We start from the raw sequence: 115343 nt of genomic DNA on the forward strand, positions 1-115343 counted from the left end.
AATCCCTTCACAAAAATCGGTTTCTTTTGGTTTTGGATTTGCAGCTAACAAGCGTGTATGCAGGCTTTGATATTGTTTGGTGTTGGGTTTTAGGGTGAGATATGGCTGATCGGCTGTTTTTACCTTTTTAATCATTAACTTAGGCTGAGGCATCAATACATTCGATTCATTTGTACTGCCTTTTTTGACGATAGCCCCCGTAGTACCAATACGTTTTTGCAAATCATCCATTTTAAGCAGTACGGCGGTCATACCTGCATCGGAAATATTCCAAACGTAATGCGAATTTTTAAAGCTCATCTTGGTTTTCTGCGAAGCTTGTTTGAGCAATGCATTCACTTGTGCAGCCGAAAGCGTGCCCATCAATGGCGATTCAACCTCTTTCACGGCGACAGCACCCAAATCTTTGTCATTGATATAAAAATGAATATTCTTGACTTGATTGGCAGCAAAGCTATCCTCGCCACCATTTGCGAGCGCAAATTGTGCGCGTACAGGCTCCTTTGGTCCTGCCACCCGAGTAAGTAGAATCGATGCTGGATTTTGCTGACCGTCATCACTTTGATAACCCGCGGCACGGCAAGTTCCGGTATTTGAACAATACACTTCCCAGTTTTGATGGGTAAAGGCAGTGCCCTGAATATCCTGTGCAAAGGCAAAGTAACTTATTGCCATAAAGCCACAACCTGACACTATTTTTTTTAGTTGGATCATTTGGAATTCTCATCAACTTATTATGAATCTATCCATCATTCTAAAACCTTTTTGAATGGAACAGTCATACACGCTTGTATTAAAAATATGCTAGCTTTAAAACAGCTATTTTATTGGGATCTATCCTTATAATGATAAAATTGATCATCAAAACTATTCTTTCTTTAGGTTCGATACTTTGGCTTCCATTGACACATGCTGAAGTATCCACGTTTAAGCCGTCTTTTCCTCAATTTTCAAATACAGCTAAACAACGCCAAGCAATGAATCAAATATATACATTGGGTGAAGTCTCCTTTAGCAATGATGTTCGCGTTCCTTTTTATGGTGTTACTGCACCTAATCCCGTCAATGATGGACTGTTAAAAGGCTTTAAATCGTGTACAGCAAAAAGCTGTCATTTTGATTTTAAGCTAGATGCTAATCTAGCAAAGCAACTTAAATTGGTCGGACTACCTGAAATTGGCGCGGTACTGGTTCCAAAAGATTGGCAAGATATCGAAGCAAATGCTGGGGCAAATGGTACAGGTTCAGCATTGTTGATGAGCAAAAATCAAAAACAAGCCATTGAACTATATGATTCTTCAGTTTGTGTTGGTTGCGGTATGCCCTATGCCAGCCTGTATTTTCCAAACCTTTTAAAAGAAAGCATAGAAAATGAATTTGGCGGTTATAAAGACTCACAGAAATTGTTGAATGTGGTACATCCATCCAAACATAGCGCTTTCTTTAGTTATCAGATTCCGAAGCTGAATAATAAAACGCATGGCGTTGCAAAATATCGTGATGATGGTGACTTTAACTTTCGAGAAATCAAAGTCACGTTAGATAAATCACAGCAACATTTGGTTGGCCCGATTTTAAATTTCTATCAGTTTACTCATTAATATTAACTACATTTTCAAATGACTGGCTGGCTTTCAACAGATTCAAAAAATGCGTCACACGGATATTGTTGTCTTTGGCCCGATAAATTGCATAAATTGGTGCAATACATGGCTTTTTTGCTTCGAGTGACCGATAAACGATTTGTTTATTCCAGAAATCTTGAATGGATGCTGGCACAATCGACAACCCAATGCCTGCGGCAATCAAGTTTAAACTCGATGTGAGCCTTGGCGCTTCCTGAATAATATTTGGACTAAATCCAGCCTGATAGCAATTGGCTAAAATATTGTCAAACAAATCCTGACCAGCAAGACGCCGATATAAAACAAACTCAAAAGGTTCAAGGTCAATTAAACGAATCGTATCAGGATGTTCTACCAAAGGATGGCTCGTTGGCAAAGCCACAATGAGAGGTTCGTTCAGTACATGCACACTGTGTAGTTCGGTTCTTACAGGGGCCGGTTTTCTTAAAAATGCAATGTCTAGTTTCTCGTTCATAACTGAATCGATGAGCGCACCGCTGCTTTCTTCTTCTAGATGAATCGAGACCTGAGCAAACTGATCACGATATCGACGTAATAATGCAGGTAAAAATGGATGTAAGCCGACCGAATTGGTAAAGCCAATATTGAGCTGTCCAGCTTTACCCTGTGCAATGCTCTGTACTCGTCTGGGAATGGCCTGTGCATGTGCCAAAATGGTGAGTGCTTCTTCATACAGTGCTTTGCCGGCTTCAGTTACTTCAACGCCACGAGGCAGTCGCTTAAGCAACTGAATTTCAAGCTCTTCTTCAAGGCTTTTAATCAGTCGTGTAAGAGGCGGTTGCTGCATATGCAGACGCTGTGCTGCTCTGGAAATATTATTTTCCTCGACCACCGCCACAAAGGCATTGAGTTTATGAATATCAATCATCGCTATACCTTTTCGGTATGTTTAGTGGCAAAAATAGCATTTGTAAATATACCATGATCGGCTCATGCTATGTCTATCAAAGATTTAACAGTATGAGGGTTTAATGAAAGTACACGCCATGCCAATAGCCAGTGAACAGACATCTACGCCCAGTTGTAAGGCTTTGTTTATCGGGTTTATGAAACTTGGGCTCATGGGTTTTGGTGGAGTATTACCGCTGGCACATCGCATGATTGTTGAAGACCAGAAATGGCTCGATGAAGCACAATTTACCAATTTACTCGGAGTGTGCCAGCTTCTTCCCGGAGGCAATATTATTAATATGTCTGTTGCCATCGGGATGCAATTTCAAGGCGTAAAAGGTGCGTTCAGTTCAATTTTAGGGCTCATTTCAGCACCCACTTTGATTGTGCTGGGGTTGTATCAAATTTATGAACACTTTCAACATCTTCCAACTGTAAGACACATGATTCAAGGCCTTGCTGCAGCCGCGGCCGGATTACTGTTTGCCACAGGTTTAAAAATGCTACGCCCGATCATGAAAAGTTACTTAACTGCCCTGACCATCGTGCTGACGTTTATATGTATGCTGATCGTGAAAATTCCTTTGGCGCTCACTTTACTGATTTTACTGGTCATCAACTTTGTCATTTTGGGAGCTCGAAAAGCATGATATCGGTTTTGGTGGTTTTAGCAGGTGTTTTCGCGCAATTGTCTGTATTGGCCTTTGGTGGAGGTAATGCCATTTTGCCTGAAATGCAGCATCAGGTGGTGAATGTACATCACTGGATGACGGCTGAGCAATTTAGTTCGCTATTTGCCATGGCACAGGCGGCACCCGGCCCAAATATGATGATTATCCCCTTGATTGGCTGGCATGTTGCAGGCCCAGCTGGCTTGCTGGTGACCTCATTGGCAAAATTTGGTCCCTCATCGATTATCACTGTATATGCATTAAAATTCTGGGATCGATTTAAAGCACATCCATTACGTGGTCGTTTTGAGCAGGCATTAAAACCCATTACAGTCGGTCTGGTTTTGGTCAGTGCATGGCTGATTGCAGATGCATCAGCACAAAATATGTTTCTGATTGCCATTGTGGTATTCACTGCGGCAATGGGACTGGTCAAAAAAATTCATCCGTTATGGATCATGATTTGTGGTGCAGGCTTAGGAGTTGTCTTTCTTGGCTCATGATTCACTTTTGCCAACAAGAGCAGCATCGCGAATTTTTATGTACACAGTATGAATGGTTCTTCACACAACTCCTCTCATTTCTCCCTACTCTCTGGCTAGGCATGTCGCATCATAGACTTATAAAACAAGGTCAAGGGTGTAAATATGACTAAATTAAAAGCGATACTCGCAAGCGTTCTGGTGACATCAACCGTACTCACAGCAGGCTGTGTAGTCGATCCATTTGGTTATGATGGTCCTCATCATCGAGATGGCCATGGTCGCTATGATCGAGACCATCGTGGATGGGATGATCGTGGACGTTATGATCATCGTGGTTGGGATGACCGCCGCTAAATCAAATATCAAACAACGCTTTAAACATCAAAAAAGCCTTCATTGTACTGAAGGCTTTTTTAATCAGGATGATTGATCCAAAATCGATTCAAATGCTTTTAAACGCTTACGAATAGAAAGTAACTCAATAATCGTTTTCCACGAATTAATTAAATACTGGAATGAATCACGTACTTTATTGAATACTCCACCGATTTGATTGATCAAACCCAAACTTAGTTTACCCGCTGCAATCGATGGAAATAACACAACCAAATTGTAGAGAATATCTAACTGACCATACCAAGTCGCAGTCAAGTTAAAATAAGCATAGTGAAAATAAAGACGAAAGTAATTTGTACGCACACGGCTAAATAATTCTTTCAGTGTTGCGGGTCTAGCACGGTCAGCATGATCTTCACCATAGACCAACTCTTTACGATAGGCCGCTTCCACTTTTTGATTATTAAATTGCAAGCCAGGCAATTTAATCCCGACCACCATCAAAAGTACCGTACCAAATACTGCCCAAACGATGGCGGCCCAAACCAACGAATGATTGAGCTCACCAATAATCGGAACGACGGGTACATATTTGGAAAGCTGAAACAATAACGGTAAAAAGGCAATCAAGGTCATCATGGCCTTGACCAGTTCAACTCCCAAGTCTTCCATAATAGTGGCAAAACGCATGGTGTCTTCTTGCACACGCTGTGAGGCACCTTCGATGTGGCGGAGCTTATCCCAATGCGCTGTATAGAAATCATTCATTGCAGTACGCCAGCGAAAGACGTAATGGCTGGTAAAGAAGGAATTCACGACAGCCAGCGTTACCCCCACCATGGCAATATAAAGAAAAACTAGAGTTTCTTTATACAAATCCATGATGTTACCGCCACCATTGGTCAGCATACTCTGAATGAGATCCCAAAATGGGACATACCAGGCATTGACCAAAACACTGATTTGTACGCCAAACCAGATATTAAATAAAATAAATGCACTTCCCCATATCGACCAGCGTTGCCAAGGGTTGTCTGACAGCATTTTCCAGAACCCAGCAAAAAGCGCGGTTGCGATAAAAAACCAGATATAAAACCATATAAATGCGGGAGACCAAAAACGTGCAACACTTACCGCCAGCTCCGCATCGGCATAGCCCTTAGGAAAGCCAACAAATTCGCCCCAGTGTTTTCCACCCGAGTACCACAGCAGCAGATTGATACCAAACCAAAAAATGAGGGATAAAACAAACCATTTCGGTTTTGGAAAAAATGATTTAAACATGGTAAATTTTTATTCCTTCATGACGAATCGTCGCATTTGAATCAAGCCTAAAGCGCGAAACTTAAATTTAACCTAAACGATATTTATCGTCTCGTTGTAGATTGATCCAATTTCCTGTTCTTTTAATCATTTTTTGTAACAAGTGCAAGCACCAAAGCATCTTCATACAATATCGCCATTGAGCCAGCTCAAAAACTCATTTTTTTGCAACGTGAAAAGCGTATGATAAAAGCGAAAATCACAACACATAATCATAACAGGACCCTAAAATGACAAAACAGATTCTCATGTTGGTTGGTGACTATGTAGAAGACTATGAAACCATGGTGCCTTTTCAGTTTTTAACTGCTTTAGGCTATGACGTGCATGCGGTGTGTCCCGATAAAATTGAAGGCGATCATATCGCCACAGCCATTCATGACTTTGAAGGTGAACAAACTTACAGTGAAAAGCGCGGTCACAATTTTGCCATCAATTATAATTTTGAAAACGTACAACCCGATCAATATATCGGCTTGGTCATTCCGGGTGGACGAGCACCAGAATATCTGCGCATGAATGCACGCGTAATTGCCATTGTACAAGCCTTCGATCAGGCCAAAAAGCCCATTGCGGCGGTGTGTCATGGTGCACAAATTCTGGCAGCAGCAGACGTTTTAAAAGGTAAAACCTGTTCGGCTTATCCCGCTTGTGCTGCCGAAGTTAAACTGGCTGGTGGAACATTTGCCGATATTTCCGTGACCGATGCCGTGACTGATGGTCATTTGATTACCGCACCCGCATGGCCTGCCCATCCTGAGTGGCTGGCACAATTTATTAAAGCCTTGGGAGCAACCGTTCAGCTTTAATACCATTTTTGTTTTTACGGCTGCTTGGCCTGCGCATCGACATTATGCAGATCAAGTGCCGTTTGAATCGCATCTAATTTTTTTTGTGCAGCATTGATGCCCGCCTGAATGGTGGCCTCACGTTCTTTTACATCAAAGATATGTGCTTTTTCATAAAGTTCTGGCTGAATCACAATATCAGCGTGTTTGAGTTCTTCATCCGCTAAACGGTTTTGCATAATATTGATGTTCTGGTTAAACAATCCCCAGATGTTGGTGGTTTCTGTATGAATGGGCTGTGCCAGAATATCGACTGCAATAACGACGTCTGCACCGAGTGATCGGGCAACTTCGACCGGTACAGGGCTGACCAGTCCACCATCGACATATTCTTTATTTTGAATTTTTGTAGGTACAAACATACTCGGAATCGAAATTGACGCTCGAACGGCTTGCCCGGTATTGCCCTGATTAAAAATAGTTTGTTTGCCTTGCTTAAGCTCGGTTGCCACCACAAACATCGGAATTTTCATATGCTCGAGTGGCTGATGATTAACTTGCTGATTGACATAATCTTCAACTTTTTTACCATCAAAAAAGCCTTTTTTATCGAGGGTCAGTTCACGCACATCGCCCACTTTTAAATTAAGCGCGATATCTCGTAACTCACTCGATGTTTTTCCGCTGGCATAAATCGCGCCCACAATACTGCCTGCACTGGTCCCCACGATAAAGTCTGGACGGATACCATGCTGTTCGAGTACTTCAATTACACCAATATGTGCATAGCCACGCGCACCACCACTGCCCAAGACCAGCGCCACAACCGGGCGTTGCTGCTTGATCGATGCAAAGGAAGCTGCGACCTGATCACGCTGTGTTTCTAGTAAAGGCTGCGCAATTGGTTGATGCTTTTCTACGGGTGCGTGTTGACACCCTGCAAGTATCAGGGAAAATCCAAACAGTAGAATAGACAGACATCTCATTGCAATAAAAAACCTTTATCCTGTTTTTTTTGTTTGGCAAGTTTAGTCGCATGTTACAAGAAAAGCTGTATCGAATTTATATCAGCTCAAAAAAAAGCAGCCTGTGAAACAGACTGCTTTTTTATTTTGAATTTTAATTACCAGATATCGCTATCGACTTTTTTCTTCATTTCAGGATATTGATCAATCTTGAATTCAGGGTTTTTGATTCCCTTTTTCATTTGTTCACGATAATCCTTGAGAAGCTTACGAACAAATGGCGTGAGCAACAAAATCGCAATCAGGTTGATGGTCGCCATAATACCCATAAACAAATCGGCCATCGACCAAACCAACGGAACACTGCTGATTGCGCCAAAGTAAACCATGAACAATACAAAAATACGGAAGATAAACATGACTTTCGGGCTGTTATTGATGAACTGCATATTGCCTTCTGCATAGGCATAGTTGCCCAGCACAGCCGAATAACAGAACAAAAATAGCAATACCGCAAGAAAATCACCGCCCCAGCTACCTAGCTGTGATTCAAGCGCACGCTGGGTCATTTCAACCCCAATGGTGCCACCGTCGTGATAAACACCCGAAATCAGGATAATCAATGCCGTTGAGGTACATACAATGAAGGTATCTACAAATACACCGAGCATCTGTACCAAGCCCTGATCGACTGGATGTTTCACTTCCGATGCAGCAGCGGCATTCGGTGCAGAACCCATCCCCGCTTCATTTGAAAATAGACCGCGCTTGATGCCCTGCATCATGGCCAATGAAATCATTCCACCAAAAAAGCCACCTGCCGCTGCTTTAAACTCAAATGCTTCGGTGAAGATTAGTTTAAAAACATCAGGCAAAATATCGTAGTTGATGACTGCAATATATAGTGCAGCCGCCAAATACAAACCTGCTTTAATTGGAACAAACATTTCAGCAAATTTGGCAATCCGTTTGATACCACCAAAAATGGCAATTGCCACCAATACCACCAAAGCCAGGCCAACCCAAGATACTTCGAAGTTGAGACCGCCAAGAGGCAAGATGATATTGGCTTTATCCCAGCCCCAAGAGTGCGAGGTTGCATTGGCAATCGCATTGATTTGTACTGAATTAAATACAAAACCATAGGTAAAAATAAGAGAAATGGCAAACACAAAGCCGAATGTTTTACTCTTTAATCCCTGAGTAATATAGTAGGCAGGTCCACCGCGGAACTGTTTAGTTTGCGTGTCACGGACTTTAAACAACTGAGCCAGTGTAGATTCGGTAAATGCCGAGCTCATACCCAATAATGCAGTTACCCACATCCAAAACACTGCGCCAGGCCCACCTAACGCAATCGCGATCGCCACACCGGCGATATTTCCAACCCCAACACGGCTTGCAAGACCAGTTACAAAGGCCTGAAACGGTGTAATACCGTGTTCATCTTCACCGTCTTTACGGCTTCCCTTCATGACTCGAATACTTTGCCAGAACATACGAATTTGCACCGCTTTGGTTGCGATGGTGTAAAACGTACCTGCTGCCAGCAAGAAAACGACCAGAAAATCCCATAAAGGATCATTAAAAAAGCTGACCCAAGACATCAGGGTTGCAGTTAATTGTTCATTCATATCTGAAACACTTGTGTTTACCATATCACTATGGTGTCTATCTAAATCCCACTAAATAAATAAAAAAGCCTCTACAATCAGAGGCTTTTTTATTTATCGACATTTTGAATCAATGTGCCCTAAATCATTTCTCTAGTTTCACACAAAAAACTTAAGAATTACTTGAATTACGGTCGCATTGATTAAATCAACAAAAAATGCACCACACAGTGGAACAATTAAAAAAGCTTTATGAGATGGCCCATACATATTGGTGATCGCTTGCATATTCGCGACGGCGGTAGGCGTTGCCCCCATCCCAAAACCACAATGCCCTGCTGCAAGAACAGCAGCATCATAATTCTTGCCCATGACCTTGAAGGTCACGAAAGCTGCGTATAATGCCATTGTTAAGGTTTGTGCTGCAAGGATAATCACTAAAGGACCAGCCAAATCGACCAATTGCCAGAGTTTGAGCGATAAAAGTGCCATGGCCAGATATAATGATAACGATGCATTACCGAATACATCAATCGCGCGATCAAAAATATCGACACGAAAAATGCTTTCCAATACGTTACGTAAAATGACGCCGCCGCCAAGCGCCCACACAAATGTAGGTAGCTCAAACCAGGTGCCTTTACTGTAACCGGTCATGAATTCTGCAAAGGCCAGACACGCTGCAAACATCCCCAATGTGGTAATGGCATTGTCTGCCGTGATGAGACGTACTTGATGCGGATTTTCAAATGGCGCAAGATTTTCAGGATGCTCATCAACATGCGTATCTCGATTACGAATTTGTGCGTCGGTTCGAGCATGCGACAATTGATGGCGTTGAATCAGAAACTTGGCCAAAGGCCCGCCAATAATCCCGCCGATAATCAAGCCAAAGGTCGCACTGGCCATGCCGAGTGCCAAAGCGCCCTGAATACCATGTTGAGTCTCTAGAATTTCTCCCCACGCCCCTGCAGTACCATGCCCACCTGTAAGTGTAATCGAACCTGCGATCAGTCCAATTAACGGATCGATACCCAGCAAGGTGGCCAGACTCATGCCAACCAAGTTTTGCACGACAATAAACGAAGCAATGCAGACCAAGAAAATTACCAGCCCAATACCGCCTTCTTTGAGCTTGGCAAAGTGCGCACTTAAACCGATCGAAGCAAAGAAAATCAGCATAAAACTGGTCTGGAGTTCACTACTAAAAGTAATGCTGTAGCCCCAGATCGAATGCACCACCAACGACAACAGCGCAGCAACAAGGCCGCCTGCGACTGGTTCAGGAATGTTGTAACGTCTCAGAAAGTCAATTTTATTGACTAAAAAGCGCCCTAAAAGTAATACGATGACCGCTGCAATCAACGTATAAAAGGCATTAAATGTAAATTCCATATATTTTCCATTTAACTCTCAAGCATTTAATCGATTTTCATTCTTCTAATATGTGAATGATAAAGATGACTAAACGGAACCTTGAGAACAATTACCCAAAAGAAGTGAAACAGAAAGATGAATTCAGATAAGAACAAACCGTTTGATTTGAAGCAAAGCTAAAAATCACAAGCTATTCAGTATAGTATACCATTACAGTAGACACCGTATTTTTGCTGTAATTGTGGCGATTTTTTACGCAATATCACTCATTTTTTCATAGTTCCAGTTGCAGTTTATCTACTACAGTCTGTTTTTGATTTTATAAAATCGGTTTAAAAATCGCAGATGAATCCTTTATAGTGGAGGCATTAAAAAACGGATAAGGAACGCCCATGCAGTCCGAGCAAGTTCAATTGGTCGATCAAGCCATTACGTCTCGACATTCGGTTCGTGCTTTTTTACCCACCCCCATTGAACCTCAAATCATTAAAGATATTCTGGCAGTCGCAAGCCGTGCACCGTCGGGGACCAACACCCAGCCATGGAAAGTGTATGTAGTCACTGGCAAAACACGCGACACCATGATTCGCCGAGTATGTGACGCTCAAATCGCACTGACCAATGATCCAAGCCATGCCGAGCAGTATCAGGAAACATTCGCTTATTATCCTGAAAAATGGATTTCACCCTTTATTGATCGCCGCCGTGAAAATGGCTGGGGCCTGTATGGATTACTCAATATTCAAAAGGGAAAAAAAGAAAAAATGGCCCAACAGCAATTACGTAACTTCCAGTTATTTGATGCACCGGTTGGACTGTTTTTTACCGTCAATAAAATGATGGGCGTCGGATCGAAAATGGATATTGCCATGATGATTCAAAACGTCATGATTGCTGCAAAAGCCCGCGGACTAGATACCTGCCCTCAAGCTGCATGGAATCATTTTCATCCGATTGTGCTTGATGTACTTCATGCATCTGAAGATGAAGAGCTGGTCTGTACGGTGGCTTTAGGCTATGCAGACCCAGATCATATTGTGAATACCTTTATTACACCACGTGAAAGCGTCGAGAGCTTTACCCAGTTTTTAGATTAAATCCATCGACTCAATCAAAAAAGACCTGAATATGCTGGTCTTTTTTATTTATTTGAGGGCTTAAGCATTTTGCAGCTTAAGCTGACGTGCGACAGCAAAAATCGCGATTACCCCTGCGCCAGAAAATAGCATCATCATAATGCCCATATTTAGTAGGGCATTCCAAACGAGAAAGTTTAAAATTACACCACCCAACAGACCGCAGCCAAACTGCATACTGCCCATAATGGCACTGGCTGTACCTGCACGGGCGCCTTGTCTCGACATTGCCAGCGCCATGGCATTAGGTCCAGTCATCCCCAGCCCTGAAACAGCTAAAAACAAACCTGCCATCACCATTGCAATTGGCGCATCTGAAATCAGACCACTCAAAAGTACTAACGCTGCACCTGTTAGCTGAATGAAACCCCCTATTTTAAGCCGAGTCATGGTGCCAAGTTTGGATACCAGCTTTTTATTGATGGAAGAGACAATCATGATTCCCAAGGCATTAAAGCCAAACGCATAGGCAAACTGCTGCTGCCCCAAACCATATTGATCCATTAAAACAGAAGATGCTGAACTGATATAACTAAACAATACCCCACCGGTTAAACACCCCGCCAACATCGGGAAACGAAAGCTGGTATCTTTAAAAATCGCGGCATATAAAGTCACCACCTGATAAGGGCTAAGTTTCAAACGTTTTTCAGGTGCCAAAGTTTCATCAAAGAAGAAATGAATGCACAATAAACATAAGCAGCCAATCAGTGCGAGTAACCAAAAAATAGCCTGCCAATGGAAAAACTCCAACACCATTGCACCCAGCGCTGGCGCTGCAATCGGTGCAATCCCCATCACAATCATCATACTTGAGAAGGCCTGTGCCGAACCTTGTACATCGAGCCTGTCACGTATGGCAGCACGTGCAATCACAACACCCACGCAGCCGCCCAGCGCCTGTACCAGTCGGGCTAAAATAAGCGACCATTCATCTTGCGCCAATACACATAATGCACTAGCCACCACATATAAAGTGAGTCCAACATATAACGGCGCTTTACGGCCGATTCGGTCACTGATCGGGCCATAAACAAGTTGACCGATTGCCAAACCCAAGAAATATGCAGGCAGGGTATTGGCCACCATACGCGTGGTGGTTCCAAAATCACTGGCCATTTGTGGTAAGGCTGGCAAGTACATATCAATCGACAGCGGCCCAAGTGCGGTCAAAAGGGCCAGCAGCATAATCCACGCAATTGAATATTGACCGGGTAATCTACTTTCGGACATAGTCACATTTTAATATTAAATACGGAGTGTGAAGACAAGCTTACACTGTCCATAGTATGATTTCACTGAGTAATAATAACGATGATGACTCAACCTGACGTGCATGCAGGGAGGTGTCTTTCACTCAATAGCTTAAAGGAATCCCCTTGAACTCTTGGTTTTCCAAACTCAAACAAGCGACTTATAACACTTCGCTGATGTATAACCTTCGGATGCTGATTGCATTTGCAGGCACTGCCTTTGTGCCCTATTTTCTCGATTATCAACTGGCCACTATTCCGCTCACCCTCGGTGTGGTTGCCGCTGGCTTGAGTGATATCGACGACCGCTTTTCTGTTCGAATCATGAATCTGGTCTATACCTATGTGGGCTTTTTTGCCGCTGCAACTTCGGTACAGCTTTTGTTTCCACATCCGGTGGCATTTGCGCTGGGATTGATTGTGGCCTGTATTTTCTGGATTTTATTGGGCTCTTTAGGGCGCAGATACACCACCATTTCCTATGGATGCTTGGTGGTGTCGGTTTACTCAATGCTGGGCGTACACCTCTTTCCAGAATGGTACATGCAACCTGCTCTTTTAGTGTGCGGTGCAGCTTGGTATGGTTTGATCGCCACGATTAGTTTCTTGTTATTTCCGATTCGCCCCGTACAAGATAAATTATCGGCCTGCTATGCATCGCTGGGTGATTTTTTATTTGCTAAATCCAGTGTATTCGATGTCGATATGACACCTGACAGTTATCAGCAATCCTTGATTGATCTATCGATGGAAAACGGCAAACTGGTCGGAATTTTTAACGATTTAAAAGCTTCATTGCTCACCCGACTCAAAGGCGATCGCGGACAAAAAGACACCCGACGCAGCCTGCAATATTATTTTGTGGCACAAGATATCCATGAGCGCGCAGACTCGGCGCATATCAATTATCAAGAACTGAGTAAAATTTTTCAGCACAGCGACATTTTGTTTCGCTTCCAACGTATTTTGACCATACAAGGCAAAGCCTGCAAGGATTTAAGCGAAAGTATTTTAAAGCGACAACCTTATAAACATAACAAGCGCTTTAAACACACCTTTGAAAATCTCAAACAGTCTTTGGGGAAATTACGTCACGATCAGGTTTATGATCCGCTTTGGGTCAATGCGCTGTACGCGCTTTATCAAAATTTGAAAGGTATCGATGCACAGTTACGTAATTTAGAAACAGAGCGTAATATTGCTTTAGATAAAGTGAAGCAGATGGATCATCAGCTTAAAGACGACGATCTTAAGGGCTGGAACGATATCATTGTGCGGATTCGTCAAAACCTAACACCAGAGTCGGTGTTATTTCGTCATGCTGTTCGGCTTTCTGTGGTGTTGTTTGTAGGCTACATTTTTGTCCAAACAACCGGTATTCAATACGGCTACTGGATTCTATTGACTGCGCTGTTTGTTTGTCAGCCGAATTTTAATGCCACCAAACGCCGACTGCGATTACGAATTGTGGGTACATTGGTCGGCATTATTATTGGTATTGCGATTTTATACTTTGTGCCTTCACTTGAAGGTCAGTTGCTGATTTTAGTGTTGAGTGGCGTGTTGTTTTTTGAACTGCGCAGTAAACAGTATGCACAAGCCACAGCCTTTATTACCATTTTGGCGCTGATTAACTTTAATTTAGATGGCTTCGGTTTTTCTGCGGGATTACCACGCATGATCGATACCCTCATCGGCTGCGCGCTGGCGTGGCTAGGCGTTAGCTTTATCTGGCCAGACTGGAAGTTTCGACGCTTACCGCGCACCATTCGCCGTGCCATTCAGGCGCAGTGTAATTATCTGGTCGATGTGGTGCAGCAGTATCATCATGGTCGAAATCATGGTCTGAGCTATCGGATTGCGCGCCGTACTGCGCATAACACCGATGCAGATGTGGCATCTTTAATTTCTACCCTTGCGACCGAACCTGATTTTGATCCGATTCAAAAAAATCTGGCATTCGAATTTCTGTGCTTACATCATACTTTTCTCAGTTATATTGCTGCGCTGGGCGCACATCGTGAAAAGATTGATGATCAAGAGATTCTCAATCTACTCAATAAAGCATTAGACGACATTCAAGGGGCTCTGCTCAGAGATGAAATGCCCGGGCTAACCGCACAGAATATGCTGCAAACCATTCGGCAGCGTTTAAAGCAAAATAGTGAGGAAGATCAACTGGCTATTATTATTTTGCAGCAGCTTTCCCTGATGTACAGTATTTTGAATCAGCTCAGTACACTCAAGCAAAGCCTGAGTCATGATCGGGATGATGCCGCCACCGAATTGGCATCGCTGTAAATCGCATGAAAATGGCACAATATATTCACGGATTGGCGTGATTTAATGCTAAACTTTGGCGAGTTTAAAATTCACTAATTGCATTTGCACTATGACCGCGAAAACTTTATACGCTTATACGCTACAGCCTGTTAACTACGAAGTGTCTGAAGCTGAACAACGTGATGCTCAGCTTAAGATTTGGCGTAGCACCAATAAAATCAGCACAAAAGCATGGATCATCATGGCAGTGGTTTTACTACTGTCTATCGCAGGGATTATTCTTCTTAAAAACTATTCCACCATTTTTTGCTGGGTTGCCATCATCTGTGTGGTGTTGTACTTCGTACTGCGCAAGTATGGCCTAGAATGGTATGTAAAACGCAAAATGAATGAATTTCCAGTTCAGGAAATTAAAGGTGTTCGTTTGGGCGTGCAGCCACACGGTATTGTGATGCGTCAGCAGATGAATGGCCAAGAAGGTGTTGGCACCATTGGCTGGAAAGACATCTATGAATGGTATAACACTCCAGATTTTATCTTGCTGAATTTTAAAGTAAAAGGACAGCAAGGTGCATATTTGCTTCCAAAGCGTATGGACACCAAGAATTTTTCATTTAATACCATTCGTAAGCACCTGAACGAACAAGTCGGTGATGCAAAATCGTTTTAATTTGAAAACCTAAAAAAAGCCTCCGTACGCGGAGGTTTTTTTTTATCTGCATTATTAAATGATAATGAAAATTAATATTATCTCGAAAATCCATATTATCTAACGAATCTTGAGCTATACTCTAGCAAAATTTAAATCTCTAATTTTGCGTTTACAGCCATGTTAAAAAAAGTCTTTTTCCAGATTCATTGGTTTTTGGGGATCAGTGCGGGTCTTATCCTTGCGTTGATGGGAGTAACGGGTGCGATTTATTCGTACGACCAGCAGATTTTAAAACTCATTAATCAGGACAGTTATGTTGTTCAGGCGCAAAATACGCCTAAACTCACACCTGCACAGTTGTATCAGCACTTTGAGCAGCGTCAGCCGGATCTAAAAATCAATAGTATTACTATCGCCAAAGATGCAACCGCCTCCTCCACCGTAAATATTCAAAAAGAAGGTGAACGTCGCGGTTATAACATGATGGTGAACCCTTATACAGCTGAGGTACTGCCTGAAATCAAGGGACGTGGATTCTTTCAATTTGTTCAGCAGTTACACCGCAACCTAACGTTCGGGCCGGTGGGCAAGCAAATTACGGCAGCATGTACCTTAATTTTGATCTTTTTTGTACTCAGTGGACTCTATTTACGCTGGCCAAAACGTCACACATGGCGTCAGTGGTTGTTTGTAAAGCCAAAACTTAAAGGGCGCAATTTTATTTGGGATCTGCATGCCGTTATAGGTACATGGGTGGTGGTGTTTTATTTGTTGATGGCATGTACGGGCTTGTATTGGTCGTATGACTGGTGGCGTGACGGTATGTTTAAGCTGATGGGTGTTGAACGACCACAACCACAAATGCAGGCCGGACCTCGCAATACACAAGGTCAAGCGACAAATCGGATGCAAGGTCAGCCTCAACAAGGCCATGCAGGACAAGAACATCGTGGTGAAGGCCGCGGTGAATCTCGCGAACAACTCTCTTCTGCACAAATTTATGATGCACTCAACAAGACATGGACTGGTTTTAACACTCAACTTGGCCGCGATTATTCGTCTATTACGCTCAATTTACCTAAAAAAGCCGATCAAACGATTGAGCTCTCTTTCATAGATGCAACACCACAGCATGAACGCGCCCGTAACTCAGCCGTCTATCACTATGGGACGGGTAAAATTGAAAAATTAGAGCTCTATGAAGACAAAAAACTCAATGAAAAAATCATGAGTAGCATGTTGCCAGTCCATCGCGGCAGTTTCTTTGGCCCGGTGTACCACTTTTTTGCAATGCTTGCTTCTTTGGCGATGCCGCTGTTTTTTGTGACGGGTTGGATGCTGTATCTAAAACGCCGTAAGCAGAAAAAATTAACCTTGGCTGCACGCCAGCATGTCAGTGATCATTATATCGATCCAAATGCAACGCCTTGGCTCATCACCTATGCCTCTCAAACGGGTGTGGCGGAACAGCTGGCATGGCGCACTGCAACACGACTACAAGAAGCGCATCAACCCGTTCAGGTTCGACCGGTTCAGCAATTAACCGAAAGTGACTTCAAAAATTCACCACAAATTTTGTTTGTACTCAGCACCTATGGCACAGGCGAAGCCCCAGATCTGGCCAGCAACTTCGAGAAAAAATTCCTAAAGTCTTCAATGGTTTTGAATCATCTCAACTATGCCATTTTGGCACTGGGGTCAAAAGAATATCCAGACAGCTACTGCGCCTTTGGCCATCGGGTCGACCTATGGTTGAAACAGTCTGGTGCACATGCCCTGTTTGATGTAATTGAAGTTGATAATGCTCATCCTGATGACATTCAAAAATGGAACACGGCACTGGCCAGTGCCACCAAACTTGAACTTCAATCGATGAACATCGAAAAAATCTTTGATGAATGGAGATTGAGCAAGCGTGAGCTTTTAAATCCTAATAGCCAAGGAGCATCTGCATATAATCTGGAATTTACCACAGCCAATGATACCATCTGGCAAGCTGGTGATATTGCAGAGATTCAACCGGGTAACTCGCCTGCACGAGTGAAGGCCTTTCTAGAAAAGCATCAGTTATCCGCACAAACTTATGTAGAGAGCATTGAAAGTACGCTGGCTCAAGCACTTTGGAATCGTGATTTAAGCACTGATGTCGAACCATTTGCCAATCCGGAACATTTACTCGAACAACTTGCTGTATTGCCGACTCGCGAATACTCAATTGCCAGTATTCCAAGCCAGCAAGTATTACGATTAACCGTTCGCCAGCAGTTTGATCAAAATGGTCAATTGGGCTTGGGCTCTGGATGGCTAACCGAACATTTAAGCGTGGGTGAATCTGTGGCCCTGCGTATTCGTACCAACCCCTCGTTTCATCTCATCGATGACAACCGCCCTATTGTTTGCATTGGAAATGGAACTGGAATTGCCGGCTTGATGAGCTTATTACATGCCCGAATTCGTCACGACTATACGGAAAACTGGCTGATTTTTGGTGAGCGCCAGCAAGCATGCGACTTTTTTTACGAAAATACGATTCGCGCATGGCAAAGCACAGGTATGTTGAAACGATTGGATCTGGTGTTCTCACGCGATCAGACACAAAAACGCTATGTTCAAGATATCTTGAGAGATCAGGCACAGATTTTAAAACAATGGATTGATGCAGATGCTGTCATTTACGTTTGTGGCAGTATCGAGGGCATGGCATCGGGTGTCGATCAGGCACTCACCGATATTTTAGGTGAAACTCAACTCGATGCGCTTAGAGCACAAGGTCGTTATCGACGTGATGTTTACTAAAATAATCTAGCAAATTCAATAATGGCCAAAACGAGATGCCAGCGCATAGCGCTGGCATTTTTTTATTTGCTATGATGAGCCGATCTTTTATATTTGACTTTGGCTTGATTATGCAGCATGTGACTTTAGCCAACCATCCATATACGCTGGGGCGTGTATTGGTACTCGGTTTAGGTTTGATTTTACTTATAGACGGATTAGTGCTGATTGCACTAAATAAAAGTCATTTTGGTGTACAAGTCACCTGTGCTACTGGTATCTTTTTAACGCTAAGCAGCCTGTATGGCCCTACTTTATTAAAAAAATTTGCACATCGTCCACGTGTTTTACGCTGGATCTATTTGGGCTGGACTGCATTTTGGCTATGGCTGGCCAGCGTGATCATTTTTTTTATTTTTTTGAGCCTACAATCTTTTAGCACACCTCAAATCTCTACACCTCGTGCCATCATTGTACTGGGGAGTGGCGTCGAAAATGGACAGCCATCGGCCATTTTAGCCGAACGCCTGAACAGTGCAGCATACTATGCTCAACACCATCCTCAAGCATTGATCATTTTAAGTGGCGGACTAGATGCACGTGAGCAAAAAACCGAAGCCGAAGTAATGGCTCAGTATTTACAGCGCAAATATCCGATGCTGAAGAATCCAGTCGCACTTGAAAATCGAAGTACCAGTACCGAACTCAACCTTAAAAACAGTCGGCCTATTCTTGAGCAGCAACATATTTCTTTGCAAGATCCTATTGTACTGGCAACCAGCGATTTTCATATCTTGCGTTCAAAGGCCATTGCACATAAACAAGGCTATCAACAGCCGATCATGCTCAGTGCACCTACTCCCCTTTTGAGCCGCTATAACACATGGCTACGCGAATACTTCGCCTTTATCAGTGGCTGGATTTTACGCGAGTACTAATTTAAACGGATCGTTCGAGGTTTTGGCAACTTGATATCTTCAAACAATTGAGGCTGCTGCACGTACAACTGATACAAGTAGTTTTTGATATCGAGCAGCATGGCTTCAGGGCGCACCAGAATATTTTGACCTTCGGGTGTAAGATTTAAGGACAACAGTGTATTTTTTTCACGTAAATACGGAATAATTTCTTGTACAAAATTCAATAAAGGAATTTCACGGGTTTGATAACTTTCCCAAGCCCCTTTAATCATGAGCTGTGCTAGCCCCTTATTTTGCCATATCGCAAACGCTTGCTGACCATTTGGAGTGCCGCACAAGGCCCAGCCATCATCGTACAATGCCATTAACTGACGCTGCGCCACAATGCTTTCGATAAACTGCTTATAAAGTTCTTTTGGTTGTAATGTGGTGTGCTCGGAAGTCACTGATGCAGCTTTGCGTTGGTACGGATTTCTCATGAAAATTCATCAGTAACAGAAAAAGATCTAGTTGAATTTTATGAAAAATTTATAGATGACGCAATAAGGAGATGAGAAATTATGGTGGGCGCTGACGGGATCGAACCGCCGACATTCTGCTTGTAAGGCAGACGCTCTACCAACTGAGCTAAGCGCCCTGAGAGATAAAAACTGAAGGACTCAATTTTTAGCTTTTCAAGTGCTGCGTGATGCAGTCCTTGAATCATACATTTTCTTGATCAGGGAATCAAGGAAATGGCGCAGCGGACGGGGCTCGAACCCGCGACCCCCGGCGTGACAGGCCGGTATTCTAACCAACTGAACTACCGCTGCACTACATTATCTCATACGAGATATATGGTCACTAAACTTGGTGGGCGCTGACGGGATCGAACCGCCGACATTCTGCTTGTAAGGCAGACGCTCTACCAACTGAGCTAAGCGCCCTCAAAGGTGTCTTGTTTAAAGTGGCGCAGCGGACGGGGCTCGAACCCGCGACCCCCGGCGTGACAGGCCGGTATTCTAACCAACTGAACTACCGCTGCACTTCAACAAAGTCACTTTTGTGGCAAACGATGATTAAAACTTAAGTGGCGCAGCGGACGGGGCTCGAACCCGCGACCCCCGGCGTGACAGGCCGGTATTCTAACCAACTGAACTACCGCTGCACTTGAGTCTTAACATGAAGAGCTTGGTGGGCGCTGACGGGATCGAACCGCCGACATTCTGCTTGTAAGGCAGACGCTCTACCAACTGAGCTAAGCGCCCTTCAACGTCTTCATCGTTTGTGAGGTGCATTATAGAGAAACTTCACAGAGTGTCAAACGCTTTTCACCGACTTTTTTAAAAAACTCTATCGAGTGATTAAAAAATAGGTTGTTTTGCTAAAAAACCAGCAAATTCTGTATTTTATTTAAACATTACATGCAAAATCATACAGATGAACCCTAAAAAAATATTACGACATTTCCACTTTTATTTCTGAAATATACACCAGCGCCTGCTCAGGAATGACTTCGAATAGCTCAATCAGATCTGTATTTCGCATTCGAATACAGCCATGCGACATCGGAATCCCCATGGGCTGCGTATCTGGTGTACCGTGGATATAGATATAACGCTGCTTAGAATCACAGCCTTCACCTCGGTTAAAACCCTCTTCTAGCCCATCGAGCCACAAAATGCGACTTAAAATCCAGTCACGATCTGGATGTTCGGCGGCAAGTGTATCGCTGTACACCTCTCCGGTAGGCTGCCGTGCAATAAAAACGGCATTGATTGGTGCAGTATGACCAAATTTTTCTGCAATCCGATGCCATCCACGAGGAGTCTTGCCACTATTTTCCTGTTCTCCAATCCCATTTTTTCCACTGGAGATCGGATAAGTCTTATGCTGTTTGGGTAAATAGAGGGTTTGTAATGCCAGATCAACCACAATATCGGCGGTATTCAAATTAAACATGATCATTTTCTGTGGATGGAGAATGGACTTTAGAGTTTAACGCTGCTGAAGTGGGTTCAGGTCTTAACCATAACCAAATCGCAACAATCAACATAATGCTATCGGTGAAAATTTTGACCCAAAGCGGCGCGTTGGTAAATAGCATCAGAATGCCACTGATCAGCATCATGATGGAAGCAATCCATTTGGCCTTACGCGGAACTGTGCCGTGAGCACGCCAGTCGCGCAATGTGGGACCATATTTAGGATGATTTAGCAACCAAGCATCCATTTCTGGCCAGCCTTTAGATGCAGCCCAGGCCGCCAAGATAAGAAATACAGTGGTGGGCATACCCGGTAAAATTGCACCAATAATACCAAGTATGATAAATATCACCACTAAGGTACGCCAGAATAGTGTCTTCATTGTTGCAATCCTGCTCTGCAAAATCGTGTCTCTGTGAGTACCTTGCCACTGCGGAGTCAATTGGCCAAAAATATATGGACAGGTTTTATTAAGCTGTGCTCACGAGTATTATAATTCAAGTGATGACGTCAGGATTTATAAATGACTTATTTTTCTTCATGTTTGAGTCAACATGAACCTTGGTTTCAGTTCAAACACGATTGTGTACGTCATCTTGCCTTTACGTTGGCGAGTCCAAATATCATCTCGCAGGTGCCCGAAGAACTGCGTTTAGAAACGCCCTTTGAGCTGCATAGCACGTCTTTTTGGTTACAACAGTACGACCATTATGTGCAACGTTTAAAAGCGCTAGATCAAGATCCTAGTCCGTTATTGGAGTTTTTAGGTCAGTTGCGCAGTACCCGTATTGGGCTGCGTTTTGAATATATGCTCTGGTTTTGGTTGCTCGATACTGATTATCACGCATATAAACTCATCGGACACAGCATTCAAAAAATGAAGGGCACGCAAACCATAGGTGAGCTGGATTTTCTGGTCTATAACACGACTGAGCAACGTATTGAACACTGGGAAGTTGCACTCAAATACTATTTAGGTGAAAAAGACTTAAGCTTGCCTTATTGGTATGGTTTGAACCGTGAAGACACCTTATTGAAAAAACTGGCTTATTTCACCGAACGTCAATTTCAATTTGAGGAGGCGCTGGGTCATCGCATTGATCAGCGCTTTGCCGTACTCAAAGGTCAGTTATATAGTCCACAACACATGCAACACCCCAAGTTCCCTAAGTGGCTAAATTCGCATAGGCGCATTGGATACTGGGGCTTTCAGACTCAAGCTGATTTTCGCCGGCTGACACGTCATGAATGGATGTCTCCACAACTACATGGCTCAACCACACCTGCTTTATGGTGGAGCAATGGACTTTATGTGAATACACAAAATCCGGCAGATTGCTATATGTTTCGTCAGGCGCCAGCCGTGCCTTGGGTGCCCGGCATGTTTGAATAAAATAATAATTCTTAAGAATAATTCTTCTTTGAAACATTTATTAACGTTTCTACTATCAAAAAGTAATGTTCTTTTAGACGTTTAGTTTTTAATCTCTAGTTACATCAGAATTAAATCTAAAGTGGAGACAGATGATGAAAAAAATCTTAGCTGCGTCAATTATGGTTGCTTTTGTTTTAACTGGCTGTAACACCTTTAAGGGGTTCGGAAAAGATGTATCAAGCGCTGGTGATGCGGTAACCAACACTGCGCAAAAAACTCAAAATAAAATCTAATTTTATTTGAAGCAAAAAAACCTTATCTTTTTGATAAGGTTTTTTTATTTGAGCATACCCATTAGTTGATGTTTGACCTATGATATTGAGTTAGATTTTTCCAGACTCAAATTTTGGTATGAACCCTTCCGATACTCTCGAACTCAGTTTAGATTTACTTCGCCGTCCCTCTGTGACTCCTGAAGATTATGATTGTCAGGCGCTGATGGCCAAACGTCTTGCGCACGTTGGCTTTCATATTGAAAACATGCCCTTTGGCGAAGTCGACAATTTATGGGCGCGCCGCGGTACTCAAGATCCTGTGTTCTGTTTTGCTGGCCATACCGATGTGGTTCCTACAGGTAACCTTGAGGCATGGAACAGCGATCCGTTTCAACCTGAAATTCGCGACGGTATTTTATATGGGCGCGGTGCTGCCGATATGAAGACCGCACTAGCAGCCATGGTGGTGGCCTCTGAACGCTTTGTAAAAAAACATCCAGATCACAAGGGCTCTATTGCGTTTTTGATTACGTCTGATGAAGAAGGCCCATCAATTAACGGTACGGTAAAAGTGGTTGAAACTCTCGAAGCACGTAACGAAAAAATGACGTGGTGCCTAGTGGGTGAACCATCAAGTACCAGCCAGTTGGGTGACATTATTAAAAATGGCCGTCGTGGCTCATTAAATGCCGTTCTGACAGTGAAAGGCAAACAAGGTCATGTGGCCTATCCTCACCTCGCACGTAATCCGATCCACCTCGCCTCTGCTGCCCTTCACGAACTTTGTGAGACTGTGTGGGATCACGGTAACGAATATTTTCCGGCAACATCTTTTCAGATTTCAAATATTCATGCGGGAACTGGTGCGACCAATGTGGTGCCCGGTACGATGGCTGTTACCTTTAATTTCCGTTATTCGACTGAAGTGACTGCCGAACAGCTTAAAGAACGTGTACTGGAAATTTTACAGCGTCATGGCCTTGAGTATGATATTTCATGGACGCACTCAGGATTACCATTTTTGACTCCTGTTGGTGAATTGGTGAATGCCGCGACCACTGCCATTAAAAATGTTACCGGTGTCGATGCCAAACTTTCGACCAGCGGCGGTACATCTGATGGCCGTTTTATTGCACCGACTGGCGCGCAAGTACTTGAGCTGGGTGTTTTAAATGCGTCTATTCATCAAATCAACGAACACGTTAATGTCGCCGATCTGGAGCCTTTGGCCGAGATTTATGAGCAGATTCTTGAAAATTTATTGACTTAATATTTAAGGGTTCTTCGGAGCCCTTTTTCATTTCAGCCATGATCATAAAACGGTTTGCCTAGTTGCTTGCATGAGCAGCATGTGGATTTTGGCGAGCAGTTGTTCCTCTTGAAAAGGTTTGCCCAAATAATCGTTCACCTCAAGCTGCTGTGCCATCTCGCGGTATTTTTCGCCCGTACGTGAGCTGATCATGATAATCGGTAAAGCTTGCAGTAAATAGTGCTGACGTAAACGACGGGTAAATTCGAACCCATCCATTCGCGGCATCTCAACGTCGAGTAAAATGACATCTGGACGAATGTGCTCCAGCTTCTCTAGCGCATCTTGGCCATCTTTGGCTGTTACTACATCGTACCCTTGGCGTTCGAGTAAACGTGATGTGACCTTTCGAACCGTCACTGAATCATCCACTACCATGATCATGGCTCGCTCTTCACGCACAGCGCGCTCGTGGTCGGTATCGTGGCGATATTGTCGTGGCTGCTGATCGACTTGTTCTGCAATGGTAATCGGATCTAAGATCAAACAGACTTGCCCATCGCCTAAAATCGATGCGCCCGCCACCACTTTAACCTGACTAAACTGTTGCCCGATTGGTTTCACCACAATCTGACCACGTGATCCGACCACCTGATCAACCAGCAACGCCACCTGCGGCCCTGTGCTGGAATGAATCAGCAACACCTCCAGCTCACCTGTGATGGTTGACCAGTCTGGCTCGACCACATTACTTACAAATTCACCCAGATAACGTAATTTGTATCGGGTATTATCAAGCTCAAAACGATCTTGCTGGCTATTAAAGTATTGTTCCAAAATCAGCGGCGATAAGCGCACAATACGCTCAATTTTACCCAGTGGTAAGGCATATTGCTGATCAAGCACCTTGACCATCAGCGCATCACTGACCGCTACTGTGGTGGGCACACGCAAGCTAAATGTGGTTCCCATACCCACTTGGGCAGTCACGGTGATTTTACCTCCAAGTGCCTTGATTTCGTTATGCACAATATCGAGGCCAACACCACGTCCCGAAATATGGGTAATTGCAGACGCCGTTGAAAACCCCGGGTAAAAGATATACTGGAAGATTTGATCGTCATCTAAAGTATGAAAATGGTCTAAATAGCCCAGTTGCTGCGCCTTGTTTGCAATTGCATTGCTGTCCATGCCTCGACCATCATCTTTTAACTGCAAGACCACATCAGTACCATGACGGCGGATAGAAAGCTCAATGGTCCCGATTGATGGTTTACCTTGGCTCAATCGTGTTTGCTGATCTTCAATACCATGATCGATGGCATTGCGGAGCATATGTTCGAGCGGTACGACCAAACGCTCTAGAATACTCCGATCTAACTCGCCTTCTGTATTGTGAACCAGCAGTTGAGTTGGTCGATTCAGCGCCAGAGCAGTTTGTCGGACGGTGCGTTGTAAGCGTGGTAAAAGATGCGAAAACGGAACCAGTCGAGTACGAATCAGATTTTCTTGCAGATCGGCCTGAATTCGCGATTGCTGGAGCAGTAAACTTTCGGTATCCCGAATTTTTTCGGTCAAACTGGTACGAAAATCGAGTAAATCCGATGCCGATTCTGCCAAGGATTTACTTAAATGATAAAAATTTGAATATTGCTCTGGCTCAAGCGTAGCGGTATGTTCACCAGAAAGCTGTTGTAAAGATTGTGTATCTAACACCCGATCCAGATGTTTAAGCTGACGCGATAAACGCTGAATCGCCAGTTCCATTTCACCCAAAACGGTATCGACCTGCGCAATATCCATCTGAATTCGGGAGCGATTGATGGCGTTTTCACCAGACTGATCAATCATTTTGTCAATCAGATCTGCCGAAACACGGATCATTTCATTGCTTTCATCAACCGCAATGGAAGTGTCCCACTCACCATGCATAGACGGCGGCTCTGTGCCGTCACCCGGACTAACCGCACCCGATTCGGACAATGATGTGGCAATCTGTTCAAACTGTACCGGAAACAAAGGTTGGGTCAGCTCTAACTGCTCAAGTTGATGCTTAAGTTCGTGATAATGATCGTAACGCGTATCAAAAATTGCCAGTCTCAACCACTGTACGGCGTTGAGAAGTAATGGATCGTAGCTGCTCGTTTTAGAATTGTGCAGATTCATCCGCTCAAAGGTAATCTCAAGTCGCGTGGTAATGTCCATGACATATTTGAGTTCGAGCAGCCGTGCACTGCGCGTTAAGCGATGAAAAATACGTTGTAGCTCCAACAGCAAGTGACGCTGATGGCGCTCCTTGATCCATTGCTGAAGATTGAGTTCGGCCTGTGAAAGCAAATCTTGTGCTTCATCCACAAACATTTTTTCGACCAAGGTTTGCGGAAAAGTCTCAGAGGCGGCGGGTACTGAATTGAACGCCAGTACTTCACCCAAGCTCATCTGATCGTCAAGCTTTAACCCAGCCTGCTCGATTACTTGGTTTTGAGTAAAATCCGCTTCAGCGAATGCGGCCGGCAACCAGTTTTCGATATGTTGAAGCACATCCAAGACATGACTTACCGGAAACTCTACTGCATGCTGATACAGGTTTTGAATCCGTTCGGCCAGATCATCATGCACAATTCGAATGATCTTGATCAGTTCAAATGAAACATCTAATTGCTGATAGATCAGACGTTGATAAATCGATTCCAGCTCATGTGCAATCAAACCGATCTGATTTAGCTGAACCATATTGGCACCCCCTTTTAAGGTGTGCAAAAACCGGATCAGATGTTGCAAGATATCTAAATTATATGGCGCTTCGGCCCAGAGCGTCAGCTCGGTTTCGACGCCTGCCAGTAGTTCTTCACTCTCTTCAAGGAAAATTTCCAGCAAACTGTCATCGACCTGTAACGGCTGTGCCAGCACAAGCTGACGATCTTCTGCCAAATAAGACATCAGTCGCATGTCGAGATTAAGTACCGAGTCGGTACTGATGTCACTATGTTGAGTCGTTACACTTTGAGAAGCAAATTCTTCCAAATCAAGCGGTTTAAATGGCTTGATTTCTCGATTGAGCTGATCAAACAGTACCTGATACGGTGTAAAAGAACTAATGTGCTGTGCCGCAGCCAAACTATCAAACAGCCCCACAAATGCGGTATGCGCTGGCTGGAATGCATCATATAGGCTTTGAGGAAAATCACTACTCGTGATTCCGATGAGTTCTTGATAAACCGATTGCAAATGCTGGGTAAAAATATGCAAAACACGTGTTCGGTCTGTATCGGTCGCAGCGTATAGGCTTGCGGCCTGTTCCTGTAAAATCACAATATAATCGACCGACTGGTGCCGTATACGATCTTGAAACTCAAATTCGGCATCGAGCAAATCATCAATTTCAAGTGCGAGTAAGGCCGCTACCACACCGCCATTAAGCTGTAACTCATGTGCAGCAGTCGATTCGAGCTGATGCTGATAAAGCTGATACTGACCTAAAAAGATATTCAGTAGTGGTTGAAGCGTCTCGGCCTCTAAGCCATGCTGAATGTTGTGCACCGCCTGTGTAATAAATTCCAGATACTGCCCAAGCAAAGCCTGCTCGGTAGAGAGCAGCGCTCCATGTTGGAGTAATCTCTGCTTGATTGTGCTTTCAAGTGCTGTACTGGCATCAAAAATCGCATCGATACAGGCCATGGATGAGCTACCACGTATGGTATGCAAGGCACGTAACAGTCGGTTAAAGTCATCATCCGAAGGGGCTGAGTTTGCTAAAAAATGATGGATATCTGCAACATAAACCGAGATTTCTTCTAGAAAAATGACAATAGATTCATTTAGTTTGACGCTGTTAGTTGGCGCGAGTTCCAATTCATCAGCTGTCTGAGATGCTCTCATGAGCAGAGTCATCATCGCAGGTTCTATCTCGAGATTGAGTTGTAACTGTGACCCAATAAATGCATAGGGCCGTAAATCGACACGATGTGGCTGGCGTTGTTTAAAATCCTCAATCAGATCATCTCGATAAAGCCGATAAACCTGAGCCACATACTGCTGAATCGGGAGTGTAGTAGGTAAAATTGAGTTGAGAATTCGTGTCAGGGTTTCCTCCACCATCCATGCAATTTCACTCGATGCATTGGCCCCCACCATCCGGCCCGTACCTTTTAAATTATTAAAGTGCCGACAGATTTCTTGCAACAATGCTTGATCGTCAGGCGTCGTATGCCAAGCCTGAATCAGGCGCTCCAATGCACTAAACACCTCTTCGAGCTCTTCAATAAAAACGTCAAGAATCTCCTGATCCTGATCCAGATATTGATCTTCAGGCAAGGTCAGCGCCGCCAGACGCGTATTTAATGCGGTGTCCATATCCGAATGCTGTGCTCAGCAACCCCAATCTTCATGCGCTGTTTTGATCCCCTTAATCAATTCTTTTTTATTCGGTCATCTCTAGTTGATAACCAGAAATTGCCAGCTCTAATTCTTTAATGATCGCATTCAACTGCTGAAGATACAATCCGAGCTGCTGCCCTTTGGTATCAGAACCACTCATTTCTGTTGTTTCTGTTTGACCGCTTTGTTGCGCGTGATGCGTAAGGTGCGTTGCGATCTGTTCTGCGTGTAGTAAGGTGAGACGTATCTGATCTAGCTCCGTTACAGACCGTTGTACCGAATCAATCAAATGTCGGTACTGCTGCAACATCAGGTTCAGGGCATCTGCAATTGTACCGGTAAAATCCTCAGAAACAGTCGCTGGCCGCCTTAAATCACCCTCGGCGAAATCACTGATCTCATTGAGTAAACGTAAAATTGCGTGCTGATGCTGACTGGTTTCATAAGCACTTTCGAGTTGCTGTGCTGTATCAGCAACCTTTCGCATCGATAAACGCATCAACTGCCAAGTCGCGTAAGCCAATCCGAGTAATGCAATCACAACCACACTGGTCAAGAGTATGGCAAACATATTGTTTTGACTTTTTGCCAAGCGATCTAGCGACTGTAATAATTGCTCAGATTGTTTGGGTAACTGCCAATAAGCCTGCCAAAGCTGCTCCACCTGATCAGGTTGCAATAAAACGCGCTCAATTTTAGGCTGTAATGCGCTATCAAATTCAAGTTGAATATCTTGCAGCAAAGCTCGCTGTAGCGGATCTTGCACAGCATTTAAGCCCTGCACGGGATCGCCAAGAAGCTGTCGCAGAATGCCAGCTCTAAACTGCTGGGTATCTTCAATAAAATCATGCACCGTTTGCGGTGTGGCCTGCTCAGGTAAAATGGGAGAATGTCCCCATTTTAAAAGCTGTGATGCGCTCTGCTCTTGTTGCTGGGCCAGTTTTAAATGCCCGATATCAGCAGGTTGATGCTGCAATAACTCGATTAGCTGCGCATAATTCGATTGTATTTCGGGCATCGAAAGCTGCATCGATAAATGTAAAAACTGAACTTGTCTGGCAAGATCAGGATCGGCTTGAATCCGCTCAATACTGTGTGACAATGCCTGCCAATCGGTCATGACACGCTGATAAGCCGAGGTATCTGATGCAATCTCTGCGAGATCGTTTTGAAACTGCTGATGCGTCGCGCTTAAATTTTTACGGTTTTGCAGTGAATCTGAACGTAAAATTTCCATTGATTCAGACATAAACTGCTGATTGAGTATGGTCAATGCCATCATCTTTTGATCGACATGATGCCGTTTTTGCATGTGCTGAATCAGAAAAATGCTCGAAACGAGTAGAATCGTCGTCATCAACAGCATAAGCAAGAGTAAACGCTGTAACTGCTGCGGCGATTCAAACCGATTGGAAAAATGATCTGCTTTAAACCATCCACTCCATCGGTGGTGAACTGACTCAATACGTCTGTTTTTGACGCTTGCGATCCACGTCATATCCCCACCCCTCATGATCACAACACCGTTTAAAATTTATTTTTAATGGTGCTGCGAGGCATTCATAAAATCGTGATTGCCTAATAATTGACTCAATAAAAAAATATGCCAGCGCTGCTGATACTGTTGAAAATAGCCGCGACAATACGGCTGAAACATCATGCCAAGATCATGCTGATGCGAAAAATAATGCGTTTTATTAAAATGCTGTACACCAAATACCTGATCGACAATCAGCCCGATATAATGTTGATTGTGGCTGATACACATCACTTTATGTTGTGTGTGTTCCTGATAATTCTGTTTAGAAATAAACTCAGACAAACTCGATACGGCCAGCAATCGCCCGCGAATATTTGCCAAACCTTTTAGCCAAGGCTGTGTATTGGGAACACGGGTATAACTTGGTGGATGAATGACTTCAGTGACTTCCCCTAATGGCGCAACGAAATAATGTCCCATCAATTCAAATGCGATACCTGTCCAGCGTTCTGCCTGCTCAATCGACTCATGCTGTACACTCAAATCATCTGGCGTATATGCCGCCAAATGTGTATCGCTGCTCTGAGCCATGTTATGAATCTGACAGAATATATTGCTGAATCACGTCGATCAGCTGATTTTCATCTATGGGTTTGGTCAAATACTCTTTGGCGCCTTGGCGCTTACCCCAAATTCGGTCTGTGGCCTGATCTTTGGTACTCACAATCACCACTGGAATATGCTTGGTGCTTTCGCCACGGCAAATCTGACGGGTGGCTTGAAAACCATTCACACCTGGCATTACTACATCCATCAGCACCAGATTCGGCTGTTCGGCCTGAGCCAGCGTCACACCATCTGCACCATTGGTGGCTTCAAGCACTTGATAACCGTGTCGGGTCAATATTTCACGAAACCGATACGTCTCGGTGGGTGAATCATCAACGATCAATATACGCGCCATAATGACCTCAAATTTATTTATTGGAATTAAACACTGACATGATTACGAATTGCGCTTAACAATTCATCTTTACTAAATGGCTTGATCAGGTATTCATCGGAGCCCACGATACGCCCTTTTGCCTGATCAAATAATCCATCTTTACTTGAAAGCATAATTACGGGAATATGCTGGTAATTTTGTGAATTTTTAATCAGCGCACAGGTTTGATATCCATCTAAGCGTGGCATCATAATATCCACAAAAATAATATCGGGATTGGTCTGTGCTATTTTTGATAATGCTTCAAAGCCGTCTGTCGCCGTGACCACGGTATAGCCTTCTTTTTGCAGCAGCGTTTCAGCAGTACGACGAATGGTTTTTGAATCATCAATCACCATAATTTTAATTGCTTTGGGTGCATCTTCCATTCATTCGTCCTTTTCAAATGCCCAATTCAGGCAAACTAATCTGTTATCAAGTGTCATGGCATTTTTACATAGTTAAAGTCTTGTTTTCAATTGATCCACTAGAACATCTTTTTTTCATTTATCTCAATTTACGCTAAACTAAAACGATAAAACCCGTGGATTTACAGCGTATAAATCCATCTTAATATACCAAGATTATGATTCAAAAAAAATTAATCTAATTTTATTGGGGAGAAGCACATGGTTCAATCCATAGAATTTGCGCCTGCTGTGCGGCGACGGCCCTTTCAGTTGGGTAAACAAGTAACGTTATTCATTTTACTCATGTTCTTCTATCTGCTTGGATGTGCAGGCGAGATTCATGCCAAATGGTATCGCTATTATGATTCGCGTGGCACTGCCAATATCAGCGCCAACGTAACGCCAGCACATATTCGCTATGGATATGAGTCGCTCGATCAAAATATGCAAGTGATTGCGAAGACGCCCGCATGGAATGGCGACCGAGACGCCAAAACTCAAGCCAGATATGAATCACAAGCACGACAACAACAATATGATCTCAAACTCAAACGTGCCTATGGCAACAGTAAAATTGCCACCATGAAACGCGATGAATCTTTAAATAGCATCAAAAAACAGATGGCATTTCAGCAAGAACAGCTCAAACAGCAACAAAATGATCGAGTGATGTATAAAAATAAGGAAAATCAATATATAAGAAAAGGGCAAAACATTCCGGTATCGGTGCGCGAACACATGTTACAAAACCAGCAACAGATCCTCGCCAGCAAGGCGATGCTGAAGCAAATGCAAGACAACTATAACAGCACTCAAATCCATTATGCAGATGTGATTGCACGCTTAAAAAAAATGGAATAACCGTTATAATCGGTGGCAAAGTCGACACAACATCACATTATTTAAAGGATAACACTGCATGCGTAGCACCCTTCTGGTTCTTTCGAAAGCGACCATACTCAGTATGAGTTTAATGGTCGCAGCATGCAGTCAAAAAGATGCCGCCGAAAGCTCACAGCAATCAGCCAATACCGCAGCAATTGAGTTAATTGGTGCCGATCTGGTGGCGGTCAAATCCGGTCAAATCGAACAGAAAACGGCATTTATCGGAACCATTCGGGCAGTCAATCAAAGTTCGGTACAGGCACAAGTGACCGCAACCGCCACACAGGTGAATGTGAATGTTGGGCAGTCGGTGACTAAAGGGCAGATATTGGTGCGTCTTGACAATCAGGACAATGCGGCACGGCTTTCCCAAGCACGTGCCAATCTTGCGTCGGCTCGGGCACAAGCAGATTTGGCCAAAAATCTGATGCAACGAAAAAAGCGTCTGCTTGATCAAGGTTTTATTTCACGCGTGGAATACGAACAAAGTGAAGTTGATTACAAGGCACAATTAGAGACGGTGAATGCACAGCGTGCCAATGTCGATATCGCCGAAAAAGCCAATTTAGATGGCACCATTCGCAGCCCGCTTTCCGGGGTGATTACCAAGCGTCAAGTAGAACCAGGTCAAACCGTTGCGGCGGGCAGTACGCTGTTTGAAATTGTCGATCCAGCTCAGTTAGAAATTCAAGGAAAATTGCCGATCGAACAACAATCCGCATTGGCAGTAGGGAAAAAAATAAGCTTTAACATTCAAGGTGAGCGCACGGTGCAAGAGGCACGTTTAAGCCGAATTTCGCCTGTGGCCGATCAGGTCAGTCGTCAAATCGAATTTTTTGCACAACCGAGCAGCCCGATTCGCTCACTCAGTATTGGTGCATTTGTAGAAGGTTTTATTTATAGCCAGGATCAGATATCGGGGCAGATTATTCCACTCAATAGTATTCAGAGTATGGATCAACAGCCATATGTCTGGGTGGTTCGTCAGCAAAAGCTGCATAAAGTGGCCATTAAACTTTTAGAAAAACGCTTCACTGATGATGTTGCTATCGTTCAGGGATTACAACCGGGAGATCGCGTGAGCCGAATCGCATTTGAAAATAGCGATGACAACAAGGCCGTGCGCATTTCTGGCAATTAACATCAGGATTGAGTCTATGTGGTTAACCCGAATCAGCGTCAAATATCCCGTCTTTACCATTATGATGATGCTCAGTCTGATGGTATTAGGGCTGGCTTCGTGGCAACGAATGGGAGTAGAAGAATTTCCCGATGTCGATTTCCCGTTTGTGGTGGTATATACCAACTACCCCGGCGCCTCTCCTGAAGCCGTTGAATCTGAAATTACCAAAAAACTTGAAGACCAGATCAATACCATTTCGGGCCTAAAACAGATCACCTCGCAATCGAGTGAGGGATTATCCATGATTGTGGCAGAGTTCAATCTGGATGTGGCATCGAGCGTTGCAGCGCAAGATGTGCGCGATAAAATTGCGGTAGCAAAAGCTAATTTTCGTGACGAAATTGAAGACCCGGTGGTCGAACGCTACGACCCAGCCAGCAGCGCGATTATGTCGGTGGTCTTTGAAACCAACTCAATGTCACTTCGTGATTTTAGCTCTTACATCGATCAGCGGATTTTACCGCAGTTACGTACCATTCCGGGCGTCGGTACAGTCAGTCTGCTGGGCGATGCCAAACGCCAAGTACGTATTGTGGTCAATCCGCAAAAAATGCAAAGCTACGCGATTGGGATTGATCAGGTCATCAACACCCTTAAAAATGAAAATGTAGAAATTCCGGGCGGCAGTTTAAAGCAGCCGAATCAGGAACTGGTCATTGAGATTCAGTCCAAAGTGATTCAGCCCTATGGCTTTGGTAATTTGGTGGTCGCCAATAAAAACGGCGTACCGATTTATTTAAAGCAAATTGCTGAGGTTGAAGACACACAGGCCGAGCTGGAAACGGGCGCCTTTCAAAACGGTAAAACTGCTGTTTCGGTAGATATTTTAAGAAGCTCAGATGCAAACGTGATTCAGGTGGTCGACAACACTTACAAAGTGCTCGATAAAATCAAGGCACAGCTTCCCAAAGGCGCAAGTTTGCATGTGGTTGTCGATACGTCAAAAAGTATCCGCGCCTCAATTAAGGACGTTGCACGTACCATCATCGAAGGTGCCTTACTGGCAGTTTTGATTGTATTACTGTTTTTAGGTTCTTTTCGCTCCACCGTTATTACAGGTTTAACACTTCCGATTGCCTTACTGGGTACCCTCACCTTTATCTGGGCATTTGGTTTTAGCATCAACATGATGACCTTACTGGCCTTGTCCTTGTGTATTGGCTTGCTGATTGACGATGCCATTGTGGTTCGGGAAAATATTGTACGCCATGCCGAAATGGGTAAAGACCATGTGACCGCGGCATTAGATGGCACAAAAGAAATTGGGCTGGCCGTACTGGCCACCACACTCACGATTGTGGCCGTGTTTTTACCTGTGGCATTTATGGGTGGTATTATCGGACGTTTCTTTTATCAATTTGGCGTGACGGTCAGCACCGCGGTTCTGATCTCGATGTTTGTCAGTTTTACTCTCGATCCGATGCTCTCTGCACACTGGAAAGAAAAACCGCGTAACCGCCCACCAGGTCGAATCAAACGCTTTTTTAACTGGATTTCTAAAGAACTCGATAAACTTACCCATGTTTATGCGCGTATTCTCAAGCTTGCACTGCGTTTTCGTCTGATCACCCTCCTGATCGCGATTGCTTCTCTGATCGGAGCGCTGGGCTTGTCCAAGCTGATTGGTACCGAATTTGTACCCACGCCCGATAAAGGTGAAGTGCGAATCAAGTTTGAAACGCCTGTCGATGCCTCTTTAGAATATACACAGGCCAAGCTGGATCAGGTCACAAAAATCGTCAATACGTTTGGCTTTGTAAAATCGACCTACGGCGTGATTAATGGCGTCACCGATCGGGGTAAAAACCATGCGACGCTTCGCGTCACGGTGACGCCACGGCAGCAACGTCAGCAAAGCCTGACCGAAATCAACAACATCTTTCGCAAACGCTTACAGTCGGTCGCAGGCATTACCGTGACCTCCGTGGCTTCTGCCGATGAAACGGTTTCGGGCGGACAAAAGCCCATCATGATTTCAATTAAAGGCCCAGATCTGGACGAGTTACAGCGTATCTCAGATCGGTTTATGGTTGAAATGAAGAAAATCAATGGCGTGGTCGATCTGGAAAGTTCACTTAAAGCACCTAAACCAACGTTGTCTATTCAGATCAATCGGGTACTGGCAAGTGATTTAGGGCTTTCGGTCAATCAGATTGCGAGCGCACTGCGCCCCTTAATTGCAGGTGAGAATGTCACCACATGGGAAGATGAGCGCGGTGAAACTTACGATGTGAATTTACGACTGGCTGAAGCCAATCGTGCACGCCCAAGCGATCTGGAAAATCTGTATTTAAGCTCGAATAAAACCGATGCCAACAATCAGCCTGTGTTAATTCCACTGGCATCTGTTGCTTCGTTTGAGCAAACCCTCGGTGCCGCTCAAATTAATCGCCGCGACTTGTCACGTGAAGTACTGGTCGAGGCCAATACCTCAGGACGACCATCGGGAGATATTGGTAAAGATATCCAGCAACTGCAACAGAACTTTAAATTGCCAGCCGGCTATAGCTTCGATACGCAAGGTGCCAATGCCGATATGGCCGAGTCGGCAGGATATGCGCTGACTGCAATTAGCTTGTCGATTATTTTTATTTATATTGTACTCGGCTCGCAGTTCAACAGCTTTATCCATCCGGCGGCCATTATGGCCTCATTGCCACTGTCATTGATTGGTGTGTTTCTTGCGCTGTTTTTATTTAACAGTACCTTAAACCTGTTTTCGATTATCGGAATCATTATGCTGATGGGGCTGGTCACCAAAAATGCGATCTTGCTGATTGATTTCATTAAAAAAGCCATGGAGCGTGGTGAAACTCGTTTTGACGCAATTTTACAGGCAGGCAAGACGCGCTTGCGTCCCATTTTAATGACTACCAGTGCGATGGTGATGGGTATGGTGCCACTTGCATTGGGTTTGGGTGAAGGCGGCGAACAAAGTGCTCCTATGGCGCATGCGGTGATTGGAGGCGTGATCACCTCGACCTTACTCACCTTGGTGGTGGTGCCCGTGATTTTCACCTATTTGGATGATTTGAAAAATTTCTTGTTACGCCAAAGCCGCAAATTAATGTCATAATCTGTTTTTTACGAAATGAGATGAAATCTTCATCTCATTTTTTATTATAATCTGGTGTTTTTATCGTGCTCTGTTTGAGAGCCCATTTTTAGGACTGTTTCCATGCGCGCAAGCCGCTTTTTATTTGCAACGTTAAGAGAAACCCCAAACGATGCCGAAGTAATTTCGCATCAGCTCATGCTTCGAGCCGGGATGATTCGTAAATTGGCTTCAGGTTTATATACTTGGTTGCCGATGGGCGTACGCGTATTAAATAAAGTAGAAGCGATTGTGCGTGAAGAAATGAACCGTTCAGGCGCGCTTGAAGTCTTTATGCCTGTCACTCAACCTGCGGGCTTGTGGGAAGAGTCAGGCCGTTACGTGCAATACGGCCCCGAGCTTTTACGTTTTAACGATCGTCATGATAATCCCTTTGTACTTGGGCCAACTCATGAAGAAGTCATTACCGACTTGGCTCGCACTGAACTGAAAAGTTATAAGCAATTGCCAATGAACTTTTATCAGATTCAGACCAAATTTCGTGACGAGATTCGTCCACGCTTTGGTGTGATGCGTTCACGCGAATTTATCATGAAAGATGCGTACTCGTTTCATGTCGATCAAGCTTCATTGCAAGAAACCTACGACAACATGTACGACACCTACTGCCGTATCTTTACCCGTTTAGGTTTAGATTTCCGCCCTGTGCAGGCCGATACAGGCTCGATTGGCGGTTCAGGTTCGCATGAGTTCCATGTGCTTGCCGATAGCGGTGAAGACGATATCGTATTTTCGAGCGAATCTGATTATGCAGCCAATGTAGAAAAGGCAGAGGCGATTTTGGTGGGTGAGCGTGCCGCTCCTACTCAAGCCTTGAACATTGTAGAAACACCAAATCAGAAAACCATTGCAGATGTTTGTGCCTTCTTAAACGCTGATCCGAAACAATCAGTAAAAGCGTTGTTGGTACAAGGCAATGCCGATGAAAAAGGCGATGTCCCTGTGATCGCGCTATTTTTGCGTGGCGATCACGAACTCAACGAAATCAAGGCAGAGCATCATCCGCTTATTGCAGCACCGCTGACGTTTGCAACTGAGGCACAATTACAACAACTTGGTTTGACCGCAGGTTATGTCGGCCCACAAGGATTGCTTGAAAAAGGCCTGACCGTGATTGTCGATCGCGCAGCGTCAGTCCTGTCAGATTTTATTGCTGGTGCCAACGAAGCCGACAAACATGCCACTGGTGTAAACTGGGAGCGTGATGCAACTTATAACGAGGTTTATGACCTTCGTAATGTCGTGGATGGTGATCCATCTCCAGATGGTCAAGGTGTACTACAAATCAAACGTGGTATTGAAGTCGGGCACATCTTCCAGTTAGGTCAGAAGTATTCTGAAGCGCTGAATTGTACGGTTCTGGGCGATGACGGTAAGCCACTGGTTGTGACCATGGGCTGTTATGGTATTGGTGTCACTCGTGTGGTGGCTTCTGCCATTGAGCAAAATTACGATGAAAAAGGCATTATCTGGCCATCTGCAATTGCGCCTTTTGAGATTGCAATTGTGCCGATGAATGCGCATAAATCACCAAAAACGCTTGAAGCTGCTGAAGCACTTTATGCAGAATTGCAAGCGCAAGGCTATGATGTTTTGCTTGATGATCGTAATGAACGTCCTGGCGTAAAATTCTCTGATCTGGAGTTAACCGGTATTCCACATCGTATTGTAATTGGTGAAAAAGGCTTGGATGCAGGAACTTTTGAATATAAAGGCCGTACCGATGCTGAGTCTGTTAACTTAACCAAAGACGAGCTCATGGCAAAACTTAAATAAGCGACTCAAATTAAAAAAGCAGGTTTGATACCTGCTTTTTTATCAAAAAATCTTGAATATTGATTAAAGTGAATTTCCACAAATATCTTTTGTTCCAGCAGGAAAACCACTTGATAACTGACTACGATCAAAAATATATTCTTGTGATAACACTTTACCTAAATTCGATGAATTTGCAGCAAAAGGAGGGAAACCACCAGACATAAAAAATCCAATCTGGTTTAACTTATCATTGATATTTGCAACATATCCCTGATTAATACCATTTATAATTAAGCCTATCTGATTTATATTTTGATTAAAATAAAAACCAAGCTTTTGATTTAATCTATCATATTGATAAGATCCATTAAAAACAACTGAATCAACATGATTAACTGTTTTTATCATATTAACAATTAATTTTCTTTTGTTATTTTCGTGGAAACTATTGTTAGGATAATAAACAATTATTCTATAGTCTGAGTAATTACTTTTTAAAAGAATACTGTAAATTAATAAAACCGCTTCATTATCAGGTAAGTCATAAGGTATGACTTCTGATTTTAACTCAAAACTATAAATACCTGATTCGGGTAAGCTTTTATAAATAAAATTATTATTTAAACCGCCATCTAAAGTTCTTAATGCCCCATATTCCTTAGCTTCATTACTACTTAATGTCGTAAATTTATACTGTTTACCGCTTACAACTGGATATGTATTTACATTAAAATCATAACTACACTCTGCTGCAAAACTATTTTGAATAATAGCGAGTAAAAATAGACTCAATGCCATTTTTATTTTCATATTGCTTTCCTTTCTTTATTAAAATTAACCCAATATTTAATTTTTTTTAAACCGATATTATTTGAAATTTATCCAAAAGCATAAATATTAAAAAATTTTCTCAAGCAACCCATTTATGTTATTCAAAAATTATACAAAGACCCCTCCCGTATGTTAACAAAACTTCAAATTTCCATAACAGTTACTAATCGGCATTTGACCCAAATCGACAGGCGCCAAATTCACCGGTGTTCCTAAAAGAGCGCCAGAAACAGCACCAAGTGCATTTAAATAGACATCTTGAGTAATATTCAAATTATTAAATTGAGTTTGTGGAATCGATATCCACCAACCTTTCTGTGCTGCATTATTACTCCATGTTTGGTCACTGACATTTTGCCAACGTATATCTTTACTTTGTGAAGAAATATAAGCATTACTGGTCGCGATCAAATTCCCATTTGAATCCGTGTCAGCCACCAGTAACTGGTGTACTGTTCTATAGGGAATATCGTTCATATTCACATTGGTTAATTTTAAACCAAGCAAAGATGCTGAAGCCTGAGCCGTCAGTTTGGTCAAACTAAAAGTTGAATTTCGGTTATTGATTAATGTTGTACTATAATCATCTACTTTTGCCGTTCCATTTAATTGCCCTGTTAAACCTAATACAGCATTACATCGATCTCCAGATGAATTTACACCAAATGGACATGCATGCACATTCGTTAAATTTGCATTGGTTACACGTACACCAATATCTCCGCTTAATGAGTTGATTCCAGTATCATCAGCAAGCGTATTTAAGTCACCATTTGAGCCAATATTCATAATCCCCAGCGCCGAAAGTGCCCCTAAACGAAATCCTGTAATGGTTCGTGTGGCAGCAGAGTCTGGATTTTGAATCGCAAACTCAATAAACGGATTGGTGAGTTTAAAGTCTGTCCCTACTCCGGCCCCTTGCGCGGTTGAGCTGGTGATTCCGGTCAGCGCGATATTATCAATATCAATATCACATCCAGTTCCTTTTACACCACCACAGCCCAATTGCAATTTCTTAATGTTGGCATTGAGTTCAAGTTGAGCTTCTAATCCCAATCGATAAAATCCCATGTTTCCGTTGGGGTTAGATCCGCCAGGTGCAACATAGTTTAAATTAAGCAATGCCTGTCCGGTGACTTCAGACATTTGCTGATCATCTAAAGAGGTCAAACGATCTGCAAATGCAGCCTGCGTCAAACATAGTCCCGCGGCTGTCAGTAAAATGGCTTTTAGCTGTTTCATCATGATCTTCCTTGATTACCGTGGTGTAATCCCAATACTGCTACGAATGGTTCCACCCGTAATCACCATTTGTCCAAGTTGCTGACCTGTGGAGGCAGCCGTCGGATAAAAATTAAGATTGGCTTTGAGCACCTGTGATGGTGTTTGAGATGGATTGAGATTCACTTGATTGGCCACCACAAACGTATCTTTGGTGAGTTTCAGATTCGTATTTAGATTTAAATTTCCCGAGATTTTATCTAGACCCAGCGCCGCATTCGTACTTGGATCGACAATATGGATGTAATTGCGATTTTCGTTACTGGCTGAAGCCAGTAAATTCACATTTCCTTTCAAGGTCAGATCTGAGGCGGCGCCCGGAATCAGCATTAACGATGCAGTTCCATCCAGACGTAATCCAATTGCAAAAAGCACATCTGAGTTTTGGGTGAAATTATTTGAAGGCACAAAGCAAGCGACCGATGTACTGGTATTACATGCGGCAATATTATAACGGCTACCCGGCAATTGCCCTAAAGCCAGTTCGGCATTTAAGGCAATAATAAGTTTCGTTAAATCAAGCGCGATACCATTTTGCTCAAAGCCAATACTTCCGTTGGTATCTAGAAACAAATCAATATTGCGTAAACCAGCATAGTAGTTAACTTCTTCGCCACTGTTCGCATTTTTAGCACCATCAATCAACATCACCGATGTGGTTTTACTACCATCAGTATTACGCCCTTGAGTAGATAAAGCTAAACCAAAACCAATGCCTTGCTTATCTTTATTTGTGCCATAAGTAGTGCCATAGATGCCTAAGTTTGCATTTAAGTTATAAATGGGCAAACCTAAGCCCCATGTCGCGGTTTGATTATTGATTTGATTGGCACTGTCATTGCTATTGTCGGCAATAAAGCGCGCACTGCGCGCGATGGCTTGAAACTCCATACCCCGAATGGCCAAACTTAAGATATTGGGATTCGATGTGACACTCGACTCATACAGATTATGCCGATAAATCCCGGCCTGCCGACCCAACAGCGCCGCTATGGTGGAACTAATCTGAAATTCCATCGATTGGGTTTTCACGGCATTGATATATAAATCACCAAAGTTGATTTGTGCCAAATTCTGATTCAGTGCCAGATTGCTCGAATCTGCGGCAATCCCCTGACGGATCTGTAACGGCGTGAGGTTCCCAAATTCGATGGCATAGCTGTTTTTTCCGGTGCCCCCGAGCTCAAGCCGTGTGCCCTGTGTGGTGACTTGTCCGTTGCTGTCTTTCACATCTGGCGTGAAACTGGCTTTCATGGCCACATGCACGCCAGTCGATCCGGTCATATCTGAGCTGGCAGTTGCAGCACCAATTTGTGCCCCACCTAAAGTTGGTCGTGCCGCATTGACAGAAATCTCTGCATCACGCAGTGCACCCGATGCCCCCAAACGTAAAATTGGTTTGACTGTGCTGTCATCATTTTGCGCGGCATACGCTGCTGGGTCTGCGCCTACATTGGCTTTATAACGCAAGTCGACGTTGAAACCCGGTTTGGTTTTGCCTGCATTGTCCAAATCGGCTACACGGTCTAGCGTGATCTGATTGGTTGAACCTGTTGTGCCTTGCGCGTTGGTTGAAAGCACAAAGCCTTTGACAGGATCGAGATACATATAACCCGAGCCTTTAAAATTAAAATTAAAATCTTTTAAAACCAATTGGTTCACCGCTGCGCTATTTTTTAAACTATAAAAAATATTGGCATTTTGCAGACCAAATTCCAGATAACCCAGCTCTTGCGCATTGAACAGCCCATTCGCGGTTTGTAGTAAAAATTTAGTGCCGTCCCGATCTTTAATCGTCAGCGCCCCCAAGCTTTGACTGCTGGCATCGGAGCAATTGGCTGTATTGGCAACATCGGAGCAAACTTTGATATCGGCAATATGTATTTGCGATGGATTGAGCGCAGCTTCGAGGCGAATTCCGGCTTTATTGGTGGAGGTTGTACCTACATCGAATTTGATGGTACCGCCCACAGCCTGACTGCCCAGTTGTGTAATCGCCAAATTATTTAAAGACAAATTTAAGTTGCCAGAACTGCCATCTGCAAACGTGGTATTGTCTTTCCAGTTAATCTGGTTGGCTGTGACTTTATCGGTTTGAAGTTGCACGGTCAGGCCATCTTTACCCGATACCTCTCTGAGGTTTTGATCTGAGAGTGCTTCCATTGCAACGGTATATTGTGCAGTTAAAATACTCAGCATCAGCACAGTTAAACGCGTTTTATTTTTATTCATTTATCTGTCCCTTTAACACCGTGAGGTCGCTGAACCGTTACAGCTAAACACCTTAACCGAACCTGACAATGCCAGATTCGCATTGATGTTCACCCCCACAAAACCACGCTCCAATCCTTGGTCAAAACCAGTATAAGTAGACGGCACAAAGGTACTTAAATACCCTTTTTGGCTGTCTGCTGTTCCTGTATCGGTTTCAATCGAAAGTGCCTCAAAACCCAGATTACGAATCTGGATCGGATATTCATCTAAAAAAGTCAGTTTGAGCGCAGAGCGATATTGATTGGTATTCACCGTCACCGTTGTGCCATCGAGCTGAAACTTATCGATCGCCAAAGTGCCCTGAATTTTTTTAAAGACCAGCCAATATAAATTGCCGTTTTGATCCTGACGATTATTAAATGCCAAGGCTAAACGACAATACTGATTTGCGCCATTGGCGCAGGCATAGGTATTAGACAAACCGCTACCTGACGGAACGGCCTGATTGAGTGACAAAGATAGGCTTAAATCGGCCCCACCTTGGCCCTGAACCTGACTTAGCTCCTGATTGCTCAATGCTTTTAAACCTGATGGATCGGCATATACCATGCTGCTGATCATTAGTACGCCCATTAAACCGAGACGATGAATTTTCATGCTGATACGCTCCTTCAAAGTCCGGTGGTCGAAATTTTAAAATGCTGAATCATCAGGCCATCAATTGCTGCCGAACCTAAATTCACCGCATTGCCAGATGGATCTTTAAAAGTGACCCCTACAGCCGAGCTGGTATTCACCGCATTTAGTAAGTTGCCGCTTCCGATTCCGACTGTTCCAATACTGATACTACTGTGTGTAGCGGTTGTGCCTTGATAATTCACCCCAGCAATGGTGGAGGCCGTGCCACAGCTTTGCACGTTACAGGTCGAACCCTTATAAGCTGAGTTGGTACCCGAGTAATCGGTATAAATTTGCTGATAAATACTGGCCACGTTTGGAATACGGGTCAGCTCCAAAGAAAAATTGGTGCCGTCGGTATTAAAAATAAGCGGCTGATAAACATTACCCAAAACCAGATTGATATTTGGGCTATAAATGTATAAGCCCTCTTGGGCATTAAAACTTGGTGCGCCGCCGCCAGTAATGGCCGGTGTATTTAAGCAAGTTCCGGTACTGGTACAGCTACTGGTATCTGTAGTGGCTTCAGCCGAGCTGATTCTCAGCACACGACTCGCATCTGCTGTGGTACGCGTACCCGCATTGTAATCGGTATTTAAACGAATCAACGCCGCCAAACCGAGTGTTTGATTATATGAAGCTGGCAACCCTGATGCCTGCGCATTGCCTAAAGTTTGAAACAGCTTAAAGTTCGAGCCATTTAAATTTAGACCATTGAGCACCATTTGCACACGTAAGCGCTGTTCAAGTCCACCTAAAGTGGTTGGTGCGCCAGTTACAGGGTTCACGGTGGTGCTGGTGGTCGAGTTACGCGAAAAGATATCGCCCCATAAGCCCAATTTGGCAGGGTCTGTGCCGACTGTGCCATCTGCCCGCAGTAAAGGAGCCTCAAGGCTTAAGTAACTTAAATTTTGTAGATTCCCTGCAAAATCAAAAGTATTGACAGGTAATACATTTAAAACCCACGGGTTAGATTCAGTACCGAGATTGAGTCCAGTATTGCTAAAGCGTGAGTTGACATCGCTGTCGCTTTTAGAGAGTGCCAAACCGTAAAGATACAGATCGGCTTTTTTTGCACCTGCGGCAGTGGCCGTTGCAGACAATGGGCCGACAGGAATCACACGAATCAGACCGGTATCAAAACTTCGATCTGCCACACGGGCTTTATTTTGTGCTGTACTTAAATTGTCTTCTGCCTTTTGAAACACCATTTTGACGTTTTCGGGCAAGATCGCAATCCCTTCACCAGTTTGCTGACTCAAGCTTTCATCTGACAATGCTTCCAAGGCAAAAGCTGAATGAGCGAGGCCTAAGCCTAGACTCAAAAGTAGCACTGCGAGTTGAACGTTGACTGTAGAATGTCCTGTCGTCATCATGACCATCCTGTTATACGATGCTCCGCACCATATTTTATTTTTCTTGATTTTATCTGCTGTGAAAAGCGTCCCGCCTGCCACACGGGCTAGCAATTTTGCCAACCCTGACTCACTTTCTATTATGCGTATTGTTTAAACAAATGCAAAAAAAAACATGTAAAAAAAAACATTTCCGACAAGCGTAAGCTAATACGGCTTTTTACGCTTCAATTTACAACACCATAAACGTTGCGGCTTGCGAACACCGAACACGCTTTAAAATTTTAAAAATGCAGAATAACTCAGTGGTATGGAGAAACTCACCAAAATCAGTGATGCAGTGCGTTGTAGGTTCGATGGATTAAACCAGCGTGTCCGATTTTTTGCCAGCAACGCCCCAACGACAATCCAGAAAGTTGCAATCGGGATAATCAGCATGAGAAATACGGCCATGTGTAAACCGTACAAATGCATATTGGACCACGCAGCCTGTGGGAAAATGGCAGAGGCAAACAATAAACCTTTCGGATTTAAAATGGTGGCACAAAGGAGTTCGGTAAAACGAATCGTAGGTTGAGACAAATTTTGCTGATGATCGGCTGTACGCCACAGCTTGATGGCCAAGTACAAAATGTAAAATGCACTAAGCAACTTCAAAATGGTCGGCAGTAAAGCAAAATGCTGGGAAATTAAACCAATCAGTAATCCCCAAAACGAGATCGAAATAATATATCCCGTGACTTCAGCAGGAATCAGCTTTAAAGATGCACGCACCCCCACCTGAATACCAGACGATGCCAGCAATGTATTGGTTGGGCCTGGTGTTAGCAAAATGGCAGCAACCAGTCCCACAAAAAACCATGAAATCATCCGATGACCTCACCCTGTATCAAACCAGACGAAAAACACTATAGCACCAGCCAACAAACATATACTGAAACTGCTCAGATTGATATTGGCCGCTCATGGATATTTTCAATACTTTACAGGGGTTTATAAGCTATAAATCAATAAGACGCAGCAGTCACTTTAAAAGTGTATATAATTATGACTTGTGTGATCTATCTCAATCTTTTTATTCAATTTTGCTATCTTGCGCCACAATTTGACACTTCGCTGCAAAAGGCGTACCGTTATGTCTCGACACTTGGTTGTTTGTATTGCAATCAATTCTCTCTTTTTCAAAGCTTTAAGTTTTATCTAAGTTTTCCTCAGCACTATAGGTCATGTCCTGATGCACCGGATGATCGCGACAATGCGGCATACCGTGGTATTGCGTATTGAATGATATTATGTCTATGGCAAAGCAGTTCTTCCAATCTTGGCTTCCTTCATCTGAAAAGGTCGCTAATCTGAAATTGATGCGATTTTTTGGTAAACGATCGCTCAATCCTTTGCTGTGGTATATCAATCGAAAATCGATTACCCGTGCTGTATTTATAGGGACATTCTTTGGCCTGCTGCCTATTCCGTTTCACAGCTTGTTTATTGTTGCTGCTGTCCTGATGTTTGAAGTGAATCTTCCGATTGGGCTGGTTTTGGCATGGTTAAGTAATCCACTTACGTTAGTACCGATTCTGTATATCGGCTTCTGGATTGGCACAAAAATTTATCATGTGCAGATGATCAATAAAGAAATGCTGCTCGGTGTCTTACATCAAATTTCGAACTGGGTGAGAAACTTCGGACACGCACATATTGATTTAAGCCTCGCCAAAATTTTACTTTCCGGGCTGATCATTGAAGCCTTAGTGGTTGCCATTGTTTTATCGGCGGTGACCAATTTATTTTGGCGTTGGAGTGTGATTCATCACTGGAAAAACAGACCAAACAAAAAGCCGAACTAAAGTTCGGCCTTGTTGTGAGCTCGGCTTATTTTGCTTTTAAGCCTTTCATGTATTCTTCGGCCACATGCAAAACGTATTCCTGACACGCCTCACCTGTACCGCCATCATACTTGCCGTTGTTGGTAATGTTGTTTGACACCACGCGAATACCGATAAATGGCACATTAAACTGACTGGCAATTTGCGCAACCGATGCCGCTTCCATTTCCTCTACCGACGTACCGTAACGGGTATTAAAGAATTTGATGCGATCTAGTTCGTTATTCCAAACATCGGCAGAACCAATGGTTCCTTCAACCACCTTACCTTTGTTATAGCTCGATTTCACGCGCTGTGCAGCGGCAAGTAAACCGGCATCGGCTTGAAATTTACGAATTGCAATTGGCTCTGGGTCGGATTCATCTTTTGGTAGTACATCAAATGCTTCATTCCATTTGAGTGCATCCGATCCACCACCGACAGGCTGGTGCGGTGTTTTAAATGCACCAATATTGGTGGTGTATTGACCCAGCACAATATCGTAAACATTCAGTTTTGGATCGTGACCGCCTGATGTTCCTTGGTTGATAATCGCAACAGGCTGGAAGCGTTCAATGGCAATCGCTGTTGCTGCTGCAGAGTTACTCATGCCCATACGCGTTTTTGAAATAATGACTGGATAGCCATGATAGGTGCCTTTCCAGAATTTCCAGCCACCGATGGTTTCTACACTGACATCACTGAGTTTAGATGCCATTTGCTCAGACTCAACGGGTAAGGCACCCTGAATAATGATTGGTTTCAATGCTGACTTCACTTCAACTGAGGGAGTAGATGCAACATAATGGCTGCTACACGCGGTCAAAAACAAACCTGAGCAAAGACCAAGTGCAGTAAACAACGCTTTAAACTTCATTCGTTATCCTTAAATCCAAAAACAAGTAATTAGCAAATTTTATGCCAATCGTTCAAAAAAACTAACCAATAAAAGTTAAATAATCAGATAGATAGCATGATTATATAGAAAATCTAATAAAAATCATAATAAATAGGCTATATCTCGTGCAGATCTAGTGAACCCGTTTTCAAATTAAAAGATACGCTTGTCATCACGCGCACGTTGCGGCAAATCTGCTACGCGCGACCAAAGCGCCTGTGCAATCAGTTCATAACTTTCAGCAGCAGCATCTTGCGCAACCACACTCGGTTGGCCCTTATCGGCATTTTCACGAATTTGCCCATTAAGAGGCAGGCGCCCAAGCAGTGGAATCTGATACTGTTCAGACAACTGATCGCCCCCACCCGTACCAAAAATCTGCTCTTCAAAACCACAATTTGAACAGATATGGGTCGACATGTTTTCAATCACACCCAATACAGGAATACCCACCCGGTTAAATAGCTCAATACCTTTAGTGGCATCAAGCAATGCGACATTTTGAGGAGTGGTTACAATCACAGCACCCGAAACCGGAATGCGCTGTGCAAGCGTCAGTTGAATATCGCCTGTGCCCGGTGGCATATCGATCACCAGCACATCCAAATCTGGCCAGAGCGTCTGGTTGAAGAGCTGCATCAGTGCACCTGTGGCTTTTGGTCCACGCCATGCCACAGGAGTGTTATGGTCGCCAGTCAAATGTCCAATAGAAAGCACTGCTAGCCCATGTGCTTCAAGTGGCACAAAACTTTCATTTTCAATCATTGGGGTTTGACCCGCATTGCCCAACATGGTCGGAATACTTGGCCCATAGATATCGGCATCTAATACGCCCACCTTTAAACCCTGTTTGTGTAATGCCAAGGCCAAATTGACCGTGGTGGTCGATTTCCCCACACCGCCTTTACCAGAAGACACCAAAATCACATGTTGAATACGCGGGTGAGCAGCAACCTCACTTTGTAGCGGGGCTTTCTTTTGAATTGGTGGATTGTTCGGATCAGGTGTTGGTGATGCAGAGGCATCGACGACAGGAGGTAAAGTTGCGGCAACTTCTTGCGTACGCGGTGCGGTTTTTTGCTGAATTACATGCAAATTTAACTCTTCAATCCCTGCACCTTGTAACGCACCTGCAAGTTCGTCATGAATTTGCTGTAAATGATCGGCTTCTTCAGGATAGGTTTTGATCGTCAGTTGCAAGACACGACCCTGCACGTTTACTTGCGTAATACGGTCTTTAAGTTCGAATGAGTGCCCTGTAAGACGATAGGTTTGAAGTATGGCTTGAATGTCTTCTTCTTTCACCTCTTGTGCGGGTGAAAATACAGATTTAAGCGATGAAAGCCACGACATTCGTAATACTCCACAGAAATAATGCGTCTAGTAGAGCGTAGTTTAACAGTATTTTTATAAAAGCTCGTTCACTACACCATATTAATGTTGCATTTTCTCTACATCAATCATATGCAGTGAACGTACTTGAGTTAGCCAATTTTTAAGGGCAAGACTTATTTATCGTTACCTTTAAATTTGTTTAAAGTATCGGTAGCTGTTTTTTTCAATTCGTCGAGTTTAGCCGATGCTTGTGTTTTAAGTTCATCGAGTTTCACCGATGCTTCATGCTTGAGCTCTTGTGCCTTTAACTTGGCTTCTTCAAGCTTATGGCCTGCTTCGGTTTTCAGATGATCGAACTTGTCTTGCGCATCGCCTTTGGCATCATCCCATTTGGTTTTGGCTTCATCGACCTTGTCATCAAATGCAGCTTTTTTATCTGAATGATCACGCTCTGCATCTTTTTTAAAGTCATCTACAGCTTTTTCACCATTGAGCTTAGCCTCTTGAGCTTTATGCTTGAGGTCATCTAGCGCTTTTTCGCCTTCTAGCTTGGCCTCTTTAGCTTTATGTTTGAGTTCATCGCCTAGGTCAGCCGCTTTATTTTTTAAATCATCTAATTTGTTTTCGCTGGTCATGTCGCAATCCTCTTTGTCTTAGATATTTGAGTAAAATCTGTGATATGGAATCTTGATGGGAGCTTTGATCTATCTTCTTTTATACATTGCTTATGCAGCGAAAGGTTTAAAAACTGCAATTTGCAACAAAGATGATACACATTGTAGCGAAGTGTTTTATCTTAAATTTCAATATACTAATTCCTTTTCATTGACTTTTTTGACCAACAGCACACAGGCTTTGTAATTGAGCAATTCTTAATTTACCCACTCAATTGAAAATTGACTGTAGAACTTCTCAAGCTCGCATGACATAGAGCTGCATGTTGTCAAATGTTAGGGATAATTCAACTTCGTTGTTGTGCCACCTTACAGATCAACTTTTGAAAAAATGCACCAAATGGTCAACTTTTCATAGCGAGGAAGCTATATCTTGCTTTCACGATGTAATCGATTGAATCATTGCGACGTTGATTAAAAAAACTAAACGATACACAGCAGATATGCTGAGTCTCAATAAAATTTTTAGACTTTTTAATGATGAAAAATAAAATTAAAAACATGAATTATTTAATAATAAATCTAAAATTTATTCTTTAAAAATCATCTTACAGCACCTTTAATTACAAAGTTTAACAACTTTGCATCAAAATAACATAAAATCGCGTCCACCAAGATTACGCAATTCACGGTCAGTGTAGCCGAGCCCATGCCAGTAGAGTGGCATATTCATTGCTTAGGTCTTTTGCGTTCGTTTTTTCTAAAGAATCTTTTGTTTAGACATAGTGCGATATGTCTAAAAATTTATGATGTTGGAGTAGTTCTAATAATGTCTCTTAAATCGTTAAGCACTGTATTTTTAGCTGCAGCAACATTGCTGGGTGTACAACAGGCCAATGCTGGTGTGAATGCTACACTTTGGGGTATTTATAGCAATGATGTCAAATTTTCGCCAAAAACAGTAGAAAATGCCTATCTTGAGCTTGAGTATTATGGTCAGACTGGTCCAATCGATTGGTATGGCTATTTCGATGCGCCAAAATATTTTGGTGGTAACGACAACATTAAAGGGGTTTGGGACAAAGACGGTTCTAAACTCTTTGCTGAAAACCAGCCAAAAGTTTCGTTCAATCGTTTAACCGGTAAAGATCTCTCTGTTGGGCCATTTAAAGACTGGTTCTTTGCAACTGACTGGATCGTAGACGCTGGTGGTCACTCGAATAACACCCAAAATACCTTGTACTATGGTTTGGGTACCTCAATTGACACCCACACCAAACTTGGTATGAATGTAAACGTGTTTGCAAAACAGCAATGGGAAAACTACGGCGCGCCAAACTCATATACTTCAGATGATGGCGGACGTTTACAGGTTCAGTTTTTCTATCCGCTTTATTCATTTAATAATGGCGCATCACTCAACTATTTCACCTTTACCAACTATGACTTTGGTTCGAAACTTGGCGATAAAGACCCGAACCGCACCAATGAAGCTTTGGTTTCAACGCATGTTTTTTCTTATAACATGAAGCATCTGCGTTTATTCACTGCTGCGCGTTACTTCCACAATGGCGGTCAGTTTAAAGACGGCGCGGTTGCCAACTGGGGTAATGGCGACTTTGTACAAAACAGTACCGGCTGGGGTTACTACGTCGCTGCGGGTTATCAGTTCTAAGTCATTCACCTCTCGATTGATCTCCCTCAAGCCTGCTCGCAGGCTTGAGTTATTTTAAGCACTTCATCTAAGTGCTCTTTTTTAATTTTCCCTTCTCTGTCAAGCCATGCCTTGCTTTGTTTTCTCGGGTTCATCAGTTAGAATCATCGGTCTTATGAATACGAATGAGAGAATCCAATCCGTGCGTAAAATTTTAGTCACCAACGCCCTCCCTTATGCCAATGGACCCATCCATATGGGCCACTTACTCGGTTATATCCAAGCAGATATTTGGGTTCGTGCCATGCGTGCAATGGGCCATGATGTGACCTACGTATGTGCGGATGATGCTCATGGTACGGCAATCATGTTACGTGCCGAAGCCAATGGAATCTCGCCAGAACAGCAAATTGCCAATGTACAAAAAGAACATATCCGCGATTTTGACGGGTTTGGTGTACATTTCGATCATTACGACTCGACGCACAGCACTGAAAACAAAGCACGTTCTGAAGATATTTACCTTAAAAACCGTGAAGCAGGCAATATTGCCGTTCGCCCGATCACTCAGCTTTTCGATCCTGAAAAACAAATGTTTTTGTCAGATCGTTTTATTAAAGGCACTTGCCCAAAATGTAAAGCAGAAGACCAATATGGTGATGCGTGTGAAGTATGTGGCACCACTTACAATGCCACCGAATTACTTAATCCGCGTTCAACCTTGAGCGGCGCAACACCCGTTGAAAAATCGTCAGATCATTACTTCTTTAAGTTACCTAACTTTGGTGAATACTTGCAAAAATGGACACGTGACGAAGGCCGTTTGCCAGTATCGATTGCCAACAAACTAGATGAATGGTTTGAAGCAGGTTTAGCCGACTGGGATATTTCACGCGATGCGCCGTATTTTGGTTTTGAAATTCCAGGTGCACCTAACAAGTATTTTTATGTGTGGGTCGATGCGCCAATTGGCTATATGTCGAGCTTTGAAAACTACATCAAAGCCAAGCGCCCAGAGCTCAACTTTGATGATTACTGGAAAAAAGACAGCCAAAACGAAGTCTATCACTTCATTGGCAAAGACATTGTTTACTTCCATGCGCTGTTCTGGCCGGCAATGCTTGAAGGTGCCAACTACCGTACTCCAAGTGGTTTATTCGTTAATGGTTTCCTGACGGTCAATGGTCAGAAAATGTCGAAATCACGCGGTACCTTTATTAAAGCAGAAACCTATTTACAGCACCTGAATCCAGAATACCTACGCTACTACTTTGCATCGAAACTTTCGGACAAAGTGGAAGATTCAGATTTGAATCTGGATGATTTTGTACAAAAAGTAAATTCTGATTTGGTCGGTAAAGTGGTCAACATTGCTAGCCGCTGTGCCAAATTTATCAATAGCAGCTTTAACAATACCCTATCTGAAAACTGTGCAGAACCAGAACTGGTACAAAGCTTTATCGATGCAGGCGACTCTATTGCACAAGCCTACGAGGCGCGTGAGTTTAGCGCTGCAATTCGTGAAATTATGGCGCTGGCCGACAAAGCCAACCAATATATCGATGAGAAAAAACCGTGGGCGCTTGCGAAGCAAGAGGGTCAAGAACAACAAGTTCATGACGTTTGCTCAGTCGGGATTAACTTATTCCGTCAGCTTGCGATTTACCTGTCTCCTGTGCTGCCAACACTTGCGGCGCAAGTTCAGGCTTTCTTACAACTTGAAAGCTTTGATTTTGCATCACGTCAGCAAATCTTGCTTGCACACGAAATTGCACAGTTCCAACCACTCATGCAACGTGTAGATCCGAAAGCTGTGGCTGCGATGGTCGATGCATCTAAAGACTCGTTGGCTGCTACAGCAGAAGCACCAAAAGCGGAAAAGAAAAAAGAGAAGAAAGTCGAGAAGAAATCTGAACCAAAAGTAGGTGAAGCTGCTCTTAATACCAGCACTATCGGTATTGAAGACTTTATGAAAGTTGACCTTCGTGTAGCACTTGTGCAAGACGCTGCGACAGTTGAAGGCTCAGACAAGCTGCTTCAATTGACTTTAAATGTCGGCGAAGCTGAACCGCGCAATGTCTTTAGCGGGATTCGTGAGTTTTATCAGCCTGAAGAGTTAAAAGGCAAACTGGTGGTGATGGTGGCGAACCTTGCACCACGTAAGATGCGTTTTGGTATTTCTAACGGTATGGTTTTAGCTGCGGGTAATGGCGACGGTGTTTGGGTAATTTCACCAGACAGCGGTGCAAAACCGGGCGATAAAGTGTCTTAATTTTACCAAACAAAAAAAGCTGGAGTTTTCCAGCTTTTTTTATTTGCATTAGATTTTATTTACGCTTTGGCATTGGTCTGAATCATTTGTTTCACAGCACGAAATAAATCCGAATCTGGCTCAGCCAGTGTGTTCACAATATCAAAATGATTATGTCCTTTATCTTTCAAATACGCCACTTGAGAATAACCTTGCGTTATGCAAGTCTCATAAAAATTCAAAGTCTGATTTTTAAAACCTTGTGTCTCAAGTTCACCAACTGACAATAACAAAGGCGCTGCTGTTGAAGGATGAGGAAGATCATGAATAGGACTAAGTCGATCGGCTTGTTCAATATTGAGTTTTAACCATTGATTTTGGTCGATATCGCAAAGTGGTTTTAAGTCAAACAATCCACTCAAAGCCACCACGCCTTTAATAACATTCTTAGGGACATCAAAATGCTGCTGCCATTGATCATTCCAAAGCATAGCCACCAAATGCCCACCCGCTGAACTGCCACAGACATAAATCTGTTCAGCATCGATTCCATACCGATGCGCATTTTTGTATAGCCAAGCTATTGCAGAACGTATTTCTTTCACGATCTCAAATAAAGTAAATGTTGGGCATAAGTTATATTCGATTGTCACCACAGAAATACCATGTTTGACCATATTTTCTGCCATGGAACAAGCATCATCTTTAGACTGAGCCCGCCAGTATCCACCATGAATATAAACAAATACTGGAGCTGGTTGTGAAACACTTGGAAAAATATCCAGTTTCTCCTGCTTAGAAACTCCATATGCAATATCGTATAGTCCTACAACACGTTGTTTGGCCTGCTCGGCCAATTGACGATAGATCTGCATACAGTTTTCAAAATCAGCGACTGAGTTTCTGGCATTATATTGTCGATTACGCTCTTCAATATCTGAGAAATATAAGTCCATATATTTTTCTCCTTTAAGTCACAATTTCAGCTTTATTGTTATGTCGATCACTTTGAAGATTAAGTCCCAAAAAAGCAATAAAGGTAGGTACAGACAAGATCAACAGAATTTCGCCCAATGAAAAACTAAATTGGAAAATTAGCGATCCTGTAAAGGCCCCAAAAATTGCTCCTAATCGTCCGATTCCATGCATCCACGATACACCAACTGCTCTACACTCAGTTGGATATGAAATCGTTGCCAGAGGTAGTAAAGCTGCCTGAGCACCCGCCAACATAGCACCTGTAAGTAAAATGGTGAGGCTAAGTAAAAATAGATTTGAATGAATAAAACTTGCCGTTATAAACAGAATAAAAGCAATCAAATAGGCACTTTTGATGACTCGATGTGGATTTATCTTATCCATATACCAGCCAATAATCGCAGCCCCAATTGCTCCGCCAATTGGAAAAACGGAAGCAATTAGACTAAATTGTTCTGTACTTAAACCCGATGTTTTTAAAATGGTCGGCATCCAACTTGTGAACAGATAAAATACCAGCAGACTCATAAAACATGACAGCCAAAGGCATACGGAAATCTTTAAGTGACGACGAAATAAAAACTGAACAGGACGAATCGATTGTGAGGAAGTCGTATCGACAACATTTGCGAGGCGTGTTAGATCAATTACAGATCCCTGAATTTTTTCTAAAATTTTCTGTGCTGCTATTAATTGATTGTGTTTAATTAAAAAGCGAACTGATTCAGGTAATTTAAAAAACAGGACCATTAGCAGTAAAAGTGGCAAGATACCACAAACTACCATAATCATTCTCCACCCTATCGTTTCAAGAAATACACTTGAAATGAGTCCACCACTTGAAATACCCAATAAAAAACCGCAACCCGGGATGCTGGTTAGAAAAACTTTGCGATTTGCAGGCATATACTCAGATACAAGCGTACTGATATTTGGCATGACCGCACCTAAACCCAAGCCTGTCATTAAACGGTAGATCATCAGTTGAGTGGTATCGGTTGCAAATCCTGATAAAACAGAAAATAACGCAAATAAAAATGTGCTGACTAAAATCGTACCCTTACGACCAAATCGGTCTGATATCGGTCCGGAAATTATTGCACCGATAGACATTCCAACCAAAGCGGCACTTAAAACTGGAGCAAGTGCTGGTTTACTAATGCCCCAGTCGTCTAGTAATGCAGGGGCAATAAATCCAATAATTCCTGTATCTAATCCATCACAGAAAAAAATTAAAAAACTCAAAATCAATACCTGCTTTTGCAAGCGTGATAATCTATTTTGATTAATGATGTCATCCACATGTATCGTCTTCATTCGTTCCTTCACCTTGTTATCGATTTTGATCACGACTTGATTAAATCTATTTCTAAGCGAAAGCTCTATCCGAATTGTCCAATTCTTTATCCAATCAGATGAAAACTGAACCTCAGTGCTACATCAAAATTCCAAATCGGGATTTAGATTCAATTTCCTACGAAGTACAGCTATGTGCTTGTTGAAAATTAAATGCAAAATAGTATTGGTCATGCTAAAACAAAGTTACGTATATCTACTTTTATAAGAATGCTCATGACATTATTAAGATCAACAGTTATAGCGACCAGCCTTGTTTTGGGTACAATTTCCACACTACAGGCTGCAAGTTTGTCTATGCCGACTCCACAAAAACAAGTCGCAGGCTATTACCAATATCAAGCAGGCAATGTTCAAATCACCGCCCTGCTCGACGGTACAAATTTTATGTCACCTACGCTGTTTAAAGATATTCCACAGCAACAAGTACATGACATTTTAAAGAAATACTATGCCGATCAAGAGAAAGGCGTTCAAACCTCAGTCAATGCATTTTTGGTCAATACTGGAAAATCGCTGGTACTGGTCGATAGTGGTGCCGCCAGTTGCTTAGGAAATAATTTAGGTTCTGTTTTAACCAATTTAAAAGCAGCGGGATACCAGCCTGAACAGGTCGATACCATTTTGCTGACTCATTTACATCCCGATCATGTTTGCGGTATCAGTAAAAACGGCACTGCCAATTTTCCAAATGCCATCGTATATGCTTCACAAGATGAAGCCAATTATTGGTTAGATGCAAAGCAGGCCAGCAAAGTGCCAGAAGCCAAACGTGCAGGCTACTTGGGTACTGTCGAAAAAATCAAAGCAGCGCTGGCACCGTATCAAGCGAAACAACGCTTTAAGACCTATAAGCTTGGCGACGAAATCCAAGGCTTTAAGGTGATCAGTACCGCAGGTCACACACCGGGACACTTTAGCTATGCCCTTAAAACTGATAGCGAAACCGTGGTATTTATTGGCGATATTGTTCACTCGCATACGGTGCAGTTTGATCGACCAAAAACAGCCATTGAATATGACATCAACCCACAACAAGCTGTTCAAACACGCTTAAAAAAATTTGCAGATTTTGCCAAAAATGGACAAACCATCGCCGCACCACATTTACCCTTTCCGGGAATTGGGCATGTGTATTCGGCAGATGGAAAAAGCTATCAATGGATTCCTGTGCACTTTAAAGATTAACCTATAAACGAGTTGGGTTATATCAATTTCGTTATTTCAAAATTTATGAAATTACGAAGTGCGGATGCGTGGCATGCATGTTGCAAAATTTCTTGAAACTCTATCAAGAACCGAAGCACCTGATATGAACACGAATCCGACAGCATCATCGCCAGAGCACGAGCATCTCGGACTGGCTAAAAATCTGACTTATGGCTTCCAGCATGTACTCACGATGTACGGTGGGCTCATTGCAGCCCCGCTGGTTGTTGGTCTTGGTATTGGGTTATCTCAAGCCGATATTGGCCTGCTCATTACAGCCTCAATTTTAGTGGCTGGCTTAGCCACTTTGCTTCAAACCCTTGGCGTGAAGTGGTTTGGCTCTAAACTGCCAATCGTGCAAGGCACCTCGTTTGCTGCCGTTGCAAGTATGATCGCAATTGGTGCAAATGGAGGGAGCTTTCAGTCCATTCTTGGTGCAATTATCGTCAGTTCAATTTTTGGTGTGGTGATTGCACCATTTTTTTCCAAAATTGTTCGTTTCTTTCCACCGATTGTGACGGGTTCGATTATCACCATTATTGGAGTTTCACTATTACCTGTCGCGATTCGCTGGATCATGGGCGGTAATCCTAAAGCGCCTAACTGGGGTTCGCTTGAAAATCTGGGGCTCGCAGGCATCACACTGGTGTTTTTACTCCTGATTACCAAATTCGGTTCTGCCGCAATACGTCGTTTGGCGGTACTTTTGGCGATTGTTTTTGGTGCTGTCGTGGCATTTACATTAGGACTGGCAGATTTTTCCAAAGTCAGTCAGGGCGCTTGGGTGGCATTACCGAATATTCTGGGCTTTGGTATGCCTGTATTTGAATGGCCAGCAATTTTATCGATGTGTATTGTAACGCTGGTCATTTTGACCGAAACCACGGCGAGCTTGCTGGCAATTGGTGAAATTGTCGAAACCAAAGTAGACAATACCCGTATTGCCGATGGCCTACGTGCAGATATGCTCTCCTCTGCGATTGCACCATTTTTTGGGGCATTTATGCAGTGTGCATTTGTTCAAAATGTCGGTCTGGTTGCCATTACTGGCGTGAAAAGCCGCTTTGTGGTGGCAAGTGCTGGGGCAATTTTAGTGGTACTTGGCTTACTGCCGGTATTTGGTCGCTTGGTGGCGTCTATTCCAATGCCGGTTCTGGGCGGTGCGGGTTTGGTACTGTTTGGTAGTGTTGCCGTCAGTGGTATTCGTACACTGTCTAAAGTCGATTATCAGGTTCAATCCAATATGATTATCGTGGCTGTATCACTCGGTGCTGGCCTCATTCCACTCATCAGTCCTGAATTTTTCCATGCCATGCCAAACGCAATTCAAACCTTATTTCACTCTGGTATTAGTATCACGTGTTTGGCTGCGGTATTACTTAATCTCTTTTTTAATCACTTGCATTTCGGTAAAAAAACAGCCTCGGATGAACTCGGCAAAACCACTGCTACTGCACCTCATTCCTCATAATTCTGAATCAAGATCCGTTCAAAAGCCAGTCTATTCCTAGACTGGCTTTTGTTTGGAGTGACATTTACAACTGACGCCATAAATGCAGGCAGCTTTTTGAATTACATTGATGTTTTTTCTTTATAAAAGAAGAAGTAACTGGCATAGCAAGCTGCAATAAACAAGATACAGCACACAAATCCAACTTGCATTGAAGGATCGGCCACCATACTGATACAGGTAATGGTACAAAATACCCCGCCCAATATCGGCGTAAGTGGGAAGAGCGGCGCCGCAAATTTTAGATCTTTAGCGGTTTTACCGGATTTGATCCATTGTCTACGAAAGTTAAACTGGCACACACAAATTGAAATCCACACCACCACCATGGTAAATGCCGCCACGCCTAGCAGATTTTTAAAAATGGTTTCGGGTGCAAAATGTTCAGAAAGCAGACCCGGAATGGCACCAAACATAGTGACCGTAATAGCTACAATCGGTGTACCTGAAGCAGTGAGCTTTTTGAAAACTTTAGGAAGCTGATTTTTGGCCGACAATGACCACATCATACGAGATGCCGCAAACAAGCCAGAATTGGCTGCCGAAAGTAAGGCGGTAATAATCACAAAACGAATAATATCTTCGGCATAAGGGATGCCGATGTAGTTAAATACCGTCACAAATGGACTGTTGCTGACACTATTTGAATTTAGCCCTGCCATTTCATACGGTAGCAATGCACAAATCACAATAATTGTGCCAACAAAGAAAATTAATAACCGCCAAATCGCCGCATTGATGGCTTTAGGTACGGTTTGAGCTGGATTTTCAGCCTCACCTGCTGCCACACCAATCAATTCGGTGCCCGAAAAGGCAAAATTGACAATGAGCATTGTGGCAAAGATGGGGAAAACACCATTAGGAAACCAGCCATGTTCGGTTAATTTACTAAATAGCGGCGCAGATTCATGCCCATGATAAGAAATCACCCCAAAAATGGCGGCAAGTCCTAAACCAATAAAGCAGATAATGGTGAGCACCTTCACCAAGGACAGCCAAAATTCCGATTCTGCAAACAATCGAGTAGAGCTGACATTCAGTGTAAAGATCGACCCTGCAAAAATCAGGGTCCATGTCCACATTGAAACTGAAGGAAACCACTCCTGCATCAGTAAAGCCGCCGCAGTAAATTCGGTTCCCAGTGTGGCGGTCCATGTCAGCCAGTAAAGCCATGTAATCATGTAGCCTGTTCCCGGGCCAATGTACGTTCTGGCATATTCACCAAACGAACCCGACACCGGCATATGCACCGCAAGCTCCCCCAAACAGAGCATGACCATGTAGGCAATCACGCCACCGAGCAAATACGATAAAATAGCTCCCACCGGCCCTGCCTGTGAAATCACATCGCCCGAACCTAAAAAAAGCCCCGTTCCAATGGCACCACCCAATGAAATCATGACCAGATGACGTTTGGTCATAGCACGCTTTAAGGGCTTTCCTGTATCGTGATCTCGGGCGATCGCACTGGTTTGTGCGCTACTTCGATCTTGATAGCCTGATTGCTCGTTCAGGAATCCGCCTGCCTGCAATGTCTTTTCATTGTCATTACTCATCCACATTCACTCCAACTATTTTTTTGACAACATGTCCTTGCTGTATATACCGCCCACCGGGCATTTCATCCGCGTTCTGGGTTTCAACGTCCGTTTAATGAATCTCCATCTTCATACTCCATGAATGTCTATTCCTGACTGATTGACCTCTGACGAGTTATTTTTTGTGCTGTGTGGTTTCCTCTAACACCAGTCCGGCACGTAAGCCTTTTTTTACCTGAGGGTTTGGAAATAAAATCCAGACATGCTCGTGTTCAACGATTTGATTTTCGCCTGACTGTATCGCCAGCACCTCGCCCTTTTGAAAAGTCGAAAAGTTGGGTGCATCTGCCGCAAGTTGAAGCTGAAAATCATCACTGTGTTTGATGATCGAAGTCACCACCTTAAATTCGCGTATTGCAGGCTTATGTCGCACAGGTAAAACCGTGTCGCTTAAAATGGCACGCAGCACCTGATCAATTGGATCAAACTCAGATAAATCATTGTGTCCAAGCGGTTTGGCTTTACCTAGTTCGAGCGTGGTACTGGCTGCTTGAAAATGCGTTGCAGTAAATTGGGTAAAGGTTTTGCCAAAACTATTGTGATAAACCAGTGCATCCAGATCGGCTGCATCCAACTGTGCAAGCAATGCTGCATCATAGGGATGGCTTTGATATGGAAACAAAGCAAAGAGAGGCAATCGCGAGGCACGGATCGCAGTGTGCAAATCGTAATGATAAGCCTTGGCCTGCACATCTGAAGTGTGAAAAAAATGCGATGTGATGTGCTCAAGCTCAGCTGCACGGCGAGTTTCTACATCTACTGCAAGTGCCTCATGAGCGCCACAAAACATCCGGTTCATATCATTTTCAAGATAACGTACGCCTTGACGGATCGCCTCCGGGTTCCCCAAAACAAACAACACCCGATGCTTGAGCATCAGTTTTGCAGCAAATAAATCTTTGAGTATGTTGTCGATCAATTCAATTGGGGCCGTTTCATTACCGTGAATTCCGGCAGAAAGCAAAATGGTTTTTTCATAACCCGAAACAGGCGTACACTGCAGCAATCCCTCGCCTAACCACTGCCAGTGAAATCCTGCTGATTCACCTGTGTCTTGTTCAGGCTCACGTTGCGTGAGTGTCAATGCCAATAGATCAACCATATGCTTTCATCCTTTAAAGTCTGCCGTGCCATGTGTTAGCGCTGGAAGTGATACACCGAACCTAATCCTAAAATTTGAGTCAGCTCGTCTAAAGCCGTTCTGCTCTCGATTAATAGCTGTGGATCGGCCAGATCATCCTGCGCCAGTCGATCCCGATAATGACGCTCAACCCACTGATTTAACGTGCTAAACAATGCATCATTCATCATGATGTTCGGATTAACCGCTGCCAATTCGGCATCATTTAGCGCCACGCGCAAACGCAAACACGCAGGTCCACCGCCATTACGCATGCTTTCTCTCAAATCAAAGACTTTGATTTGATCGATTGGTGTTCCCATTTGCAGCAAATCTGTCAGATAAGCCCACACCGACGCATTTTGACGCGACTCCTCTGGCACCACCAGTGTCATTGCACCATCTGGACGGGTTAAAATCTGGCTGTTAAACAGATAGGTCGAGACCGCATCTTGGACCGATACACGTTGCTCAGGTACTTCAATCGCAACAAAGTCTTGCCCAATGGCAGCCATCTTTTCACGAATTTCTGCAAGCGCATGTGACTGATTTAAAAACGCCTGCTGATGATGAAACAGCACCTGCTGATTACTCACAGCGATCACATCGTTGTGAAATACCCCCTGATCGATCACCTCAGGATTTTGCTGTACAAACACTGTCCGGTCGGCATGCAAACCATGTAGGCGTGCAATTGCTTCGCTGGCTTCACGGGTTTGACGTGCCGGAAACTTTTTGGGTGCAACGGTACCGCCGAGTTGCTGCTGACCGTATACAAATACCTGAATACCTGCCTGATCATAGGCACCGCCCAAACGATTATGGTTGGCAGCACCCTCATCACCAAACAAGGCCGCTTCAGGTAATGCTTCATGATGCGCGAAATATACATCATGATTGAACATTGCTTGTAGGATTCGGCTGGTTGTCTGGTGCTCAATTGAACGATGGAACTTATTATTTAGGTTTGCGGCGGTAAAATGTACACGTCCATCTGCACTGTCGGCCGATGGCGAAACGGTACATGAGTTGGCTGTCCACATCGAAGAGGCCGAGCTAAGCGCAGACAATAACGCTGGTGCGGCGCGCATTGCTGCTGCAATGACGTCGCTATCGCTTCCACTAAAGCCTAATCGGCGAAGCGTAGGCACATGCGGGCGTTCTTGGGGCGCAAACACACCTTGCTTAAGGCCCAAGTCGGCCAAGGCTTTCATTTTGAGTAAGCCTTGCTGCGCCGCCAGCTTCGGATTAGACAGATTGTTGCGGTTGTTGGTCGATGCGACATTGCCAAATGACAATCCTGCATAATGATGGGTTGGGCCCACCAATCCATCAAAATTAATTTCATAACCCGACATGTTTTCTTCCTTTTAGGTGTTATGCAGTCCGTACTAGAGCACAATGCCCGGTGATAATTTCTCTGGTAATGTGAGCTGTTCACTTTCTAGCGATGCCATTGGCCATGCACTATAATCCGCCGCATAAAATGCGCTGGCACGATGGTTGCCCGAAGCCCCCACACCACCAAACGGTGCTGCACTTGAAGCGCCCGTTAACGGCTTATTCCAGTTCACAATACCGGCCCGCGCTTCAATCAGTACGCGCTCAAACAGTTCGCGAGAAGGTGAAACCAAACCTACCGCCAAGCCAAATCGTGTGGCATTGACAAGACTCAAGGCCTCATCAAACTGCTCATAACGATAAATACAGGTGAGCGGGCCAAAATATTCTTCATCTGGTATATCTGAAACCTGCGTGACGTCTAAAATACCCGCCGTTAATAGCGAACTGTGTTCATCTGGTCGGGTCATTTCAAGCAGTGGCTTGGCACCTAGCGCAATCAGTTTGGCTTGCGCTTTGAGCATCATGTCGGCAGCGGCAGATGAAATCACGCCACCCATAAACGGTTGTGGCTGTGCATCCCACGGCCCAATCACCAACTGCTTGGCCACCTGCACAAATCTGGCAATAAAGGCATCGCCTTGTGGTCCAGATTTGACCAAAATACGGCGCGCACAGGTGCAACGTTGCCCAGCAGAAACAAATGCAGACTGAATCGCCAGATTGACGACGGCATCCAGATCGACAGCGTCATCAATAATCAAGGCATTATTGCCGCCCATCTCAAGCGCCAGAATTTTTTCAGGTGCACCTGCCAGTTGCTTATGTAGCTGATAGCCTGTTGATGCACTACCGGTAAATAACAGCCCATCAATTTGCGTTGCTGCGGCAAGCGCCTCACCCGTGCTTCGTCCGCCTTGCACCAAATTAAGTACGCCCTGAGGCAAACCCGCTTCGTACCAAAGCTTAACCGTCTCTTCGGCAGTCCAAGGCGTGAGTTCACTTGGCTTAAACACAAGAGTGTTACCTGCAATTAAAGCTGGTACAATATGCCCATTGGGTAAATGGCCCGGAAAATTATAGGGACCAAATACCGCCAAAACACCATGTGGCTTATGGCGTAACGATGCAACACCGTCCGGCATTTGAGTTTGGGTAAATCCGGTGCGTTGATGATATGCACGAACTGAAATAGCCACTTTTGCAATCATCGACTGGACTTCGGTGAGCGTTTCCCAGCGCGGTTTACTGGTCTCACGGCTAATCACCTCTGCCAGATGCTGTTTATTTTGCTCAAGTAATGCTGCAAAACGTTCAATTATTTCAATGCGGGCTTCTAGACCTAAACGTGCCCATGCTGGAAAGGCCTCACGTGCCGCCAGACATGCTGTTTCAACCTCTTGGGCAGTTGCTTCATATCCGCGCCAGATTAACTCGTTACTGATCGGGTCAGTTTTGGTCATCACTGCACCAGATCCTTGTCGCCATGTTCCATTGATGGCAAGTGCGCCTGTTGTCATTGTTGATTCTCCATTTGATCTAATACTAAAACACGAACCTGATCCTGCTCGGTCACGTGAAGAGCTGCTGCCTGTTCTGGGGTCAGACAAATACTGTGCTCATCGGTTAGTGCGACCTTAAGCAGTAAAACCCGATAATGGTGATAATCGTCGTTGGCGACCAAATAGCATCGCTCTGAAACCGAAACGTGATCTGAAATCACAACGCTTACGTAGCGGCTGTCTTTCACTGCACGTAAATCTGAAGTATTCGCTTCAAGCGTTGGCCCTGCATCAAAAATATCAACATAACCTTGATACTGTAGACCTTCGGTCATCAACACCTTTGCTGCGGGTAAGGTATGCGGATGCACCTGAGCAATCACGTGACGTGCTGCTTCGGGTAATAACGCCACATAAACCGGAAAGCGTGGCATCAACTCAGCAATAAAGACTTTTTGCCCCACCCCACTTAAATAGTCTGCTGTGGCAAAATCCATATGAAAAAAATGCGATCCCAAGGCATCCCAAAACGGAGAGTGTCCATTTTGATCGGAATAACCGCGCATCTCTGCAATCAGTTTTTCTTTAAACAGTGAGCGAAATGCGGCAATAAACAAGAACCGAACCTTGGAAAGAAATTTGCCATTTTGATTTTTACGATAATCTGGATCGAGAAATAAGGTACACAGCTCACTACAGCCGGTATAATCATTGCTCATAAACAACGTGTCGAGCGCGGTATATACATTAAGCTCTTTTGAAGCATGTACCTGTTTGGCAACGCGAAAATTATAAAACGGCTCATTGAGGCCAACCGCGACCTCAATTGCGCTTACCCCAACAATTTTTCCAAGCGCAGTATCTTCAAGTACAAATAAATAGCTGGCCTCGTAGGCTTCAGCTAAACCATCGAGTGTCCGCGTGGTACGGTCAATGCGAGCCGCCAGAATTTCTTTATTTTGTGGCAGTGAGGTCAGGCCAATACCTGACTCTCCTGCCCGCCCTGCCAACCGAAAAATATCATCTAAGTCTCGGTGTGCAGCATGTCTCACAATCATCATGATCAGATTCGCTTTTGACTTAAAGACGAGCTAATGCGCGTGCAAAACGATTTAAACCTTCATCGATATCTTCAAATGGAATAATCAGCGACGGCGCAAATCGAACCACGTCCATACCCGCCACCAAAGCCAACAGACCTTCTTCGCCCGCTAAGGTCACGATATTTTTGGCTTTGCCTGCATATTCGTCTTTGAGTACACAGCCTAAAAGCAGACCTTCACCACGGATCTGTTTAAAGAGTCCCAACTTTTCATTGATGGTGTTAAGCCCAGCAACAAAATGTTGATGACGGTCTTTGACGCCTTGCAGTACCTCAGGCGTGTTGACAAACCCATAGACTGCACTGGCCACCGCAGCGCCCAAAGGATTACCGCCATAGGTTGTGCCATGATCACCGACCACAAACATATTGGCAAAATGATCGGTGGTGAGCATCGCGCCAATTGGGAATCCACCTCCCAATGCTTTTGCCGTGGTCAGGATATCAGGCGTAACACCTGTATTCATGTAGGCATAAAGCGAGCCAGTACGTCCAACACCAGTTTGTACTTCATCAAAAATTAAGACCGCGCCAAACTGATCGCATAGCTCACGTAGCCCCTGCAAAAATTCACGTGTTGCTGGCACTACACCGCCCTCACCTTGGATAGGTTCAACAATCACCGCACAGGTATGTTCATTAATCAGCGCTTTGGCAGCGTCTAAGTCATTAAAAGCTGTGTGCTGAATACCTTCTGGAAGTGGCGCGAAATCTTGCGAATATTTTGGCTGACCGCCTGCGGTCACGGTAAATAAGGTACGACCATGAAAGGCATTTTTAAAAGCCACAATCTGGTTTTTATGCGCCTGACCGCTCATCATGCCGACTTTACGTGCCAGCTTTAGTGCCGCTTCGTTGGCCTCTGCACCTGAGTTGCAAAAGAAGACCTTATCGGCAAAGGTACTTTCGACCAATTGACGTGCCAAATTTAGCACTGGTTCGTTGGTATAACCGTTGCCCACATGCCAAAGTTTTTGAGCCTGTTCGGTCAGTGCGTTCACCGCAACAGGATGCGCATGCCCCAGTGCATTAACCGCAATACCACCTGCAAAATCGATATATTCTTTTTCGTTTTGATCCCAAAGACGCGAGCCTTCACCACGAACCAAAATGAAATTTGCAGGGGCAAATACTGGCACCATCCAGTCATTAAAATTACTACGGGTGATTGCGAGATTACTCATTATGTTCACTTCCTGTTTTTTAGTCGGGCTTGGCCTGATGCTCAAGCCCCGAGTCATCACGATGTATTGCGCTATTTAGCCTGGGAAAATGCCACGTTCCTTACGTGCTTTTAAAATACGCTCGCAGGCCAAAATGTAAGCTGCTGTACGCAGGCTGCACCCTTTTTGAGTAGCAGTATTCCAAACATCGGCTGTGGCCTGAATCATGAGCTTGTCCAGACGCTGATTAATTTCGTCTTCACTCCAGAAGTAGCTCGACAAGTCTTGTACCCATTCGAAATAACTCACGGTCACACCGCCAGCATTACAGATAACATCGGGTACCACGGTGATCCCACGGCGAACAAATACATCATCTGCTTCTGGATACGTTGGGCCGTTAGCACCTTCAAGCACCAGTTTGGCTTTGAGCTGCTCTGCACGCTCTACTGTAATCTGACCTTCTAATGCGGCAGGAATCAGAATATCCATATCCACTGTCCAGAAAGCTTCATCATCAATTACAGTCGCGCCGGCAAACCCCATTACGCCGCCGTGTTCAGTCACATGCTTTTGTAACTCTTTCACGTTTAAACCTTCGGCATTGTAAATGGTGCCCGTATGGTCTTGTACACACACAATTTTGGCCTGTGCATGGCTAAATAAATATGCGGCTTCATTGCCAACATTACCAAAGCCCTGCACCGCAACCTTACTGCCTGCAATTGGCAATTGAATTCGCTCAGCAACCTGCATTCCGGTTATAAACACACCACGCCCTGTCGCACGGACACGACCCAGTGATCCACCTAAATGCACCGGCTTGCCTGTCACCACACCGGTTACGGTATGACCTTTGATGCTCGAATAGGTGTCCATCATCCAGCCCATAATGTCGGCATTGGTGCCGACATCCGGTGCAGGAATATCAATTTGAGGCCCAATAATTGGACTAATTTCACTGGTAAAACGGCGTGTCAGGCGTTCAAGCTCACGTGGTGACAGCTCTTTCGGGTTGACTCGAATGCCACCTTTGGCACCACCAAAAGGCAAATTCACCACCGCAGTTTTAATGGTCATCCACGCAGAAAGCGCCATCACTTCATTCAGTTCGACATCTTGGTGATAGCGAATCCCGCCTTTACCTGGCCCACGCGATAAATTGTGTTGAACACGATATCCTTCAAAATGGCGAATCGAGCCGTCATCCATCACAATTGGAACATCGACAATCAAAGTCCGCTTTGGACTTTTTAAGGTGTTAACAAAATTGCTTAAATCCGCATCCAAATATGGTGCCACGCGATCGATTTGCGTGAGATAGGTTTGCCATGCACCATTGGTTTGATCTGCATATGATAAAGACATCACGGTTTCCTTAATTGACTTTGTTCCTGTTGGCTCACGTATCGTCATCTAGGTCATCGAAGATAACGTAGCCACGCCTCTTTAAATCATCTATACAGCTTTTGACTGCGTCTCAGATGATCTGGCGTTTTGTGTATGCACTATTATTCACAATCAAATTGACACAGAAAATTTGTCTTAATGACTAAAATGAATTATTTTTTATCAAATTGATTATAGTCATTAGCAAAATGAATAATATTGACCAAATGATTTTAGGCTTACTTAAAGACAATGCCCGAATGTCGATTACCGAACTGGCGGCCAAAACACGCGTCTCGAGAGCTACGGTACAAAAGCGAATTGAATACATGGAAACCACCGGAATTATTGCGGGCTATACGGTGCGTTTTCGTCCAGATGTTGAAAATAATATTATTCGGGCGTGGGCCAATATCATGGTGGAAGGCACCAAGGCACAGTCGGTGATTCGTGAATTACGCCTAGAAACAGCGGTTGAACGCCTGCACACCACCAATGGTAAATGGGATCTTTTGGTCGAATTAAAATCTGATTCACTGGAAAGCTTTGATAAAGCGCTGGAAAGAATTCGAAATATTTCAGGAATTTACAACAGTGAAACCAGTATTTTGCTTTCGACGTATAAAACTTGAGTCAATGAGCAAAAACTGGATAGCATGGTATATGTGCGTTTAAGTCGCCAATATTAACTGGTCAGAAGTCACCATAAGTTTAAACTTATGGTGCTTTCATAATTGATCAGTTTAATGTTAAAAAGGCTTTCAATCCTGCATAACTGAAAGCCCGATAGTCTTATTCACGTTGCACAGCGCTTTGATTTAGAGCAAGTTCTTGAGATAGTTTATAGTCTTTTTCATAGACGGGCATACCCGCTATGCTCATGGCACGCTCAGCTTTTGGCGGGCGCATATTGTCTTTCATATTACAGGCTGTGAGTCCAAAGAGCAGCACAGCACCTACAACGACAGCGGATAATTTTTCCATTATATCCTCCATTGTCTTTGTTATTTTATTCAGATTAGCATGTTTAAAACAAAGTGGAATGTTTTATCTATTTCAATTTATAACCAACATATTTTTGAATCGTAATTGATACAAAAAAAGCGCGAATCTATCGCGCTTGATCTCATAAAAATTTAAACTTATTAGCGGCTTGAGAACAACATTTTGAGCCCGAGTAGGGTCACAATACCGCCAGTCACACGGTCGATCAGGGTTTTGGCCTTGATGTATAGTGTACGTGGTTTTTCCGAAGACAATAACAATGCAACTAGAGAATACCAGCCGGCATCGATGACAAAACAAATCACAGGCAAAGCAACGTAATAATAACTAGGGATGTCTTTTGGCAATAAAGCAGTAAAAACACTGGCCAGCACCACCGCAATTTTTGGATTACTTAACTGCGTTAATAAACCATAACGATAGGCACTTGAATAGGTCATTTTAGAGACTACAGCACTTTGTGTATCCATTGGCTGTTTGGCATGCTTTAAAATTTTGTATGCCATCCAAAGTAGATATAACCCGCCCCCGATTTTCAATACCAGATAGGCAGATGGAACTGCCAACAAAACCGCCTGTAGGCCAATCACGGCCAAAAATCCAAAAATTGCTGCGCCCGTCCCCGTGCCTAAGGCCGTAAATAATCCATGCTTACGCGATTTTGCAATTGAGTTCTGAGCTACATAAATAAAGCTCGGGCCAGGACTCATGGCACCCAACATCAATGCAGCAGCAATCGAAAAAAGTGGTATTAAGCTATCCAAGACCGGAGACTCTATAAAAATCAGGCGCGTATTTTAGCAGATTTATTTGATTTTGCTGAGTACCAAATACACCACAGGGCTGACAAAAGAACCATCATTTTGTATTTGATAGTAATTTTTGATTTGGTCTGTGGTGTGCTGCTGTAAATAGCGAAGCGATTCAACTGCATGTAGAGGCGTTTGCATACGTTCTACCCAGCTTCTGAACTCAAGTGGAAGCTGTTGTTGATCTACAGTCTCAATAGCAAATCCGGCATTTTCGGCAAAATTTATCCACTCGCCTAAGCTGTAATTTCGTACATGACTCGGATCTCGCAAGGTTTCCATGCTTTGAAAAAATGTATCGAGTAAAAGCGATGCATGGCCTAAAATATCAACGAATACTGCTTTGCCATGGGGTTTAAGTACCCGCCAAACTTCATTTAAGGCCTGAGGTACACTTTGCCAGTGATGTGCCGAATAGCGACTGACCACCGCATCAAAACGTTCTGATTCAAACGGAAGCTTTTCTGCCGGCCCTTGCTGTCCATTTACCTGAAATAACTGGCGTTGTTGTGCCTCATGAAGCACGGTTGTGACCATTTCATCGCTTAAATCATAGGCCGTTATTTCATCGACATAGGGTGCAAGCTGATAAGTAACATGCCCACCGCCACAGCCCAAATCCAAAACAGTTTTCAATCTATTCTGCTGGATCAATGCTTGCATTTTTTTAAACTCATCACCTTGTGCATGTACTGCACTACTTAAATAAGCATTTGATTTATTTTGATATTGCTGCTGATTTATGTCATGTCTTGTGGTCATTTCTTTACGCTTCATTAAGAGATAACCTGACTATACGGGGATTAAAACAAAATAAATAATCATGAATTATTTAATTATAGATAACTAAAAGTAATCAATTATTACAAAACTTATTCAAACAAGTGCTGTTAGTACGGACAAAAATGTCCGTAAAATAGTTTCATCCCCTTTCCTTGGTCGTGCCATGAGTAAACACGTGAAACGCGCCGCTCAAAATCGCGAAGATTTGCTCGAGGCCGCAATCGAGATGTTTAAACTGCATGGCATGATGGTGCCGTTGCAGGTCATCATCGATCATGCTCATGTCGGACGCGCTACGTTTTACCGAAATTTTGCAGACCGCAAAGCGCTGATTTATGCCTTGTTGGAACAGGCCTTGCAGGCACTTGAACATCGAGCCAAACCCTATTATGAATCACCCGATGGTTTGATTTTGCTCATTCAAAGTCATGTATTTCACCTTAATCAATTGTCTGTGCTGATGGAATACTGGCGAGTACTGGACTATTCCGACCCCACAGTACAACAGCTGATTACCCAGCATAAAATGATTATCCAGCCCCTAATTGATCGTGCGGTTGCACAGCAGTTATGCCGATCAGATTTTAGTTTTGAAGATTATCGCAGCATTATTACCATGCTATCTTCTTGTTTTCGCGGACACGATCAAAGCGAACAAGTTCGTTTGGCCAGCCGTGTAATCGAATTATTGCTCAATGGCATCATCGTCAAACACGAGGTGCAACATGGCTGAGACACCACGTTATCTCGAAACGCCACCGGACTGGACCGATGAAGAACGCCCGGTCATTCCTGGTTCACCGCCCTCAATTGCGCATCCTACACATAAACGGTATTTGTATTTTATTATCGGGACGTTTATTGCGCTGACCGCAGGCTTGAGTAATGGTTTTATCACTGCCAACTTACCACAGCTACAAGGTGAATATGGCCTGACACCTGTCGAATCGGCATGGCTACCAGCGGCCTATGTGATGGCCAATGTCAGCTCCAATCTCATCTTGTTTAAAGCCAGACAACAATATGGGCTGAGACTGTTTACCGAAATCGGTTTGTTGGCGTTTATTGCGGTGATGATTTTGCATATTTTTGTGCAGAACTATCACATGGCTATTTTTGTGCGTTTTATTAGCGGGATGGTGGCAGCGCCGCTAAGTTCGCTTGGCATGTATTACATCATGCAAGGCTTTAGTAATGCACATCGGCTCAAAGGCTTATATATCGGATTTGGCTTTGGGCAACTTGGCGTACCACTGGCGTGGATTATTTCACCCGCTTTGGTGACAGTAAACAACTGGACGGTGCTTTATACCTTTGAACTTGGACTGGCTGTGTGCTGTTATGCCATGGTGGTGTCGCTTAAATTACCGCGTAGTTTGCGAATAGCCGTATTTGAACGCCAAGACATTTATACTTTTTTACTGCTTGCGCCCGGATTTGCCTGTCTTTGCGCTGTTCTCACCCAAGGGCCTTTGTTGTGGTGGTTTGATTCGCCTTGGCTGGCCTATGTACTTATGAGTGGTTTTATACTGCTGGTACTGGGTTTTTATTACGAGCATCATCGTACCAATCCATTATTAATGACTCGCTGGCTGGGCACAGCGGGGGTTTTACGTTTTATTTTTGGTGCTTTTGCACTGCGTTTTTTACTCTCAGAACAAAGTTATGCAGCAGTCAACTTTTTGAAAACTGTCGGAATGGGTCCAGATCAATTTGTGGGCCTGTACACGATTATCTTTTTCGGAATGTTGGCAGGTGTTGTATTTAGTGCAGTGACATTTTCCAGAGAACGTACGATTTTGCATCTGGTTTTGGCTTCATTTTTAATTTTGGTGGCCAGCAAACTCGATGCACATCTCACCAGCGATATTCGCCCCCAAAACTTTTTTCACAGTCAGTTTCTAATTGCCTTTGCCAATGGCTTATTTATCGGGCCGTTGCTGCTGGTTGGCTTTGGGCGCGCCTTAAAAGAAGGCCCGAGCCATGTAGTCACGTTTATTGTGCTGTTTTCAGCGACACAAAATTTTGGGGGATTGGTTGGATCTTCATTTTATAACACCTATCAAAAGCATCAGACACAAATTTATCAGATGGACATTAATCGAAATCTGACACAAACCGATCCCATTGTGGCACAGCGCCTGAGTCAGTATCAGGCTAAATTTACCCCCTCGATTACCGACCCAACGCTTGATCAGCTTCAGGCCGTCAAAACGCTGTCACAAACCGCAAATCGTGAAGCGCAGGTGCGTGCTTACAATGATGTGATTAATTTTAATAGTATTGTGGCTATCGTGCTGTTTTTATGGGGCGTGTGTAATATTTTATGGGGCAAATACTTGGCTTACCGAGAGCGAATCGCGGCTCAACGTTCATCTTCATTTTGAATTCCGAGACTATTTATGAGTGACGAGCAAAAACCAAATTCATCTGATTCATCTGCATCGGGCGAGTCTCATCCACCGCCCGCTAATGCCGAACAGAATTCGGGGGCTTCGCCTTCTCCGCTGAAACAAGTCCCCAGCGTAGGAAAGCTGATTCCAACCAAAAAATCGACTTTGATTCTCATGTTTTTCGTTTTACTGGTTGGGATTGGTTTGATCATGTGGGCATGGCAAATTGGGCCGTTTCAAACCGCTTTACAACAGACCGATAACAGTTATGTGAAGGGTAAAACCACCGTATTGTCTTCTCAAATCAATGGCTACATTAAAACGGTACTGGTTAAAGATTTTGATACGGTCAAAAAAGGTCAGCCCCTGATTTATATCGATGCGACCACGTACGCCCAAAAAGTGACACAGGCACAATCGGCTGTCGAACAGGCACAAAACAATCTGGCCAACCAGACTCAAACCATTGCCCAGCGGCAGGCCGATATTGTAGCAGCTCAGGCTCAGGTCGATCAGGCTCAGGCCCAGTATCAACTGTCTGTCGATCAGTTAAAACGCTATCAACAACTTGGCGACAGCGGCGCAGTCTCACGCTCTGAACGCGATCAAGTTGCGGCAACTGCAAAGAATGATCTGGCTGCACTCAAAAAAGCACAAGCCAACGTCAAAGTCGCCGAAGAAGCATTAAAAACAGCACAAGTGGCCCAAGTGGGTTTACAGGCTCAAGTCACCAATGCTCAGGCACAGCTAGATCAAGCCAAAACCACTCAAAACTATAGCATCATTAGCGCACCAATGAATGGTCAGTTAGGTGAAGTCACGCCACGTGTTGGACAATATGTTGCAGCAGGCTCTCAGTTGTTGTATCTGATTCCACAACAAACTTGGGTAATTGCCAACTTTAAAGAAACACAGATCGCGAAAATGCGGATTGGCCAAAAGGCAACCTTTACTGTCGATGCACTCGATCATCAAAAATTTACGGGGCATGTCGAACAGATTTCACCGGCTGCCGGCTCAGAGTTTAGTGTACTCAAAGCAGATAATGCCACAGGTAACTTTACCAAAGTGGTTCAGCGCATTTCGGTAAGGATTGCCATCGATCCGAATCAGGATGGCCTTGCCCGTTTACGCCCCGGCATGTCGGTCATTACATCGGTTGATACCTCAACACCATGAGGATCAACCACGTTGGTGATTTCACCCTATTTCTGGGTTAAACTCGCTTGCCCAACAATAAAATAAAACCAAAGGCCTGATTTGAATAACATTGCTTTTTTTGATTTTGACGGCACCATTACCTCGACCGATTCTTATACCCCTTTTATTTTTCAAACCATTCCGGCATCCAGAATGAAGAAAGGAAAGTTTTTACTTGCTCCTTACATTCTGGGTTATCGCTTAAATTTGATTCGCGGTACGGTACTACGCTCAAAAATTTTCAAGCTGGGCTTTGCAGGGCTTGATGCAAACGAACTTCAGCAAAAAGGACTCAGCTTTAGCCAAAGCTATTTGCCACAGATTATCCGTCCACAGGCATTAGAGCGTATTCAGTGGCATTTGGCACAAGGTGATCGTGTCGTGGTGGTGTCTGCATCTATGGATGTCTATCTAAAACCGTGGTGTGCACAATATGGCCTTGATCTGCTTTGCAGTGAAGTCGATGCCATCGATGGCAAGATTACGGGAATTTATAAAAACGGCGACTGTAGCCGTGAAGTCAAAAAGCAACGTATCTTGGACAATTATGATTTAAGCCTTTATGCTGCGATTTATGCTTATGGTGATACCATTGAAGATCATGAGATGCTGTCATTGGCCACACATGCCTTTTATCGCTGGCAACCCGTCCACCCCAATTCACTTTAATTTATGTTTGATGCTTTGGCCCAACAGATTCCCTATCACACGCTCATTGACACCGCTGCTGTACGGCTCGATGTAAAACGGCTTGATCTGATCCATCCACAAATCTCGGGCAACAAATTTTATAAGCTCAAGTACAATCTGATCGAAGCTCAGAAACGTGGCTGTGCGCGTATTTTGACCTTTGGCGGGGCATTTTCCAATCATATTGCCGCCACAGCCTACGCTGCGCATCGCTTTAATTTTCAGAGTATCGGCATCATACGGGGGGAAGAGCTTGCTGATCGTCCACTCAATCCTACGTTAAGCACTGCACAGGCTTTGGGTATGCAGCTTGAGTTTATCTCACGTGCGCAATATCGTCAGAAGGATCAGCCGGAATTTATTCAGGCCTTGATGCAGCACTATCCAAATACCTATATTGTGCCTGAAGGCGGCACCAATGCACTGGCAATTCAAGGCAGTAAAGAAATATTAAGCAATTTCGATCGAGAACAGTACGATTTAATTTGTTGCGCTGTCGGAACAGGCGGTACATTGAGTGGATTAATTGAATCAAGTGCTGAATCTCAGCAGCTTCTGGGGTTTTCAGCATTAAAAGGTACTTTTTTATCTGAACAGATTCGCGGGTTGACTCAAAAGACCAACTGGAAAATTACAGATGATTATTGTTTTGGTGGATATGCCAAAAGCTCGCCACGTTTATTAAACTTTATGGCGAGTTTTGAAGAACGTTATCAGATTCCACTCGAACCGATTTATACCGCCAAAATGTTATACGGCTTGTTTGATCTGATTGAACAACAGGCCTTTGCTCAAGGTATACGCATACTGGCCTTGCACACAGGGGGGCTACAAGGGCGTTTATCTGCAAAGTAGCGAACATAGGCATCTAGTTCTGACATCTGCATCAGAATCTTTTATAATCGCCCCCTTTGTTTTGGCTAGGTAGTTTCAAATGTCGTTTCAGTATGATGTGATCGTTCTGGGTGCAGGCGCATCAGGCCTGATGCTGGCCTCACATGCGGCCAAGCGTGGTCGTTCGGTGCTGATTCTTGAAAAAGCCAATAAAGTCGGCAAAAAAATTCTGATGTCGGGCGGTGGCAAATGTAACTTTACCAACTTATATGTCGAACCCGAGCATTTTATTTCTCATAATCCCCATTTTGTCATTTCTGCACTGAGCCGCTATACCAACTGGGATTTTATTGGCTTGGTGTGTGATTACGGCATTGCCTACGAAGAACGCAAACACGGACAGCTCTTTACCTTAAAAGGTGCAAAAGAGATTTTAAATATGCTGCTTTCGGAGTGTGAGAAAGCGGGCGGTGTCGAGATTCAAACCGACAGTGAAGTCAAGGCTGTAACCAAGCAAGAAAATGGTCGCTTTCAGGTTCGTACCCCACACGCCAGTTATACGGCAGAGTCTGTAGTGGTAGCCTCTGGGGGGCTTTCGATTCCGACACTAGGCGGTTCGGGCTTTGGATACGAGCTCGCCAAGCAATTTGGTCATCACGTTTATCCAACCCGAGCAGGATTGGTGCCCTTTACCTTTTCAGATCAATTTAAAGAGGTCACAACACGTTTAAGTGGTAATGCACTGGATGTGACGCTCTCTAACACTCAAAATAGCTTTAATGAAGCGCTATTGTTTACACATCGCGGATTAAGCGGGCCCAGCGCATTACAACTCTCTAACTACTGGAACAGTGGCGAAGCATTTCAAATCGATTTCTTTCCAAGTCATGAGTTACTGGCGTATTTCAAAGCGAAAAAACAGCAACAGCCGAAAGTCTTGTTACGCACCTTACTGAGCGAACTGGCCGCCAAAAGCATTGTGCTGGAACTACAACAATTAATCTGGCCAGCACATGCTGAAACCGCAATCGGACAACTCAGTGATGCCTTGCTTGAAGAGATTTGCAAACAGTTGCATGCATTCGCTGTCAAACCATCTGGAACCGAAGGCTACCGAACAGCGGAAGTCACTTTAGGTGGTGTCGATACCACTGAAGTTTCATCGAAAACCATGCAAAGCAAACGCGAGCCAGGCCTGTTTTTTGTTGGAGAAGTGCTTGATGTTACCGGTCATTTGGGCGGTTATAACTTCCAGTGGGCTTGGGCCTCTGCAGTTGCGGCAGCAGAATTTGTCTAGCGCTCAGTTGAGGTTTGATCTTCTGAGGAAGTTGTCGATGGTTTGATTTCAATCGATTCATTAGGCGATTTATTCGGGCGTGGTTGTTTTGACGCACTCGATTTAGAAAAAATAAACTTATAGGCACTGGCCAAAAATCCAACCGTAATACCGGCAATCACAATAGGCGCTAAAAAACGATTTGGTTGCTTTTGCATACGATTCTCCTGTCGTTTGATAGTGAAATAAAATACATAAAAGATTAGCCACTCAAACTAGAGTGGCTAATCTTATTGAAAAAATCAAAGTTTATTTAGGTTGGTCGTCGGATTGTCCCGGTAAAGAGATATCGTCACCCTCACCTTTTGAACCATAAGGATTGTTCAGTGGCGTATTGTTCGGATCCACCTCAAAGTTGGTTGGTACGCTATGATCTGAATGTGACGTCACATCTGGCGACGCAAAAGTGGTCTTTTCACGCGCGGTTTGTGCAACAGGATTTGGATCATTACCCTCTGCCTTGACTTTATCGATTAAATCCGTCAGTACACGTTCTGCAGGCTGACGGCCACCTAAACCAAAAGCCAATGCAAAAGCGACGGCTACAGCACCGAGTGTGAGTCCAAAGGCCAGATTGACAATTGAATCGGCAATGCCCATAGCACGAAGTCCCATGGCCAAAACCAGTCCCATAATCAATACACGAACCAAATTACCCAACCAGCGCGAACTGTTGTATTCGCCACGCTGTACCACATTGGCCACAATATTGGCTAACCAGAAACCGATCACCAAAATTACGGCACCAAGCAAGATATTTGCGCCAAAGGCAATAAACATCGCGATCAGATTACTGATCTGCTCAAATCCAAGTCGGTTTGCAGCTTCAGATACGGCAAACAACATGGTAAAAAAGACAATCAGCACAGCAACTACATGTGAAACTTTGGTGCTACCCAAGAAGCGCTGTAAATCAAACTTGGCCGGAATGTCATCAACACCTGTACCCGCCAGAATATCCTGTACCAAATTGGCAATAAAACGCGACACCACATAGGCAATAATCAGGATTAAACCTGCTGCAATGATGTTTGGAATGGCATACATGATTTCGTTCAGCATTGAGGTTGCAGGCTGAGAAATCGTTTCAATTCCAAGGGCTTCAAACGCTACAATTAACGCCGTGATCATGACCAGCGCGAAAACAAAAGACCCGAGTACACGGCCCAAATTGCTTTGCTTAAACAGACCAATTTTCTGTGCCTGTTGCTGAAGTCCGATACTGTTGACCAGTCCCTCGACAATACCGCGTACAATTTTTGCCAAGATGTAACCTACAAATACGATCACACCAGCAATGAAAATATTCGGTAAATAGCCAACGGCATCATTGAGCATGTTTTGTACAGGTAGCAAAAGCCCTGTCAATCCAAGAATAGACAGCACGATTGGTAAAAAGAGCAACAAAATCAGCCAGTAAACAATATCGGCGATATTTTCACTCAACGGGCGCACACCTACTTCAGAACTGAGTTTTTCATCGAGTTGCGTTCTTGCAAGTACATTGGAAAAACCAGCACGAACCAAACGTGCAATAATCCAACCCACCAAGGCCACAACCGCAGCAGCAATCAAGTTAGGAACAAATACCAGCACTTGTGTGATCATGGCACTAAACGGACCACTCACGCTGTAGATGTTGAGGACATTGAGTGCAGCAATCAGTGCAATCGTCAGTACAAACCAAAACACAAATTTTGAGACGATGCGTTCGAAGTCTGGCGTTTTTCCAGTTGCAGAGGACAAACGATGGTTGGTGCCCAAGGCACTAAGTAATTTTTTAACTCCAGCGGCGATCACCAGTGCCAAAATCCAACCAATAATAAACACCACAACGGCTGCTACAATCGGTTGGAAAATGTCCCAGTAATACATCAGATCATAATGAGCACGATTCGGCTCATTTCCAAAGAAATTATTCATGTTGTAGGTATCCTCTTTTTATCTTTTATTGGCTTAGCAATTTATGATTTAACGATAGAGTGAACATCAAAATATCTCTGATTATAAAAATATTGTGATATTTATCACTTTATTTTGTGTGCATTTTTTATTCAATTGTTCTCATAAGAATTACAACAAAATCACTGCAAAACATTGCAAGAAAGGCTCTTGTTCAATCATGAAAAGAGCCTCTCTTACTCAGAATAATGACGAATTCGCTATGACTGCTTAGAATCTGGCGTTGGATTATTCGGCGTAGCAGGCTGCGCATTCGGATTTGGATGATCTGGCGGTGCATCTGCTGCATCTGGCTGATGATCAGCCACCATATAGGCAATTAATGCCACTAGGAAAATCCCCACAACTATAAGAATATAAACAGGCAGCTTACGTTTACGTTCAGTTTCTTCTGGTGATGAAGCATGTGAAGATGGTTTGCTATAATCGTGTTTCATATTTTCACCCTCTTATTTTTTATATCCTTTACCATCATAACAAGCACTTATGTAGCGTTGTGTGAAAAAGCATTGTAGCAACGTGTTCTTTGTTTCATCGTTGTACTAAAAAATAGGCTATACTATGCGATCGATTTTTTTGTTTAAACAGTTATGTCGTACCGTCAGCAAAATGTAACGCTTGATCTTGACACTGACGTCACCCACCAGTGTACATTGCATCACACGCGCGATGAACACCTTATTGGTATAATTGAATTTAGCAAACCGAGCTTTTCGATAAAATGGGGAGATCTGGAATATTTTCGTCGCAGAACTGAAGAATTTTCTGTGATGCCGTTTCCCGATTGCATCAATGCCATGATCATTGATATTCGTAATGTCAACGCTTTTTTAGACAACGAAGTACCGATTATTCCATGGCGCCTGCTTGAAGAAGAATGTCCGATTCGTCTGATCGTGCCTCACGAACGTCTTGCGCATTATATCGGGGTATTTGAACCCACCTGGATCAATACCGATCTAGACAGTGCAATTAGCGAACTGCGCGAGTTTATGGATATGTTTGTGCACTGAGTGCGCAAACCGCTATACTTAATGTATGGCATGCTGTATTTCACTGATTACCAGTAGTTTTCCACGGCAATATTCCCTTCTCCGCGTCGGTTCATGGTCAAGCCACGGCGCTTCAAGGCTTCTTTGGTGTCGTCTACCATCTGTGGATTACCACAGAGCATTACATGGCTGCTTGTAGCATTTAATTGCTGACCGACGGCAGCTTCTAGCTCACCGTTTTCAATCAGGATCGGCAGTCGATCATGTAACTGGGCATGTGGATCACGGGTGATGATTGGCACAAATTTAAAGCCGTTATGTCCCTCGCCAAAACTTGAGGCAATTTCTTCAATCCGCTTCACGTACGCCAGTTCAGAAGCCGTTCTTACGCTATAAACCAAGTAAATCTGCTGATAATTTTCCCACGTGGCAAAATCTTGCAACATCGAAATAAATGGAGCTAAACCTGTTCCAGTTGCCAAAAGCCATAAATCTTGTGGCAGCGGCAGTTGATAGCGTGCCAAGGTTAAAAAACCATATGGGATTTTTTCTAGATACAGTTCGTCACCCACCTGCAAATGTTGCAAGTTTGAGGTAAAAGCGCCATCTGGTACTACAATTGAAAAAAACTCGAGTGTTTCATCGTATGGCGAGGACACAATCGAATAAGCACGCACCACCAGATCATCTTTTACTTTTAAGCCAATTCGTGCAAACTGCCCTGCTGCGAACTTAAAATGCGCAGGACGTGTTAGGGTAAAACTAAACAAGGTTGGGGTCCAACGATGTACCGACAACACTTTTTCTACGCTAAATTTTTCAATTGACATAATTTCAACGTGGCACGAAATGGTGTGCTCATGTTAGCATGACACGTCAATTTTTTAATACTTTTTAAAGAGTAAGGCTTCATTCCATGCGCATGACATTACGTCAGTTGGCTGTTTTTGTGGCAGTCGCTCAAGAGGGAACGGTCACCAAGGCCAGTGATGCAGTCCGACTCACCCAAAGTGCAGCCAGTATGGCGCTGGCCGATCTGGAAGATGGTCTGGGCGCACCATTGTTTGATCGTTTGGGCAAACGCCTGCAGCTGAATGATCTTGGCCGCTTCTTATTGCCTCAAGCACTTGAAATTTTAGGGCGCTGTGAAGCATTTGAACAAGCGGCCAAAGGTGAATTACAAAGTATTGATCTGCGTTTGGGTTCGACCCTGACCATCAGTGATTACCTGATTCCCGATCTAATGGCAGACTTTTTACAGATCCATCCGCAAGCGCATTTGCAGCTACAAGTAGGCAATACTCGTCAAATGATTGAAGCCGTCAATCAATTCCAGCTTGATCTGGCACTGATTGAAGGTTCGTGTCATTTACCACAGCTACAGTGTATTCACTGGCTCAACGATGAACTTGCCGTATGCTGCTCGCCAGAGCATCCGCTGGCTCAGCTCAATCGTACACTCACCCCAGAAGACTTTTTAAACGTGGAGTGGATTTTGCGCGAAGAAGGATCTGGTACGCGTGAAGTGTTTGATAATGCGATCTTGCAAGATGTACCTGATGCCAATATTCGTCTGACACTCGGACATAACGAAGCCATTTTAAAAATTGTCGCCGGTGGTCTGGGTATGTCGTGTATTTCCAAACTGGCAATACAACCGCTCATTGAAAAAGGTCAGTTGGTGATTCTAAAAACACCATTTTGGGAGCTTACCCGCCCGCTGCATCTTTTAGTACATCGTCAAAAGTATCAGGGGCCTGGGCTGAAGGCATTTATGAATTTTTGTGAAAATCGAGTCAATGATATTTAAATCATTCTTATCATCAAGAAATAAAAAAAGCCACGAGAACGTGGCTTTTTTTATTAATCTTTTTGGACACTACCAAAAATCTTATCTCCGGCATCGCCTAAGCCCGGTACAATGTAGCCGTGCTCATTGAGTCCGTCATCAATTGAAGCGGTATAAATCTCAACTTCTGGATGTTTGTCCTGAACCTTTTTAATTCCTTCAGGCGCGGCCACCAACACCATCACACGGATATCTTTACAACCGCTGGCTTTAAGCACATCAATCGCCGCAATCAAAGAGCTACCGGTCGCCAACATCGGATCGATAATCATGGCAATACGGTTAGCAACATCAGGTACCAGTTTTTTGTAATAGGTACGTGCTTCAAGCGTTTGTTCATCACGCTCTAGCCCTAATACACTCACTTTGGCACTTGGAATCAGATTGAGTACGCCATCGAGCATACCAATGCCTGCACGCAAAATTGGCACGATGGTGATTTTCTTGCCTGCAATACGCTGTGTTGCAACTTTACCTGCCCAGCCATCAATTTCATGATCAACCAACAGTAAGTCCTGTGTTGCTTCATAGGTCAGCAACATCGTGACTTCTTGCGCTAATTCACGAAAATTTTTAGTACTAATATCCGCACGACGCAACAAACCAAGTTTATGACGGATTAAAGGATGGCGGATTTCTTTAATGGGCACGAGAGACACCTAAAACTACACTAAACTCCGGGTATTATAGTGGGTTTTAAGCATGAAATATAAAAAAAGCCTCCAAAAATGGAGGCTCTTTTTGTTAAAAACCCATCATTACTGATGATTTGCTAACACAAAGTGCAATGGTGAAAGAATTTCACCCTCAAGTGCCAGCTTGATGATTGGATCTGGATAGATACCAATGATCAACACCAATGCAGCCGCAGCAAGCACCATGATTCCACCAACTTTTTGCCCCCAGTGCTTATCGGCATCGATACGAGGAACGTCTGGCGGTGTCATATACATGACGATCATGACACGCAAGTAGTAGTACAAACCAATACCACTACCTACAATAATCATGGCAGCCAAGAACCAATGCTGGGTCGTAACGGCAGCCATAACGACCAAGAACTTCCCGATAAAACCAGCAGTCAATGGAATACCAGCCAAAGATAGCATCATGACGGTTAAGGTGGCAGTCAATACCGGACGACGCCAGAACAAACCACGATAATCGGCCAAGCTCTCTGCTTCATCGATATTGTTATACGGGCTTGACATCAATGCCACGGCACCGAACGCACCAATCGTGGTGAGTACATAAGTAATGATATAAACCGTTACACTGCCTAAGCTTGCATAGGTCATACTTACCAAAGCAATCAGTAAATAACCAAAATGTGCAATCGAAGAATATGCAAGTACACGTTTTAAGTTAACTTGACGTACAGCCAGCAAGTTACCAATCACAATCGACAATACCGCCAAAATGGTAATGATCGTCACGATGGAGTCGATTAGAATCGCGCCAGAAGTCAGCATATAGCGAACAAACAGACCCACTGTCGCTACTTTGGCAGCCGTCGCAAGGAACGTTACCAATGGTGCTGGTGCACCTGAGTAGACATCTGGTGTCCACTTGTGAAAAGGTGCAAGTGACAGCTTGAATGCAACAGCAAAAATGATCAGGCCAAGACCCAAGATCACCATTGGCTGTTTGATCGCTTCAAACAATGCTTGTACTGAATCGTAAAATGCCAGTGAACCCGTATAGGCATAAATGTAAGCCATACCCATCAATAACATGGCAGATGCAGTCGCAGACAGTACCAAATACTTGATACCCGCCTCCAATGAACGGCTACGCTGATAGGTGTAGGCCAGCAAGCCGTACATCGGAATTGACATTAACTCAAGACTGATAAAGAACGACGCATAATGCGCGCTCGCCACCATGAGCATGGCACCCGACACTGAAATAAGCAGCAATAAATACAGCTCTTCACGATTGTCTTTGTAGCTTTCAATATACGCATGCGACAAGGTACAGCACGCCAATGAGGCAACAACAATCAAAAGTTGATAGAGCAATGTAAATGGATCAACCATAAACATGCCCATGATGTTAGACGGAACAAATTGTCCGCCAAACATAGTCAAAAGAATATAAGCCGCTGTTAAATTTAAGCCTACGACTGAGGTGGTCGCGATGAGATTATGATTACGTTTGATCGAAATCAGAATCATCACCACCACTGCAGTGAGAACCACAATCAGGACAGGAGCTAAAGGCATGAGCTGAGAAAACGACATTGTGAAGTTCATGGCTTATTGGATCTCCACATTACTAAGTTGGGCTACTGCCTCTTGAGTAACGTCAACGACTTGTTGTACAGGCACATAACTGTTGCTTAACCACTGCATAGATGAATGCGAGATGTCTAGGAAAGTTTGCGGATACATCCCCAACCAGACTAGGCCAACCAAACAAATCATCAAGATCCCTACTTCGCGAGCAGACAAATCTTTAAGCGGGCTATTGTAATGCTGTGCTTGTTCCGGATTCGGCTCACCAAACAATGCGCGGTGAATCAAGATCAAACCGTATAGACCCGCAAACACCAAACTTACAGCTGCAATAATGGTAAAGGTCGGATATTTGTTGAATGAACCCATCAAGATCAGGAATTCACCAATAAAGTTACCTAGACCCGGAATACCAACCAATGCCGCAACAAAGAACATTAAGAAAAATGGCAAGTAACGGAACTGACCGCGAATACCACCCATTAAGCGCATATCGCGAGTGTGCAGACGCTCATAGATTTGACCACACATGATGAACAGTGCAGCAGACGACAAACCGTGTGCCAGCATCATGATCATCAAACCTTGATAAGTCAGAATGTTTCCGGCATAAATCGCGAGCAGTACAAAGCCCATGTGCGAAATTGAGGTATACGCCAATAAACGCTTCATATCGGTTTGCTGGTAAGCACACCAAGCGCCGTAGAAAATACCGATCAAACCAAAGATAATCGCAATATCTGCAAACTGTGCAGATGCTGCCGGAAAAAACGGAATCACAAAACGAAGCAAACCGTAGGCCGCTGTTTTAATCAAGATCCCTGCAAGGTCAACCGAACCTGCCGTAGGTGCCTGTGCATGTGCATCTGGCAACCAACCATGTAACGGGAAAACAGGCAGCTTGACTGCAAAACCAATAAAGAAGCAGAGCATAAATGCATATGCCACACCTGCTGGTAGGTTATTGGCCACGGCAAGCAAGTAGTTGTAATCAAATCCGATCATTCCGGTCATCATGTAACCGTAAACCACCAGACCCAAAATACCAATCAGCATGATCAAACCGCAGATCTGGGTATACAGGAAGAATTTCGTTGCTGCATATACACGCGAGCGTCCATTCGAACCCTTATGTCCCCATAGTGCAATCAAGAAATAGATTGGAACCAGCATCATCTCCCAGAAGAAGAAGAACAGGAACATATCGATGGCTAGGAACACCCCGATCACACCGCCCAATGACCACAGTAAGTTCAGGTGGAAAAAGCCAACGTTTTTCTGGATTTCACCCCAAGAACAACCGACTGCAAGAACACCCAGCAATGCGGTTAAACCCACCATAAGCAGCGATAAACCATCCACTGCCAAATGAATGCTGATACCGAGGGTTTTAATCCAAGGAAGATAAAACTCAGATGACCATGTTGGTGTTTTTTCGCCGAGCTCGTAATGATAAGTACCATGCTGCCACAGTGCGATGGTCAATCCCAAAGTGATTAACATGCCAATCAAGGCAATCCAGCGTGGAAGTTGCTGGTCGAGTTTATCGACCAACCAACACACAAAACCAGCAATGAACGGAATCAGAATCAGCGCGGGTAAAATTAAATTGTTTTCCATTTTATTTCCCCACAACCTGAAGAATAATCAGGATCATCAATAACACCACTACACCGAGTGACATGCTTGATGCGTATTCACGCAACGAACCCGTTTGACGTGAGCTGGTGAAGCTGTTACCACCACGTACCAACGCTGGAAGCAAGAGCCACAAGCCATCAATCGGATCACGACCTAAAATTTTCGCGATGAGTAAATACGGTTTAACAAATACGATGTCATAAAGTGCATCGAAACCAAATGCCGTGCGGCAAATATGCGCCAAACCTAAACCCAGACCAGTTGCAGCAAATGATTTCACTGCATTGTAAGCAAAGGCAAACAATACAATTCCAACAACCAGACCTGCAATTGCAACACCACTTGCCAAGTGCTCAGCATGTGATACCGCAGCTTCCATTGATTCAGGAATCATAAAGGCTGGAATTTTTGCTGCCGTCAAGATATTGAGTACCGGCCCTTGAAGGAAATAACCTACACCTGTTGAAAACACTGCCAAAATAGCCAATGGTCCCCAGTAGGTCACACCATGAATGGCATGTGCTTCGGTTTTTTCTTCGCCAAAGAACACCACCCAAATGAGGCGGAAGGTATAAATTGAGGTCAGGAATGCACCTGCTACACCCACCCAATACAACGTTGAGTAAAGTGGAAGATTTGCAATGGTCGACTGTGCATACACGGCACCCAAAATTGCATCTTTTGAGAAGAAGCCAATCGTTACGATCGGTAGTGCAGCTAATGCACCGCCACCAATCACGAAACACCAGAACACAAATGGAATCTTCTTACGAAGCCCACCCATTTTGAAAATGTTTTGTTCATGATGACATGCCAGAATTACAGCACCAGACGATAGGAACAATAATGCTTTGAAGAATGCATGTGCGAGCATATGGAACAATCCGGCTTGGTACGCTTCTGCACCCACAGCCATAAACATATAACCGAGCTGACTCATGGTTGAGTAAGCCAAGATACGTTTGATATCGGTTTGTACCAGTGCTGCAAAACCTGCTACGAGCAGCGTTACTGCACCAGTAATTGAAATAAACTGCATCACTGCAGGTGCCATTTCAATCACTGAATGCATACGGCTAGTGAGGTATACCCCTGCGGTCACCATGGTTGCTGCGTGGATCAATGCCGAAACAGGTGTAGGACCTGCCATCGCATCTGCCAACCACGTTTGTAGTGGAATCTGTGCTGATTTACCCGCTGCACCCAAAAACAGCATCAATGCGGTCCAGATTGAAAGCGATGAACTCTGTGTCATCACCGATGCTGCATTTTCCACAATGTATTGCGTATTGAGCGTACCAAACTGTTGGTAAAGCAAGAAGAGTGCAATCAGCAAGAAGACGTCACCCACACGAGTCACGGTAAATGCTTTGATGGCTGCCCATCCGTTGGCTGGATTTGAATAATAAAAACCAATCAACAAATAAGAACACAGACCAACGCCTTCCCAACCCAAGAACAATAACGCAAGGTTATCGCCTAAAACCAGCACCAACATGCTGGCAACAAACAGGTTAAAATACGAGAAGAAACGCGCATAACCATCTTCGCCACGCATGTACCATGATGCAAAGATATGAATTAAAAAACCCACACCCGTGATCATGCCCATCATGAGCAAGGACAAACCATCAAGATGCAGTGTAATGCCTGGCGCAAAACCACCGACATTAAACCATGTCCATAAATGCTGAACAAAAACAGGTTGACCACTGCTGGTAAATGCGAGTCCCGCCAAAAGCGCGAATAATGCAGATAAACCGACTGAACCAACACCAATGATCGCGGCTACATTTTCAGAAAGTTTGTCGCGACCTGCCGCCAATAAAACAAAGCCGATCAGCGGAAAAAGAATCGTTAAATATAAAGTACTCATCCGCGCATCTCACTTGCAGCATCCACATCCAGATGGTGGAAGCGATGGTAAAACTGAAGGACGATCGCAAGACCGATACATGCCTCTGCAGCAGCAAGTGTCAAAATCAGAATAAACATGATTTGACCGTCAGGCTGTGCCCAAACGCTTCCTGCCAAAACAAATGCCAATGCAGCGGCATTCATCATAATTTCAAGGCTCATCAACATGAACAGTAAGTTACGTCGCACCATTACGCCGTAAAAACCCAGCGCAAAAAGAATGGTCGCGACAATCAATCCATGCTCTAAAGGAATGTTACCCATTATTCTTGTTCCCCTGTTGCACTCGGCTCGCGTTTACCTAAGTGGAAGGCTGCAACCAAAGCTGCAAGCAATAACATCGCGGCAATTTCTACCAATAATAGATAGTGGGTAAAGAGGACTTGACCAACGGCTTTTGGACCAATCACTTCACGGCCCAGCATGAGACCTTGTGTGGTGTATTCGCCGCCGAGCATCCAGATCAATGTCAGTCCGAGCAAAAAGCTCATGAGCGCAGGAATCGCCCACGCATCTGAACTTAACCATTTACGTTCTTGTTCAACGGTGTTGTGCCCAAGGTTGAGCATCATCACCACAAAAACGAACAACACCATAATGGCACCGGCATAAACAATGATTTCAAGTGCACCAGCAAATGGCGCACCCACGATCATGAAAATCCCCGCAACTGCAAGTAATGAAACAATCAGACTTAACAACGCATGTACTGGATTCGAGTTCGTTACCACTCGAATCGTCGAGATAATGGCCACAAGAGCCATCAAATAAAATGGCCACATCATGGTAATAAGCTCCGTACATCAACTGGTGCACTTTCTTTTTGTGCCTGACCTTTTTCTTTACCATCAATTGCCATACCTGCAACGCGATAGAAGTTATAATCAGGATATTTACCCGGACCAGAAATCAGTAAGTTTTCTTTTTCATATACCAGGTCTTGACGTACATATTCGGCTAACTCGAAATCTGGCGTCATCTGAATAGCAGTCGTTGGACACGCTTCTTCACACATTCCGCAAAAAATACAACGCGAAAAGTTGATACGGAAAAATTCAGGATACCAGCGACCGTCTTCTTTCTCTGCTTTTTGCAAGGAAATACAACCCACCGGACATGCCACCGCACAGAGGTTACACGCTACGCAGCGCTCTTCTCCGTCTGGATCACGTGTCAAAACAATACGACCACGAAAGCGAGGTGGTACAATTTCCTCTGCTGGTACTTCTGGATACAGAATTGTGTCACGTTTACGCGTAATGTGAGTGAAGACCATCCACAATGTACGAACGATTGACCCAACTCCAGCTAGAACTTTATACATTTTGTACTCCCTGCTGTCTTAGGCCTGATTCATTAGAATCACAGCACCAGTCACCATAAGGTTGACCAACGCCAGCGGCAAACAAACTTTCCAACCAAAATTCATGACTTGGTCATAACGTGGACGCATCAATGCACCACGTGCCAAAACAAACATCATCACAAAAAATGCTGTTTTTACAATGAACCAGAATGCTGGTGGAATAAACGATACTTCAAGATTGAACGGTGCTAACCAGCCGCCAAAGAACAACGTCACGATCAGTGCAGAAATCAGCACAATGTTGACGTACTCAGCAACGAAGAACATCCCCCATTTCATGCCGCCATATTCGACGTGATAACCTTCTGCCAGCTCTTGTTCGGCTTCAGGTTGGTCAAATGGATGACGGTGAGTTACGGCAACGCCTGCCACAACAAAAATCATGAAACCAAGGAATTGTGGAACAATGAACCACATATCACGTTGAGCTTCGACAATTTCACGCAGATTAAATGAACCCGCAATTGCCACCACGCCCATGAGCGAGATCCCGAGAAACACTTCATAGGAAATGGTCTGAGCCGCTGAACGAAGTCCCCCAAGGAGCGAGTATTTGTTATTCGATGCCCAACCACCAAACAACACGGCATACACTGCAATTCCGGCCATCGCCATAAAGAACAACAGTCCAATGCTCATGTCCGCCACACCCAATGTCGGGCTGACTGGAATCACGATAAAAGACAGCACCGCTGTCGCCATAGCAACCGCTGGTGCAAGACGAAACGTCAGTTTGTCTGCAAACTTTGGTGTCCAGTCTTCTTTAAACATGATTTTAAGCATGTCGGCTACAATCTGGAACATCCCGCCCGGACCTACACGGTTCGGACCATAACGGTCTTGCCACCATGCCAGCAAACGACGCTCGATAAACGACATCAATGCTGCAATTAAAACAACCACTAACAAGATCACAATCGCCTGCACAACGGCATATGCGATTGGCCAATTTTCTGCCCAGAGTGGAGTTTGGCGCATGATTTCTTGATTCATGAATTACACTCCCACCGCAACAGAAACAGGTTCAGCAAGCGAAATCGTCGGTGCCAAACCTACTGGATAACCAATATATCCTGCTGGTAAATACTCAATCACCTGAACGGGTAAGCTCACTGTCGTCTCACCTGCCTGTACTTTGAGTGACGCACCGTCTTTTAGATTTAAACGTGCCGCATCTTGTTCACCTACTGCAAAAGCAGCTTCTGGAATACGCGATTCCATCGCAGGTGTCTTGATGGTGAATTCACCAGAGGCAAAAATATGATGCATTGGTACCAAACGGAAGCTTTCAGGATGTGACATCACCGCTGATGGTGCCACATAACTACGTGCCGGACGTTTTGGTAAACGATCAAACAGACGCACACCTGAGTCACCACCTTTCAAATGTCCACCGACTTCGTCTTGATACTTGTTCCAAGATTGCGGTGAGTTCCAACCCGGCGCCCATGCAAATGGAACCAATGATGCCGCTTTTTGAGGGCCTACATAGCCTTCCATCGAGAACGTTAATGCTGAGTCGACATCGACAGGTTGCTTTGGCTCATGAACCGAAATCGGAGCACGTAGTGCTGTACGACCTGAATAACGACGTGGTTCACGGGCAATTTTCAGACCATGTACACGATAGCCTGCATCTGGTGCCACATCTTGAATCGCATCGAGTACAGGTACATTTTTCACAACAGAGTCAATGACATCGTCTAGCACAGTCCAGATAATTGACTTACCTTTTAAACCTGTTTCGATGGCATGTAACCAGCGCCAAGATTCTTTAATGGCATATTCCGGTTTGTAGTAGCTTGGATCATAGACCTGATAGAAACGCTGTGCACGTCCCTCTTGGCTCACTACGGTTCCATCGCCCTCTGCAAAGCTTGCAGCAGACAGTACCACATCGGCCTGTTTCACCGTATCTGTTTCACTATGATCAAGCACAACAACAGATTGTGCTTTTTCAAATGCAGCATTGACACGTGTTGCAGGTAAACGGCGATATAAATCGTTTTCAAGCACGACCATCACGTCATAGTCTTGTGCAAAAGCCTGCTCAAGGCTTAAACCACCCAAAAGCGCTAGACCCATTGAATTGACTTCAGGAACGGTTAGGGATAATCCTGCCGCTGGGCCAAGGTTTTGTGCAACTTGCGCTGCTGCTTCGATAATTGCCGGATCTTGCAGACTTGTGCCCGAGATGATCAATGGCTTTTTCGCTGCTTTTAATGCATCCGCAATGCTTTGTGCAAATGCTTTGGCATCATCGTCTAGTCCAGTCAGTGTTTCGCCTTGAACTGCTGCTGCCACTGCAAAACCTAAACGCGCAATATCATTTGGTGATGCAACAACCTCACCCGTTGCCACATCGGCTAAACGTGTTTGGGTGGCTGCCAGAATGTAAATTGGCGATTTGGCATCTTGACCGATACGTTGTACAGGCTCTGCCAACCATTCTGGTGTACGACGATCTGCCGCCATTTGTTTGGCTTTGTTTTTGGCAGCCTGACGAACCGACAATGCCATACGCGGTGCAGTTTGAGTCAGATCTTCACCTAAAATCAAAACTGCATCGTAGCTTTCGATTTCACGCATGTTCGGGTTGTAAATTCCCTGTGTTTGCATGATAGATGCAGCAAGCTCAACCAAGTTTTGTTCTTTTTGCGAGATACCAGTCGAGAAGTTATCCTGACCAACCAGCTCACGTAGTGCAAAGTTTGATTCAAGGCTAGCGCGCGGAGAACCCACACCCAATACTTTTTTGCCTTGTAAGGTACTGATTACTTGATCAAGTGCTTGATCAACCGACACAGTGGTAACAGATGTGCCCGAACGGAACTGCGGCTGACGCGGACGATCTTCACGGTTCACGTATCCACCACCAAAGCGACCTTTATCGCAAAGGAAGTATTGGTTTACTTCACCGTTGAAGCGATTTTCAATACGACGTAATTCGCCGTAACGCTCGCCCGGAGAGATGTTACAGCCCGATGAACAGCCATGACATACGCTTGGTGCGTACTGCATATCCCATTTACGGTTATAACGTGCTGAATGCGTCTTATCGGTGAATACACCTGTTGGACACACTTCGGTGAGGTTACCCGAAAATTCAGATTCCAGCGTTCCAGATTCTGGACGACCAAAGTACACACGTGCTGCATTGGCGTAGACACCAAAATCGGTTCCGCCTGCGTAGTCGTTGTAGTAGCGTACACAACGGTAGCACGCGATACAGCGGTTCATTTCATGTGCAATAAACGAACCCAACTCTTGGTTATAGTGAGTACGTTTTGTGAAACGATAGCGACGACGGTCATGACCGGTCATCACCGTCATATCTTGCAAATGACAGTGACCGCCTTCTTCACACACAGGACAGTCGTGCGGATGGTTGGTCATCAAAAACTCAACCACCGACTCGCGAAACTCAACTGCTTCTTTATCTTCAATTGAGATATAGGTATTGTCTGTTGCAGGTGTCATGCATGACATCACCAGACGCCCACGGGTGTCTTCAGGATTTGCATATTGGGTCACCGCACACTGGCGGCATGAGCCCACAGAACCTAAAGAGGGATGCCAACAAAAATATGGAATATCAAGGCCGAGGGACAAACATGCTTGTAGCAGGTTTTCAGATCCATCAACTTCGTATGATTTTCCATCGACATGAATTGTAGCCATAGTCGAATTCCTTAAGCTTGTGCAACGTTGCTGGCTTGAACAACAGGGCTATTGGCCACTTTTGCTTCAAACTCGCTACGGAAATATTTAAGCGCGCCCATGAGTGGCTCCATCGCACCAGGTGCGTGTGCACAGAATGTTTTACCAATCCATAACTTACGGGTGAGCTCTTGAAGGTGCTGGATATCTTCCATCTTGCCTTCACCATTTTCGAGTGCTTTCAACGCTTTTACAGCCCAAGGGAGACCGTCACGACACGGTGTACACCAGCCACACGACTCACGCGCAAAAAACTCTTCCAAGTTACGTGTTGCAGCAACCATACACTGTGTCTCGTCGACCACCATCAACAAACAGGTGCCCAAACGTGAGCCTGCTTTCATGATAGTTTCTGAGTCCATTGGTAAATCGATGTGTTCTGCCGCCAAGAAGTCAGTCGAGGCACCACCCGGCAACCACGCTTTGAGCTTAAGCCCATCACGCATACCGCCAGCATGCTCTTCAATCACTTCACGCGCCGTTGTACCAAATGGCAATTCCCAAAGCCCTGGGAATTTCACTTTGCCAGATGCCCCATAAATTTTGGTGCCAGGATCTTTCGATTTGCCTGCAGACAGACCGATGTACCACTCTGGGCCACGCAACATGATGGCAGGTAAGTTATTGTAGGTTTCAACGTTATTGACAATCGTTGGACGACCCCATGCACCCGCAACTTGCGGGAATGGCGGTTTAGTACGCGGATTGGCACGACGACCTTCAAGCGAGTTGATCAGTGCGGTTTCTTCGCCACAGATATAACGTCCTGCGCCAGTATGTACATACAGCTCGAAGTTCCAGCCTGTATCTAGAATGTTTTCGCCCAAGTAGCCTTTGGCACGCACTTGTTCGAGTGCTTCATTGAGATACTGAGCCGCTTCGATGTATTCGCCACGAATAAAGATATAGCCTTGTGTTGCTTCAAGCGTATAACCTGCGATGAGCATCCCTTCGATCAACTGATGTGGAAGCTGTTCCATCAACAGACGGTCTTTAAAGGTACCTGGTTCCATCTCGTCGGCATTACAAATCAGGTAGCGCGGGCCACCATCGTTTGGCGCCATCAGCGACCATTTAATGCCCGCCGGGAAACCTGCACCACCACGGCCTTTTACTGTGGCTGCTTTTACCACTTCAAGTACTTCAGCAGGTTTCATGCCCAATGCTTTTTTAAAGCCAGCATAACCGTCTAGTGCTTCGTACTCATCGGCATTTCGTACATGTTCCTGTTTACTCAAACGCCAAGTCAGTGGATGAGTTTCAGGGTTACCATCGCCATAAATCGGTTTTGGTTCAGTATTCATACATACTTCTCCAATAACTGCTTGACCGAAGACACATCCACCAAACCATGGGTATCTTCATCGATCATTAAAGTTGGACCTTTATCGCAATTTCCTAAGCAGCAAATTGGCAATAAAGTAAAACGGCCATCTGGAGTAGTTTGTCCGTACTGGATTCCCAACTCACGCTGAAATGCTTCTGCCAGCGTTTCTGCACCCATTAAGAAACAGGCAATTGAGTCACACAGCAAAATTACATGGCGGCCGACTGGTTGGCGGTAAATACGGTTATAAAAGGTAGCAACACCTTCTAAGTCCGCCACACTAATGCTAAGCAATTGTGCAATTGCATTCATTTGTGCATCGTCAACCCAGCCATTACGGCGCTGTACGCACTTAAGAGCATCCAAAGAGGCCGCACGCGGATATGGATAATGATGAATGTGATGTTCAATTTCATGAATCTCATCAGCAGTCAAAATCCCTTCCACATTCACGCGAGGTTTTTTATCAGTCAAAATCATCATAATCGTTTATCCTTAGCGATCCACGTCGGCCATAACCACATCGATGGTCGCCAAATAAATGATCAAGTCGGACACCAAGCTGCCATTAATTACTGACGGCATTTGCTGCAAGTGCGTGAAGGTTGGTGTACGGATACGCGTACGGTAGCTCATGGTGGCTTTGTCTGAGGTGAGATAATAGGTACTCGCCCCTTTTACCACTTCCGTCATGAACGATGCTTCACCCGCAGGCATAACCGGACCCCATGACACACTTAAGAAGTGATTAATCAAGGTTTCGATGTCTTGCAGAGTCTTGTCTTTTGGTGGTGGAACAGCCAATGGATGATCGGCTTTGTACGGACCAGACGGCATGTTGTCTAGACATTGCTGAATGATTTTCAATGACTCAGTGATTTCACGGAAATGCACCATGACACGCGCGTAAGCATCACCTTCGTACTCGACTGGCACATCAAAATCAAAGTTTTCATAGCCACTGTACGGACGGTATTTACGCACGTCGAAGTCGATACCTGTTGCACGTAAACCTGTCCCCGTCACGCCCCAAGCCAATGCTGATTTTGCATCATATTGCGCAACATTACGGGTACGGCCAATAAATACCGAGTTTTTCAGCGCTGCTGTATGGTATTCATTTAGACGCTTTGGCATCCACTCAAGAAGTTCCTTCACCAGCTTATGCCAGTTGTTTGGAAGATCGTGTGCAGTACCGCCGATACGGAACCAAGCCGGGTGCATACGATAACCCGTGATGGCTTCGACGATGTCATACACTTTTTGACGGTCGGCAAACATATAGAATACTGGTGTCATACCACCAGCATCCTGAATGGCTGTACCACAGAACAACAAGTGGTTGTTGATACGGAACAATTCGTTCAACATGACACGAATGACTTGGGCACGCTCTGGCACTTTAATACCGGCAAGCTGCTCAACTGCCATCACATACGGCATGTTTTGCGCACAACCACCCAAGTAATCTACACGGTCGGTATAAGGAATGAACGAGTGCCATGTTTGACGCTCTGCCATTTTTTCCACACCGCGGTGGTGGTAACCGATATCCGGTACGCAGTCTTTAACTTCTTCACCATCAAGCTGCAAGACCACACGGAATGCACCGTGCGCAGACGGATGGTTTGGACCCAAGTTCAAGAACATAAAGTCTTCGTCGGCATTACCGCGCTTTAGACCCCAGTCTTCAGGAACAAAACGCAAATGCTCTTGTTCGAAGTCTTGCTTGGCTTTGTCCTGCATGTACGGCGTGTATTCGGTAGCACGTGCAGAATATTCTTTACGAAGCGGATGGCCTTCCCAATAGGTTGGTAGCAAAATACGACGGAGCATTGGATGCCCTTCGAAATTGATGCCAAACATATCGTAGGCTTCACGTTCGTACCAGTTGGCGTTTGGCCAGATATTGGTCGCTGTTGCAATATTGAGATCGCTCTCATTTAAAGCAACCTTGATTCGGATGTCACTGTTACGTTCTAAAGACAGCAAGTGATAGAAAACAGTGAAATCTGAAGCAGGCAAACCGTCACGGTGTACACGTAAACGCTCATCCATTGCAGACAAATCGAATAACATGACATAAGGACGGTCTACCTTACGTAGAAACATCAAAACTTCTTGTACGCGTGAGCGTTCAACCCAGACAGTTGGAAACTCTTCACAAGTTGTTTGCACATAGAAGTTCTCACCAAATTTGGTCTTGAGCTCTTCTACAATTGCAAATGCTGGGCGTGAATCAACAGCGGTTGATTCTGGCATAGCAATGTCAGTTTCAGCCATTGGTTTGGCTTCCTATTTAATACAAATTCTTTTAGGTTTTTTTGATCATCCTGCGCCCTGATGAGCGCAAATTATCAAAAATTTACTCAATTTCATCCATGGAGCGTAAGTTTTTAACCGCAATCCGCTCTGCATTTTTACGATCGCGTTCTGGCATCATCTTTGGCTTATAAATCGGCTGAAGATCATCACCAATTACGGCAGACAACGGACGACGCTCAAGTTGAATTTGGTTTTGCAGCAGCATTAGCGCCTGAATTAATGCTTCTGGACGAGGTGGACACCCTGGGATATAAACGTCGACTGGAATGATTTTGTCTACGCCCTGTACCACTGAGTAGATGTCATACATACCACCAGAGTTTGCACATGCACCCATGGAAATGACCCACTTTGGTTCAAGCATTTGTTCGTACAAGCGCTGAATAACAGGCGCCATCTTGACAAAGCACGTACCTGCGACAATCATTAAGTCAGCTTGGCGCGGTGAAGCACGAATAACCTCGGCACCAAAACGTGATAAGTCATGGACACCGGTTAGGGTTGTCGCATATTCAACATAACAACAAGACGTACCAAAGTTGAAAGGCCAAACTGAATTTTTTCGTCCCCAGTTCACTACGTTATGCAATACATCTTCAAGGCGAGTCATAAATACATTTTTATTGACTTCTTCCTGAAGTGGATCACTGACAACTTGGCGTTCTTGTAATGGATATTGATTAGCATCCGGATTCGCACGGGTTAATGTATATTTCATCCCGAGTTACTCCTGTATAGATGACGGTGCTGTCGATGTGTTTGACTTCATTCGACCAGAGGATTGTGCAGGGATATGACCAGTTGGATCGATGACCAACTCTTCAATTGAATTAAATCGCGTGATCTCTGCAATATTCATGTTTGGAGATCCAATCTTCGGTTTAATTCCTGCTGCCTTACGACGATCTGAAGGCGACCACGTCAGGGCACCCGTCGCAAAGACATAAATCAATGCAATCAGAAGATCTACAACAAAAATCAACATCGTGGTAAAGCCCATCCAACCCACTTCACGCACAGACGTTGCCCATGCATAAAGATAAAGTGCTTCAAGATCAAACACGACAAAGAAAATAGCAACCAAATAAAATTTTGCAGACAAACGAATGCGAGCACCACCTGCGCTCACCACACCCGATTCAAACTGTTCCTGCTTTGCGCGTCCCCATGATTTACCCCCTAGGAGTAAGGGAACAGTAAGCATAAAAACGCACAGAAATGTAACGCCGATCACGAAGGCAATAATTGCCCAATCGTATGGAGTAATGGCACTCATGCGGGGATAACTCCTGGCAGGCCTATTATTTAACAAAGAAATATATGTTTCGGTCTTGGAACCGCACCAAACACAAAATTAATCCCGCCAATTGTACCTGATTTCGCTTTTCTCTTTCTAGTTCAAGCCTCTTCGCCTTTAGCATGGTTTTTATACAATTTTGTCACACAATCACGTTCAACCCCAACGTTCACGTAGATTATCGATTTAACTAATCATTAATCAATTTATGATTATTTTTTTCTTTTTTTAACTTTTTTGTCGTTTATGTCTGTCATTTGAGTCATTGGCATGATTTATCACGTTCAATCCTATTTGCACCACAATAGCGCAAGCATAATAAATTTAAATTATGATTATTCATCCTTTTCATAAATTATGGTTAAATGCGCAGCAGAATGAAAATGTAACATTTTATTAAGAGCGTCATCTCATTTTAAGGCTTGATTCTATGGTTCACTACTTTAGAAATACGTTATCACGCTCTACAAAGCAACATTTTATTTTATTTTTTATTATTATTTTTCTCTGCTGTACTTTGGGTATCTTAACCCGCCCCTTAAGCTTTCTTGCTTCTTTCTGGCCTGCCAACTCGATTTTTCTTGGTCTCTTAATCCGTTATCCCACTCTGCGCAATCGTTACGCGCTCACAGGTGGAATACTTGGGTATTTAGTATCAGACAGTATTTTTGGTTCAAGTCTGCCCGAAATCCTTGTTCTGACTTTGGCCAATCTGTGTTATATCGCAGTCACCTTTGGGTTATATCATCGTTTTATTCGCAAATTACAAGACAGCTATCAAGGCTATTTTTATTTGTTTTTATTTAGCTTTTGCGCAATTGGCAGTTTCGCAGGTGCTTTATTTGCAAGCCTATTTGTTCCCATGATCAGCCCGGTATTTATGCATGGTAATTTCTGGATTGAACTGGGCGGCTGGTTTACCGCAGAGATGCAAAATGCCTTGCTGCTATTGCCTATCTTAATTAGCTTGCCATTTCGAAATGAACTTAAGCATTTCTTTCAAACGCCTATCGAATTTCAACATCTGCTACCCGTCATGAGCGTGACCGCTGCGCTTGCTTTCTGCTTTTATGACAATGGACCCGGTTCTGTGCTTTATCCGATTGCGGTATTGATCTGGTGTGCGCTGACCTATCGACACTTTTCAGTCACGATCATTACCTCGATTAGTGCCAGTTTGTTACTGTACCATTTGACCCATAATTACATCGCACTGTATCCGCAAGAATATCTTGAAAACAGCATCTCAATTCGTTTGGGTATGATCATGATGGTCATTGCCCCGCTTACCGTGTCGAATATCAACAGTATTCGGAGCCGGTTGATCGAAGATCTAGAGTATATTGCCTCGCACGATGAACTGACCTTAAGTCTTACCCGTCGTTATTTTTATCAGACCGCACGCACACTATTTACGAAAATATTAGGCAACAGCACCCCAAGCGCACTGCTGATGCTGGACATCGATCACTTTAAATCGGTGAATGATAACTATGGTCATTTTATTGGTGATCAAGCCATTAAACTGTGCGCGCATACCATCAAATCATGCCTAAGGCCCAACGATATTTTGGGCCGCCTAGGAGGAGAAGAGTTTGCTATTCTTTTACCTCAAATTGGAGCACATGAAACCTTCTTACTGGCCGAGTGCATTCGTAAAAAGGTCAGCGAACATCCGATTTACTTATCCAATAACCATCCTATTTATATTCATGTCAGTATTGGCATTAGCTTTTTTCAGCCGAACCACACGGCATCCTTAGAACAAATGCTCAAAGAAGCCGATCAGGCATTGTATCGAGCCAAGCAACATGGACGAAATACTATCTCGAGTTACTCATAACTTGTTTCAATTCAGCTACATGCTTTAATCATCTTTATACACTGACGTGCTGTGTGGATGTGTATGCTGAAAAGACAGAATAAGGAGTAAAAGAATGAGCCTTGAATTTACACATAAACCGAATTATTTCTTTTATGCGCAATTACTTGTTCGCCATATCGAAACCTATGCGCAAAAACACGCCGATGCAGATCACGTTACTTTTGATTTAAAAGAAATTTATCAATTATTTCGTGAAGACTTTGCTTCAACGACCACAAACCTTGAAGGCATTTTAAACATCAGTGATGAATACCGTGTAGAGACATTGGCAGGTGGGGACCAAAAACTAATTAACCATTACAAGATTGATGCTGAAAACAATACACTGAGCGTAGACTTCAACCAAGATGCATTAGCTGCATTAAAACAAGGTAAACCCTTGATTGCACCGGATGCCAGTCTTTATCAGTAAATTTAACATTTAAAAAAAGAAGGCAGCTTATGAGCTGCCTTCTTTCATTTTAAACTGGTTTTTCTTCTTCAACGTTTGATTAAAACGCTTGGCCGGCCAGCGCATGATAAAACGCGCCCCGCCCAAATCTGGACTTTCATCTACTTCAATTGTGCCACCAAACCAGTAGGCAATACGACTGACGATAGAAAGCCCAAGCCCATAACCACCCGAAGCACGGGTTCGACTGTCATCAAGTCGTGCAAATGCCTCAAAAATTCGTACGCGGTCTTCTTCTGCAATGCCCTGCCCGTCATCTTCCACACAGATGTAAGCATTACCGTCGCCTTGAATACCCCCACTGATTCGAACTTTATGATCGCAGTAGCGTACCGCATTACCGACCAAGTTTTGCACCACACGGTGTAAGTAACGTCGCTCTGCATCGACCATAATGGCGGTCGCAGGTGGAATCAGCTCGATTTCTTTTTGGGTTTTGAGTGCTTCGGTTTCGACTGCTACCTGACTCAACAAATCGAGCAGAATAATTTCCTCAAAATCCAGCGATGGCGTACCTTGTTCAAGCTTGGCATAAGTCATGATTTCATCAATCAAGGTATTGAGTGCCTCAATATCACGATCAATCATTTCCATTTGTTGGATACGATAATCGTAATCGTCTTCTTCTGCGAGCATTTCCATACCAAACCGGATTCGCGCCACTGGCGTACGCAGTTCGTGCGAGACAGCTCGCATCAGTTCGCGCTGTGCCTCAATCAACCGCTGAATATGGTCGGACATATTGTTATAACTTGAAGCCAGATTGGCCATTTCATCGCTTCCCTCGATCGGAACACGAAGCGACAAATCTCCTGATTTCATGCGGTTTAAGGCATAACGCACCTGACGGATCTTGCGCTCTAGCGGCAAGATTAAGCCATACACCCCTAAGCTAAGCAGAAACAAGCTAAACAACGTAATACCGGCAGATAATTGAAACGGCATCCAGTTAAACATCGGAACCGGACCGAGCACCAATACATTGAGTGGATTGTTCGGCATAGGTGAAATAATCGAAATGGTCGTACCACGAATGGTGGCATTATCACGATATAGCATAATGCTTTGATTTTGACGAAGACGACCAATCTGCTCTGAATCAAGATTCAGATCTTTCACATTATAAATATTGATCGGATAAGAAAAATGCGTCTGGATTTTTTCGACGTATTGCTTTTCTTGACCTGGATAATAAATCAAGTAATCCAAAATAAAGATCGGCAGCGCTTTCATCTGGCGCTCACCGATTTTATCGACCTTAATATAGAGAAAATGCTGTGGATCGCTCCGCAGTCCGATAATCACATATGCAATAGAGGTTTCGGCATCATACCGAACTACCGATTTTTGTTCTTCTATACGTTTTTTTTCGGTGCGGGATAACTCGATTTTACTGGCATCGACATAATAAATCGGTAATTCCAGTAAATCTGAGGCATCGGAAATCCAGTCCAGCTTTTGCTGTTTGGTCGGCTGACGAGCAATACTCTCACTGATCACAAAGGAAATACCATCGGTCAATGATTCGCGATATTCCTGTGCGCGCTGATAATTAATGATCTGGACAAGCAGATAGCCAAATAGGGCCACCAACATGACCAGCACCACCAAACCCGCATAAATACGTAAAAATATACTGTGCTTAAACACTCGATCAGCCTTAAACAAGAAGTGCTCTTGGTCTCAATAGCAAAGATTATAAGCCATTAGTTTCTTTTACAAACAAATAACCTTTACTACGAACGGTTTTAATTCGTTTCGGATTTTCCGGATCGTCACCAATTTTTGGACGGATTCGAGAAATACGAACATCAATCGAGCGATCCTGACCGTCATATTCGATGCCACGTAAACGCTCGAAAATATCTTCACGCGACAAAATGCGACCAGCATTAGAGGCAAGTAACCACAACAAATCGTATTCGGCGCTGGTAAAATCGACCAATTCACCATTGAGCGTCACTGAGCGTCCGCCATTATCGATGACTAGATCATCAAATTCGATACGCTGTGCAACTTCGTCTTCTACTGTTTTGTCGGTACGACGCAACAAGGCACGGATACGCGCCAACAATACGCGTGGCTGAACAGGTTTTGCGACATAGTCATCGGCACCCATTTCAAGGCCTAACACCTGATCCATATCTTCGGTACGTGCAGTTAACATCAAAATAGGTTGATGATAATGAGGGCGCACTTCGCGACAAACCGTTAAGCCATCGGCACCAGGCAACATCACATCAAGTACGACTAAATCTGGTTGTTCGCCAATAATACGACGAATCGCGCGATTACCGTCTGTTTCGACCCCCACTTCCAATCCATTACGGATCAAATATTCTTGTGTCAGACGTGCAAGACGCTCGTCATCTTCAACAATTAAAATCTTGGGTAACTTTTCTTCTTGGCTCATACTTTTGCCCCTATCATCTATTAAAGTGTCTTGTTCAAAAACCAACAATTACACCGACATAATAGATTGCAATATACACACGTTTACATTGTAAACAAGTCCTCGTTCACCAAACTGATACACGTCCGTTGTATTTTGTTGCATTTTTATTAAGTGTTGAATTTTCAGGTCTTTTTAAATATTTTTCCGCCTCAGATCACAAGTTCACCAGTCGTCGCAAAGACCGTCCAATTATTAAACAAATTATTTCACCGGACCAAAACAACAGCACTGAACGAGTGTTTTTTGAGTTATCCACACAGTTATCTATACGTGTTTTTAACAGCCTTTGTTATGCTATGCACCACAGAATCATGCACATAGAATTTGGAAAAAAAATTAAAGAAAAGTCAAGATTGATATCCTGCCAAAATTCCCGTATCTTGTGCCTATAAACTATATTAACCACTAAGTCTTGTGTTTATCCCTCAAACATCGTGCACAAATTTGCCCGGTTCAAATGGTCCATGAACATAAATACAGATCACAATGGAGCTATGCTGACATGAGCGTAATCACTTCAACTCCTGGACAACTTCAGGTGATTAAACGCAATGGAGAAGTTGCTACCTTTGATGCAGAGAAAATCTCTGTTGCGATTGGAAAGGCATTCTTAGCTGTTGAAGGTCAGCAAAGCGCTGACTCAAGTCGTATTCATGACCGAATCAGTCAATTAACCGAAATGGTGATGAACACATTTAACCGTCGCTTACCTTCTGGCGGTACTATTCATATTGAAGAAATTCAGGATCAGGTTGAACTTGCGCTGATGCGTACTGGCGAACAAAAAGTTGCGCGTGCTTACGTGATTTACCGTGAGCAGCGTAGTACTGCACGCCAGCAAGCAGGCGCCAACCATCACCCAACCTTACAAATCACCGACAATCAAGGTCAGCTTCAACCGCTTGATCTCGATGCACTAAAAGCCACTGTTGAAAAAGCAGCGGAAGGCCTTGAAGGCATTAACATTCAAGCAATTGTCGATGAAACTGTTAAAAACCTGTACAACGGTGTCAAAATTAGCGACATCGCCACCACCATGATGATGGCAACACGTACACGTATTGAACAAGAGCCAAACTATACCTACGTGACTGCGCGTTTATTACGTAACGAACTTGTGGCAAAAGGCCTTGAGTTTTTGGGTTTACCAGAAGACACCCTAGAAAGCGATGCGCTTGAAACTTTCCTGAAAAAAGGGATTGAGCTTGAGCTACTAGACCCAGAACTCTTAAAGTTTGACTTGGCGCAAGTGGCGGCAGCGATTAAACCTGAGCGCTCAAACCAGTTTACATACTTGGGCTTACAAACGCTTTACGATCGCTACTTCATTCATTCAGATGGCGTGCGTTACGAATTGCCACAATTGTTCTTCATGCGTGTCTCGATGGGTCTGGCGCTCAACGAAGAAAACCGTGAAGCACGTGCAATCGAGTTTTATAACCTGCTTTCAAGCTTTGACTACATGGCGTCTACTCCGACCCTGTTCAATGCCGGCACACTACGCCCACAATTGTCGAGCTGTTACCTCACCACCATTGGTGATGACCTTTACAACATTTATGGCGCGATCCGCGACAATGCGATGCTGTCTAAATGGGCGGGCGGCTTAGGTAATGACTGGACACCAGTACGCGCACTCAACTCATACATTAAAGGCACCAATGGTAAGTCTCAAGGTGTTGTACCGTTTTTGAAAGTCGCGAACGATACGGCTGTTGCGGTTAACCAAGGTGGTAAGCGTAAAGGTGCAGTCTGTGCATACCTAGAAACGTGGCACCTCGACATCGAAGAATTCCTAGAGCTTCGTAAGAACACAGGTGATGACCGCCGTCGTACACACGACATGAACACGGCCAACTGGGTACCAGACCTGTTTATGCAACGTGTGTTTGAAGATGCAGAATGGACGTTGTTTACGCCATCTGAAGTACCAGACCTACACGACTTGACTGGCGAAGCATTTGCAGAGCGTTATGCGCACTATGAAGCGATTGCTAAAGAACAAGAGCTGTTGCACAAAAAAGTCCGTGCGCAAGACTTGTGGCGTAAAATGCTGTCGATGCTGTTTGAAACAGGCCATCCGTGGATTACATTTAAAGATGTATGTAACTTACGTTCGCCACAACAACACGCAGGCGTGGTTCACTCGTCAAACTTGTGTACAGAAATTACGCTCAACACTAGCGAAGATGAAATTGCAGTATGTAACTTAGGTTCGATCAACCTTGTTCAGCACGTACAAGGTGGTTCACTTGACCGTGAGAAACTGGCCCGTACCATCAAAACTGCTGTGCGCATGCTCGACAACGTTATCGACATCAACTACTACGCAGTGCCACAAGCGAAAAACTCAAACTTGAAGCACCGCCCTGTAGGCATGGGCATCATGGGCTTCCAAGATGCACTATATGAATTGGGTCTTGCTTACGGTTCTGATGCAGCGGTTGATTTTGCAGATGAATCGATGGAAGTTATCAGCTACTACGCGATTCAAACGTCAAGCGACTTGGCGGTTGAACGTGGTGTGTACTCAACCTTTAAAGGTTCACTCTGGGATCAGGGTATTTTGCCAATCGACTCACTTGATATCGTAGCAAAATCACGTCCAGAGCGTATGTTTGAAGTAGACCGCACCCAACGCCTAGACTGGGATACTCTACGCGCTAAAGTGCAAAAAGACGGTATGCGTAACTCAAATGTGATGGCGATTGCACCAACTGCTACCATCTCGAACATTTGTGGCGTTTCACAGTCGATTGAGCCAACCTTCCAAAACCTGTATGTAAAATCGAACTTGTCGGGTGAATTTACGGTCATCAACCCATACCTTGTACGCGCTTTGAAAGAACGCGGCCTGTGGGACACCGTGATGGTTAACGACCTGAAACACTTTGAAGGTTCGGTACAAAAAATTGCGCGTATTCCTGAAGAATTAAAAGCAATTTTTGCTACAGCATTTGAAGTTGAGCCACGTTGGATTGTTGATGCAGCCTCTCGTCGTCAAAAATGGATCGATCAAGCGCAATCGCTGAACTTGTACATTGCAGGTGCAAACGGTAAGAAACTTGACATTACCTATAAAATGGCATGGTTGCGTGGCCTCAAAACGACGTATTACCTCCGTGCATTAGGTGCCACTTCTGCCGAGAAGTCGACCATTAACACTGGCGCATTAAACGCAGTTAAAGCTACCGCGACTGCAGCACCAGTGGCAGCAGTTGCGCCAGAAGTAAAAGCAGAAACCACTGAAGATGGCTTTACACAAGCTGCTCCAGTGCCAATGGCTTGCTCAATCGATAATCCTGACTGCGAAGCGTGTCAGTAAAACATCCCTTCAGGAACGTTTCGGTTTGAGGCGTTCCTGATTGAACATGAGGACAACACAATGTGGCATCTGACTCACAACTATATGCTTGGTTTGGCGGTGCTCATTGTGGCCTCAATTGTGTTCTACACGCCCTTGGTTTACGCGTTTTTGAAAATTCGTGAACAACAGCGTAATCAAAATAAGTCGTAGGGATATTTGTTCTATTCAGTAATTTTAGAGCAGTTATCGATAAAACTTAATTTTGCTTACACAGAATAAGCGTATAGTAAAGATATCTTCCAAAAGATATCGAAAACGATATTAACAACGAAGAGAGAATTGATATGTCTATCCTGAGTTGGGACGATTTAGAAGATGATTCGCAAAAACCGGCTGCACATGAACACCAGTCTGCGCCCGTCGATACGAAAAAAGCGCCAGCTACGCCGTTGGTATCTGCTACAGAGCCATCATCGCCGAGTGTGGCAAATGTACAATCCACTGGAACCGATTCCGTGCGATCAACAGATCCAACCGATCCGGTGGCTCGAGCATCTGAATCCCTAAAGCATCTGGACATCAGCGCCGGTTTGCAAGAGATCGAAACAGGTGCAGCGCGTGTACAGGTTGACGACAAGGCAATGATCAACTGCCGTGCAGACTTAAACCAGCTTGTGCCGTTTAAATACGAATGGGCTTGGCAGAAGTACCTAGACGGATGTGCCAACCACTGGATGCCACAAGAAGTCAACATGAACCACGACATCGCGCTTTGGAAGTCTGAAAATGGCTTGACTGAAGACGAGCGTGTGATTGTTAAACGTAACTTGGGCTTCTTTTCGACTGCTGACTCTTTGGTCGCGAATAATCTGGTTTTGGCGATTTACCGTTTGATTACCAACCCAGAGTGCCGTCAGTACATCTTACGTCAGGCGTTTGAAGAAGCTATTCACACCCATGCGTACCAGTACTGTATCGAATCATTGGGTATGGATGAAGGCGAAATCTTCAATATGTATCACGAGATTCCAAGTGTGGCGCGTAAAGCGGCATGGGGCCTTAAGTATACACAATCGCTTAGCGATCCTACTTTCCAAACAGGTACACCTGAAACCGATCAGCAGTTACTGCGTAACCTGATTGCGTTTTACTGTGTTCTTGAAGGGATTTTCTTCTACTGTGGCTTTACCCAAATTTTGAGTATGGGCCGCCGTAACAAGATGAACGGTGTATCTGAACAGTTCCAGTACATTTTGCGTGATGAATCGATGCACGTAAACTTCGGTATCGACATGATCAACCAGATCAAGATTGAAAACCCAAGTTTATGGACTGCCGAATTCCAACAAGAAGTGATTCAGATGATCGTGGAAGGTACTTTGCTTGAAATCGAATACGCTCGTGACACGATGCCACGCGGTGTATTGGGCATGAATGCGGCCATGATGGAAGAGTATTTGAAGTTTATCTGTAACCGTCGTTTGGCACAGCTTGGCTTACCAGAGCAATACCCTGGCGTGAACAACCCGTTCCAGTGGATGTCTGAGATGATGGACTTGCGTAAAGAGAAGAACTTCTTTGAAACGCGTGTAACAGATTACCAAACAGGTGGTGCGTTGAGCTGGTAAAGGCTGAATGCGTTGAACGACACAACACCTGTCATGGAACGACATGACAGGTGTCATACACATAGTATTATTTATTAAAATTTTCAAAATAGGGAATATATTCAGCTTCTTCTGGAATTAAAGGCTCATCATCATGCCTTAAAACTATTCTTTCAATATCATTAATACCAACTTCCCAAGCATTTTTAATTACAAGTTCCTTTTTCTTAATTAAATATTTTTCAAACTCTGGATATGGGTAAAATTGACCATTAAAAAATGCACCAAAACTTAAACTATATGAGCCATACTTTTTATATTCCTTTTCAAAATTACTCCAATTCCGATCTGTAGGCGGTGTCATCTCATGAATACGACTACACATAGTAATTAATTTATGTTGATCATTAGCCATAATATTTTCCGCAAGTAAAACCCTATAATTATAAGGTTCTTCTTTAGACACCCCTCTTATTATGGAGAATCTCAGTCTTTCTAAGCTATCAACCTGACCTAAATTCTCATATAAGTCCATGAAGACATCCTCTCCCCCTTCTTTTTTAAAAATTAAAAGAATAACAGGAGGTTTATTTTCAAAACACATGAAAGCTAAACCATGCCATGCTGCCTCATCCCATAATTCAGGTTTAATCAAAGTCGTTACAGCAATTTGATCATGACTTATAGATTCTAAATTTCCAAAATCAGGAGTTTTTTTATGATCTCCCATCTGGATTTTTTTAACTTCATTTTGTATATTTTTAGGATTTTTCTCATCCCATGGTAATTTTCTAATTAGTTCGAATCTAGTTCCTTTATTACCATTAAGGCAATCTACGAAATTTTTATGAGCATCTCTTCCCATAACATTATAAATCGCACCAAAACATGTACTAAAAGCAATTGATCTTGTAATTGATAAGTCATTTTTAAAAGATGATTCTAAAAAATTATCAATATCAGGAATATGATAGACCTTAACCAAACATTCTATTATGAATTGGACAGACCATTCAAAAAATATCTTTTGCCTATTTTGATCTAAATACTCCCATTGAAATGAAGAACAGAAAATATCTACACCCCATCCTTTCGGAGATTTATTAAACTGATGTGTTATGGTGCAATTTTCATCATCGTCCCCGATAATATTCATGCTTAACGAGCTAATTTTTGTAAGAATATTCTCAATTGGATTTGTCGAAAAAAAGTTTTCGATTGTAGTCAAAATAGATTCTGATAATTCAATATAAGGAGAGCGATTTGGGAAATGAACTTTAAACTCACATCCTGCTACTTTTGTTGTATAAACATTGGACTTTCCTAATGTCGGTAAAATTTTGGATGTAGGATGCTCAATATCTGCATCTCTTATCAATATAAGAGTACTTTCATGATCATCAATATCTGAAACTTCAAACTCTTCTTTGAATTTATCTTCATAACCTAAAAGGTAGATTAAGACTCCATATGAAGAGAAAAAATCAAGCTTATCTAGAAAATCAGGTAAATATTCGAATTCTTTAATTTGTTCCAATGAACAATTTAATAATAAATGTACAATACAACCATCAAAAATGATTATTTTATCTTGACTAATATAATTATCATCAATAGCATTTGAACTTAAGAAGGCTAATTCTGCCCAATGTAAGGATTGGGGAATCCTTCCCAACTCCAACTCTTTCCATGCAAGTTGCCAATACACTTTTATAGCTGAGGGTAAAATCAATTGTTCTTTATGAAAATAATTCGCTAGAAGGGATGCTGAAAATAATAAACTTCCTCTACTTGCCCATTTAAGACCAACTTCTGAATATGCTTCAGATAATAATAAATTTGCATAAGCCATTTCATCATATGTTTCTTTTTTATTTAAACCTGCAAAAGCTTTACCTAAAAATTTAATCGCTAGATAAGGCTTATTATCTTTTAACCGCTTTAAACCACGGTTAAGTTGCAATTCCGCTGTTTTGACCTCACTAAGTCTTAAACCTGCTTGCTCAGTGAAATAATCTAAAAGTTCTTCATATTCTTCATATTTATCAAAAATTATATCTAACTGTTTAAATAGATTAAAAAATTTCTCAAAAGGGAAACCTATTAAATTACTTCCTAATTGACAATTTTTCAGAGTTCTTATTAATAATTCTTTGCAATATTCATCATCTTGGAATTTAAAAATTAATTGTAATAAATCTAAGTGAATAGATGCCATCAATGAATTACTTGGACGACTTTCATCTTTTGATATCTCATCCAATACGCTGATGGTATGTTGACAAATATTGTCTATATCTACATTACGCTGTATATCGTCTGAGTAACTATATCTTCCATAGTAAATTGTTAATAAATTTACTAGCTTTTCCCAACTTTCTGAGTTTGTATTACCATTGAGACTTTCAAAGGTTAGTTCTAAGTTATCCTCAAATATTGAATAATCTTCAAACCACCAATGAGCAGCCCAAGCATACTGATAATAAGCTTCTAATTGTTGATTCGATGTGCCGAACTTCTTGGCAACTCGTATAGCCCTATCAAATAGACCCTGAGTATTAATTATAGCTAATTCTAATTCCTTACTCAAAATAGCTACCTCTAGGAAATAATCTACTTGCTCCAATGAAATCTTAGATGGATCCACTGTTTCTTTAATGAGCTTATTAAGTCTATCTAATTCTTTTTGTTTCTGATAATCATCAGCACTTAACTCAATTTCCCGTTTATAAGATGTAGGAATACTTAGTGTAGCAATTGCTAGAAACTCTAACTGATTCTTATAAATTTGATCTAATATCCAACTTAAATCCAAAATACGTATATCTATTGAATATTGCTTATTAAATTCATCTTCTAGTTTGCTTCTTTGATCAGCTTTAATTGATTGATTGGTTATACAAAATATTTTTAAATAGCCTCTATCTGTTTCGATAATTTTTTTAACATCTTTTTTACACTTGGATTTCCAATCTTTTTGGGTGCTTACAGCAAACGCCCAACGCTCCTTGTGAGCTCCCTCATTCACCCCCTCATACCACAATAATTGGTTCTGTGATGATACAGGAAATGTTTGAGTATCTGTTTTTCCATCACCACCAGCAACAGGTCCTGTTTGCTCCAAAAGATTTGGACAAATAATCTTTTCACATATTTTTTTTGCAAATGTTTCAAATTCTAGTTCTTGGCTACGTATATTAAGTGTAGCTAGATAATGCTCTAACTGAATCCGATCCAATGTTCCAGATTCAACTACAATAGAGCTAGAAAACTCTTCTGGTCTTCTATCTCTTAAAAACTCTTTGGCAGAAAACTCTTTTGAATATTGCATCACACACCAAATATTAAAATTTTATTTAATTTATAATAACTTACATAGATTTTAAATCAATTATTGAATAGCCACTAATTTTATAGATACCTTTGAGTTAGATTGGTGACAATTTTTTTGGTCACCAATCAATCCGTTAATAATAAAATAATTGAGCTAAAAAATATTATTGGTTAATTATTACTCGTAACTTTACACCACTAATTTCATCTATATATGCAGCCGTAGCACCAATCACAGTCAATTGATCATCAGAAATCTTCTTTTTGGAAATTGCAGGTTGAACAATAGCAATACCTAGCTGAAAGTCAGCATACCTTGCAATTTTTGCTAAGTTGATTAAGTCCTCGAACTTTCCTTTATCGATTCTAGAAGCTTTACCTTGGCTCAAACGATCTCGTTCTCTTTCCATTAAACGCAAAATTAATCTTTCTTTATCTGCAAACCACTTAACACTTTTTTCTGCTTGCCCTACAACTTGGTATACATCATCAATTCTCGCACCTGGTTTAGCTACTCCATCTTTTTTAGAACAATATTTACAATGGAATAAGTCTATGATTAGTTTATTATCATCAATGTTCTTTATTGCGACGATATCAGCAATTTCACCTGCTCCATCATCATCAAAAACAAAATCATAGTCATTCATAACTTTGTTAATCGTAGAATATTGAATTGAATGCTTTAGCTTACTTTCTGTTTGTGATTCGACGGATATATCAACACCCTGCCAGCACCAGTCTTCTGTATTATTAATGTCATATTTGTAAGCATAATTATCATTAGAGTAATATCTAAAACCACCATCGATTATTGAAGTATCTCTCAAAAAGAGTGTCGGAGGATTTTCCTCAAAGAACTCAGCAATTGAATATAATTGTTCGCCTATTTTAATCTCCAGACTATCTTCTGAATGGAAGACTACTTCTCCACGGCTTTTAACCCTCATGGAGATTTTACTAAGCCCATATTGTGTGCTTAAACAGAACTGAAGCTCTTTCATATCTACATTCTGCTCATCACTAAAAATTAGCTCACAATTTATTAATGACTCTTCCCATTTAGTTGTTTTAACAATTATTTTCGATTCATTTTTTCGAAGAATCTCTATTGGCCATTCAACAGCAAGCACCTGAATATTTGGGAATTCCTCCAACTCTTCAGTTTGCATGGCTGTTTTCATAACATCATTTGTATTAATAGTATCGTCTAGTATTTTAGTACCCACTCCTTTGCACCATGCTACCCATTGGTCTAAAGAATCACTATCCATTGCCCAAATTTTACCTTTATATGAACAGCCAATACTTACAAGCTGACCATTTTCATACCCTTTACCAAAAATATTCGATTTAGTTGCTCTATTTGCCTCTATGTCAGGAATTTGATCATTAATTTCTGTTCCCGTATGCATGGAATAACGTAGCCCCTTCTTTTTTTTATTCAGACCAACGTTTTGGAGCTTTAATCTTTTTAAATGAGCTAACGCTCTAAATATATATTCACCTTTGACCTGTACAGCATCTTCCGCGATTATTTGCATTAATCTCTTAACCAATCCATCTTTCGAAGAGGAATGGATAAAAAGTAAATCTGTATCCTTATCATAGAAAGCAATATATAAATCCCATGATTCATCAAAAAGCTCCTTAGAACTTGTCCAGCCTACAGGTAGATAAGACTTAACAGAAAAAATCAATGTATCTTGTTCGTCATTAATTACTGAATCTACGATCTGAAACTGTTTATTCCCAAACTCACTAAACCGCTCTGGCTTCCATTTAGCAAACTTCATTTTATAAATAGTCGTACTTATACTCGGAGTTAATCCCAAATCTAATAATTTACTAGGTTCAGAAAATTCCTCTCGAAATGCTTGATACTCTTTTTCATTTTTAATTTTTCTAGAGCTAATACTGCTAATTACTGTATTCCAGTCTGAATCTTCTTTATAAAGTTCTTCCAAACTTTCATTGACACTAGGATTGGCAATATTTGCAATAAACTTGGCATCACCAACATTCTTAGTCGTTCTTGTAAATCTACCCGTAAATTGAAGCATTACATTGATACTTTTATGGGGATCATGTATGGCTGAAATTTTCAACTGAGGAAGATCGAATCCCTCTCCAAGCATATTTACACATACGATGATCTTATGTTCTCTATTTCTAATTGCTTTAAGAACTTCTGCTTTCTTCTTAGTTTTACTATCTATTAATACAGGTTTAAGATCTGTTTCTTTCGAATATATACTGAAGATATCTTTAGCTCGCTTCATAGATGAAGCTCTAGCCATAACTATGTGATCTAACCCATTTTCTAAATCTTCTCTTAATAACAATATAGCTTGCTTAGCTATCGCCTCATCTGATTTTTCTTCAACAAATTCTCGTACAGGATGAAAAATGATAGGTTTGAAATATCCTTCCTCTTGTGCCCGTTTTAAAGGGTAATTGAATATTATTTTTCCTTCTACCCTTGAACCATCACTTCGGAATGGAGTGGCTGTAAATTGAAAGACTGATTTATCTCTAAATTGTGATTTAATCCTTGCCCAAGTTGAAGCCGTTACATGATGAGCCTCGTCAACTATTAAATGTGTACATTCACTAGTAAGCTTATCAAAAAATTCTTTTGAAAATTTTGATAATGAAGCCGCAGATGCTATTAAAACATTAGCATTTAATATTTTGGATAATTCTTCCGTGTTAGTAATCCCATGTTTGATAGTTGAGACTACTGGATTAAGAATATCATTCGTAACTAGACCTAACTCTCTTAATAAACCAAGTTCAACAAACTTAGTTTTGGTCTGCTCTCGTAATGCATCAGATGGAACAATAACAAGAGTTTTTTTAAACTTTCCTGCTACAACAATCGATAGAATTGTTTCAGTTTTTCCTGTACCTGTTGGCATAACGATTGTTGCTGCATTTCTTTCATCAGATCTTTCATAGCCAAGTGCAGCAAAAATTCCACCTAATTGTGGTGGTCTAAGTCCTTTAATTCTGACTGTTTGATTTTCTTCAATAAAAAGAAAATTAGAGTTCAACCATGATTTAAAAACTGAATCGGGTGAGTGTTCATGATCATTGAATGACAGCTTAGTTACCGTACTTTTTCTTACTTTACACTCTTTCAACTGTCCCATATAAACTCACCTTATATAAAATTATATTTCGTATTTCTTTTACACGCCTTTCTAAAATTTCAACTTTAGATAGATAAGATTGAGGTTTCTTTAAACAACGCGCAAGCTCAACCTGAGTCACATTTTTAGACTCAAGAAGTTCTATAAGTTTCTAAACCAAGTTACGCTAGTTAAAACATCGTATTTAAATATTTTTATCTAAATAACTTTAGTTATTTGAAACAGACCTCTTCCTCTTACAAAATTCAAGAAAGAATAAAATGGCTCCCCAAATAGTTGCAAGATAACTCCATATTTTCGCTTCCTTCGAAGCATAAACTTGCGACTGATACAGTTGTTTTTTTAGAATTTCAGTAGAGGCACTATCGTATTCTTGATTCCATTGATTGGCTACTCTCACAGGATAGAACTTGTTATCTAATCTCTTACCCGACAATATGATTTTCTCATTATGCAATTTTGCTGCTAACGTTTTAAATTGTTGCGAAGAAATTATTTTTAGTTTTACATCAGAACCATAGTCTTCATATGAAGTAATCTGACCATTTATAAATAAACCAGCTCCATATCTAGAATGATTTTGTTCGAATGTTCCTGTAATTTCCATCCAATTTTCTTTAGGAAATCGAGTGTTTAAATCATCTGCTAGATTGATCCGAAAAAAAGTAATCAGAAGTACAGCTAGAAAACCAAATCGGACAATAGCAAGTAACAAACTCTTCAAATCAATTCCAAAAAATTATACTTATTAGGTAATTATAGCCTACCAATTAAGTAAAGAAGTATTGAAACGCATCAATCAAACATCATGCACAATACTTCTTATATTCATTCACATCCCTTCACAGCGTCAAATCTTTCACTGTTATACTGGTGCCATTATTTTTAACCGATTCAATGCCTTTATCACGTGAAGCTTCAGAAGCATAAAACTGGCTGCTGCCTATAATTTGATGATTGGCTGCTTTTAAATTGAAATAAGGTTTACCATTTTTTGCTGTTAAGCGATCATAGCGTGCATCATCTGGGCTATTTTTTTGTACCGATGCAATACCATTTTCTGCCGATGCCTTAGCCTTATAAAGCTCGCTAGTCAAAATAATTTCACCATTGCCTGCTTTAAGCACAAAACGATATTGACCATCATTTGCCTGACTCAGTTCATACCAACCCGCCATATCTCCTTGCCTCGTATTTGTAATTTTGCTTGTTGATTTATTGTTCAATCAATATAAGACACTTCAAGCAACTTGGGTAGATTGTTTTTTATACATTTTATTACGAAGATTTGTCGGTTTTATTAAGAGCAGACATCAAACATTATGATTAAAATTTACGAAAAATCACCTCTCCACTAAAGTAAATACAGTCTTCTACGCGCTGGCGCTGAACAGCACTCAATTGCTCAAGATCATGGTAAGCAAAATCGGAATGCTCATGACTCAAGATAATGTCGGCCGCGGCATCTATATGACAACGAAAAATACTTACATGCGCGTTAATTTCAGCATGCAAATAAACACCCGTGAGTGCTTCAACCTCAATCTCGACACCAAGTTCTTCACGGCATTCGCGCTTTAAACCTTCTAAAATGGTTTCATCAGGGTCGATCCCACCACCCGGTAAGCCCCATGCAAAATCGCCATAAGTGGCTTTGAGCAATAACACTTGACCTGTGCGATTGGTAATCACCGCATGTGCCCCCACGCGGTAAACATCTGAAAATGCCATAGATCCTCACTAAAAAAGGGAGTAAAAAATACTCCCTTTTTAATATTATGCTTTTTTTACAAACTCGGATTTGAGCTTGATTTGTCCAATACCTTCAATTTTACAATCGATATTATGGCCATCGGACGAGCCTGCAACCAAACGAATATTTTTGACTTTGGTCCCCACTTTGACCACAGATGATGACCCTTTAATTTTTAGATCTTTCATTACTGTGACGAGATCGCCATCTGCCAGAATATTTCCATGCGCATCTTTAATGGTTTCATTTTCATCGGATGGTGCACTTTCCCCTTCTTTCCACTCATAGGCACATTCTGG

Annotated in this window: 98 protein-coding genes and 6 tRNA genes (2 of these 104 cut by a window edge); 36 read left to right on the forward strand and 68 right to left on the reverse strand. The window is 43.3% G+C overall.

The genetic code is table 11. The features are described from left to right. Nucleotides 1–714: the 5' portion of a DUF1176 domain-containing protein gene (locus tag L2096_RS07310; protein ID WP_250365155.1), read on the reverse strand. 366 nt of this gene lie to the left of the window's left edge; the window shows 714 of its 1080 coding nt (coding positions 1–714); the start codon lies at nt 712–714; its stop codon lies off the left edge, out of view. A gap of 131 nt (nt 715–845) precedes the next feature. Between L2096_RS07310 and L2096_RS07315 the strand changes: the two genes are divergently transcribed. Continuing rightward, nucleotides 846–1601, forward strand: coding sequence for a DUF4850 domain-containing protein (locus L2096_RS07315; protein ID WP_250365156.1), 756 nt, complete (start codon nt 846–848; stop codon nt 1599–1601). Here L2096_RS07315 and L2096_RS07320 read toward each other — a convergent pair. Further along, complete coding sequence (locus tag L2096_RS07320) at nt 1591–2514, reverse strand: LysR substrate-binding domain-containing protein (protein WP_004935244.1); 924 nt, start codon at nt 2512–2514, stop codon at nt 1591–1593. The genes L2096_RS07315 and L2096_RS07320 overlap by 11 nt on opposite strands. 103 nt (nt 2515–2617) lie before the next feature. Between L2096_RS07320 and L2096_RS07325 the strand changes: the two genes are divergently transcribed. The 3 genes from L2096_RS07325 to L2096_RS07335 all read left to right on the forward strand — a co-directional run bounded on the left by L2096_RS07325 (nt 2618) and on the right by L2096_RS07335 (nt 4047). Next, a complete protein-coding gene (locus L2096_RS07325) occupies nt 2618–3187 on the forward strand; it encodes a chromate transporter (RefSeq protein ID WP_250365157.1) in 570 nt (189 codons plus the stop codon). Beyond that, nucleotides 3184–3711, forward strand: a complete 528-nt coding sequence (locus L2096_RS07330; RefSeq protein ID WP_004935238.1) for a chromate transporter — start codon at nt 3184–3186, stop codon at nt 3709–3711. Before L2096_RS07325 ends, L2096_RS07330 begins: the two co-directional genes overlap by 4 nt. A 144-nt stretch (nt 3712–3855) precedes the next feature. Continuing rightward, entirely contained in the window at nt 3856–4047 is a 192-nt protein-coding gene (locus L2096_RS07335; RefSeq protein WP_025094528.1) for a hypothetical protein, read from the forward strand. A gap of 63 nt (nt 4048–4110) precedes the next feature. Here L2096_RS07335 and sbmA read toward each other — a convergent pair whose 3' ends face one another. Further along, entirely contained in the window at nt 4111–5313 is a 1203-nt protein-coding gene (gene sbmA, locus L2096_RS07340) for a peptide antibiotic transporter SbmA (RefSeq protein ID WP_004935232.1), read from the reverse strand. A 269-nt stretch (nt 5314–5582) separates the two neighbouring features. Here sbmA and L2096_RS07345 point away from each other — a divergent pair, with 269 nt between their 5' ends. Further along, complete coding sequence (locus tag L2096_RS07345) at nt 5583–6161, forward strand: DJ-1/PfpI family protein (protein WP_250365158.1); 579 nt, start codon at nt 5583–5585, stop codon at nt 6159–6161. 14 nt (nt 6162–6175) lie between these two features. Here L2096_RS07345 and L2096_RS07350 read toward each other — a convergent pair whose 3' ends face one another. The 3 genes from L2096_RS07350 to gltS all read right to left on the reverse strand — a co-directional run bounded on the left by L2096_RS07350 (nt 6176) and on the right by gltS (nt 10113). After that, on the reverse strand, nt 6176–7126 hold the full coding sequence (locus tag L2096_RS07350) for a patatin-like phospholipase family protein (RefSeq protein ID WP_004935221.1): 951 nt from the start codon (nt 7124–7126) through the stop codon (nt 6176–6178). A gap of 137 nt (nt 7127–7263) precedes the next feature. Next, a complete protein-coding gene (locus L2096_RS07355; RefSeq protein WP_034440484.1) occupies nt 7264–8739 on the reverse strand; it encodes an alanine/glycine:cation symporter family protein in 1476 nt (491 codons plus the stop codon). Between the two features lie 138 nt (nt 8740–8877). After that, complete coding sequence (gltS, locus tag L2096_RS07360; RefSeq protein WP_250365159.1) at nt 8878–10113, reverse strand: sodium/glutamate symporter; 1236 nt, start codon at nt 10111–10113, stop codon at nt 8878–8880. A gap of 374 nt (nt 10114–10487) precedes the next feature. On the opposite strand from gltS, the gene L2096_RS07365 reads away from it, so the two are divergent. Beyond that, nucleotides 10488–11192 carry a nitroreductase gene (locus L2096_RS07365; protein ID WP_250365160.1) on the forward strand — a complete coding sequence of 235 codons (705 nt, stop codon included), beginning with the start codon at nt 10488–10490 and terminating at the stop codon, nt 11190–11192. 60 nt (nt 11193–11252) lie between these two features. Here the strand turns inward: L2096_RS07365 and L2096_RS07370 are convergent, their stop codons facing one another. Further along, on the reverse strand, nt 11253–12464 hold the full coding sequence (locus L2096_RS07370) for a multidrug effflux MFS transporter (protein WP_076032948.1): 1212 nt from the start codon (nt 12462–12464) through the stop codon (nt 11253–11255). Between the two features lie 146 nt (nt 12465–12610). On the opposite strand from L2096_RS07370, the gene yccS reads away from it, so the two are divergent. The 4 genes from yccS to L2096_RS07390 all read left to right on the forward strand — a co-directional run bounded on the left by yccS (nt 12611) and on the right by L2096_RS07390 (nt 19132). Then, nucleotides 12611–14785, forward strand: coding sequence for a YccS family putative transporter (gene yccS / locus L2096_RS07375; protein ID WP_212515351.1), 2175 nt, complete (start codon nt 12611–12613; stop codon nt 14783–14785). A gap of 91 nt (nt 14786–14876) precedes the next feature. Then, nucleotides 14877–15437, forward strand: a complete 561-nt coding sequence (locus tag L2096_RS07380) for a YcxB family protein (protein WP_004945714.1) — start codon at nt 14877–14879, stop codon at nt 15435–15437. Between the two features lie 159 nt (nt 15438–15596). Continuing rightward, a complete protein-coding gene (locus L2096_RS07385) occupies nt 15597–18215 on the forward strand; it encodes a PepSY domain-containing protein (RefSeq protein ID WP_250365161.1) in 2619 nt (872 codons plus the stop codon). A gap of 110 nt (nt 18216–18325) precedes the next feature. Continuing rightward, nucleotides 18326–19132, forward strand: a complete 807-nt coding sequence (locus tag L2096_RS07390) for a YdcF family protein (RefSeq protein ID WP_250365162.1) — start codon at nt 18326–18328, stop codon at nt 19130–19132. Here the strand turns inward: L2096_RS07390 and L2096_RS07395 are convergent. The 9 genes from L2096_RS07395 to L2096_RS07435 form a co-directional block, all read right to left on the reverse strand. After that, a complete protein-coding gene (locus L2096_RS07395) occupies nt 19129–19593 on the reverse strand; it encodes a DUF2750 domain-containing protein (RefSeq protein WP_004935204.1) in 465 nt (154 codons plus the stop codon). The two genes, L2096_RS07390 and L2096_RS07395, sit on opposite strands and share 4 nt — an antisense overlap. An 82-nt stretch (nt 19594–19675) precedes the next feature. Then, nucleotides 19676–19751 (reverse strand) — tRNA-Val (locus L2096_RS07400). 98 nt (nt 19752–19849) lie between these two features. Continuing rightward, a tRNA-Asp gene (locus L2096_RS07405) sits at nt 19850–19926 on the reverse strand. A 38-nt stretch (nt 19927–19964) separates the two neighbouring features. Beyond that, nucleotides 19965–20040 (reverse strand) — tRNA-Val (locus L2096_RS07410). Nucleotides 20041–20061: 21 nt separating this feature from the next. Next, nucleotides 20062–20138, reverse strand: a tRNA-Asp gene (locus L2096_RS07415). Nucleotides 20139–20184: 46 nt separating this feature from the next. Further along, nucleotides 20185–20261: transfer RNA gene (locus L2096_RS07420), tRNA-Asp, on the reverse strand. A 24-nt stretch (nt 20262–20285) separates the two neighbouring features. Further along, nucleotides 20286–20361: transfer RNA gene (locus L2096_RS07425), tRNA-Val, on the reverse strand. A 190-nt stretch (nt 20362–20551) separates the two neighbouring features. Next, entirely contained in the window at nt 20552–21061 is a 510-nt protein-coding gene (gene elsL, locus L2096_RS07430; RefSeq protein ID WP_227265191.1) for a cell wall-recycling L,D-carboxypeptidase ElsL, read from the reverse strand. Then, entirely contained in the window at nt 21048–21461 is a 414-nt protein-coding gene (locus tag L2096_RS07435; protein WP_025094518.1) for a YbaN family protein, read from the reverse strand. The genes elsL and L2096_RS07435 overlap by 14 nt, the downstream gene beginning before the upstream one ends. 141 nt (nt 21462–21602) lie before the next feature. Between L2096_RS07435 and L2096_RS07440 the strand changes: the two genes are divergently transcribed. The 3 genes from L2096_RS07440 to dapE all read left to right on the forward strand — a co-directional run bounded on the left by L2096_RS07440 (nt 21603) and on the right by dapE (nt 23999). Next, on the forward strand, nt 21603–22472 hold the full coding sequence (locus tag L2096_RS07440) for a DUF1853 family protein (RefSeq protein ID WP_250365163.1): 870 nt from the start codon (nt 21603–21605) through the stop codon (nt 22470–22472). 131 nt (nt 22473–22603) lie between these two features. After that, nucleotides 22604–22747: an entericidin A/B family lipoprotein gene (locus tag L2096_RS07445; RefSeq protein WP_088459345.1), complete on the forward strand. Its 144-nt coding sequence runs from the start codon at nt 22604–22606 to the stop codon at nt 22745–22747. 118 nt (nt 22748–22865) lie between these two features. Further along, nucleotides 22866–23999, forward strand: a complete 1134-nt coding sequence (gene dapE / locus L2096_RS07450; protein WP_250365164.1) for a succinyl-diaminopimelate desuccinylase — start codon at nt 22866–22868, stop codon at nt 23997–23999. A 42-nt stretch (nt 24000–24041) separates the two neighbouring features. Here the strand turns inward: dapE and L2096_RS07455 are convergent, their stop codons facing one another. The 5 genes from L2096_RS07455 to pilG all read right to left on the reverse strand — a co-directional run bounded on the left by L2096_RS07455 (nt 24042) and on the right by pilG (nt 31209). Continuing rightward, nucleotides 24042–28331: a hybrid sensor histidine kinase/response regulator gene (locus L2096_RS07455; protein WP_250365165.1), complete on the reverse strand. Its 4290-nt coding sequence runs from the start codon at nt 28329–28331 to the stop codon at nt 24042–24044. Between the two features lie 67 nt (nt 28332–28398). Beyond that, on the reverse strand, nt 28399–29853 hold the full coding sequence (locus L2096_RS07460) for a methyl-accepting chemotaxis protein (RefSeq protein ID WP_250365166.1): 1455 nt from the start codon (nt 29851–29853) through the stop codon (nt 28399–28401). A gap of 42 nt (nt 29854–29895) precedes the next feature. Next, nucleotides 29896–30426: a chemotaxis protein CheW gene (locus L2096_RS07465; protein WP_004935181.1), complete on the reverse strand. Its 531-nt coding sequence runs from the start codon at nt 30424–30426 to the stop codon at nt 29896–29898. 1 nt (nt 30427) lies between these two features. After that, nucleotides 30428–30799, reverse strand: coding sequence for a response regulator (locus L2096_RS07470; RefSeq protein ID WP_004935180.1), 372 nt, complete (start codon nt 30797–30799; stop codon nt 30428–30430). A 26-nt stretch (nt 30800–30825) separates the two neighbouring features. After that, nucleotides 30826–31209, reverse strand: a complete 384-nt coding sequence (pilG, locus tag L2096_RS07475; protein ID WP_025094513.1) for a twitching motility response regulator PilG — start codon at nt 31207–31209, stop codon at nt 30826–30828. Between the two features lie 240 nt (nt 31210–31449). On the opposite strand from pilG, the gene L2096_RS07480 reads away from it, so the two are divergent. From L2096_RS07480 to L2096_RS07495, 4 genes are all read left to right on the forward strand, one after another. After that, a complete protein-coding gene (locus L2096_RS07480) occupies nt 31450–32091 on the forward strand; it encodes a hypothetical protein (RefSeq protein ID WP_250365167.1) in 642 nt (213 codons plus the stop codon). Between the two features lie 58 nt (nt 32092–32149). Then, entirely contained in the window at nt 32150–33256 is a 1107-nt protein-coding gene (locus tag L2096_RS07485) for an efflux RND transporter periplasmic adaptor subunit (RefSeq protein ID WP_151796188.1), read from the forward strand. Between the two features lie 16 nt (nt 33257–33272). Further along, nucleotides 33273–36374, forward strand: a complete 3102-nt coding sequence (locus L2096_RS07490; RefSeq protein WP_250365168.1) for an efflux RND transporter permease subunit — start codon at nt 33273–33275, stop codon at nt 36372–36374. Nucleotides 36375–36476: 102 nt separating this feature from the next. After that, nucleotides 36477–38189, forward strand: coding sequence for a proline--tRNA ligase (locus L2096_RS07495; protein WP_250365169.1), 1713 nt, complete (start codon nt 36477–36479; stop codon nt 38187–38189). A gap of 63 nt (nt 38190–38252) precedes the next feature. On the opposite strand, the gene L2096_RS07500 is transcribed toward L2096_RS07495, so the two are convergent. The 6 genes from L2096_RS07500 to L2096_RS07525 form a co-directional block, all read right to left on the reverse strand. Further along, on the reverse strand, nt 38253–38981 hold the full coding sequence (locus L2096_RS07500) for a DUF4882 family protein (RefSeq protein ID WP_250365170.1): 729 nt from the start codon (nt 38979–38981) through the stop codon (nt 38253–38255). Between the two features lie 153 nt (nt 38982–39134). After that, complete coding sequence (locus L2096_RS07505; RefSeq protein WP_228273187.1) at nt 39135–40247, reverse strand: hypothetical protein; 1113 nt, start codon at nt 40245–40247, stop codon at nt 39135–39137. A 12-nt stretch (nt 40248–40259) separates the two neighbouring features. Continuing rightward, nucleotides 40260–42515 carry a DUF6160 family protein gene (locus L2096_RS07510; RefSeq protein ID WP_250365171.1) on the reverse strand — a complete coding sequence of 752 codons (2256 nt, stop codon included), beginning with the start codon at nt 42513–42515 and terminating at the stop codon, nt 40260–40262. A gap of 12 nt (nt 42516–42527) precedes the next feature. Continuing rightward, complete coding sequence (locus tag L2096_RS07515) at nt 42528–43154, reverse strand: hypothetical protein (RefSeq protein ID WP_151868913.1); 627 nt, start codon at nt 43152–43154, stop codon at nt 42528–42530. Between the two features lie 14 nt (nt 43155–43168). After that, a complete protein-coding gene (locus tag L2096_RS07520) occupies nt 43169–44551 on the reverse strand; it encodes a hypothetical protein (RefSeq protein ID WP_004935150.1) in 1383 nt (460 codons plus the stop codon). A gap of 255 nt (nt 44552–44806) precedes the next feature. After that, complete coding sequence (locus L2096_RS07525; RefSeq protein ID WP_004935147.1) at nt 44807–45400, reverse strand: LysE family translocator; 594 nt, start codon at nt 45398–45400, stop codon at nt 44807–44809. Nucleotides 45401–45822: 422 nt separating this feature from the next. Between L2096_RS07525 and L2096_RS07530 the strand changes: the two genes are divergently transcribed. Beyond that, complete coding sequence (locus L2096_RS07530; protein WP_171490464.1) at nt 45823–46377, forward strand: DUF2062 domain-containing protein; 555 nt, start codon at nt 45823–45825, stop codon at nt 46375–46377. A 25-nt stretch (nt 46378–46402) separates the two neighbouring features. On the opposite strand, the gene L2096_RS07535 is transcribed toward L2096_RS07530, so the two are convergent. The 3 genes from L2096_RS07535 to L2096_RS07545 all read right to left on the reverse strand — a co-directional run bounded on the left by L2096_RS07535 (nt 46403) and on the right by L2096_RS07545 (nt 49263). Beyond that, nucleotides 46403–47272, reverse strand: coding sequence for a 5'-methylthioadenosine/S-adenosylhomocysteine nucleosidase (locus L2096_RS07535; protein WP_055415779.1), 870 nt, complete (start codon nt 47270–47272; stop codon nt 46403–46405). A gap of 174 nt (nt 47273–47446) precedes the next feature. Beyond that, nucleotides 47447–48646 (reverse strand): iron-sulfur cluster carrier protein ApbC, encoded by a 1200-nt coding sequence (gene apbC / locus L2096_RS07540; protein WP_119690086.1) that lies wholly within the window; start codon nt 48644–48646, stop codon nt 47447–47449. 155 nt (nt 48647–48801) lie between these two features. After that, entirely contained in the window at nt 48802–49263 is a 462-nt protein-coding gene (locus L2096_RS07545) for a hypothetical protein (RefSeq protein ID WP_004945655.1), read from the reverse strand. Nucleotides 49264–50071: 808 nt separating this feature from the next. Between L2096_RS07545 and tsx the strand changes: the two genes are divergently transcribed. Together tsx and metG are read left to right on the forward strand one after the other, a co-directional pair. Continuing rightward, nucleotides 50072–50917, forward strand: a complete 846-nt coding sequence (gene tsx / locus L2096_RS07550; protein WP_250365172.1) for a nucleoside-specific channel-forming protein Tsx — start codon at nt 50072–50074, stop codon at nt 50915–50917. Between the two features lie 181 nt (nt 50918–51098). Further along, on the forward strand, nt 51099–53168 hold the full coding sequence (gene metG, locus L2096_RS07555; RefSeq protein WP_250365173.1) for a methionine--tRNA ligase: 2070 nt from the start codon (nt 51099–51101) through the stop codon (nt 53166–53168). Nucleotides 53169–53227: 59 nt separating this feature from the next. On the opposite strand, the gene L2096_RS07560 is transcribed toward metG, so the two are convergent. Together L2096_RS07560 and L2096_RS07565 are read right to left on the reverse strand one after the other, a co-directional pair. Then, entirely contained in the window at nt 53228–54103 is an 876-nt protein-coding gene (locus L2096_RS07560; protein WP_104124685.1) for an alpha/beta hydrolase, read from the reverse strand. A gap of 13 nt (nt 54104–54116) precedes the next feature. After that, nucleotides 54117–55442, reverse strand: a complete 1326-nt coding sequence (locus L2096_RS07565) for an MFS transporter (RefSeq protein WP_104124686.1) — start codon at nt 55440–55442, stop codon at nt 54117–54119. A 249-nt stretch (nt 55443–55691) separates the two neighbouring features. Between L2096_RS07565 and L2096_RS07570 the strand changes: the two genes are divergently transcribed. Together L2096_RS07570 and L2096_RS07575 are read left to right on the forward strand one after the other, a co-directional pair. Beyond that, a complete protein-coding gene (locus L2096_RS07570; protein WP_502801293.1) occupies nt 55692–56669 on the forward strand; it encodes an MBL fold metallo-hydrolase in 978 nt (325 codons plus the stop codon). A gap of 124 nt (nt 56670–56793) precedes the next feature. Next, nucleotides 56794–58161 carry a nucleobase:cation symporter-2 family protein gene (locus L2096_RS07575; protein ID WP_040053965.1) on the forward strand — a complete coding sequence of 456 codons (1368 nt, stop codon included), beginning with the start codon at nt 56794–56796 and terminating at the stop codon, nt 58159–58161. 101 nt (nt 58162–58262) lie between these two features. Here L2096_RS07575 and L2096_RS07580 read toward each other — a convergent pair whose 3' ends face one another. The 7 genes from L2096_RS07580 to L2096_RS07610 all read right to left on the reverse strand — a co-directional run bounded on the left by L2096_RS07580 (nt 58263) and on the right by L2096_RS07610 (nt 67397). Further along, a complete protein-coding gene (locus L2096_RS07580) occupies nt 58263–59756 on the reverse strand; it encodes an amino acid permease (protein ID WP_048763393.1) in 1494 nt (497 codons plus the stop codon). A gap of 157 nt (nt 59757–59913) precedes the next feature. Beyond that, entirely contained in the window at nt 59914–60900 is a 987-nt protein-coding gene (gene astE, locus L2096_RS07585) for a succinylglutamate desuccinylase (RefSeq protein WP_250365175.1), read from the reverse strand. Nucleotides 60901–60935: 35 nt separating this feature from the next. Beyond that, a complete protein-coding gene (astB, locus tag L2096_RS07590) occupies nt 60936–62276 on the reverse strand; it encodes an N-succinylarginine dihydrolase (RefSeq protein WP_250365176.1) in 1341 nt (446 codons plus the stop codon). 33 nt (nt 62277–62309) lie between these two features. Beyond that, a complete protein-coding gene (gene astD, locus L2096_RS07595) occupies nt 62310–63779 on the reverse strand; it encodes a succinylglutamate-semialdehyde dehydrogenase (RefSeq protein WP_250365177.1) in 1470 nt (489 codons plus the stop codon). Beyond that, complete coding sequence (astA, locus tag L2096_RS07600; RefSeq protein ID WP_149930120.1) at nt 63776–64822, reverse strand: arginine N-succinyltransferase; 1047 nt, start codon at nt 64820–64822, stop codon at nt 63776–63778. The genes astD and astA overlap by 4 nt, the downstream gene beginning before the upstream one ends. A 19-nt stretch (nt 64823–64841) precedes the next feature. After that, complete coding sequence (locus L2096_RS07605; RefSeq protein WP_004935099.1) at nt 64842–66047, reverse strand: aspartate aminotransferase family protein; 1206 nt, start codon at nt 66045–66047, stop codon at nt 64842–64844. Nucleotides 66048–66122: 75 nt separating this feature from the next. Further along, on the reverse strand, nt 66123–67397 hold the full coding sequence (locus L2096_RS07610; RefSeq protein WP_171063738.1) for a Glu/Leu/Phe/Val family dehydrogenase: 1275 nt from the start codon (nt 67395–67397) through the stop codon (nt 66123–66125). A gap of 227 nt (nt 67398–67624) precedes the next feature. On the opposite strand from L2096_RS07610, the gene L2096_RS07615 reads away from it, so the two are divergent. Further along, on the forward strand, nt 67625–68047 hold the full coding sequence (locus L2096_RS07615) for an Lrp/AsnC family transcriptional regulator (RefSeq protein ID WP_250365178.1): 423 nt from the start codon (nt 67625–67627) through the stop codon (nt 68045–68047). A 160-nt stretch (nt 68048–68207) separates the two neighbouring features. On the opposite strand, the gene L2096_RS07620 is transcribed toward L2096_RS07615, so the two are convergent. The 3 genes from L2096_RS07620 to L2096_RS07630 form a co-directional block, all read right to left on the reverse strand. Next, the gene (locus tag L2096_RS07620) at nt 68208–68399 is read right to left on the reverse strand and encodes an NF038215 family lipoprotein (RefSeq protein WP_151746467.1); all 192 of its coding nucleotides are present in this window, start codon (nt 68397–68399) and stop codon (nt 68208–68210) included. 161 nt (nt 68400–68560) lie between these two features. Next, nucleotides 68561–69142 carry a LysE family translocator gene (locus L2096_RS07625; protein ID WP_088459361.1) on the reverse strand — a complete coding sequence of 194 codons (582 nt, stop codon included), beginning with the start codon at nt 69140–69142 and terminating at the stop codon, nt 68561–68563. 84 nt (nt 69143–69226) lie between these two features. Then, the gene (locus L2096_RS07630; protein WP_250365179.1) at nt 69227–69991 is read right to left on the reverse strand and encodes a class I SAM-dependent methyltransferase; all 765 of its coding nucleotides are present in this window, start codon (nt 69989–69991) and stop codon (nt 69227–69229) included. A 184-nt stretch (nt 69992–70175) separates the two neighbouring features. Between L2096_RS07630 and L2096_RS07635 the strand changes: the two genes are divergently transcribed. The 6 genes from L2096_RS07635 to L2096_RS07660 all read left to right on the forward strand — a co-directional run bounded on the left by L2096_RS07635 (nt 70176) and on the right by L2096_RS07660 (nt 76426). Beyond that, the gene (locus L2096_RS07635) at nt 70176–70745 is read left to right on the forward strand and encodes a TetR/AcrR family transcriptional regulator (protein ID WP_250365180.1); all 570 of its coding nucleotides are present in this window, start codon (nt 70176–70178) and stop codon (nt 70743–70745) included. Further along, entirely contained in the window at nt 70738–72399 is a 1662-nt protein-coding gene (locus L2096_RS07640; protein ID WP_004935073.1) for an MFS transporter, read from the forward strand. The genes L2096_RS07635 and L2096_RS07640 overlap by 8 nt, the downstream gene beginning before the upstream one ends. Nucleotides 72400–72414: 15 nt before the next feature. Continuing rightward, nucleotides 72415–73584 carry an HlyD family secretion protein gene (locus tag L2096_RS07645; protein WP_004935071.1) on the forward strand — a complete coding sequence of 390 codons (1170 nt, stop codon included), beginning with the start codon at nt 72415–72417 and terminating at the stop codon, nt 73582–73584. Nucleotides 73585–73665: 81 nt separating this feature from the next. Beyond that, entirely contained in the window at nt 73666–74274 is a 609-nt protein-coding gene (locus L2096_RS07650; protein WP_048763376.1) for an HAD family hydrolase, read from the forward strand. A gap of 3 nt (nt 74275–74277) precedes the next feature. Then, the gene (locus tag L2096_RS07655; RefSeq protein WP_004945603.1) at nt 74278–75150 is read left to right on the forward strand and encodes a 1-aminocyclopropane-1-carboxylate deaminase/D-cysteine desulfhydrase; all 873 of its coding nucleotides are present in this window, start codon (nt 74278–74280) and stop codon (nt 75148–75150) included. 79 nt (nt 75151–75229) lie between these two features. Beyond that, complete coding sequence (locus L2096_RS07660; protein ID WP_025094483.1) at nt 75230–76426, forward strand: BaiN/RdsA family NAD(P)/FAD-dependent oxidoreductase; 1197 nt, start codon at nt 75230–75232, stop codon at nt 76424–76426. Here the strand turns inward: L2096_RS07660 and L2096_RS07665 are convergent. From L2096_RS07665 to L2096_RS07675, 3 genes are all read right to left on the reverse strand, one after another. Then, complete coding sequence (locus L2096_RS07665) at nt 76423–76623, reverse strand: hypothetical protein (RefSeq protein WP_151746472.1); 201 nt, start codon at nt 76621–76623, stop codon at nt 76423–76425. The genes L2096_RS07660 and L2096_RS07665 overlap by 4 nt on opposite strands. 91 nt (nt 76624–76714) lie before the next feature. After that, on the reverse strand, nt 76715–78388 hold the full coding sequence (locus L2096_RS07670; RefSeq protein ID WP_004945594.1) for a mechanosensitive ion channel: 1674 nt from the start codon (nt 78386–78388) through the stop codon (nt 76715–76717). Between the two features lie 239 nt (nt 78389–78627). Next, a complete protein-coding gene (locus L2096_RS07675; protein ID WP_004935055.1) occupies nt 78628–78864 on the reverse strand; it encodes a flagellar basal body-associated FliL family protein in 237 nt (78 codons plus the stop codon). Between the two features lie 153 nt (nt 78865–79017). Between L2096_RS07675 and L2096_RS07680 the strand changes: the two genes are divergently transcribed. Then, nucleotides 79018–79440, forward strand: coding sequence for a hypothetical protein (locus L2096_RS07680; RefSeq protein WP_119690076.1), 423 nt, complete (start codon nt 79018–79020; stop codon nt 79438–79440). A 47-nt stretch (nt 79441–79487) separates the two neighbouring features. Here L2096_RS07680 and L2096_RS07685 read toward each other — a convergent pair whose 3' ends face one another. Continuing rightward, the gene (locus L2096_RS07685; protein WP_250365181.1) at nt 79488–80249 is read right to left on the reverse strand and encodes a ferredoxin--NADP reductase; all 762 of its coding nucleotides are present in this window, start codon (nt 80247–80249) and stop codon (nt 79488–79490) included. 86 nt (nt 80250–80335) lie between these two features. Here L2096_RS07685 and gigC point away from each other — a divergent pair, with 86 nt between their 5' ends. Beyond that, complete coding sequence (gene gigC, locus L2096_RS07690; protein WP_250365182.1) at nt 80336–81229, forward strand: LysR family transcriptional regulator GigC; 894 nt, start codon at nt 80336–80338, stop codon at nt 81227–81229. A gap of 53 nt (nt 81230–81282) precedes the next feature. Here gigC and upp read toward each other — a convergent pair whose 3' ends face one another. The 14 genes from upp to ndhC form a co-directional block, all read right to left on the reverse strand. Beyond that, nucleotides 81283–81918 carry a uracil phosphoribosyltransferase gene (gene upp / locus L2096_RS07695; RefSeq protein WP_004935042.1) on the reverse strand — a complete coding sequence of 212 codons (636 nt, stop codon included), beginning with the start codon at nt 81916–81918 and terminating at the stop codon, nt 81283–81285. 108 nt (nt 81919–82026) lie between these two features. Further along, nucleotides 82027–83523 carry an NADH-quinone oxidoreductase subunit NuoN gene (nuoN, locus tag L2096_RS07700; RefSeq protein ID WP_004935040.1) on the reverse strand — a complete coding sequence of 499 codons (1497 nt, stop codon included), beginning with the start codon at nt 83521–83523 and terminating at the stop codon, nt 82027–82029. 3 nt (nt 83524–83526) lie between these two features. Then, nucleotides 83527–85125: an NADH-quinone oxidoreductase subunit M gene (gene nuoM, locus L2096_RS07705; protein ID WP_004945590.1), complete on the reverse strand. Its 1599-nt coding sequence runs from the start codon at nt 85123–85125 to the stop codon at nt 83527–83529. Nucleotide 85126: 1 nt separating this feature from the next. Continuing rightward, nucleotides 85127–87022, reverse strand: a complete 1896-nt coding sequence (gene nuoL, locus L2096_RS07710) for an NADH-quinone oxidoreductase subunit L (RefSeq protein WP_250365183.1) — start codon at nt 87020–87022, stop codon at nt 85127–85129. Further along, nucleotides 87019–87327 carry an NADH-quinone oxidoreductase subunit NuoK gene (gene nuoK / locus L2096_RS07715; RefSeq protein WP_004922503.1) on the reverse strand — a complete coding sequence of 103 codons (309 nt, stop codon included), beginning with the start codon at nt 87325–87327 and terminating at the stop codon, nt 87019–87021. Before nuoK ends, nuoL begins: the two co-directional genes overlap by 4 nt. Beyond that, nucleotides 87327–87845, reverse strand: a complete 519-nt coding sequence (gene nuoJ, locus L2096_RS07720) for an NADH-quinone oxidoreductase subunit J (protein ID WP_171063737.1) — start codon at nt 87843–87845, stop codon at nt 87327–87329. Before nuoJ ends, nuoK begins: the two co-directional genes overlap by 1 nt. After that, nucleotides 87845–88387 (reverse strand): NADH-quinone oxidoreductase subunit NuoI, encoded by a 543-nt coding sequence (nuoI, locus tag L2096_RS07725; RefSeq protein WP_004935031.1) that lies wholly within the window; start codon nt 88385–88387, stop codon nt 87845–87847. The genes nuoJ and nuoI overlap by 1 nt, the downstream gene beginning before the upstream one ends. 18 nt (nt 88388–88405) lie before the next feature. Then, entirely contained in the window at nt 88406–89422 is a 1017-nt protein-coding gene (gene nuoH, locus L2096_RS07730; protein ID WP_004935029.1) for an NADH-quinone oxidoreductase subunit NuoH, read from the reverse strand. Nucleotides 89423–89425: 3 nt separating this feature from the next. After that, nucleotides 89426–92110: an NADH-quinone oxidoreductase subunit NuoG gene (gene nuoG, locus L2096_RS07735; protein ID WP_004935026.1), complete on the reverse strand. Its 2685-nt coding sequence runs from the start codon at nt 92108–92110 to the stop codon at nt 89426–89428. A gap of 11 nt (nt 92111–92121) precedes the next feature. After that, nucleotides 92122–93453 carry an NADH-quinone oxidoreductase subunit NuoF gene (nuoF, locus tag L2096_RS07740; RefSeq protein ID WP_004935024.1) on the reverse strand — a complete coding sequence of 444 codons (1332 nt, stop codon included), beginning with the start codon at nt 93451–93453 and terminating at the stop codon, nt 92122–92124. Further along, nucleotides 93450–93959 carry an NADH-quinone oxidoreductase subunit NuoE gene (gene nuoE / locus L2096_RS07745; protein WP_004935022.1) on the reverse strand — a complete coding sequence of 170 codons (510 nt, stop codon included), beginning with the start codon at nt 93957–93959 and terminating at the stop codon, nt 93450–93452. The genes nuoF and nuoE overlap by 4 nt, the downstream gene beginning before the upstream one ends. A 12-nt stretch (nt 93960–93971) precedes the next feature. Beyond that, a complete protein-coding gene (nuoC, locus tag L2096_RS07750) occupies nt 93972–95759 on the reverse strand; it encodes an NADH-quinone oxidoreductase subunit C/D (RefSeq protein WP_004935021.1) in 1788 nt (595 codons plus the stop codon). A gap of 82 nt (nt 95760–95841) precedes the next feature. Further along, entirely contained in the window at nt 95842–96519 is a 678-nt protein-coding gene (locus L2096_RS07755; protein ID WP_004935017.1) for a NuoB/complex I 20 kDa subunit family protein, read from the reverse strand. 6 nt (nt 96520–96525) lie between these two features. Continuing rightward, nucleotides 96526–97077, reverse strand: a complete 552-nt coding sequence (ndhC, locus tag L2096_RS07760) for an NADH-quinone oxidoreductase subunit A (protein ID WP_004935016.1) — start codon at nt 97075–97077, stop codon at nt 96526–96528. A gap of 451 nt (nt 97078–97528) precedes the next feature. On the opposite strand from ndhC, the gene L2096_RS07765 reads away from it, so the two are divergent. Together L2096_RS07765 and L2096_RS07770 are read left to right on the forward strand one after the other, a co-directional pair. Further along, nucleotides 97529–98941, forward strand: a complete 1413-nt coding sequence (locus tag L2096_RS07765) for a GGDEF domain-containing protein (RefSeq protein ID WP_250365184.1) — start codon at nt 97529–97531, stop codon at nt 98939–98941. Between the two features lie 94 nt (nt 98942–99035). After that, nucleotides 99036–99395 (forward strand): hypothetical protein, encoded by a 360-nt coding sequence (locus tag L2096_RS07770; protein WP_004945574.1) that lies wholly within the window; start codon nt 99036–99038, stop codon nt 99393–99395. A 27-nt stretch (nt 99396–99422) separates the two neighbouring features. On the opposite strand, the gene bfmS is transcribed toward L2096_RS07770, so the two are convergent. Both bfmS and bfmR read right to left on the reverse strand, forming a co-directional pair. Beyond that, nucleotides 99423–101084 (reverse strand): sensor histidine kinase BfmS, encoded by a 1662-nt coding sequence (gene bfmS / locus L2096_RS07775; RefSeq protein ID WP_004935013.1) that lies wholly within the window; start codon nt 101082–101084, stop codon nt 99423–99425. Nucleotides 101085–101130: 46 nt separating this feature from the next. Next, nucleotides 101131–101847, reverse strand: coding sequence for a response regulator transcription factor BfmR (gene bfmR / locus L2096_RS07780; RefSeq protein ID WP_004935012.1), 717 nt, complete (start codon nt 101845–101847; stop codon nt 101131–101133). Between the two features lie 544 nt (nt 101848–102391). Here bfmR and L2096_RS07785 point away from each other — a divergent pair. The 3 genes from L2096_RS07785 to L2096_RS07795 all read left to right on the forward strand — a co-directional run bounded on the left by L2096_RS07785 (nt 102392) and on the right by L2096_RS07795 (nt 106824). Continuing rightward, nucleotides 102392–105214, forward strand: coding sequence for a ribonucleoside-diphosphate reductase subunit alpha (locus L2096_RS07785; RefSeq protein ID WP_250365185.1), 2823 nt, complete (start codon nt 102392–102394; stop codon nt 105212–105214). A 60-nt stretch (nt 105215–105274) separates the two neighbouring features. Further along, nucleotides 105275–105406 carry a hypothetical protein gene (locus tag L2096_RS07790; RefSeq protein WP_004935008.1) on the forward strand — a complete coding sequence of 44 codons (132 nt, stop codon included), beginning with the start codon at nt 105275–105277 and terminating at the stop codon, nt 105404–105406. 134 nt (nt 105407–105540) lie between these two features. Further along, complete coding sequence (locus tag L2096_RS07795; protein ID WP_004945570.1) at nt 105541–106824, forward strand: ribonucleotide-diphosphate reductase subunit beta; 1284 nt, start codon at nt 105541–105543, stop codon at nt 106822–106824. 67 nt (nt 106825–106891) lie between these two features. On the opposite strand, the gene L2096_RS07800 is transcribed toward L2096_RS07795, so the two are convergent. The 6 genes from L2096_RS07800 to L2096_RS07825 form a co-directional block, all read right to left on the reverse strand. Further along, the gene (locus L2096_RS07800; RefSeq protein ID WP_250365186.1) at nt 106892–110134 is read right to left on the reverse strand and encodes a hypothetical protein; all 3243 of its coding nucleotides are present in this window, start codon (nt 110132–110134) and stop codon (nt 106892–106894) included. A 166-nt stretch (nt 110135–110300) separates the two neighbouring features. Further along, nucleotides 110301–113291, reverse strand: coding sequence for a DEAD/DEAH box helicase (locus L2096_RS07805; protein WP_250365187.1), 2991 nt, complete (start codon nt 113289–113291; stop codon nt 110301–110303). Between the two features lie 208 nt (nt 113292–113499). Then, nucleotides 113500–114015: a hypothetical protein gene (locus tag L2096_RS07810; protein ID WP_250365188.1), complete on the reverse strand. Its 516-nt coding sequence runs from the start codon at nt 114013–114015 to the stop codon at nt 113500–113502. A 118-nt stretch (nt 114016–114133) separates the two neighbouring features. Next, complete coding sequence (locus L2096_RS07815; RefSeq protein ID WP_250365189.1) at nt 114134–114469, reverse strand: YegP family protein; 336 nt, start codon at nt 114467–114469, stop codon at nt 114134–114136. Nucleotides 114470–114617: 148 nt separating this feature from the next. After that, entirely contained in the window at nt 114618–115022 is a 405-nt protein-coding gene (locus L2096_RS07820) for an NUDIX hydrolase (RefSeq protein ID WP_004934999.1), read from the reverse strand. Between the two features lie 45 nt (nt 115023–115067). Beyond that, nucleotides 115068–115343 carry the 3' portion of a zinc ribbon domain-containing protein YjdM gene (locus L2096_RS07825; RefSeq protein WP_055415800.1) on the reverse strand. It continues 69 nt past the right edge of the window, so 276 of the gene's 345 nt are visible here — the last part of the coding sequence; its start codon lies beyond the right edge, outside the window; it ends in the stop codon at nt 115068–115070.

This window comes from Acinetobacter sp. ACZLY 512 (assembly GCF_023614015.1).
Taxonomy (GTDB): Bacteria; Pseudomonadota; Gammaproteobacteria; order Pseudomonadales; family Moraxellaceae; genus Acinetobacter; species Acinetobacter soli.

Bases quoted from the DNA above. Each gene is read 5' to 3' on its own strand.
- L2096_RS07315 (WP_250365156.1), top strand. From the start codon at position 846: ATGATAAAATTGATCATCAAAACTATTCTTTCTTTAGGTTCGATACTT.
- L2096_RS07320 (WP_004935244.1), bottom strand. From the start codon at position 2,514: ATGATTGATATTCATAAACTCAATGCCTTTGTGGCGGTGGTCGAGGAA.
- L2096_RS07325 (WP_250365157.1), top strand. From the start codon at position 2,618: ATGAAAGTACACGCCATGCCAATAGCCAGTGAACAGACATCTACGCCC.
- L2096_RS07330 (WP_004935238.1), top strand. From the start codon at position 3,184: ATGATATCGGTTTTGGTGGTTTTAGCAGGTGTTTTCGCGCAATTGTCT.
- L2096_RS07335 (WP_025094528.1), top strand. From the start codon at position 3,856: ATGACTAAATTAAAAGCGATACTCGCAAGCGTTCTGGTGACATCAACC.
- sbmA (WP_004935232.1), bottom strand. From the start codon at position 5,313: ATGTTTAAATCATTTTTTCCAAAACCGAAATGGTTTGTTTTATCCCTC.
- L2096_RS07345 (WP_250365158.1), top strand. From the start codon at position 5,583: ATGACAAAACAGATTCTCATGTTGGTTGGTGACTATGTAGAAGACTAT.
- L2096_RS07350 (WP_004935221.1), bottom strand. From the start codon at position 7,126: ATGAGATGTCTGTCTATTCTACTGTTTGGATTTTCCCTGATACTTGCA.
- L2096_RS07355 (WP_034440484.1), bottom strand. From the start codon at position 8,739: ATGAATGAACAATTAACTGCAACCCTGATGTCTTGGGTCAGCTTTTTT.
- gltS (WP_250365159.1), bottom strand. From the start codon at position 10,113: ATGGAATTTACATTTAATGCCTTTTATACGTTGATTGCAGCGGTCATC.
- L2096_RS07365 (WP_250365160.1), top strand. From the start codon at position 10,488: ATGCAGTCCGAGCAAGTTCAATTGGTCGATCAAGCCATTACGTCTCGA.
- L2096_RS07370 (WP_076032948.1), bottom strand. From the start codon at position 12,464: ATGTCCGAAAGTAGATTACCCGGTCAATATTCAATTGCGTGGATTATG.
- L2096_RS07380 (WP_004945714.1), top strand. From the start codon at position 14,877: ATGACCGCGAAAACTTTATACGCTTATACGCTACAGCCTGTTAACTAC.
- L2096_RS07385 (WP_250365161.1), top strand. From the start codon at position 15,597: ATGTTAAAAAAAGTCTTTTTCCAGATTCATTGGTTTTTGGGGATCAGT.
- L2096_RS07390 (WP_250365162.1), top strand. From the start codon at position 18,326: ATGCAGCATGTGACTTTAGCCAACCATCCATATACGCTGGGGCGTGTA.
- L2096_RS07395 (WP_004935204.1), bottom strand. From the start codon at position 19,593: ATGAGAAATCCGTACCAACGCAAAGCTGCATCAGTGACTTCCGAGCAC.
- elsL (WP_227265191.1), bottom strand. From the start codon at position 21,061: ATGATCATGTTTAATTTGAATACCGCCGATATTGTGGTTGATCTGGCA.
- L2096_RS07435 (WP_025094518.1), bottom strand. From the start codon at position 21,461: ATGAAGACACTATTCTGGCGTACCTTAGTGGTGATATTTATCATACTT.
- L2096_RS07440 (WP_250365163.1), top strand. From the start codon at position 21,603: ATGACTTATTTTTCTTCATGTTTGAGTCAACATGAACCTTGGTTTCAG.
- L2096_RS07445 (WP_088459345.1), top strand. From the start codon at position 22,604: ATGATGAAAAAAATCTTAGCTGCGTCAATTATGGTTGCTTTTGTTTTA.
- dapE (WP_250365164.1), top strand. From the start codon at position 22,866: ATGAACCCTTCCGATACTCTCGAACTCAGTTTAGATTTACTTCGCCGT.
- L2096_RS07455 (WP_250365165.1), bottom strand. From the start codon at position 28,331: ATGGACACCGCATTAAATACGCGTCTGGCGGCGCTGACCTTGCCTGAA.
- L2096_RS07460 (WP_250365166.1), bottom strand. From the start codon at position 29,853: ATGACGTGGATCGCAAGCGTCAAAAACAGACGTATTGAGTCAGTTCAC.
- L2096_RS07465 (WP_004935181.1), bottom strand. From the start codon at position 30,426: ATGGCTCAGAGCAGCGATACACATTTGGCGGCATATACGCCAGATGAT.
- L2096_RS07470 (WP_004935180.1), bottom strand. From the start codon at position 30,799: ATGGCGCGTATATTGATCGTTGATGATTCACCCACCGAGACGTATCGG.
- pilG (WP_025094513.1), bottom strand. From the start codon at position 31,209: ATGGAAGATGCACCCAAAGCAATTAAAATTATGGTGATTGATGATTCA.
- L2096_RS07480 (WP_250365167.1), top strand. From the start codon at position 31,450: ATGGTTCAATCCATAGAATTTGCGCCTGCTGTGCGGCGACGGCCCTTT.
- L2096_RS07485 (WP_151796188.1), top strand. From the start codon at position 32,150: ATGCGTAGCACCCTTCTGGTTCTTTCGAAAGCGACCATACTCAGTATG.
- L2096_RS07490 (WP_250365168.1), top strand. From the start codon at position 33,273: ATGTGGTTAACCCGAATCAGCGTCAAATATCCCGTCTTTACCATTATG.
- L2096_RS07495 (WP_250365169.1), top strand. From the start codon at position 36,477: ATGCGCGCAAGCCGCTTTTTATTTGCAACGTTAAGAGAAACCCCAAAC.
- L2096_RS07500 (WP_250365170.1), bottom strand. From the start codon at position 38,981: ATGAAAATAAAAATGGCATTGAGTCTATTTTTACTCGCTATTATTCAA.
- L2096_RS07505 (WP_228273187.1), bottom strand. From the start codon at position 40,247: ATGATGAAACAGCTAAAAGCCATTTTACTGACAGCCGCGGGACTATGT.
- L2096_RS07510 (WP_250365171.1), bottom strand. From the start codon at position 42,515: ATGAATAAAAATAAAACGCGTTTAACTGTGCTGATGCTGAGTATTTTA.
- L2096_RS07515 (WP_151868913.1), bottom strand. From the start codon at position 43,154: ATGAAAATTCATCGTCTCGGTTTAATGGGCGTACTAATGATCAGCAGC.
- L2096_RS07520 (WP_004935150.1), bottom strand. From the start codon at position 44,551: ATGATGACGACAGGACATTCTACAGTCAACGTTCAACTCGCAGTGCTA.
- L2096_RS07525 (WP_004935147.1), bottom strand. From the start codon at position 45,400: ATGATTTCATGGTTTTTTGTGGGACTGGTTGCTGCCATTTTGCTAACA.
- L2096_RS07530 (WP_171490464.1), top strand. From the start codon at position 45,823: ATGTCTATGGCAAAGCAGTTCTTCCAATCTTGGCTTCCTTCATCTGAA.
- L2096_RS07535 (WP_055415779.1), bottom strand. From the start codon at position 47,272: ATGAAGTTTAAAGCGTTGTTTACTGCACTTGGTCTTTGCTCAGGTTTG.
- apbC (WP_119690086.1), bottom strand. From the start codon at position 48,646: ATGTCGTGGCTTTCATCGCTTAAATCTGTATTTTCACCCGCACAAGAG.
- L2096_RS07545 (WP_004945655.1), bottom strand. From the start codon at position 49,263: ATGACCAGCGAAAACAAATTAGATGATTTAAAAAATAAAGCGGCTGAC.
- tsx (WP_250365172.1), top strand. From the start codon at position 50,072: ATGTCTCTTAAATCGTTAAGCACTGTATTTTTAGCTGCAGCAACATTG.
- L2096_RS07560 (WP_104124685.1), bottom strand. From the start codon at position 54,103: ATGGACTTATATTTCTCAGATATTGAAGAGCGTAATCGACAATATAAT.
- L2096_RS07565 (WP_104124686.1), bottom strand. From the start codon at position 55,442: ATGAAGACGATACATGTGGATGACATCATTAATCAAAATAGATTATCA.
- L2096_RS07570 (WP_502801293.1), top strand. From the start codon at position 55,692: ATGCTCATGACATTATTAAGATCAACAGTTATAGCGACCAGCCTTGTT.
- L2096_RS07575 (WP_040053965.1), top strand. From the start codon at position 56,794: ATGAACACGAATCCGACAGCATCATCGCCAGAGCACGAGCATCTCGGA.
- L2096_RS07580 (WP_048763393.1), bottom strand. From the start codon at position 59,756: ATGAGTAATGACAATGAAAAGACATTGCAGGCAGGCGGATTCCTGAAC.
- astE (WP_250365175.1), bottom strand. From the start codon at position 60,900: ATGGTTGATCTATTGGCATTGACACTCACGCAACGTGAGCCTGAACAA.
- astB (WP_250365176.1), bottom strand. From the start codon at position 62,276: ATGTCGGGTTATGAAATTAATTTTGATGGATTGGTGGGCCCAACCCAT.
- astD (WP_250365177.1), bottom strand. From the start codon at position 63,779: ATGACAACAGGCGCACTTGCCATCAATGGAACATGGCGACAAGGATCT.
- astA (WP_149930120.1), bottom strand. From the start codon at position 64,822: ATGATGATTGTGAGACATGCTGCACACCGAGACTTAGATGATATTTTT.
- L2096_RS07605 (WP_004935099.1), bottom strand. From the start codon at position 66,047: ATGAGTAATCTCGCAATCACCCGTAGTAATTTTAATGACTGGATGGTG.
- L2096_RS07615 (WP_250365178.1), top strand. From the start codon at position 67,625: ATGAATAATATTGACCAAATGATTTTAGGCTTACTTAAAGACAATGCC.
- L2096_RS07620 (WP_151746467.1), bottom strand. From the start codon at position 68,399: ATGGAAAAATTATCCGCTGTCGTTGTAGGTGCTGTGCTGCTCTTTGGA.
- L2096_RS07625 (WP_088459361.1), bottom strand. From the start codon at position 69,142: ATGTTGGGTGCCATGAGTCCTGGCCCGAGCTTTATTTATGTAGCTCAG.
- L2096_RS07630 (WP_250365179.1), bottom strand. From the start codon at position 69,991: ATGACCACAAGACATGACATAAATCAGCAGCAATATCAAAATAAATCA.
- L2096_RS07635 (WP_250365180.1), top strand. From the start codon at position 70,176: ATGAGTAAACACGTGAAACGCGCCGCTCAAAATCGCGAAGATTTGCTC.
- L2096_RS07640 (WP_004935073.1), top strand. From the start codon at position 70,738: ATGGCTGAGACACCACGTTATCTCGAAACGCCACCGGACTGGACCGAT.
- L2096_RS07645 (WP_004935071.1), top strand. From the start codon at position 72,415: ATGAGTGACGAGCAAAAACCAAATTCATCTGATTCATCTGCATCGGGC.
- L2096_RS07655 (WP_004945603.1), top strand. From the start codon at position 74,278: ATGTTTGATGCTTTGGCCCAACAGATTCCCTATCACACGCTCATTGAC.
- L2096_RS07660 (WP_025094483.1), top strand. From the start codon at position 75,230: ATGTCGTTTCAGTATGATGTGATCGTTCTGGGTGCAGGCGCATCAGGC.
- L2096_RS07665 (WP_151746472.1), bottom strand. From the start codon at position 76,623: ATGCAAAAGCAACCAAATCGTTTTTTAGCGCCTATTGTGATTGCCGGT.
- L2096_RS07670 (WP_004945594.1), bottom strand. From the start codon at position 78,388: ATGAATAATTTCTTTGGAAATGAGCCGAATCGTGCTCATTATGATCTG.
- L2096_RS07675 (WP_004935055.1), bottom strand. From the start codon at position 78,864: ATGAAACACGATTATAGCAAACCATCTTCACATGCTTCATCACCAGAA.
- L2096_RS07680 (WP_119690076.1), top strand. From the start codon at position 79,018: ATGTCGTACCGTCAGCAAAATGTAACGCTTGATCTTGACACTGACGTC.
- L2096_RS07685 (WP_250365181.1), bottom strand. From the start codon at position 80,249: ATGTCAATTGAAAAATTTAGCGTAGAAAAAGTGTTGTCGGTACATCGT.
- gigC (WP_250365182.1), top strand. From the start codon at position 80,336: ATGCGCATGACATTACGTCAGTTGGCTGTTTTTGTGGCAGTCGCTCAA.
- nuoN (WP_004935040.1), bottom strand. From the start codon at position 83,523: ATGAACTTCACAATGTCGTTTTCTCAGCTCATGCCTTTAGCTCCTGTC.
- nuoM (WP_004945590.1), bottom strand. From the start codon at position 85,125: ATGGAAAACAATTTAATTTTACCCGCGCTGATTCTGATTCCGTTCATT.
- nuoL (WP_250365183.1), bottom strand. From the start codon at position 87,022: ATGAGTACTTTATATTTAACGATTCTTTTTCCGCTGATCGGCTTTGTT.
- nuoK (WP_004922503.1), bottom strand. From the start codon at position 87,327: ATGGGTAACATTCCTTTAGAGCATGGATTGATTGTCGCGACCATTCTT.
- nuoJ (WP_171063737.1), bottom strand. From the start codon at position 87,845: ATGTGGCCATTTTATTTGATGGCTCTTGTGGCCATTATCTCGACGATT.
- nuoI (WP_004935031.1), bottom strand. From the start codon at position 88,387: ATGTATAAAGTTCTAGCTGGAGTTGGGTCAATCGTTCGTACATTGTGG.
- nuoH (WP_004935029.1), bottom strand. From the start codon at position 89,422: ATGAATCAAGAAATCATGCGCCAAACTCCACTCTGGGCAGAAAATTGG.
- nuoG (WP_004935026.1), bottom strand. From the start codon at position 92,110: ATGGCTACAATTCATGTCGATGGAAAATCATACGAAGTTGATGGATCT.
- nuoF (WP_004935024.1), bottom strand. From the start codon at position 93,453: ATGAATACTGAACCAAAACCGATTTATGGCGATGGTAACCCTGAAACT.
- nuoE (WP_004935022.1), bottom strand. From the start codon at position 93,959: ATGATGATTTTGACTGATAAAAAACCTCGCGTGAATGTGGAAGGGATT.
- nuoC (WP_004935021.1), bottom strand. From the start codon at position 95,759: ATGGCTGAAACTGACATTGCTATGCCAGAATCAACCGCTGTTGATTCA.
- L2096_RS07755 (WP_004935017.1), bottom strand. From the start codon at position 96,519: ATGAAATATACATTAACCCGTGCGAATCCGGATGCTAATCAATATCCA.
- ndhC (WP_004935016.1), bottom strand. From the start codon at position 97,077: ATGAGTGCCATTACTCCATACGATTGGGCAATTATTGCCTTCGTGATC.
- L2096_RS07765 (WP_250365184.1), top strand. From the start codon at position 97,529: ATGGTTCACTACTTTAGAAATACGTTATCACGCTCTACAAAGCAACAT.
- L2096_RS07770 (WP_004945574.1), top strand. From the start codon at position 99,036: ATGAGCCTTGAATTTACACATAAACCGAATTATTTCTTTTATGCGCAA.
- bfmR (WP_004935012.1), bottom strand. From the start codon at position 101,847: ATGAGCCAAGAAGAAAAGTTACCCAAGATTTTAATTGTTGAAGATGAC.
- L2096_RS07785 (WP_250365185.1), top strand. From the start codon at position 102,392: ATGAGCGTAATCACTTCAACTCCTGGACAACTTCAGGTGATTAAACGC.
- L2096_RS07790 (WP_004935008.1), top strand. From the start codon at position 105,275: ATGTGGCATCTGACTCACAACTATATGCTTGGTTTGGCGGTGCTCATT.
- L2096_RS07795 (WP_004945570.1), top strand. From the start codon at position 105,541: ATGTCTATCCTGAGTTGGGACGATTTAGAAGATGATTCGCAAAAACCG.
- L2096_RS07800 (WP_250365186.1), bottom strand. From the start codon at position 110,134: ATGCAATATTCAAAAGAGTTTTCTGCCAAAGAGTTTTTAAGAGATAGA.
- L2096_RS07805 (WP_250365187.1), bottom strand. From the start codon at position 113,291: ATGGGACAGTTGAAAGAGTGTAAAGTAAGAAAAAGTACGGTAACTAAG.
- L2096_RS07815 (WP_250365189.1), bottom strand. From the start codon at position 114,469: ATGGCGGGTTGGTATGAACTGAGTCAGGCAAATGATGGTCAATATCGT.
- L2096_RS07820 (WP_004934999.1), bottom strand. From the start codon at position 115,022: ATGGCATTTTCAGATGTTTACCGCGTGGGGGCACATGCGGTGATTACC.